110 protein-coding genes and 1 pseudogene (2 of these 111 cut by a window edge) are annotated in these 113,999 nt (G+C 67.6%); 41 read left to right on the plus strand and 70 right to left on the minus strand.

From position 1 onward, the window contains the following. The 3 genes from G1H11_RS16885 to G1H11_RS16895 all read right to left on the minus strand — a co-directional run. On the minus strand, nt 1-836 hold the 5' portion of the coding sequence (locus tag G1H11_RS16885) for an ABC transporter substrate-binding protein (protein ID WP_163819772.1). 553 nt of this gene lie to the left of the window's left edge; the window shows 836 of its 1,389 coding nt (coding positions 1-836); its start codon is at nt 834-836; its stop codon lies beyond the left edge, outside the window. A gap of 72 nt (nt 837-908) precedes the next feature. Then, entirely contained in the window at nt 909-1,826 is a 918-nt protein-coding gene (locus G1H11_RS16890) for an ABC transporter permease subunit (RefSeq protein ID WP_163819773.1), read from the minus strand. Continuing rightward, a complete protein-coding gene (locus G1H11_RS16895; RefSeq protein WP_163819774.1) occupies nt 1,816-2,739 on the minus strand; it encodes an ABC transporter permease subunit in 924 nt (307 codons plus the stop codon). The genes G1H11_RS16890 and G1H11_RS16895 overlap by 11 nt, the downstream gene beginning before the upstream one ends. 355 nt (nt 2,740-3,094) lie before the next feature. Here G1H11_RS16895 and G1H11_RS16900 point away from each other — a divergent pair, with 355 nt between their 5' ends. Beyond that, nucleotides 3,095-4,108 (plus strand): substrate-binding domain-containing protein, encoded by a 1,014-nt coding sequence (locus G1H11_RS16900; protein ID WP_163819775.1) that lies wholly within the window; start codon nt 3,095-3,097, stop codon nt 4,106-4,108. Between the two features lie 120 nt (nt 4,109-4,228). On the opposite strand, the gene smc is transcribed toward G1H11_RS16900, so the two are convergent. From smc to G1H11_RS16955, 11 genes are all read right to left on the minus strand, one after another. Further along, the gene (smc, locus tag G1H11_RS16905) at nt 4,229-7,813 is read right to left on the minus strand and encodes a chromosome segregation protein SMC (protein ID WP_163819776.1); all 3,585 of its coding nucleotides are present in this window, start codon (nt 7,811-7,813) and stop codon (nt 4,229-4,231) included. Nucleotides 7,814-8,315: 502 nt separating this feature from the next. Then, complete coding sequence (locus G1H11_RS16910; RefSeq protein ID WP_163819777.1) at nt 8,316-8,519, minus strand: hypothetical protein; 204 nt, start codon at nt 8,517-8,519, stop codon at nt 8,316-8,318. A gap of 214 nt (nt 8,520-8,733) precedes the next feature. Next, complete coding sequence (mutM, locus tag G1H11_RS16915; protein WP_163819778.1) at nt 8,734-9,648, minus strand: bifunctional DNA-formamidopyrimidine glycosylase/DNA-(apurinic or apyrimidinic site) lyase; 915 nt, start codon at nt 9,646-9,648, stop codon at nt 8,734-8,736. Further along, entirely contained in the window at nt 9,641-10,372 is a 732-nt protein-coding gene (rnc, locus tag G1H11_RS16920; RefSeq protein WP_163819779.1) for a ribonuclease III, read from the minus strand. The genes mutM and rnc overlap by 8 nt, the downstream gene beginning before the upstream one ends. 12 nt (nt 10,373-10,384) lie before the next feature. Next, nucleotides 10,385-10,588: a 50S ribosomal protein L32 gene (gene rpmF / locus G1H11_RS16925; RefSeq protein ID WP_163819780.1), complete on the minus strand. Its 204-nt coding sequence runs from the start codon at nt 10,586-10,588 to the stop codon at nt 10,385-10,387. Nucleotides 10,589-10,590: 2 nt separating this feature from the next. After that, on the minus strand, nt 10,591-11,181 hold the full coding sequence (locus tag G1H11_RS16930) for a YceD family protein (protein WP_163819920.1): 591 nt from the start codon (nt 11,179-11,181) through the stop codon (nt 10,591-10,593). 90 nt (nt 11,182-11,271) lie between these two features. Further along, nucleotides 11,272-11,847, minus strand: coding sequence for a F0F1 ATP synthase subunit B family protein (locus tag G1H11_RS16935; RefSeq protein ID WP_163819781.1), 576 nt, complete (start codon nt 11,845-11,847; stop codon nt 11,272-11,274). 110 nt (nt 11,848-11,957) lie between these two features. Continuing rightward, a complete protein-coding gene (gene coaD / locus G1H11_RS16940; RefSeq protein WP_163819782.1) occupies nt 11,958-12,452 on the minus strand; it encodes a pantetheine-phosphate adenylyltransferase in 495 nt (164 codons plus the stop codon). A 49-nt stretch (nt 12,453-12,501) separates the two neighbouring features. Further along, the gene (gene rsmD, locus G1H11_RS16945; protein WP_163819783.1) at nt 12,502-13,062 is read right to left on the minus strand and encodes a 16S rRNA (guanine(966)-N(2))-methyltransferase RsmD; all 561 of its coding nucleotides are present in this window, start codon (nt 13,060-13,062) and stop codon (nt 12,502-12,504) included. 86 nt (nt 13,063-13,148) lie between these two features. After that, nucleotides 13,149-15,419, minus strand: coding sequence for an ATP-dependent DNA helicase RecG (gene recG, locus G1H11_RS16950; RefSeq protein ID WP_163819784.1), 2,271 nt, complete (start codon nt 15,417-15,419; stop codon nt 13,149-13,151). Nucleotides 15,420-15,460: 41 nt separating this feature from the next. Continuing rightward, nucleotides 15,461-17,170: a DAK2 domain-containing protein gene (locus tag G1H11_RS16955; RefSeq protein ID WP_216843844.1), complete on the minus strand. Its 1,710-nt coding sequence runs from the start codon at nt 17,168-17,170 to the stop codon at nt 15,461-15,463. 254 nt (nt 17,171-17,424) lie between these two features. Between G1H11_RS16955 and rpmB the strand changes: the two genes are divergently transcribed. Further along, nucleotides 17,425-17,610: a 50S ribosomal protein L28 gene (gene rpmB, locus G1H11_RS16960; RefSeq protein WP_163819786.1), complete on the plus strand. Its 186-nt coding sequence runs from the start codon at nt 17,425-17,427 to the stop codon at nt 17,608-17,610. Nucleotides 17,611-17,634: 24 nt separating this feature from the next. Here the strand turns inward: rpmB and G1H11_RS16965 are convergent, their stop codons facing one another. Beyond that, on the minus strand, nt 17,635-18,030 hold the full coding sequence (locus G1H11_RS16965) for a GNAT family N-acetyltransferase (protein WP_163819921.1): 396 nt from the start codon (nt 18,028-18,030) through the stop codon (nt 17,635-17,637). A 306-nt stretch (nt 18,031-18,336) separates the two neighbouring features. Between G1H11_RS16965 and G1H11_RS16970 the strand changes: the two genes are divergently transcribed. Then, entirely contained in the window at nt 18,337-19,281 is a 945-nt protein-coding gene (locus tag G1H11_RS16970; protein ID WP_163819787.1) for a ribose-phosphate diphosphokinase, read from the plus strand. A 97-nt stretch (nt 19,282-19,378) separates the two neighbouring features. Here G1H11_RS16970 and G1H11_RS16975 read toward each other — a convergent pair whose 3' ends face one another. Beyond that, nucleotides 19,379-20,323 (minus strand): thiamine-phosphate kinase, encoded by a 945-nt coding sequence (locus tag G1H11_RS16975; RefSeq protein ID WP_163819788.1) that lies wholly within the window; start codon nt 20,321-20,323, stop codon nt 19,379-19,381. A 117-nt stretch (nt 20,324-20,440) separates the two neighbouring features. On the opposite strand from G1H11_RS16975, the gene G1H11_RS16980 reads away from it, so the two are divergent. Together G1H11_RS16980 and G1H11_RS16985 are read left to right on the plus strand one after the other, a co-directional pair. After that, nucleotides 20,441-20,674: an Lrp/AsnC family transcriptional regulator gene (locus tag G1H11_RS16980; protein WP_343074879.1), complete on the plus strand. Its 234-nt coding sequence runs from the start codon at nt 20,441-20,443 to the stop codon at nt 20,672-20,674. Next, nucleotides 20,653-21,105: a DUF3515 family protein gene (locus tag G1H11_RS16985; RefSeq protein ID WP_163819789.1), complete on the plus strand. Its 453-nt coding sequence runs from the start codon at nt 20,653-20,655 to the stop codon at nt 21,103-21,105. The genes G1H11_RS16980 and G1H11_RS16985 overlap by 22 nt, the downstream gene beginning before the upstream one ends. Before the next feature lie 105 nt (nt 21,106-21,210). Here G1H11_RS16985 and G1H11_RS16990 read toward each other — a convergent pair whose 3' ends face one another. The 3 genes from G1H11_RS16990 to G1H11_RS17000 are packed head-to-tail and all read right to left on the minus strand — an operon-like array spanning nt 21,211 to nt 24,318. After that, nucleotides 21,211-22,347, minus strand: a complete 1,137-nt coding sequence (locus tag G1H11_RS16990) for a D-alanine--D-alanine ligase (protein ID WP_163819790.1) — start codon at nt 22,345-22,347, stop codon at nt 21,211-21,213. A gap of 34 nt (nt 22,348-22,381) precedes the next feature. Next, nucleotides 22,382-23,407, minus strand: coding sequence for an NAD(P)H-dependent glycerol-3-phosphate dehydrogenase (locus G1H11_RS16995; protein ID WP_163819791.1), 1,026 nt, complete (start codon nt 23,405-23,407; stop codon nt 22,382-22,384). Next, nucleotides 23,407-24,318: a lysophospholipid acyltransferase family protein gene (locus tag G1H11_RS17000; RefSeq protein WP_216843846.1), complete on the minus strand. Its 912-nt coding sequence runs from the start codon at nt 24,316-24,318 to the stop codon at nt 23,407-23,409. Before G1H11_RS17000 ends, G1H11_RS16995 begins: the two co-directional genes overlap by 1 nt. Nucleotides 24,319-24,443: 125 nt before the next feature. On the opposite strand from G1H11_RS17000, the gene cofC reads away from it, so the two are divergent. After that, nucleotides 24,444-25,088, plus strand: coding sequence for a 2-phospho-L-lactate guanylyltransferase (gene cofC, locus G1H11_RS17005; RefSeq protein WP_163819793.1), 645 nt, complete (start codon nt 24,444-24,446; stop codon nt 25,086-25,088). A gap of 190 nt (nt 25,089-25,278) precedes the next feature. Here cofC and G1H11_RS17010 read toward each other — a convergent pair whose 3' ends face one another. The 3 genes from G1H11_RS17010 to leuC all read right to left on the minus strand — a co-directional run bounded on the left by G1H11_RS17010 (nt 25,279) and on the right by leuC (nt 28,443). Beyond that, complete coding sequence (locus tag G1H11_RS17010; RefSeq protein WP_163819794.1) at nt 25,279-26,157, minus strand: HU family DNA-binding protein; 879 nt, start codon at nt 26,155-26,157, stop codon at nt 25,279-25,281. A gap of 195 nt (nt 26,158-26,352) precedes the next feature. Beyond that, nucleotides 26,353-26,943 (minus strand): 3-isopropylmalate dehydratase small subunit, encoded by a 591-nt coding sequence (leuD, locus tag G1H11_RS17015; protein ID WP_163819795.1) that lies wholly within the window; start codon nt 26,941-26,943, stop codon nt 26,353-26,355. Between the two features lie 87 nt (nt 26,944-27,030). Next, a complete protein-coding gene (gene leuC / locus G1H11_RS17020; RefSeq protein WP_163819796.1) occupies nt 27,031-28,443 on the minus strand; it encodes a 3-isopropylmalate dehydratase large subunit in 1,413 nt (470 codons plus the stop codon). Between the two features lie 102 nt (nt 28,444-28,545). On the opposite strand from leuC, the gene G1H11_RS17025 reads away from it, so the two are divergent. After that, nucleotides 28,546-29,268, plus strand: coding sequence for an IclR family transcriptional regulator (locus G1H11_RS17025; RefSeq protein WP_163819797.1), 723 nt, complete (start codon nt 28,546-28,548; stop codon nt 29,266-29,268). Nucleotides 29,269-29,327: 59 nt separating this feature from the next. On the opposite strand, the gene G1H11_RS17030 is transcribed toward G1H11_RS17025, so the two are convergent. Beyond that, entirely contained in the window at nt 29,328-30,827 is a 1,500-nt protein-coding gene (locus G1H11_RS17030) for an FAD-dependent oxidoreductase (protein WP_163819798.1), read from the minus strand. A gap of 133 nt (nt 30,828-30,960) precedes the next feature. Here G1H11_RS17030 and G1H11_RS17035 point away from each other — a divergent pair, with 133 nt between their 5' ends. The 3 genes from G1H11_RS17035 (at nt 30,961) to G1H11_RS25285 (ending at nt 37,066) form a co-directional block, all read left to right on the plus strand. After that, the gene (locus tag G1H11_RS17035) at nt 30,961-34,356 is read left to right on the plus strand and encodes a DEAD/DEAH box helicase (protein WP_216843847.1); all 3,396 of its coding nucleotides are present in this window, start codon (nt 30,961-30,963) and stop codon (nt 34,354-34,356) included. Between the two features lie 220 nt (nt 34,357-34,576). Beyond that, complete coding sequence (locus tag G1H11_RS17040; protein ID WP_163819799.1) at nt 34,577-35,308, plus strand: sulfotransferase family protein; 732 nt, start codon at nt 34,577-34,579, stop codon at nt 35,306-35,308. Between the two features lie 102 nt (nt 35,309-35,410). Continuing rightward, nucleotides 35,411-37,066: a serine/threonine-protein kinase gene (locus tag G1H11_RS25285; RefSeq protein ID WP_216843848.1), complete on the plus strand. Its 1,656-nt coding sequence runs from the start codon at nt 35,411-35,413 to the stop codon at nt 37,064-37,066. A gap of 45 nt (nt 37,067-37,111) precedes the next feature. On the opposite strand, the gene G1H11_RS17050 is transcribed toward G1H11_RS25285, so the two are convergent. Then, the gene (locus G1H11_RS17050) at nt 37,112-38,434 is read right to left on the minus strand and encodes a sulfatase-like hydrolase/transferase (RefSeq protein ID WP_163819800.1); all 1,323 of its coding nucleotides are present in this window, start codon (nt 38,432-38,434) and stop codon (nt 37,112-37,114) included. A 137-nt stretch (nt 38,435-38,571) separates the two neighbouring features. On the opposite strand from G1H11_RS17050, the gene G1H11_RS17055 reads away from it, so the two are divergent. After that, nucleotides 38,572-39,264 carry a class I SAM-dependent methyltransferase gene (locus G1H11_RS17055; protein WP_163819801.1) on the plus strand — a complete coding sequence of 231 codons (693 nt, stop codon included), beginning with the start codon at nt 38,572-38,574 and terminating at the stop codon, nt 39,262-39,264. Nucleotides 39,265-39,437: 173 nt separating this feature from the next. Here the strand turns inward: G1H11_RS17055 and G1H11_RS17060 are convergent, their stop codons facing one another. After that, on the minus strand, nt 39,438-40,097 hold the full coding sequence (locus G1H11_RS17060; protein WP_163819802.1) for a lysyl oxidase family protein: 660 nt from the start codon (nt 40,095-40,097) through the stop codon (nt 39,438-39,440). 318 nt (nt 40,098-40,415) lie between these two features. On the opposite strand from G1H11_RS17060, the gene G1H11_RS17065 reads away from it, so the two are divergent. After that, on the plus strand, nt 40,416-41,369 hold the full coding sequence (locus G1H11_RS17065) for a S66 peptidase family protein (RefSeq protein ID WP_216843849.1): 954 nt from the start codon (nt 40,416-40,418) through the stop codon (nt 41,367-41,369). Between the two features lie 24 nt (nt 41,370-41,393). Here G1H11_RS17065 and G1H11_RS17070 read toward each other — a convergent pair whose 3' ends face one another. From G1H11_RS17070 to G1H11_RS17085, 3 genes are all read right to left on the minus strand, one after another. Then, nucleotides 41,394-42,299, minus strand: coding sequence for a metal ABC transporter substrate-binding protein (locus G1H11_RS17070; RefSeq protein ID WP_216843850.1), 906 nt, complete (start codon nt 42,297-42,299; stop codon nt 41,394-41,396). Between the two features lie 56 nt (nt 42,300-42,355). Beyond that, entirely contained in the window at nt 42,356-43,834 is a 1,479-nt protein-coding gene (gene aztD, locus G1H11_RS17080; RefSeq protein ID WP_216843851.1) for a zinc metallochaperone AztD, read from the minus strand. Between the two features lie 208 nt (nt 43,835-44,042). Beyond that, the gene (locus G1H11_RS17085; RefSeq protein ID WP_163819803.1) at nt 44,043-44,702 is read right to left on the minus strand and encodes a TetR/AcrR family transcriptional regulator; all 660 of its coding nucleotides are present in this window, start codon (nt 44,700-44,702) and stop codon (nt 44,043-44,045) included. 95 nt (nt 44,703-44,797) lie between these two features. Between G1H11_RS17085 and G1H11_RS17090 the strand changes: the two genes are divergently transcribed. Then, nucleotides 44,798-45,745, plus strand: a complete 948-nt coding sequence (locus G1H11_RS17090) for an NAD(P)-dependent alcohol dehydrogenase (RefSeq protein ID WP_163819804.1) — start codon at nt 44,798-44,800, stop codon at nt 45,743-45,745. Nucleotides 45,746-45,763: 18 nt separating this feature from the next. On the opposite strand, the gene G1H11_RS17095 is transcribed toward G1H11_RS17090, so the two are convergent. After that, entirely contained in the window at nt 45,764-45,964 is a 201-nt protein-coding gene (locus G1H11_RS17095) for a hypothetical protein (RefSeq protein ID WP_163819805.1), read from the minus strand. Between the two features lie 140 nt (nt 45,965-46,104). Between G1H11_RS17095 and G1H11_RS26590 the strand changes: the two genes are divergently transcribed. Continuing rightward, on the plus strand, nt 46,105-46,239 hold the full coding sequence (locus G1H11_RS26590; protein ID WP_281352421.1) for a hypothetical protein: 135 nt from the start codon (nt 46,105-46,107) through the stop codon (nt 46,237-46,239). Between the two features lie 64 nt (nt 46,240-46,303). Here G1H11_RS26590 and G1H11_RS17100 read toward each other — a convergent pair. Further along, nucleotides 46,304-46,736 (minus strand): annotated as a pseudogene (locus tag G1H11_RS17100) (DNA glycosylase AlkZ-like family protein); the annotation flags it as partial. 145 nt (nt 46,737-46,881) lie between these two features. Between G1H11_RS17100 and G1H11_RS17105 the strand changes: the two are divergent. Continuing rightward, nucleotides 46,882-47,604, plus strand: coding sequence for a hypothetical protein (locus G1H11_RS17105; protein WP_163819806.1), 723 nt, complete (start codon nt 46,882-46,884; stop codon nt 47,602-47,604). A gap of 113 nt (nt 47,605-47,717) precedes the next feature. Here the strand turns inward: G1H11_RS17105 and G1H11_RS17110 are convergent, their stop codons facing one another. From G1H11_RS17110 to G1H11_RS17155, 10 genes are read right to left on the minus strand one after another with little or no spacing between them, the layout of a single operon-like run. Next, nucleotides 47,718-48,119 carry a nuclear transport factor 2 family protein gene (locus G1H11_RS17110; RefSeq protein ID WP_216843853.1) on the minus strand — a complete coding sequence of 134 codons (402 nt, stop codon included), beginning with the start codon at nt 48,117-48,119 and terminating at the stop codon, nt 47,718-47,720. Next, a complete protein-coding gene (locus tag G1H11_RS17115) occupies nt 48,116-49,816 on the minus strand; it encodes a DUF885 domain-containing protein (protein WP_163819807.1) in 1,701 nt (566 codons plus the stop codon). The genes G1H11_RS17110 and G1H11_RS17115 overlap by 4 nt, the downstream gene beginning before the upstream one ends. Then, nucleotides 49,813-50,838, minus strand: coding sequence for an LLM class flavin-dependent oxidoreductase (locus tag G1H11_RS17120; protein WP_163819808.1), 1,026 nt, complete (start codon nt 50,836-50,838; stop codon nt 49,813-49,815). The genes G1H11_RS17115 and G1H11_RS17120 overlap by 4 nt, the downstream gene beginning before the upstream one ends. Continuing rightward, nucleotides 50,835-51,161 carry a TIGR04076 family protein gene (locus tag G1H11_RS17125; protein ID WP_163819809.1) on the minus strand — a complete coding sequence of 109 codons (327 nt, stop codon included), beginning with the start codon at nt 51,159-51,161 and terminating at the stop codon, nt 50,835-50,837. Before G1H11_RS17125 ends, G1H11_RS17120 begins: the two co-directional genes overlap by 4 nt. Further along, nucleotides 51,158-52,423: a metal-dependent hydrolase family protein gene (locus G1H11_RS17130; protein ID WP_163819927.1), complete on the minus strand. Its 1,266-nt coding sequence runs from the start codon at nt 52,421-52,423 to the stop codon at nt 51,158-51,160. Before G1H11_RS17130 ends, G1H11_RS17125 begins: the two co-directional genes overlap by 4 nt. A gap of 58 nt (nt 52,424-52,481) precedes the next feature. Next, the gene (locus G1H11_RS17135; RefSeq protein ID WP_163819810.1) at nt 52,482-53,447 is read right to left on the minus strand and encodes an ABC transporter ATP-binding protein; all 966 of its coding nucleotides are present in this window, start codon (nt 53,445-53,447) and stop codon (nt 52,482-52,484) included. After that, nucleotides 53,444-54,484 (minus strand): oligopeptide/dipeptide ABC transporter ATP-binding protein, encoded by a 1,041-nt coding sequence (locus tag G1H11_RS17140; RefSeq protein ID WP_163819811.1) that lies wholly within the window; start codon nt 54,482-54,484, stop codon nt 53,444-53,446. The genes G1H11_RS17135 and G1H11_RS17140 overlap by 4 nt, the downstream gene beginning before the upstream one ends. Beyond that, entirely contained in the window at nt 54,481-55,449 is a 969-nt protein-coding gene (locus tag G1H11_RS17145; RefSeq protein ID WP_163819812.1) for an ABC transporter permease, read from the minus strand. Before G1H11_RS17145 ends, G1H11_RS17140 begins: the two co-directional genes overlap by 4 nt. Next, nucleotides 55,446-56,519 carry an ABC transporter permease gene (locus G1H11_RS17150; protein WP_216843855.1) on the minus strand — a complete coding sequence of 358 codons (1,074 nt, stop codon included), beginning with the start codon at nt 56,517-56,519 and terminating at the stop codon, nt 55,446-55,448. Before G1H11_RS17150 ends, G1H11_RS17145 begins: the two co-directional genes overlap by 4 nt. Beyond that, nucleotides 56,516-58,126 carry an ABC transporter substrate-binding protein gene (locus G1H11_RS17155; RefSeq protein WP_216843856.1) on the minus strand — a complete coding sequence of 537 codons (1,611 nt, stop codon included), beginning with the start codon at nt 58,124-58,126 and terminating at the stop codon, nt 56,516-56,518. Before G1H11_RS17155 ends, G1H11_RS17150 begins: the two co-directional genes overlap by 4 nt. Nucleotides 58,127-58,373: 247 nt before the next feature. On the opposite strand from G1H11_RS17155, the gene G1H11_RS17160 reads away from it, so the two are divergent. From G1H11_RS17160 to G1H11_RS17170, 3 genes are all read left to right on the plus strand, one after another. Beyond that, nucleotides 58,374-58,853: a helix-turn-helix domain-containing protein gene (locus G1H11_RS17160; protein WP_343074873.1), complete on the plus strand. Its 480-nt coding sequence runs from the start codon at nt 58,374-58,376 to the stop codon at nt 58,851-58,853. A gap of 131 nt (nt 58,854-58,984) precedes the next feature. After that, a complete protein-coding gene (locus G1H11_RS17165; RefSeq protein WP_163819814.1) occupies nt 58,985-59,365 on the plus strand; it encodes a lipopolysaccharide assembly protein LapA domain-containing protein in 381 nt (126 codons plus the stop codon). 177 nt (nt 59,366-59,542) lie between these two features. Next, nucleotides 59,543-59,791 (plus strand): hypothetical protein, encoded by a 249-nt coding sequence (locus tag G1H11_RS17170; RefSeq protein ID WP_216843858.1) that lies wholly within the window; start codon nt 59,543-59,545, stop codon nt 59,789-59,791. 138 nt (nt 59,792-59,929) lie between these two features. On the opposite strand, the gene G1H11_RS17175 is transcribed toward G1H11_RS17170, so the two are convergent. The 3 genes from G1H11_RS17175 to G1H11_RS17185 form a co-directional block, all read right to left on the minus strand. Further along, nucleotides 59,930-60,499: a DUF6036 family nucleotidyltransferase gene (locus G1H11_RS17175; protein ID WP_163819816.1), complete on the minus strand. Its 570-nt coding sequence runs from the start codon at nt 60,497-60,499 to the stop codon at nt 59,930-59,932. Further along, on the minus strand, nt 60,499-61,017 hold the full coding sequence (locus G1H11_RS17180; protein WP_216843859.1) for a helix-turn-helix domain-containing protein: 519 nt from the start codon (nt 61,015-61,017) through the stop codon (nt 60,499-60,501). Before G1H11_RS17180 ends, G1H11_RS17175 begins: the two co-directional genes overlap by 1 nt. A gap of 139 nt (nt 61,018-61,156) precedes the next feature. Then, nucleotides 61,157-62,371: a cation:proton antiporter domain-containing protein gene (locus tag G1H11_RS17185; RefSeq protein ID WP_163819817.1), complete on the minus strand. Its 1,215-nt coding sequence runs from the start codon at nt 62,369-62,371 to the stop codon at nt 61,157-61,159. A gap of 57 nt (nt 62,372-62,428) precedes the next feature. Between G1H11_RS17185 and G1H11_RS17190 the strand changes: the two genes are divergently transcribed. The 7 genes from G1H11_RS17190 (at nt 62,429) to G1H11_RS17220 (ending at nt 66,912) form a co-directional block, all read left to right on the plus strand. Further along, on the plus strand, nt 62,429-63,580 hold the full coding sequence (locus tag G1H11_RS17190) for a hypothetical protein (RefSeq protein ID WP_163819818.1): 1,152 nt from the start codon (nt 62,429-62,431) through the stop codon (nt 63,578-63,580). Between the two features lie 106 nt (nt 63,581-63,686). Next, nucleotides 63,687-64,061, plus strand: coding sequence for a nitroreductase family deazaflavin-dependent oxidoreductase (locus G1H11_RS17195; protein WP_163819819.1), 375 nt, complete (start codon nt 63,687-63,689; stop codon nt 64,059-64,061). An 80-nt stretch (nt 64,062-64,141) separates the two neighbouring features. Further along, nucleotides 64,142-64,390, plus strand: a complete 249-nt coding sequence (locus tag G1H11_RS17200) for a type II toxin-antitoxin system Phd/YefM family antitoxin (RefSeq protein WP_163819820.1) — start codon at nt 64,142-64,144, stop codon at nt 64,388-64,390. Beyond that, nucleotides 64,377-64,799, plus strand: coding sequence for a PIN domain-containing protein (locus G1H11_RS17205; protein ID WP_163819821.1), 423 nt, complete (start codon nt 64,377-64,379; stop codon nt 64,797-64,799). Before G1H11_RS17200 ends, G1H11_RS17205 begins: the two co-directional genes overlap by 14 nt. Nucleotides 64,800-65,021: 222 nt before the next feature. After that, a complete protein-coding gene (locus G1H11_RS25290; RefSeq protein ID WP_246211493.1) occupies nt 65,022-65,156 on the plus strand; it encodes a dihydrofolate reductase family protein in 135 nt (44 codons plus the stop codon). Between the two features lie 104 nt (nt 65,157-65,260). Further along, complete coding sequence (locus tag G1H11_RS17215) at nt 65,261-66,184, plus strand: ABC transporter ATP-binding protein (protein ID WP_163819822.1); 924 nt, start codon at nt 65,261-65,263, stop codon at nt 66,182-66,184. Then, nucleotides 66,181-66,912: an ABC transporter permease gene (locus tag G1H11_RS17220; protein ID WP_163819823.1), complete on the plus strand. Its 732-nt coding sequence runs from the start codon at nt 66,181-66,183 to the stop codon at nt 66,910-66,912. The genes G1H11_RS17215 and G1H11_RS17220 overlap by 4 nt, the downstream gene beginning before the upstream one ends. A gap of 33 nt (nt 66,913-66,945) precedes the next feature. On the opposite strand, the gene G1H11_RS17225 is transcribed toward G1H11_RS17220, so the two are convergent. Then, the gene (locus G1H11_RS17225) at nt 66,946-67,920 is read right to left on the minus strand and encodes a helix-turn-helix domain-containing protein (protein ID WP_163819824.1); all 975 of its coding nucleotides are present in this window, start codon (nt 67,918-67,920) and stop codon (nt 66,946-66,948) included. Nucleotides 67,921-68,033: 113 nt separating this feature from the next. On the opposite strand from G1H11_RS17225, the gene G1H11_RS17230 reads away from it, so the two are divergent. Beyond that, nucleotides 68,034-68,813, plus strand: a complete 780-nt coding sequence (locus G1H11_RS17230) for a helix-turn-helix transcriptional regulator (protein ID WP_163819825.1) — start codon at nt 68,034-68,036, stop codon at nt 68,811-68,813. Nucleotides 68,814-68,863: 50 nt separating this feature from the next. Here G1H11_RS17230 and G1H11_RS17235 read toward each other — a convergent pair whose 3' ends face one another. Further along, nucleotides 68,864-69,916 carry an aldo/keto reductase gene (locus tag G1H11_RS17235; protein ID WP_163819826.1) on the minus strand — a complete coding sequence of 351 codons (1,053 nt, stop codon included), beginning with the start codon at nt 69,914-69,916 and terminating at the stop codon, nt 68,864-68,866. Nucleotides 69,917-70,323: 407 nt separating this feature from the next. On the opposite strand from G1H11_RS17235, the gene G1H11_RS17240 reads away from it, so the two are divergent. After that, nucleotides 70,324-70,956, plus strand: coding sequence for a dihydrofolate reductase family protein (locus G1H11_RS17240; RefSeq protein ID WP_163819827.1), 633 nt, complete (start codon nt 70,324-70,326; stop codon nt 70,954-70,956). On the opposite strand, the gene G1H11_RS17245 is transcribed toward G1H11_RS17240, so the two are convergent. Together G1H11_RS17245 and G1H11_RS17250 are read right to left on the minus strand one after the other, a co-directional pair. Continuing rightward, the gene (locus tag G1H11_RS17245; RefSeq protein WP_163819828.1) at nt 70,887-71,609 is read right to left on the minus strand and encodes a class I SAM-dependent DNA methyltransferase; all 723 of its coding nucleotides are present in this window, start codon (nt 71,607-71,609) and stop codon (nt 70,887-70,889) included. The two genes, G1H11_RS17240 and G1H11_RS17245, sit on opposite strands and share 70 nt — an antisense overlap. A 104-nt stretch (nt 71,610-71,713) precedes the next feature. Then, nucleotides 71,714-73,708 (minus strand): LPXTG cell wall anchor domain-containing protein, encoded by a 1,995-nt coding sequence (locus G1H11_RS17250; RefSeq protein ID WP_163819829.1) that lies wholly within the window; start codon nt 73,706-73,708, stop codon nt 71,714-71,716. A 338-nt stretch (nt 73,709-74,046) separates the two neighbouring features. Here G1H11_RS17250 and G1H11_RS17255 point away from each other — a divergent pair, with 338 nt between their 5' ends. Beyond that, complete coding sequence (locus tag G1H11_RS17255; protein WP_163819830.1) at nt 74,047-74,190, plus strand: hypothetical protein; 144 nt, start codon at nt 74,047-74,049, stop codon at nt 74,188-74,190. Between the two features lie 393 nt (nt 74,191-74,583). Here G1H11_RS17255 and G1H11_RS17260 read toward each other — a convergent pair whose 3' ends face one another. Next, nucleotides 74,584-75,033, minus strand: coding sequence for a DUF6463 family protein (locus G1H11_RS17260; protein WP_163819831.1), 450 nt, complete (start codon nt 75,031-75,033; stop codon nt 74,584-74,586). 160 nt (nt 75,034-75,193) lie between these two features. Then, complete coding sequence (locus G1H11_RS17265) at nt 75,194-75,829, minus strand: TetR/AcrR family transcriptional regulator (RefSeq protein ID WP_163819832.1); 636 nt, start codon at nt 75,827-75,829, stop codon at nt 75,194-75,196. 217 nt (nt 75,830-76,046) lie between these two features. Here G1H11_RS17265 and G1H11_RS17270 point away from each other — a divergent pair, with 217 nt between their 5' ends. Further along, entirely contained in the window at nt 76,047-76,547 is a 501-nt protein-coding gene (locus G1H11_RS17270; RefSeq protein WP_246211512.1) for an NUDIX hydrolase, read from the plus strand. A gap of 180 nt (nt 76,548-76,727) precedes the next feature. Here the strand turns inward: G1H11_RS17270 and G1H11_RS17275 are convergent, their stop codons facing one another. Both G1H11_RS17275 and G1H11_RS17280 read right to left on the minus strand, forming a co-directional pair. Further along, nucleotides 76,728-77,525: an ABC transporter permease gene (locus G1H11_RS17275; RefSeq protein WP_163819834.1), complete on the minus strand. Its 798-nt coding sequence runs from the start codon at nt 77,523-77,525 to the stop codon at nt 76,728-76,730. After that, nucleotides 77,518-78,507 carry an ABC transporter ATP-binding protein gene (locus G1H11_RS17280; protein ID WP_163819835.1) on the minus strand — a complete coding sequence of 330 codons (990 nt, stop codon included), beginning with the start codon at nt 78,505-78,507 and terminating at the stop codon, nt 77,518-77,520. Before G1H11_RS17280 ends, G1H11_RS17275 begins: the two co-directional genes overlap by 8 nt. Nucleotides 78,508-78,595: 88 nt before the next feature. Here G1H11_RS17280 and G1H11_RS17285 point away from each other — a divergent pair, with 88 nt between their 5' ends. The 4 genes from G1H11_RS17285 (at nt 78,596) to recD (ending at nt 87,904) form a co-directional block, all read left to right on the plus strand. Then, nucleotides 78,596-79,321, plus strand: coding sequence for a TetR/AcrR family transcriptional regulator (locus G1H11_RS17285; RefSeq protein ID WP_163819836.1), 726 nt, complete (start codon nt 78,596-78,598; stop codon nt 79,319-79,321). Between the two features lie 206 nt (nt 79,322-79,527). Beyond that, entirely contained in the window at nt 79,528-82,842 is a 3,315-nt protein-coding gene (gene recC, locus G1H11_RS17290) for an exodeoxyribonuclease V subunit gamma (protein ID WP_163819837.1), read from the plus strand. Next, nucleotides 82,842-86,132, plus strand: a complete 3,291-nt coding sequence (locus tag G1H11_RS17295; RefSeq protein ID WP_163819838.1) for a UvrD-helicase domain-containing protein — start codon at nt 82,842-82,844, stop codon at nt 86,130-86,132. Before recC ends, G1H11_RS17295 begins: the two co-directional genes overlap by 1 nt. Then, nucleotides 86,129-87,904 (plus strand): exodeoxyribonuclease V subunit alpha, encoded by a 1,776-nt coding sequence (gene recD, locus G1H11_RS17300; protein ID WP_163819839.1) that lies wholly within the window; start codon nt 86,129-86,131, stop codon nt 87,902-87,904. The genes G1H11_RS17295 and recD overlap by 4 nt, the downstream gene beginning before the upstream one ends. Here the strand turns inward: recD and G1H11_RS17305 are convergent. The 7 genes from G1H11_RS17305 to G1H11_RS17335 form a co-directional block, all read right to left on the minus strand. After that, nucleotides 87,870-88,451, minus strand: a complete 582-nt coding sequence (locus G1H11_RS17305) for a carbon-nitrogen hydrolase family protein (RefSeq protein ID WP_163819840.1) — start codon at nt 88,449-88,451, stop codon at nt 87,870-87,872. The genes recD and G1H11_RS17305 overlap by 35 nt on opposite strands. A gap of 862 nt (nt 88,452-89,313) precedes the next feature. Next, nucleotides 89,314-90,372, minus strand: coding sequence for an alpha/beta fold hydrolase (locus G1H11_RS17310; RefSeq protein WP_343074874.1), 1,059 nt, complete (start codon nt 90,370-90,372; stop codon nt 89,314-89,316). Nucleotides 90,373-90,494: 122 nt separating this feature from the next. Then, complete coding sequence (locus G1H11_RS17315) at nt 90,495-91,400, minus strand: prolyl oligopeptidase family serine peptidase (RefSeq protein ID WP_163819842.1); 906 nt, start codon at nt 91,398-91,400, stop codon at nt 90,495-90,497. 169 nt (nt 91,401-91,569) lie between these two features. Continuing rightward, nucleotides 91,570-91,962, minus strand: a complete 393-nt coding sequence (locus tag G1H11_RS17320; protein WP_163819843.1) for a tautomerase — start codon at nt 91,960-91,962, stop codon at nt 91,570-91,572. 24 nt (nt 91,963-91,986) lie between these two features. Next, entirely contained in the window at nt 91,987-93,303 is a 1,317-nt protein-coding gene (locus G1H11_RS17325) for an amidase (RefSeq protein WP_216843861.1), read from the minus strand. Continuing rightward, nucleotides 93,300-94,490 carry a hypothetical protein gene (locus G1H11_RS17330; protein ID WP_163819844.1) on the minus strand — a complete coding sequence of 397 codons (1,191 nt, stop codon included), beginning with the start codon at nt 94,488-94,490 and terminating at the stop codon, nt 93,300-93,302. Before G1H11_RS17330 ends, G1H11_RS17325 begins: the two co-directional genes overlap by 4 nt. A gap of 4 nt (nt 94,491-94,494) precedes the next feature. Further along, nucleotides 94,495-95,394, minus strand: coding sequence for a nitrilase family protein (locus G1H11_RS17335; RefSeq protein WP_163819845.1), 900 nt, complete (start codon nt 95,392-95,394; stop codon nt 94,495-94,497). A gap of 147 nt (nt 95,395-95,541) precedes the next feature. Between G1H11_RS17335 and G1H11_RS17340 the strand changes: the two genes are divergently transcribed. From G1H11_RS17340 to G1H11_RS17350, 3 genes are all read left to right on the plus strand, one after another. Next, nucleotides 95,542-96,051 carry a winged helix-turn-helix transcriptional regulator gene (locus tag G1H11_RS17340; RefSeq protein WP_163819846.1) on the plus strand — a complete coding sequence of 170 codons (510 nt, stop codon included), beginning with the start codon at nt 95,542-95,544 and terminating at the stop codon, nt 96,049-96,051. A gap of 431 nt (nt 96,052-96,482) precedes the next feature. Next, nucleotides 96,483-96,734, plus strand: a complete 252-nt coding sequence (locus tag G1H11_RS17345; RefSeq protein ID WP_163819847.1) for a type II toxin-antitoxin system Phd/YefM family antitoxin — start codon at nt 96,483-96,485, stop codon at nt 96,732-96,734. Then, the gene (locus G1H11_RS17350; RefSeq protein ID WP_163819848.1) at nt 96,731-96,991 is read left to right on the plus strand and encodes a Txe/YoeB family addiction module toxin; all 261 of its coding nucleotides are present in this window, start codon (nt 96,731-96,733) and stop codon (nt 96,989-96,991) included. The genes G1H11_RS17345 and G1H11_RS17350 overlap by 4 nt, the downstream gene beginning before the upstream one ends. Here the strand turns inward: G1H11_RS17350 and G1H11_RS17355 are convergent. From G1H11_RS17355 to G1H11_RS17380, 6 genes are all read right to left on the minus strand, one after another. Continuing rightward, the gene (locus G1H11_RS17355) at nt 96,979-97,137 is read right to left on the minus strand and encodes a hypothetical protein (protein ID WP_163819849.1); all 159 of its coding nucleotides are present in this window, start codon (nt 97,135-97,137) and stop codon (nt 96,979-96,981) included. The genes G1H11_RS17350 and G1H11_RS17355 overlap by 13 nt on opposite strands. 50 nt (nt 97,138-97,187) lie before the next feature. After that, the gene (locus G1H11_RS17360; RefSeq protein WP_163819850.1) at nt 97,188-98,027 is read right to left on the minus strand and encodes an alpha/beta fold hydrolase; all 840 of its coding nucleotides are present in this window, start codon (nt 98,025-98,027) and stop codon (nt 97,188-97,190) included. 41 nt (nt 98,028-98,068) lie between these two features. Next, entirely contained in the window at nt 98,069-98,320 is a 252-nt protein-coding gene (locus tag G1H11_RS25295; RefSeq protein ID WP_216843862.1) for a hypothetical protein, read from the minus strand. A gap of 63 nt (nt 98,321-98,383) precedes the next feature. Continuing rightward, complete coding sequence (locus G1H11_RS17370) at nt 98,384-98,815, minus strand: DUF4260 domain-containing protein (protein ID WP_163819851.1); 432 nt, start codon at nt 98,813-98,815, stop codon at nt 98,384-98,386. A 172-nt stretch (nt 98,816-98,987) separates the two neighbouring features. Beyond that, nucleotides 98,988-99,707, minus strand: a complete 720-nt coding sequence (locus tag G1H11_RS17375; protein ID WP_163819852.1) for an ABC transporter permease — start codon at nt 99,705-99,707, stop codon at nt 98,988-98,990. A 36-nt stretch (nt 99,708-99,743) separates the two neighbouring features. Continuing rightward, nucleotides 99,744-100,625: an ABC transporter ATP-binding protein gene (locus tag G1H11_RS17380; RefSeq protein ID WP_163819853.1), complete on the minus strand. Its 882-nt coding sequence runs from the start codon at nt 100,623-100,625 to the stop codon at nt 99,744-99,746. 335 nt (nt 100,626-100,960) lie between these two features. Here G1H11_RS17380 and G1H11_RS17385 point away from each other — a divergent pair, with 335 nt between their 5' ends. The 4 genes from G1H11_RS17385 (at nt 100,961) to G1H11_RS17400 (ending at nt 106,727) form a co-directional block, all read left to right on the plus strand. Beyond that, nucleotides 100,961-103,711, plus strand: a complete 2,751-nt coding sequence (locus G1H11_RS17385) for an AAA family ATPase (protein ID WP_216843863.1) — start codon at nt 100,961-100,963, stop codon at nt 103,709-103,711. 440 nt (nt 103,712-104,151) lie between these two features. Next, on the plus strand, nt 104,152-104,880 hold the full coding sequence (locus G1H11_RS17390; protein WP_163819854.1) for a flavodoxin family protein: 729 nt from the start codon (nt 104,152-104,154) through the stop codon (nt 104,878-104,880). A gap of 25 nt (nt 104,881-104,905) precedes the next feature. After that, on the plus strand, nt 104,906-105,862 hold the full coding sequence (locus G1H11_RS17395) for a DUF5996 family protein (protein ID WP_163819855.1): 957 nt from the start codon (nt 104,906-104,908) through the stop codon (nt 105,860-105,862). Nucleotides 105,863-105,953: 91 nt separating this feature from the next. After that, nucleotides 105,954-106,727 carry an SDR family NAD(P)-dependent oxidoreductase gene (locus G1H11_RS17400; RefSeq protein ID WP_163819856.1) on the plus strand — a complete coding sequence of 258 codons (774 nt, stop codon included), beginning with the start codon at nt 105,954-105,956 and terminating at the stop codon, nt 106,725-106,727. 38 nt (nt 106,728-106,765) lie between these two features. Here G1H11_RS17400 and G1H11_RS17405 read toward each other — a convergent pair whose 3' ends face one another. After that, nucleotides 106,766-107,443, minus strand: a complete 678-nt coding sequence (locus G1H11_RS17405) for a MerR family transcriptional regulator (RefSeq protein WP_163819857.1) — start codon at nt 107,441-107,443, stop codon at nt 106,766-106,768. Beyond that, a complete protein-coding gene (locus G1H11_RS17410; protein ID WP_163819858.1) occupies nt 107,443-108,651 on the minus strand; it encodes an MFS transporter in 1,209 nt (402 codons plus the stop codon). The genes G1H11_RS17405 and G1H11_RS17410 overlap by 1 nt, the downstream gene beginning before the upstream one ends. Nucleotides 108,652-108,802: 151 nt before the next feature. Between G1H11_RS17410 and G1H11_RS17415 the strand changes: the two genes are divergently transcribed. After that, nucleotides 108,803-109,573: an isocitrate lyase/PEP mutase family protein gene (locus G1H11_RS17415; RefSeq protein ID WP_163819859.1), complete on the plus strand. Its 771-nt coding sequence runs from the start codon at nt 108,803-108,805 to the stop codon at nt 109,571-109,573. Nucleotides 109,574-109,606: 33 nt separating this feature from the next. Here the strand turns inward: G1H11_RS17415 and G1H11_RS17420 are convergent, their stop codons facing one another. The 4 genes from G1H11_RS17420 to G1H11_RS17435 all read right to left on the minus strand — a co-directional run. Further along, a complete protein-coding gene (locus G1H11_RS17420; protein WP_216843864.1) occupies nt 109,607-110,362 on the minus strand; it encodes a GOLPH3/VPS74 family protein in 756 nt (251 codons plus the stop codon). 61 nt (nt 110,363-110,423) lie between these two features. After that, on the minus strand, nt 110,424-110,807 hold the full coding sequence (locus tag G1H11_RS17425) for a DUF2252 family protein (RefSeq protein ID WP_425501246.1): 384 nt from the start codon (nt 110,805-110,807) through the stop codon (nt 110,424-110,426). A 196-nt stretch (nt 110,808-111,003) separates the two neighbouring features. Next, nucleotides 111,004-112,275 (minus strand): glutaminase, encoded by a 1,272-nt coding sequence (locus tag G1H11_RS17430; protein ID WP_163819861.1) that lies wholly within the window; start codon nt 112,273-112,275, stop codon nt 111,004-111,006. Between the two features lie 490 nt (nt 112,276-112,765). Further along, nucleotides 112,766-113,999, minus strand: partial view of a CE1 family esterase gene (locus G1H11_RS17435; RefSeq protein ID WP_163819862.1) — the 3' portion only. It continues 461 nt past the right edge of the window; 1,234 of the gene's 1,695 nt are visible here — the last part of the coding sequence; its start codon lies off the right edge, out of view — the gene reads right to left on this strand; it ends in the stop codon at nt 112,766-112,768.

The raw sequence follows: 113,999 nt of genomic DNA on the forward strand, positions 1-113,999 counted from the left end.
GGCACCGCCCCGGCGTCGCGCAGGTCGGTCATGTGCTCGAAGAACGACATCAGCGTCGCTTCGGAGAAGCCCACCTCGCCGTCCGCGGTGAACAGAGACTCACCGTGCTGGCGTGCCCACGTGGTGAAGGCCGCCTGCTCATTCCCGAACGACTGGGATCCCCACACGCCGTCGTCGGTGTTCTCGGTGATCTGGACCGAGAGCTCCTTGAACTCTTCCCAGGTCCAGGTCTCGTCGTCGGGGAGGTCGAGCCCCGCGTCGGTGAAGATCGAGGGGTTGGCGAGGATGGCGAACGAGTTCACGCCCGACGACAGTCCGTACAGGCCACCATCGAACTCGCCGGTCGCGACCGTCGCCTCCTCGAACGCGGAGATGTCCACGCCATCGAGCGTGTGCAGGTCGAGTAGTGCGCCCCGGCCCGCGTACTCGCGCAGATACATCTCGTCCATCTGGATGATGTCCGGCGCGTCGTTCGCCGCCACCGTCGTCGCCAGCTTGTCCCAGTAGCCGGACCACTCGCCGAACTCGCCCTGGACGCTGATGTGCGGGTACTCAGCCTCGAAGGCGTCGATCACCTCCTGGGTGATCTGGTGCCGGGTGTCCGATCCCCACCAGGTGAACCGGAGGTCCACCTGTTCCTGGCTGCCGGAGTCGCCCCCGGAGCCCTCGCTGGTGCGGTCGGACTCGTCGTCGCCGGAGCCGCCGCACGCGGCCAGCGCCAATGCCAGCACGGCGGGAAGGGCTGCAGCCCGGATCCCGGTACGCGCGCCGAGCCGCCGAGTCCTATCGGGGGCGACGGGCCCGCCGTCGTTGTGGTTGCTGATGAACGTGCTCATCGGTCTTCCTTTCAGCTGACGAGCGCACAGCTCGTTCGGGCGTCTGGGGATGGGTGAATGGGGAGCCGGTGCTCACTTGCCGCCGGTGGTGGCGATACCTCGGACGAGGAACCGCTGGCCGACGAGAAAAGCGAAGAAGACTGGCAGCAGGGATACCACGGACATGGCGAACATCGACCCCCACGAGGTGGTGGACGTGGCGTCGACGAATGCCCGCAACGCCACCGGCACCGTGTACATGTCAGGGTCGGTCAGGTAGATCAGCTGGCTGAAGAAGTCGTTCCAGGTCCAGATGAACGTGAAGATCGCGGTTGCGGCCAGTGCGGGCACCATCAGTGGCAGGATCACCCGGGCGAAGATGCGCGCATGCCCGCACCCGTCGATCCGGGCCGCCTCATCGAGTTCGGTCGGTATCCCCCGGATGAACTGAACCATCAAGAACACGAAGAAGGCGTCAGTGGCCAGCAGCTTGGGCATGATCAGCGGCCAGAACGTGTTCACCCAGCCAAGCTCGGAGAACATGATGTATTGCGGGACGATGACCACGTGGATCGGAAGCATGATCGTCAGCAGCATGATGGCGAACAGCGTGCGCTTGCCGCGGAACTCCAGCCGCGCGAACGCGTACGCCGCCATGGAGCACGAGACCAGGTTGCCGAGAATGCAGCCGAACACCACCACGGCGGAGTTCAGCAGGTAGTGGCCGAAGGGCTGTGACAACGCATTCCAGCCGACGGCGTAGTTATCCAGCTCCAGACCGTCGAGGAACAGACCGGGAGCGCGGAAGATCTCGTTGCTCGGCCGCAGTGAACTGATCACCATCCACAGCACCGGATAGAGCATCAGCACGCCGGCGACCACCAGGGCCGTGTGTTTGCCCATGGACCGCACTCGGGCGCGCCGCGCCCGCGGCCGTGGTTCGAGGGGCCGGCGCGTGGTTGTCGGTTGAGGGTCGGCCGGGCGTCGGCCGGCCGCGACGTCAGTCACCATAGAACACCCAATGCTTCGCGGCGAGGAAGTTGACGGCGGTGAAGGCGGCGATGATCAGCAGCAGGAACCACGCCATGGCCGAGGCGTAGCCCATGTCGAAGTTCCCGAAGCCGCGGTCGTAGAGATAGAGCGTGTAGAACATGGTGGAGTCCGCGGGCCCGCCGGTCCCGCCGGATACGATGAACGCCTGCGTGAACGCCTGGAACGCGTGGATGATCTGCAGCACCAGGTTGAAGAAGATGATCGGCGTCAGCAGCGGCAGCGTGATCCGAACCAACCGGCGCATTGTCCCGGCGCCGTCCACCGCCGCGGCCTCGTAATACATCTGCGGGATCTGCCGCAGGCCGGCCAGGAAGATGACCATCGGGGCGCCGAACGTCCAGACGTTCAATGTCACCAGCGTCCAGAGTGCCGATTCCGGATCCGCGATCCAGCTCCGGCCTTCTCCGCCGAGAAACCCCAGGACGTGGTTGACCAATCCGTCTGCGCCGAAGATCTGCCTCCACAGCACCGCGATGGCCACGCTGCTCCCCAGGAGGGACGGCAGGTAGAACACCGAGCGGTAGAGGGCGAGCCCTCGAACTCCGCGGTCCAGCATCAGGGCGAGCGCCAGTGCCAGCGCGAGCTGCAGCGGCACCGAGACCAGGACGTAGGTGAAGGTCACCCGCAGGGAGTTGTGCAGGCGGGCGTCGCCGAGCATCCTCGCGAAGTTGTCGAGACCGATCCACCCGGGCGCCTGGAGGAGGTTGTAGTCGGTGAAGGACAGCCAGAACGCGGCGGCCATCGGAATCAGCGTGATGCCGAACAAGCCCAGCAGCCACGGCGTCAGGAACGCGTACGCGGCCCGGTTCTCACGCCTGCCGGGTGCGGGACGCCTTCCCTTCAGCCGGCCGAGTTCCCCGATGGCACTCACGAGCTTGCCACCTGGGGCTTTGTCCGCCACTTCGTCGCCACGACCGCGACCCCTTCCTGTCGCTCGCCTACTGGACCGGCCCGGCGAGCCCAGCGACCGAGCCCCGCCGAAACCACGCGTTAACGCGCTTGGCGAGAAACTGTAGCTGAAGCGGTTCAGTTGTCAAGAGTCAAATATTCTCAACTAAATGCTGGTAACTGGAGGTTGTAAGAGGTGACATTCTGAGATAACTTAAGCGCTCAATCAGACATCATGTGTAGCGGCGTCGGCTTATCGATCACGGGTTCGCGCGCCCTGGCCCGGATCCCTCGACATGTCGCCGCACCGCATCACCGGCAGGAAAGTGGGCTCACGAGTGCCACACGTCACCATCAGCGAGATCGCCAGGCTGGCGGGGGTCTCCAGCAGCGCCGTGTCCTACGCGCTGAATGGCCGGCCCGGCGTGTCGGAGACGACCCGAGCCAAGATCGTGAAGGTCGCCGACTCCCTGGGATGGGCCCCGAACACCGCCGCGCGGATGCTGTCCGGAGCGAAGACCGAGACGTTCGGGCTGGTCTTCCACCGCCCGGCACGAGCACTGAGTGTCGAGCAGTTCTACATGGACTTCCTCGCCGGCCTCGAAGCCGCCCTCGGCGAACGGCAGTACGCGCTCCTTCTTCAAGTCGTTCCCAATCTCGAGAAGGAGGCCGCGACGTACAAGCACTGGTGGGCCACCCGGCGCGTCGACGGCATCGTGGCGCTCAATCTGCGCGTCGACGATTCGCGGATACCGCTGCTCACCGAACTGGGAATGCCGGCGATCCTGGTCGGTGACCCTTCGATGACCGGGCCTCTGACCAGCGTATGGGTGGACTACTCCTCCGCGATGTCGCACGCGGTCCGGTACTTGGTCGACCTTGGACACCGGCGGATCGCCCGGGTGGCCGGATTCACGCCCATCGGGCACGTCAAGGTACGCGACACCGCATTCGACCGGGCGATCGCCGACGCCGGCCTGACCGCCCGGACACTGCACACCGACTTCTCCGGCGAGGACGGCGCGCGTGCCACCCGGGCGCTGCTCAACGACTCTCCGCGGCCGACCGCAATCGTCTACGACAACGACGTGATGGCCGTGGCCGGGCTCAGCGTAGCGGCTCAGTCCGGTCTGCGGGTTCCTCACGACATCACCCTCCTCGGCTGGGACGACTCACCCCTGTGTGAGATCACCAATCCACCGCTGTCCGCCATGAGCCAGGACAACGTCGGCTTGGGTGGGTTCGTCGCCCGCCAATTATTCGGGCTCCTGGAGGGTGAGGAGCCGGCAGCGCACCTCTACTCGACTCCGACCCTGCGCCTGCGCGGCAGCACCGCCCCGCCCCCGCACTGACCTCCATCCGAATGATCATGTAAACCATGTTTTCTCGTGCTTCACCAGGGCTGCAGCCGTGGTGAAGCACGAGAAAACATGGTTTACATGATCATTCGGGGTTCGGGCGGGGTGGTGCGGTCAGGCGGGTTCCGACTCGCGGATGCGCTGACTGATGACCGCGGTGACGCCGTCGCCGCGCATCGACACCCCGTACAACGCGTCGGCGATCTCCATGGTCCGCTTCTGATGGGTGATGACGATCAGCTGGCTGCGTTCCCGCAGCTCCTCGTAGATCGCCAGCAACCGGCCCAGATTGGTGTCGTCGAGCGCGGCCTCGACCTCGTCGAGGATGTAGAACGGGCTGGGGCGGGCCTTGAACAGTGCCACCAGGAACGCCACCGCCACCAGGGAGCGCTCGCCCCCGGAGAGCAGTGACAGCCGCTTCACCTTCTTTCCCGGTGGCCGTGCTTCGACCTCGATCCCCGTGGTAAGCATGTCGTCCGGCTCGGTCAGGACCAGCCTCCCCTCGCCGCCTGGGAACAGGCGCGAGAACACCTGGGCGAACTCCCGGGCGGTGTCCTCGAATGCGCTGGTGAAGACTTCCTGGACACGATCGTCGACCTCCTTGACGATGTCCAGGAGGTCCTTGCGGGTGCGCTTGAGGTCTTCGAGCTGCTCGGCCAGGAACGCGTGCCGCTCTTCCAGCGCCGAGTACTCCTCCAGCGCCAGCGGGTTGACCTTGCCGAGCCTGGCGAGGTCACGCTCGGCCTTACGCAGCCTCTTCTCCTGCTCCTCCCGGACGTAGGGAACACGCCTCTGAGTGGCGGGCTCGTCCTCGGCCGGCGACGACGACTCTTGTGGTTCCGGCGGATCCAGTACCGGCACCTCCAGGTGCGGCCCGTACTCGTCCACCAGCGTGTCCGGCTCGACGCCGAGCTCTTCCAGCGCCTTCGTCTCCAGCGCCTCCACCCGCATCCGGTGCTCGGCCCGGGCCAGCTCGTCGCGGTGGACCGAGGACGTCACCTCTTCCAGTTCCGAAGCGACGGTGCGGCTGCGTTCCCGCTCCGCGGCCAAAGCCGTGTCACGTTCGGCGCGCGCCTGCTCGGCGGAGGCCCTCTCGGCGTCCGCGATCTCCAGCGATACTTCGAGCCGTTCCAGCAGGGTTTCAGCTCCGTGGGCTACCGCCCGAGCGATCTCTGCGCCGCGGGCGCGCCGCATCGCCAGCGCCTGTGCCCGGGCCCTGTTCTGCCGCTCCTCCCGCGCCGAGCGCTCCAGGCTTTCCGCACGCCCAGCCAGAGCCCGTACCCGCTCCTCCCCCGTGCGCAGCGACAGCCTCGCCTCGGTCTCACGCTGCCGCGCGAGACGGACCAGCTCTGTGAGCCGGTCCCGTTCCGCGGTGGACGGCTCGGGGTCGTCGTCGCCGGCATCCTCCGCCGCGGCGAGCCGTTCCTCCAGCGCTTCCAGCCCGGTCAGGTCGCGTTCCCGCGCCTCCTCGGCCTCGCTGACCGCCGCGGCCATCCGCTCGGCTTCCTCGTGCGCGGTCCGGGCGGCGTGGCCCAGCCGGGCGAGTTGTTCCGCGACGGCGGACAGCTCGGCGTCGGACTCGTGCAGCTTGCTCAACGCCGCCGCCTCCGTCGCCGCGGCCTCGTCCCGCCGGCGCACAGCGACCGCCATCTCGCGACGCAACCGCTCGGCCCGGCCGGTGGCCTCGGCCAGCTGGTCAGCCGCTTCATCGACGGCCGCCTGAACCTCGAGCAAGCTCGGTGCGCTCGACGAGCCCCCGTATGCCCGGCCGCGGCCGAGCAGATCTCCGTCACGGGTCACCGCGCACAGCTCGGGGTACTCGGCCACCAACGCCCGCGCGGCGGCAAGGTCCTCGACCGCCACCATGCCTCGCAGAAGGCTGCTCAGCGCCGGACGCAGCTCGGCAGGAGCGTTCACCACGTCCACGACGTACCGCATGCCCGACGGCAGAGAGGTCCAACCGCCGGGGTCGTCATAGGGCGCTCCACCCACCAGCATGCCTGCCCGGCCGAGGTCTTCCTCGCGCAGGAGCCGCAAGGCGCTCACCGCGCCGTCGACGGACTCCACCGCCACCGAGTCCGCGGCCGAACCCAGTGCGGTAGCGACGGTGGCCTCCCAGCCAGGCTCCACCGTGAGCAGCGCCGCAACCGATCCGAGGACGCCCGAGACCCGGTCCGATGCCGCCAGCAGCGCGGCCGCGCCGTCCTTGCGGGACAGGCCGATCTCCAAGGCTTCCTTGCGGGCCGCCAGGGTGGCCCGCTCGCGCTCCGCCGCGCGCTCCTGCTCCTGCAAGGACGCCAGCGCTTCCTCCGCGGCCTCCAAGGCGGAAGCCGCACGCTCGTGTTCGGCGTCAAGACCCTCCTCACCCACCGACAGCCCGGCGATGGTGGTCTCCAACGCGGTGAACTCCCGCTCGGCCTCCGCGGCTCGGGTGATTGCAGCCTCGCGGGCGGCCGTGGCCCTGGTCAGCTCGGCTTCCGAGTCCGCGACCCGCCGCCGCAGCCCCTCCAGCTGACCGGACAAGCGGGCCACGCCCTCGCGACGATCCGCGGCGGCGCGGACGAGCGCCGCCAGTCTGGCCTCCTCCGCCTCCGCGGCGTCCTCGGCCTGTTCCCGCTCCGCGATCGCGGTATCCAGAGTGTCCCGGGCGAGGTCGATCTGCTCGGCGAGCTCGCCCTCCTGCTCTCGGACAGCGACAGCCTCTGCCTCGAGTTCGTCCGGGTTGCGCCCGGTGGGCACGGTGTCGTCGGCTGCCGCGAGGTGCCTGGCGCGTTCGGCGGCGAGCGACGCCGTGCCACGAACGCGCTCCCGCAGGCCGGACAGTCCGAACCACGACTCTTGAGCCCGGGCGAGCAACGGCGCGGCCTCCCTGACCTCGGCTTCCAGCCTGGCCTCCGCGGCACGAGCCCGATCCAGCGCCTGGGTCAGCTCGGCCTGCCGGGTCTTGAGTGCGGTCTCGTCGGCGACCTCTTGCTCCAGGTTGGCCCGGGCCTGCACCAGATCGTCCGCGAGCAGCCTCAGCCGCGCGTCACGCAGGTCGGCCTGGATGGTGACGGCTCGCCGGGCGAGCTCGGCCTGCCTGCCGAGCGGACCCAGCTGGCGGCGCAGTTCGGAGGTGAGGTCCTGCAGACGGGTCAGATTCGCCTGCATGGCCTCCAGCTTGCGCAGCGCCTTCTCTTTGCGTTTGCGGTGCTTGAGGACACCGGCGGCCTCCTCGATGAAACCCCGGCGGCCCTCGGGCGTGGCGGCGAGCACGCCGTCGAGCTGTCCCTGTCCGACGATCACATGCATCTCGCGGCCGATGCCCGAGTCCGACAACAGTTCCTGAACGTCGAGCAGCCGGCAGCCCTGGCCGTTGATGGAGTACTCCGATCCGCCGTTGCGGAACATCGTCCGCGAGATCGTCACCTCGGAGTACTCGATGGGGAGCGCGCCGTCGGCGTTGTCGATGGTGAGCACCACCTCGGCCCGGCCCAGGGCGGGGCGCCCGGACGTGCCGGCGAAGATCACGTCCTCCATCTTGCCGCCGCGCAGGCTCTTCGCACCCTGCTCGCCCATGACCCACGCAAGCGCATCCACGACGTTGGACTTGCCCGAGCCGTTAGGCCCGACGACGCAGGTGATCCCAGGCTCCAGATGCAGCGTGGTGGACGAGGCGAAGGACTTGAACCCCCGCAGCGTCAAGCTCTTCAAATGCACCGGACTACTCTCCTCCTACCTGGCGTGTGCCTGCCAGGTCGTGCCCCCGCACGAGCAGTTTCATGGGCGACGCGCACATCCGACGGCGACCCGGGGCACGCCTTCTGCCCTGCGCCCGGCCGGTGGGCCGGAGCCGATCTCTTGCGCGTACCCACGGGTGAACAGCCTGCCAGAGTTGCCATCGGAAGATGGTGGTCAGACTACAACCTGGAATCCGCCGGCGCCGGCATATCGGCCGCGTTCGCCCATGTCGGCACGTGTCGGCGTCGAAACCACCAGAACAGGCGGGCAGAAGCCGCCTAGCCCGGCGTTGGACAGCCCGCCAGGATGCCGGCACACGACACCGGATCTGGATTCGCGAGAACGAGTAGCTCGGTGTGTGATTCTCGGTATTCGGGAGAGCCACCCTGTGCCGCCACTCAGTGAGCAGCGGCAGTCGGGTGCTGCCAGCAAGGCCTCAGATGAGCCCTGCTGAGTCGGCGGCCACCGGCCGCCTGGTGAGTCAGGTCAGTGCGGGTTCGCGGACCGTGGAATCGTCGAGGACCAGCCTCTCGTGATCGAGGTCGGCCTGGGCCAGGTCGGCGTTCGCCGCCTGGAGCCTGCCTACCTCGGCCTCGAGGTCGGTGATACGGCGGCGAAGCCTCTGTACCTCAGTGACGAGCCGCGGATCCGGGCCCCCCACATGTCCCAACAGCGCCTTTGCCATCGCTGGTGCCCTCCACAGGCTCAATTCTCAAGTATGATTCATGACCGCTGCGCGACCGATGCCTGGCTGGAAACAGCACAATAGGCATACGACTCCGCTGCAACACTTCTAGCATCTCATCCGGCCCCACCCCCGGTCAAGGCGACAGTAGACACAGGGAGACTCAACCCTGGCCACTGCCGCACCAGTCCGGCGGCGACTCGGCGAGTGGCCGTCACCAGCGAGCACGGCGCGGGCGGGGCTGGCACCGCGGACACGTGAACGACGAGCGGTTCATGAACGGATCGCGGCGGATCTGCGCTCCACAACGGCGGCACTCCTGCCCCTCGCGGCCGTAGACCTGCAGCGAACGGTCGAAGTAGCCGCTCTCGCCGTTGACGTTCACGTAAAGGCTGTCGAACGAGGTGCCACCTTCGGCGAGCGCCGCCTGCATCACCGCCTGAACCGCGCCGATCAGCTCGGCGATCTCGGCGGAGCGCAAGGTCTCGGTGGGGCGCGCGTAATGCAGGCGGGCTCGCCAGAGCGCCTCGTCGGCGTAGATGTTGCCGACGCCGGAGATGAGCGACTGATCCAGCAATGCACGTTTCACGCCCGTACGACGCCGGCGCAGGGCACGCGCGAACACCTCGACCCGGAACGCCGCCTCCAATGGATCCAGCGCGATGTGCGCGATCTCGATCGGCACCCCGGCCTCATCAACGGGGTGTACGGCGAGCCCGCCGAAGGTGCGCTGGTCCACGAAACGCAGCTGCGGGCCGTCGTCATCGAAGACGAAGCGGACCCGCAGATGAGGGCCGTCCGGTATCGTCGCAGGCTGCATCAGCAACTGCCCGCTCATGCCGAGGTGCCCGAGGACGGCTCGCTGGGGTACAGCGGCGGCAGGAATCGCGCCGTCGGCCGGTGGGCCTGGCGTCACGGCCGGATCGTCCAGCGCGAGCCATACATACTTGCCGCGTCGGCGCACCGAGACGACCAGAGCGCCTGCAAGGGAACTGGCGAACTCGTCCGGACCGGCGACGTGCCGGCGCACCGCTCGCGGATGAAGGACCTCGACCCGCGAGATACGCCGCCCCACGACGTGCGCTTCCAGGCCACGCCGGACAACCTCGACCTCCGGCAGCTCAGGCACGGTCGGACGACGCGTTGTCCAAGGCCTCCCCGGCCTGCGTGTTCAGCGTGCTCCACGCGAGCTCCGCGGCGTTCGCCTCGGCTTCCTTCTTGCTGCGGCCCTGGCCCGTACCGTGCACGACGCCACCGAGGAGCACGTGCGCGGTGAAGATCTTCTCGTGGTCCGGGCCCTCCTCCGTCACCTGGTACTCAGGAACCCCGAGTGACTGGCGAGAAGTGAACTCCTGCAGCGAGGTCTTCCAGTCCAGGCCGGCGCCCAGGGTGGCCGAGACGTCGATCAGGTCGTCGACGAGCCGGTGCACAAGCGCTGTGGCGTCGGCCATGCCCCGGTCGACGTAGACGGCGCCGATGAGCGCCTCAACAGTGTCGGCGAGGATCGACGCCTTGTCCCTGCCCCCGGTGGTCTCTTCGCCCCTGCCTAGGCGGAGGAACTCCCCCAGGTGCAGGGAACGTCCGACACCCGCCAGGGCGCGCATGTTGACCACCGCGGCGCGCAGCTTGGCGAGCTGCCCTTCGGACAGGTCGGGATGGCGCCGGTAGAGGTCGTCGGTCACCACCAGGCCCAGCACGGAGTCCCCGAGGAACTCGAGCCGTTCGTTGGTGGGTAGGCCGCCGTGCTCGTAGGCGTACGAGCGGTGGGTGAGTGCCTGCTCCAGCAGACTCGCGTCGACCGGCAAGCCTAGGCGGGCTTCGAGCTCGGAGAGTGCCTTCGGCTCAGCCGTCATGGTGGTTGCCGATCAGGCGTCGCCCACCTGACGCCCGTTGTACTCGCGGAACAGCTCAGTGCCCTGCGAGTCCTCGACGACGTGCGCGCGATGGGCCACGACCCACGTGGTGCGACCGTTCACGGTGCGCCGCTGGATCTGCGGAACCTTCGCCTTCCACTGCGAGCGGCGGTGGCGGGTGTTGCTGCGGGACATCTTGCGCTTGGGGACGGCCACGGCTATTTCTCCTCCGTCGGGCCGGCCCCCGAGGAGCCGGACTCGTTCGTCTGTTCGGCGAGCAGCTCGGCCAGAGCCGCCCACCGTGGATCGGTCGTGTCATGTTCGTGAGAAGGGTCGTCCGCGAGCCGCGCCCCGCAATCGGAGCACAGACCCGGACAGTCTTCCCTGCAGACCGGAGCCAGCGGCAGTGCCAGCACCACCGCGTCGCGAACCGGCTGCTCGAGGTCGATCAAGTCGTCGACGACGTACAGATCGGCCTCGGCCTCAGGATCGTCCTCGTCCGGCGAATACGCGTACAGCTCCTGGAGGTCGACCGTGATCTCGTCCTCGATCGGATCCAGGCACCGCGCGCACTCTCCGGTCACCGGCGCCTGTGCGGTGCCGGTGACGAGCACACCCTCCATGACCGCTTCGAGCCGCAGACGCAACTCGACCTCGGCCGCTTCGGGCACCCCGACCACTCCTTCAAGGCCGATCCCGGCCGGTGCCCGCACATCACGACTGACCTTGCGCATCGTTCCAGGCCGCCGTCCGAGCTCGTGAATATCGAGCACGAACGGTGCGCGCGGATCGAGGGCGCTCAGGGCAATCAACTCTCGTACTACAGTGCGGGCAGACCGATCTCAGCCTCGTCGGGAGGCCGTCCACCAGGGTACTAGACCGACCCCGATGCGCCAACTTCAGCCTTGTCCGGTCTTCTCGCCGCCCGCGTTGTCGCTGTCCGCCTCGCCGAGTTCCGCCAGATCGCCGATGTCCGGGTCGTCATCGAACCCGGCACCCTCGGCCCTCGCCGCCGCCAGCTCTTCGTACGGGCCGACTCTGCGCAGCTGTTCACGGCCCTCCCGCACGGTGCTGACGATCCTCTCGGCGACCACCTCCACGTGGGCGAGCTTCGCGTCGACGTGATCGTCGAGCGCCCCGCGCATCGCCTCGAGCTCGCGCTGGGTCTGCTCCAATGTGCGCCCGCGCTCCCGCCGGGCCTCGACCAGCACAGTGTGGTCTCCGACCAGGCGTGCCTGCTCCGCCCGCGCATCAGCGATGATCTTCGAAGCGTGTGCCCGGGCCTCCTCCAGCAGTTCCTCGCGCTGGGTGATCACGGTGTCCGCCGCCGACAGGCTCTCCGGCAGCATCTCGCGCACTTGCTCGATGAGGTCCAGGACGTCGGTCTTGTTCACGATCGCCGACGACGACATCGGCATGGTCCTGGCCGAACCGACCAAGTCCGCCAACTGATCCAGCTTCTTGTGAATCTCCACGTGTCTCCCCCTACTTCGCGGCCCAGCACCCTCCGGACCGGTTGAAGCCTGGCCTCCCCTTCCCGGCGTCGTGCTCGACTCGGCGCTGAGGAAGAGGCCTGTAGATCACGTTACCGGGTCGGAGTCGCGCCGTCTCCGAAAAGTCTGCTGAGCCGCTCCTGCACGGGCGGCGGCACGAGTCCGGTGACGTCGCCACCGTGCGAGGCGACCTCCTTGACCAGGCTCGAGGAGAGATAGGAGTACTCGGGGTTGGTGGCGACGAAGAACGTCTCCAGCCCGGTCAGCCGGTGGTTCATCTGGGCCATGGACAGCTCGTAGTCGAAGTCCGTTATGGCGCGCAGACCCCTGACCACCACGGGGATCTCGTGCTGGCGCGCGAAGTCCACCAGGAGGCCTTGAAAGCTCTCGATCCGCACGTTGGGGAACCCGGAGCAGACATCCTCGAGGATGCCGATCCGCTCGTCGAGACCGAACAGTCCCTTCTTCGACACGTTCACGAGCACGGCGACGACGACCTCGTCGAACAGCCCGGCGGCGCGCTCGATGACGTCCAGGTGGCCATGGGTCACCGGGTCGAACGACCCGGGGCAGACGCAGCGCCGCAACCGTACCTCCGAAGCTCTCGATCACCTGTGAGCACGCGGTCCCGTGACCTCATGACGTTCCGGCCGCGCGACCGTACCAGAGCACCGTCTCGCCATATCTGCGTTCGCGCAACCCACTCACCCCTTCTGGCCAGCGCAGCGGCTCGCTTCGGCGGTCCCGTTCGACGACGACGACGGCCCCCGGAGCGAGGGACCTGCCGGCGAGGCCGGCCAGGATCGCACTGACGTCGGCAGAAGCCACACTGTACGGAGGATCGGCCACGACCAGGTCATAGACGTCAGTACCGGGTGCTGCACGCTCGGCGCGGTCGTGCACGACCACCGCACCAGGCAAGCCCACGGCGGCCACATTGGCGCGGACCACCCGGACCGCGCGGGCGTCGGACTCGACCAGTGTGACCTTCGCCGCACCCCGGGACAGCGCCTCCAGACCGAGGGCGCCGCTGCCGGCGTACAGATCCAACACCCGGATGCCACTGAAGCCGCCGAGCAGGGACTCCAGCGAGGAGAACATCGCCTCGCGCACCCTGTCCGCCGTGGGCCTCGTCGTCGTTCCCGGCGGCACCTTCAACCGTCGCCCGCGTGCCGCTCCGGCCACGACCCTCGTCACAGCTCTCTCCCCTCCATCCCCATGATCATTGACGATCGACCGCCTCATGGCACGATCAATCGTCGATGATCACGGGCGTGCGCTGGTCAGCCCTTGTCGATGTAGTCCTCGTCCTGGGCGGCGAGGGCAGCGGCGATCGCCTTCGCCAGTTCGGGATGCTCGCGAAGCTCAGGGTCGCCTGACACGACCTTCCCGGCGTCCTCCCGAGCGTCGCGAATCACGTCCTCGTCACGGATCACCCGCAGGAACTTCAGGCTCGAGCGGCGCCCGGACTGGGCCGCTCCGAGGACGTCACCCTCGCGACGATGCTCCAGGTCCACCCGGGCCAGCTCGAATCCGTCCCTGGTGGCCGCCACCGCGTCCAGGCGGCTGCGCGCCGGCGAGCCCGGCTCCGCCTCGGTGACCAGCAGACATACCCCCGGGATGGACCCACGCCCGATGCGCCCGCGAAGCTGATGCAGTTGAGACACGCCGAACCGGTCGGCGTCGACGATCACCATCATGGCCGCCGTCGCCACGTCGACACCGACCTCCACCACCGTGGTAGCCATGAGCACCGGTGCCTTTCCACTGGAGAAGCGCCGCATCGCCGCCTCCTTGGCTTCCGGGCCCAGCCGGCCGTGCAGGATCTCGGTCTCCACCCCGGCGAGCGGCCCCGAGCGCAGTATCTCCGCGAGCTCGAGTAGTGCGGCGGGGCGGCGGCGCTCGCCGGCGGGGCCACCTGCCGGCCCGGCGGTGGACCCGGGCGTGCCCACGGCGCCGGGCCCGTCGACGTCCGGATCCGGTGCGTCCATGTCGTCGCCGTCTGCCACCCCCATGGCCGAGGCGTCGTCGAACTCGTCGCCGATCCGTGGGCAGACGATGTAGACCCCGTGACCGGCTTCGGCCTCCTCCCGCACCCGCTCCCAGGCCCGGTCCAGGAAATGCGGCTTGTCCCGCACGGGCACGACGTGCGTCACGACGTCGGCCCGGCCGGCCGGAATCTCGGACAGCGTGGAGATCTCCAGGTCACCGAAGACCGTCATCGCGACCGTGCGCGGAATGGGAGTGGCCGTCATCACCAGAACGTGCGGCCTGGTGCCGTTGCGGCTCTTCGCCGTCAGCGCGGCTCGCTGCTCCACCCCGAAGCGGTGCTGCTCGTCGATGACGACCATGCCGAGGTCGAAGAACTGCACCCGCTCCTCGAGCAGGGCATGCGTGCCCACGACGATCCCCGCATCGCCGACGCCGATGTCGAGCAGGGCTTCCCGGCGTGCCGCCGCGGGCATCGACCCGGTGACGAGCGCCACGCGCGTACCGATGTCCAGCCCGCCCAGCATGCCGCGTTGCGCCAGCGGCCCGAGAAGCTCCATCAAGGACCGGTGATGTTGCTGTGCCAGCACCTCGGTTGGTGCCAGCAGCGCCGCCTGCCCACCGGAGTCAACCACCGAGAGCATCGCCCGCAGTGCGACGACGGTCTTGCCCGCGCCGACCTCACCCTGCAGGAGCCGGTGCATGGGATGGTCGCGAGCCAGGTCTTCGGCGATGACCGCACCGATCCGGCGCTGACCCTCGGTGAGCTCGAACGGCAGCTGCGCGTCGAGCGCCTCGAGCACGCCGCCGGGTGTGGCGACGCGGGGCTGGGCGGGCAGCGCCGCCGTCGACGCGCGGCGCCGCGCCAGTTCCGCCTGGAGGACGAACGCCTCCTCGTAGCGCAACCGCTCTCTGGCCTGCATAGCCCGGCGCATGTCCGCCGGGCGGTGTACGGCGTGGAACGTCTCCGCCAGAGCGGGAAGCCGGCGGGCGCGCAGTATCTCGTGCGGGATGGGATCCGCGATGTCCGGCAGCTGGTCGAGAAGAACGCTGATGCACTTCTCGATCCGCCACGACGCGAGACGCTTGGTCGCCGGGTAGACGGGAATGATCGCCTCGGCGTACTTCTCGGCCGCCGTGTGAATGTCCGAGCTGTCGTCGTCGAACAGCTTGTACTCGGGATGAGCCAGTTGCCGGACGCCGCGGAAGCTGCCGACCTTCCCTGCGAACAGGCCGATCCGTTGAGGACGCAGCTTCTCCTCGTGCCACGGCTGGTTGAAGAACGTCAGGTGCAGCTCACCGGTCCCGTCCGTGACCACCGCCTCGACGATGGATCCCCGCCGGTTGCGCATGGTGCGCTTGCGCACCTCTTTCACCATGGCGAGGACCGTGACCTGCTCGTCCTCATGCAGCGAGCTGAGTTCGGTGAGCTCTCCCCGCTCGATGTAGCGCCGCGGATAGAAGCGAAGCAGATCCTCCACCGTGCGCAGCTTCAGCTCCTTGGCCAGCGCCTTGGCCGTCTTGTCACCGACAGCGACGTCGAGATCCCAGTGAAGCTCGACCATCACCGCGCGCCTGTGGCTCGTGCGACACCTGCCCGCATCTTCTACTCCACTCCCAGTAGCAACGGATAGCGAGGCTGCCCGCCCTCATAGACGACCGTATCCGCTTCCGGATGCTCGCCGCGGACCCACTCCCGCACGCCTGCTGCCAGCGCCGGATCCGCGCCGGCGCCCGTGACCACCGTGACGAGCTCCCCTCCCGCGGAGAGCATGCGGCGGACCACCTCGATCGCCACGGCGAGAAGGTCCGACCCGATCACCGCGAAATCGCCTTCGACCACGCCGAGGACGTCGCCCGGCTGGCAGATGCCGGCCATCGTCACCGCTTCGCGCGACGCGACGGTCACCGCGCCGTGCCGGGCATGCGCGGCAGCCGTCGTCATCGCCACGACATCCGCGTCGAAGCTTCGGCCCGGCTCGTGCACCGCCATGGCCGCCAGGCCCTGCACCTGGGTGATGGTCGGCAGGACCGCTACCCGGCGTCCCGCCGTGCGCAACTCCGCCGCGGCCGCCTCGGCGACCGGCACCGCGTCGCGCTCGTTCGGCAGCAGCACCACCTCGCCCGCCGGCTCGTCGCCCACCGCGGCAAGCATCTCCGCCGTCGACGGCCGGTGACCGACAGGCGTGGAGGCGACGACGGCACCGGCTGAGGCGAACAGCGCGGCCAGCCCGGGGCCCGCCGCGAACGCCACGATCACTCGCCCTCCCCCGAGGCCAGCCGGCGGGTCGGCTGGCAGGGCAAGGAGGTACGTGATGCCGATCCGATGCGGGCGGCCGGCTTCGATACCCGCTTCGATCGCCGCGCCGGCGTCGTCTACGTGCACATGAACGTTCCACTCGCCGTCGCCGCCAACGACGACGAGTGAGTCACCCAGGGCGGCGAGGGTCTCCCGCAGACCGGGTATCCGCTCGTCAGGAGCGTCCAGCAGATACATCACCTCGTAGGCGGGGCCGGGCGCGCCGGGGCCGGGCAGCTCGCGCTCGTGTGACGCGGGCCTCGTGGCGGACGTGTCGTCGCCGGACGGACCTCCCGGTTCGGCCACGTCGGGAAGCCGGACCACCCTGCGCGTCGCCGGCACCGGAACGTGGTGCTCACCGACGCGGCGGGGTTCGGGAAGCTCCCGCCGGCCGGTCAGGACAGTGTCGAAGGCATCCAGCAGCACGGTCAGTCCCCGGCCACCCGCATCCACCACGCCCGCCTCGCGCAGCACTGCGAGCTGTTCCGGGGTCTTCGCCAGAGCCTGCCGCCCGGCCCGGGCAGCCGCCAGCGCTACGCCGGGCAGCCCTGCCGGTTCAACCTCGAGATGCCACTGTGCACCGGCCGCGGCGGCGCGGGCCACCGAGAGGATCGTGCCCTCCACCGGCTCGTGCACCGCCGCATAGGCGGCGTCGGCGGCCTGGTTCAGCGCATCCGCCAGCGCCCGGCCGTCCTCGAGTATGGTGCCTGGACGCCCGAACACCTCCGCCACCGCACGCAGCATCTGGGCCACGATGATCCCGGAGTTGCCCCGGGCACCGAGCAGGGCACCGCGGGCCATCGCCTCCACCACCGCGCCGGAGCCGGCGTCCGGAGCGCACGCGTCGGCCGCGGCCATCGCCGATTCCATCGTGAGATAGAGGTTGGTTCCGGTGTCGCCGTCCGGTACCGGATAGACGTTGAGGGCATCGATCTCCTCGCGCGCCAGCGCCAGGCCGTCGAGGCCGGCACGGCACCAGCGGCGAACGATGTCGGCATCCGGGACCTGCTGCTTCACACCCACCTCCTCCTCGGCGATCTCACGGCTGGTCCTGTCGGTGGAGCGTACCGAACCTGGCGGCCGGTCCGTCTCGGAACGACCACCTCGAGGCTCGCCGAGGCATCGGCTACCATCGGGCGTGGGCTCGGGGGTGTTGGTTTGGGTTTGCGCCCGTCAACCGGTACCCTAGAGCGGTTGCCTGAGTCGCGGCGGTCGTCGTCGTGCGGGGCACGTCCATCGTTCCTGACACTTCACATCCGTAGGAGTAACCCGTGGCTGCCAATTGCGACGTCTGCGGCAAAGGCCCGGGCTTCGGCAACAAGATCTCGCACTCGCACCGCCGGACCCCGCGCCGTTGGAACCCCAACATCCAGACGGTGCGGACCGTCGTCGGCGGGACCCCCAAGAAGGTCAACGCCTGCACCTCGTGCATCAAGGCCGGCAAGGTCGTTCGCTGATCTCCTCCAGCACCGCGGGCTGGCTCACAGCATCTGCTTGAATCCGATGTGGGTCGCCTCGAACCCGAGTTTCTCGTAAAACCGGTGCGCGTTGGTCCGGCGCGCATCGGTAGTCAACTGAACGAGCGCGGCGCCGCGGCGCCGCGCTTCTTCTATTGCGTGCCTGATCAGCTGGCTCCCTAGTCCTGAACCACGCGCCGACGAGTGGACCCGCACCGCCTCGATCAGGGCCCGGGTGGCCGCCCGGCGGGAAAGCCCGGGGATCAGCGTCAACTGCAGCGTGCCCACCAGCACACCGCCGCGTTCCGCCACGATCAGCAGCTGCCGCGGGTCGGCGTCGATCTCCTTGAACACGCCGGCGTAGAGGTCCAGGCTGTCGACCGCTTCCCTGGCGGCTCCCAGCTCGTCGTCGGCGAGCATCGCCACGATTCCGGGGACGTCGTCGGCGACGGCAGCCCTGAAAACAACGCGTTCCTCACCGCCGCTGCCGACCGGCACGTTCGGTTCGCCCGTGACGTCGTTGTGTCGCACGGCAACACGGTACCGGCCGCGCGTGCGTGCCCTACCGCCGCCGCCGTCGCCGCTCGCCCGGTCACCGCACCCGGCCCACTTCCGCCCCTCCCCCGGCCCGCCCGCTATGCCAGGTGCGCGGGGCCGACGACGCGTGGGGTGTGACATGATTTCGAGCTGTAGGTCGCGACGTCGCCGGAGAGTTGACACCCATTCATGCGAAGCATCGCCGTCTTCAGCGGAAGCGCCCACCCGGATCTCGCCGCGGAGATCTGCTCCCACCTCGGCGTGCGGCTCTCGCCGGTGCGGGTTCAGCGTTTCGCCAATGACTGCATGGAGGTTCAGCTCCAGGCCAACTGCCGCGAGCACGACGTCTTCATCATCCAGCCGATCGTTCCGCCGGTGCAGGAGAACCTGGTCGAACTACTGCTGATGCTCGACGCGGCACGCGGTGCCTCGGCGGCCCGGACCACCGTGGTCATGCCCCACTACGCGTACGCGCGCTCGGACAAGAAGGACGCGCCACGCATCTCCATCGGAGGCCGGCTGGTCGCCGACCTGATGGTCACGGCCGGCGCAGACCGGGTGCTGGCGATGACGTTGCATTCGCCGCAGGTGCACGGGTTCTTCAGCGTGCCCGTCGACCAGCTGCACGCGCTGCGGGAACTGGCCGGCCACTTCCGCGACGGCGACCTGTCGAACACGGTGGTGGTCTCCCCCGACCTCGGCAACGCCAAGCCCGCGTCCGCCTTCGCCCGGCTGCTGGGCGTGCCCGTGGCAGCCGGCGCCAAACAGCGTTTCGCCGACGACCGAGTCGCCATCAGTGCGATCATCGGCGACGTCGCCGGGCGCGACATCATTGTCCTTGATGACGAGATCGCCAAGGGCAGCACGGTGATCGAGCTGATCAGCCGGCTGCGTGAGCAGGGCGTGAAGTCGATCCGGATCGCCTGCACACACGGCCTGTTCACCGACAAGGCGGTGGAACGGCTCGGCGAGCTCGAGGACGTCCACGAGATCGTCTCCACCAACACCGTCCCCATTCCGGAGACCGAGCATCATCCGAAACTGCAGGTGCTGTCAGTGGCGTCCCAGTTCGCCGAGGCGATCAGGCGCATCCACAACGGCGAATCCGTCAGCGCCCTGTTCCACGACTCCTGACCACCTCACCGCCACAACCCCTGGCATGGGTTAGGGTCGCGATTCCCGCCGATTTCGGGCCGAATCACGACCACAACCCCTGGCATGCGGTCGAGGGCTACGAGAAATGGGTGTGGCCCGACGGCCCAGCGTAGGGTTCGCCGTCCACGAGTACCCCCGAACCCGCCTCGACCCGGCCGATCACCCGCCACCGCTCGGGCAATGCCGTCTCGGCCGGGAACGTCGCCACCAAGGCGTTGTCGTCGCCGCCGGTAAGCACCCAAGCGACCGGGTCAGCGCCCAGCACACCCGCGATCTCTCGCACCGGCTCGTCGACCCCGAGCTCCGACAAGCGGATATCGACGCGAACCCCGCTGCGCTCGGCGATGTGCCCCACGTCGGCGAGCAGCCCGTCGCTGACGTCGCACATGGCGGTGGCACCCATGTCGGCGGCCTCCGGGCCAGCGTCGTAGGGCACGTCCGGACAGCGGTGCGCCTCGACGAGCGCTCGTGGTGAACGGAAACCCCTGCTGAGTACTTTCAGGCCCGCCTCGGCCCAGCCCAGCCGGCCACAGACCGCCACCACGTCACCGTTCCGGGCGCCGGCGCGCAGCACGGCCTGGCGCCCTTCGAGGTCACCCAGAGCGGTGACCGAGACGACCACCATCTCGGCTCCGACCATGTCACCGCCGATCACCGACGCTCCGACCCGGTCGCATTCTTCCCGCAGGCCGTCGGCGAATTCGAGTGCCCAGCCCGTGTCCAGGTCGGCCGGCGCCGCCAATGAGACCGTGATGGCCGTGGGACGGGCACCCATCGCCGCGACGTCGGACAGATTCTGTGCAGCGGCCTTGCGGCCCACATCGCGCGGGCCGGACCAGTCCCGCCGGAAATGCCGTCCTTCAACGAGCATGTCAGTGGTGACCACGACGCGTCCGTCCGGGACTGCCAGCACGGCGGCGTCGTCGCCCGGGCCGAGCAGTACCGGGCGTCCCTGCGGAAATCGAGCGGTGACCGCGTCGATCAAGGCGAATTCCCCCATATCGGCAACACTGTCGGGCACGTTCGCTCCTCTTTGGTCGCGACAGAAGGTAGGTTGGCGCACAGCCCATCATCCCGGATGGAACCGCGTCGGCCGATGGCCGGCGCGTACTCGACAAGTGCTGGAGGCCAACTCGTGGTGGTACAGGCGTACATCCTGATCCAGACCGAGGTCGGCAAGGCGGCCGACGTTGCCCGCCAGATCTCGGAGATCGAGGGGGTCACGCTCGCGGAGGACGTGACCGGACCCTACGATGTCATCGTGCGTGCGGAAGCCGACAACGTCGACGACCTTGGCAAGCTCGTGGTCGCACGGGTCCAGGGCGTCGACGGCATCACCCGAACATTGACGTGCCCCGTCGTTCATCTCTGATCGCCGCCGTCGCGTTCTCCCTCGCCTCCTGCGGCTTCGGGGCCGTCACGGTCGAACCCTACGATCATGATCCCGCCGCAGCCGACACCTGCGCCGCCGTGCTGAATGACCTGCCCGACGTCGTCGGCGACGCCGTGCGCCGTGATATCGAGCCTGACGCCTCGCCCGCCGCCGCGTGGGGGCAACCCCCGATCGTGCTCCGGTGCGGTGTCGGGATGCCCGCCGGCTATCAGCTAGACGCACAGCTCCTGGACATCGACGGCATCGGCTGGTTCGCCGAGCCGGGCCGTGGTGGTACCTTCTTCACCGCCACGGACCGGCAGGTGCTCGTCGAAATCGCGATCCCCGACGACTACGCCCCCGAGGGGTTCATCCTGCATGACATCACCCCGGCCATCGCGGCCAACATTCCAGAGCGCGCCCTTCGTTGACCGCCTGGTCACTTACTCGTCGAGGAAGAGATCAGATGCGCAACCCCGCAGCGCAGGCCACCTTCGTCATCTGATCCACGGGGCGGCGCAGGCCACCTTCACGGATCAGCGCAGTCCCAGCGGCCGGTTCAGGGCCGTGGTGATCATGCGGTCCACCAGAGCGGGATAGTCCAGGCCGGTTTCCGCCCACAGCATCGGGAACATCGACGTGGACGTGAACCCCGGCATGGTGTTCACCTCGTTGACGACGACGCCGCCGTCCGCGCGGAGAAAGAAGTCGACACGGGCCAGGCTCTCGCAAGCCAGCGCCCGGAACGCGGCGACGGCCATCCGGCGCATCTCGTCCGCCGTGCCGTCCGGGACATCCGCCGGGATGGCGAGCCGCACATCACCCTCGGGCAGGTACTTCGCCTGGAAGTCGTAGAACGCGTGGCTCGAATCGAATTGGATTTCCCCGAGTACGCTGGCCTCCGGCTCGCCGCCATCGACACCGTCGAGGACACCGCACTCGATCTCCCGGCCGATGACGGCCTCTTCGACGATCACCTTCGGATCATGTTCACGGGCGGCCAGCACGGCTGCTTCCAGATCTCCCGGGCCTTCCACCTTGGCCACGCCCATGCTTGACCCCGCTCGGGCCGGTTTCGCGAACACCGGCCAGCCCAGCTCCGCCACCAGGCGAGACACCCGCTCGCGCTGTGGCTCCCACGGCCCCGGCTCCACGAGGACATGCTTCGCCACGGGGAGACCTGCCCCGGCCAGCAGGACCTTCATCACATGCTTGTCCATACCGACCGCGGAGGCCAGCACGCCGGAACCCACGTACCGCACTCCGGCCAGCTCCAGCAGACCCTGGATAGTGCCGTCTTCGCCATAGGGGCCGTGCAACAGAGGAAAGACGACGTCGACGGCGCCCAGTTCTCGCGGGACGTCTCCCGGTGATTGGATGACCAGCTCCGAGCCGGGTCGGCCGGCTTCCTTGTCACCCAGCGGCAGGATGACAGTGCCGCCGTCGTCGGCTACCTCGGGTAGCTTGCCGTCGGCAATGGCCAGCTGGTCGGGCTTGCTGTCGGAGAGCACCCAGCGGCCTTGCCGCGTGATGCCGACCGGAATAACGTCGTACCGCTCGGGATCCATCGCCGAAAGCACCCCGCCGGCGGTGACGCACGAGATCGTGTGCTCGGAGCTGCGTCCTCCGAAAACGACGGCGACCCGTACCCGGCGTGGTGGCGTTTCGTTCACGACGACCGACCCTATCGCAGAGCCGCCCGCACGCTCAGTGCCCGTGCCGTTCAGGTTTGGCTGAGCGCGAGAGCAGCGAGCGAAGCATGTCCTGGGGCGTGAAGTCGCCGCGCACCATCCGGGCCACGTGCTCCACGATCGGCATGTCGACCCCGGCTCGCCCGGCCAGGTCGAGGATCGACTCGCAGGATTTGACGCCTTCGGCCACCTGCCTGGAGATCGCGGCCGCCTCGCCGACGCTCATCCCCTCTCCTAGCCGTTCGCCGAACGTCCGGTTGCGGGACAACGGCGACGAGCAGGTAGCCACGAGGTCACCGAGGCCGGCCAGCCCGGAGAACGTGTACGGGTCCGCGCCAAGTGCCTGGCCGAGCCTCGCCGTCTCGGCCAGCCCCCGGGTGATCACACTCGCCCGCGCGTTGTCACCGAAGCCGAGCCCCACCGCGATGCCGACAGCCAGGGCGATGACGTTCTTCACCGCACCGCCCATTTCGGTTCCGAGCACGTCGGTGTTCGTGTACGGGCGGAAGTGCGGTGTGTGGCACATCGCCTGAACACGCTGCGCCAGCTCTTCGGTGTGCGCGGCGACCACGCTGGCTGCCGGTTGCCGGCCCGCGATCTCGCGAGCCAGATTGGGACCGGACACCACGCTGATCCGCTCCGGCCCCGAACCGGTGACCTCGCCGATCACCTCGCTCATCCGCTTGGCTGTGCCGAGCTCGATTCCCTTCATCAAGCTGACCAGGATCGCGGCCGGGGGAAGGAACGCCGACCAGCCGGCGAGGTTCGCCCGCAGACACTGCGACGGCACGGCCAGCACCACGAGATCCGCGCCGGCCGCGGCCTCTTCCGCATCGTGCGTGGCGCGCACCTGGTCAGGAAGGACTATGCCGGGCAGGTAATCGGCGTTGACGTGCTCCTGGTTGATCGCGTCGCACAGTTCCTGACGTCGTGCCCACAGCACGACGTCGGCCCCGGCATCGGCGAGTACCAGCGCGAACGCCGTTCCCCACGAGCCGGCGCCGAAAACGGCCGCACGGAATGAACCGTCGTGGACGGCCATCAGCGAGCCTCCTCGCCGGATTCGGACGACGACGTGTCCCGCGGCTCCGCCGATCCAGCGTCCTCGTCGCGGACGTCGTCCTCGGCTCGGACATCGGGCGTCGGATCGCCGGGCACCGGCATTCCGGCCTCCGGCTCCGCAGCCCCCGCATCGCCGGACGCCGGCTCGTCGATACTCGGGTCGCCGAGCGCGGGAACTCCGGCCGAACGCGGATTGAAACGTTGCTGAGGTGCAGTCTCCCCCCGGGCGATCTCGAGCTCAGCGGTGATGGCCGCCATGATCCGGTCGGTGGCCTCGCGCATGATCTCCGTCGTTACCGGGCGACCCCGCAGATCGTCCAGCGAGACAGGCTCACCCATCCGGACCTCAACGAGCTTGCGTGGAACCAGCCTCAGGCGCTTCGAGTAGGGCGGAAGGATGCTTTGCACCCCCCACTGTGCCACGGGCAGGACCTTGCACCCCGTCTCCAGCGCGACCCTGGCAGCGCCAGTCTTGCCGGTCATCGGCCACAGATGGGGATCACGGCTGATGGTTCCCTCCGGATAGATGACGACACATTCGCCTTCCCGCACAGCCTTGACCGCGTCCCGGTACGCCCTGGCTGCATCCCGGCTCTCCCGGTACACCGGGATCTGCCCGCAGCTGGCGATGATTCTTCCTATCACCGGAATACGGAACAGCCCTTCCTTGGCTAAGAAACGTGTGGCTCGGCCGTTGTCCCAGAGGAAATGCGCGAGCGTGAAGGGGTCAAGATGCGAGATGTGATTGGCGACGACGACGACCCCGCCGCCGACGGGCGGCAACCGGTGCTCGCCCGCCCATTTCTGACGAGTGATCAGCAAGAGGATCGGTCGGACGATGTTCGCCACGCATCGATACGCGAAGCCGAGCCGTTGTTTCGGTCCCCGCACGAAGTCCTCCTCGTTCATCGGCGGCCGTCGGCGGCAGCCTCGCTACAGTGTGGCCCCCACATGATGTCGGAGTCGAGCATGACACCGTTACGTCGGGTCGGGATGTTCCGGAGGAGAATGCCGTGATGGTTGGAGTGCCGCGCTGGTCCATCGTCGTCCCGGTGAAACGGCCGGAGTTCGCGAAGACGCGCCTCGCCGACACCGTGGGTGAGCTTCGCCCGCACATGGCTCGGGCGTTCGCCGCCGACACGGTATCGGCCGCCCTCGCATGCCCGCTGGTCCGGTCGGTTCTCGTCGTCACCGACGACGCGGAAGCCAGCGCCGAGACCAGCCTCCTGGGCGCCGACGTGGTGACAGACGCACCAGGATCGGGGCTCAATGCCGCATTGCGCCACGGGGCGGAGGTGCTCCGCGGCACGTCGCCCGACGTGGCCGTCGCGACGCTGTCCGCGGACCTTCCCGCGCTCCGGCCGGCCGAGCTCAGCCAGGTACTGGCCGCCGCGGCGCAGTACCGGACGTCGTTCCTCGCTGACGCCGCCGGCATCGGCACGACGCTCTACGCGGCCGCGCCCGGCGCACCGTTCGAGCCGCGCTTCGGCGGGCGGTCACGAGCCGCACACCGTGCGAACGGCGCTGTCGAACTGGACGTGCCCGACGTCCCCTCCGTCCGTCGCGACATCGACACCGCCGTGGACCTGTGGGACGCGATGCGGCTCGGCCTGGGACCTCGTACCGAGTCGGTGGTAGTTCAGCTCGACGCTGCCTTCTGAACCTGGGGCGGGTCTCCACGCACAGCTGACTTCTATGCCGAGGGTTGACTTCTATGCTCAGGATCGCGTTGTCAGCGACCAACAGCAGTCGAAACGCGATTCAGGGCATAGAAGTCAACCCTGAGCAGCGAAGTCGACACGGCGGACAGCGACATCCGGCAGAACGAACGTTCCGTCGTTGCGGCCGGAATCAGGGCGTGTCTTGTGCAGGCGTCTCAGATGCCGGATTGGCGGACTCCGCCGGCGCAGCCGTGGACTTCTTCGCCGGCGCTGCGGTCGCCTTCTTGGCCGGCGCAACCGTCGTCTTCTTCGCGGGCGCAACCGTCGTCTTCTTCGCCGGCGCAACCGTCGTCTTCTTCGCCGGCGCTGCGGTCGCCTTCTTGGCCGGCGCAACCGTCGCCTTCTTGGCAGGAGCAGCCTTCTTCGCCGGCGCAACCGTCACCTTCTTCGCCGGAGCAGCCGTCGCCTTCTTCGCCGGCGCAACCGTCGCCTTCTTGGCAGGAGCAGCCTTCTTCGCCGGCGCAACCGTCGCCTTCTTGGCAGGAGCAGCCTTCTTCGCCGGCGCAGCTGTGGACCTCTTCGCCGGGACCGCCGCGGGCTTCTTCGCGGGAGCCGGCGTCGTCCTCTTCGCGGACGTGGTCTTCTTCGCAGGTGCCGCTGCACTCGCGGGACGCGTGGCGGCGGCCGCGTCGTCAGTCTCTCCCCGCACGGCTTCCGCGGCAGCCCGCGCCGCCGACGAGGCCGCGCGCGTGGCGGTCTCCGCGACCTGAGCGGCCTGAGCCGGGACCAGGGACAGCGAGTGGAGCGCGCGCTTGCGCGCCTTCTTGACCCCGGCGACAACGTCCTTCAGTTCGTTGGTGGGGTCGAACGTCGGGACGACTTTCCGCTTGGACTTCTTGCCCTTCTCTTTGGTCTGGTCGAAGACCCCGAAGCCCTTGATAGCCACTCGCTCGCCTGCCGCCAGGGACTTCGTGATGGACTCGACCACCGAGTCCAGCGCGTGCTGTGCTACCTCACGATTGCCGTCGAATCGCTCGGCGATCCGGTCGATCAGCTTCTTCTTTCCCACCGTAGACTCCTCACGTCCGCGTATGTCGCGCCAGAGCCCAGTCTCCCGGCTTACCGGCAGCGGCACAACGCCGACCCCCGTATTCGCTGTGCGGTACCCGCCATGGCGCCGCGCACCATGGGCAGGCAGCGCGACCAGTGCCACCCGGCGACGTGTCCGCGAACGGCCTTGACAGCCGCTCACGGACCCCGGCATCTACACCAGCGTACGTGGCTTGTGGGTCGGGCGGCTCGCCTCGAAATCGGCGATCGCGTCGACATGGCGCGAGGTGAGGCCGATGTCGTCGAGCCCCTCCATCAGACGCCAGCGGGTGTAGTCGTCCACCTGCATGGGCGCGACGACGTCCCCGCAGCGCACCTGCCGCTGCTCGAGGTCGACTGTGACCTCGGTTCCCGGCGCGTTCTCCAGGACCTTCCAGATCAGCTCGATGTCGCTCTGCGCGAGCTCACCGGTGAGCAGCCCTTGTTTCCCGGAGTTGCCGCGGAAGATGTCAGCGAAGCGAGAGGACAGCACGGCTTTGAAGCCGTAGTCCTTCAGCGCCCAAACGGCGTGCTCCCGGGACGAACCGGTACCGAAGTCCGACCCGGCCACGAGGACCGAACCGTGACGGAACGCGGGCTGATTGAGGATGAACGACTCGTCGCCCCGCCATGCCGCGAACAAGGCGTCCTCGAAGCCGGTGCGAGACACCCTCTTCAGGTACACGGCGGGGATGATCTGGTCGGTGTCGACGTTGCTGCGCCGCAGCGGAACTCCCACACCGGTGTGTCGGATGAACTTTTCCATGGGTCCTCTATTCGTCAAGCTCCACCCATGATCATCGACGATCGTCGCCCCTATGACGTGGTGGATCGTCAATGATCATGGGGACGGTCAGGTGGCTGAAGTCTCGAGGTCGGCGGGCGAGGACAGCGTGCCGCGCACACTGGTGGCCGCGGCGACAAGCGGGCTGACCAGGTGAGTGCGCCCGCCCTTGCCCTGCCTGCCCTCGAAGTTCCGGTTGGACGTCGAGGCGCTGCGCTCGCCTGGGGCCAGCTGGTCCGGGTTCATGCCCAGGCACATGGAACAGCCGGCATGGCGCCATTCCGCTCCGAAGTCCTTGAATACCTGGTCGAGCCCTTCGGACTCTGCCTGCGCTCGCACGCGAAACGACCCGGGAACGACGAGTACCCGCACGCTCTCGGCCTTGCGCCGCCCCTTGATCACAGCGGCTGCGGCCCGCAGGTCTTCGATCCGGCCGTTGGTGCACGAACCGATGAAGACGGTGTCCACGGCGATCTCGCGCAGCGGCGTACCCGGCTGCAGGTCCATGTATTCCAGTGCCCGCAGCGCGGCGGCGCGCTCGCTCTCGTCGGCCATGCTTTCCGGATCGGGAACCGAACTGGACAGCGGCAGCCCCTGGCCGGGGTTGGTGCCCCAGGTGACGAACGGCTCGAGCTCGGTCGCGTCGATGGTGACCTCGGCGTCGAAAACTGCATCGTCGTCGGTGCGCAGAGTCTTCCAGTACTCAAGAGCGGCATCCCAGTCCTTGTCCTGGGGTGCATGAGGGCGGCCCTGAATGTAGTCGAAGGTGGTCTGGTCCGGCGCGATCATTCCGGCGCGGGCGCCCGCCTCGATGGACATGTTGCAGATGGTCATCCGCGCTTCCATCGACAGCGACCGGATCGCTTCGCCGCGGTATTCCAGCACGTACCCCTGGCCACCACCGGTGCCGATCTTCGCGATCACGGCGAGAATGATGTCCTTCGCGGTGGTCCCCTGGCGCAGGGCGCCTTCGACGTTGATGGCCATCGTCTTGAACGGCCGCAGTGGCAGCGTCTGCGTGGCGAGCACGTGCTCCACCTCAGACGTGCCGATGCCGAAGGCGAGGGCGCCGAAGGCGCCGTGGGTCGAGGTATGGGAGTCGCCGCAGACCACCGTCAGGCCCGGCTGGGTGAGGCCGAGCTGCGGACCGACGACGTGCACGATGCCCTGCTCGGCGTCACCCAAGGGGTGGAGCCTCACGCCGAACTCCTGGCAATTGCGCCGCAGCGTCTCGATCTGAGTCCGGCTGGTGATGTCGGCGATCGGCTTGTCGATGTCGACGGTGGGCGTGTTGTGGTCTTCGGTCGCGATCGTCAGATCGGGGCGCCGAACCTCCCGCCCGGCCAGCCGCAGCCCCTCGAAGGCCTGCGGGCTGGTCACCTCGTGCACGAGGTGAAGGTCGATGTAGAGAAGGTCCGGCTCACCCTCGGCTCGGCGCACGACGTGTGCGTCCCAGACTTTCTCGGCCAGGGTCTTGCCCATTGCCGTCTCCTCGGTGTCCATGGTCTCCTGATTGGTGTGACTCTGGTTGCACTAGCAGATTGAGACTTGAAATCTCGAATGCTGAGATGGCAATATCGAGTCATGGACAACTCTAGCGGAGTTGGCGTCCTTGACAAGGCCGCCCTGGTGTTATCGGCACTCGAAGCCGGGCCGGCGACGCTCGCCAACCTCGTCGCGGCTACCGGCCTGGCCCGTCCCACGGCCCACCGGCTCGCCGTAGCGCTGGAGCACCACCGGCTCGTATCCCGGGATCTGCACGGCCGATTCGTCCTCGGTCCCCGGCTCGGCGAGCTCGCCACCGCTGCCGGCGAGGATCGTCTTCTCGCGGCGGCCGGCCCTGTGCTGGCCCGGCTGCGCGAAGCCACCGGCGAGAGCACCCAGCTTTTCCGCAGGCAAGGCGATCAGCGAATCTGCGTGGCCGGGGCTGAGCGCCCATCCGGCCTGCGAGACACCATCCCGGTGGGCGCCACGGTCACCATGCTCGCCGGTTCCGCGGCCCAGATCCTTCTCGCCTGGGAAGAACCCGAGCGTATGCACCGGGGATTGCAGGGCGCTCGCTTCACCGCCACGATGCTCGCCGCCGTGCGCCGCCGGGGCTGGGCGCAGAGTGTCGGGGAACGAGAGCCTGGGGTCGCCTCCGTCTCAGCACCGGTCCGGTCCTCCAGTGGCAGGGTTGTGGCGGCCGTCTCCGTCTCCGGCCCGATCGAACGGCTGACCCGCCAGCCGGGCCGCGTCCACGCTCCGGCCGTCCTGGCCGCCGCCGAACATCTCTCCGGTGTGCTCAAGAACGCCGAGGACGGGTAGTGCCCACGTCCGTCGCCATTGACGATTGGCCACCTCACAGGGTGGGCAGTGGTCAATGATCATGGCAGCGGGCGGAGGGGCCGCACCGCGGGCCCTTCCAGGACCGAGCCGTCGAGCGCGAACCTGGACCCGTGACAGGAGCAGTCCCAGGTGTGCTCACCGTCGTTGAACGTCACCAGGCACCCGAGGTGGGTACACCTGGCCGAAACCTGGGTGAGCCGGCCATCCGCGTCCCGATAGGCCGCGATCGCTCGGCGTCCGGACCGCACCACCCGCCCGGTCCCGGGCTCGACGCCGTCGGTTCCGCCAGAGGTGAGCGCACCGACCCGATCCCCGAGGAAGCGCGCCGTGACGTATCCGTTGGTCTGCAGGAAACGGCGCGCGGACTGCAGGACCGTCGCACGTGTCGGATCGTAGAGGCCGGCCAGGGGATTCTCCTCGCCGGTGATCAGATCACGTAGGAGCAGTCCGGCCAGCGTCCCGTTGCTCATCCCCCAGTGCCCGAACCCGGTGGCGACCCAGACGCGGCGCGTCGCCGGGTGGTACCGCCCGATGAATGGCAGCATGTCCGCCGTGGACAGGTCGTGCGCCATCCAGCGATAGGCGACGTCACGCGCGCCGAACCGCTCGGCTGCCCAGTGCTCGAGGCTGCGGTAACGCTCGGCGACGCTGGTGTGCGCACCGACACGATGCCCCTCCCCGCCGACGAGCAGAAGCCGAGCGCCGTCGGACATCGGCACCGTTCGAATCGAGTGCCGGTCCTCCACCGAGATGTACATGCCGCCCGGGCCGTCGTCGGCTCCGATGGCGAGCGCCACCACCAGGTCGGTGCGCGGTTCGAGCCGGGCGAAGAACCCACCGCGGTCGAAGATGGGATGGTGGGTGGCGACGACGACGTGCGCTGCCCGGATGCTCCCCGCCGTCGTCTCGACGACGCACGGGTCCCCTTCGTTCAGCCCGGTGGCCCGCACGCCGGTGAGCACGTAACTCCCGTCGCCATGCACTCGCTCGGCGAGCGCCAGCAGCCACCGGCGTGGGTGAAACTGCGCCTGGTCCGAGAACACCACCGCGCCGGACACCGGGAACGGCAGGTCCGTCTCGCTGACGAAGCGGCTCGGCCGTGCCGCGTCCGCGGCGACGCGGGCTTCGTGGCGTAGGCGATCGGCGGTCTCCGGCGCTTCTGCATAGGCGTAGCTGTCCCGCCTTTCGAAGTCGACGTGCACGCCGAGTGCGGCCGACTCCCGCTCGATCCAGTCGATCGCCAGCGCCTGGCTCTCTCCGTACGCCCGAGCCACGTCCAGACCGAATGAGCTCTCGAGTTGCCCGTAGATCTGCGCGTGCTGGCTGGTCAGTTTCGCTGTGGTGTGCCCCGTGACACCACCGGCGAGCCGGTCGGCCTCAATGAGCGCCACGGTGTGCCCGGACTGCTTGAGCAGGTACGCCGTGGTAATGCCGGCGATACCGCCGCCGAGTACCGCGACGTCGACGTCAGGCGGTTGAGTGACCGGGGGAAACGACAGATCGGACGTGCTGGCGAGCCAGTACGACGGGTTCGGCATCTGCTCTCCTCGGGGGGCGCCGTGCGCCAGTGGAAGAGACGCCCGGTCGATGACCGGGTGCTTACCCAGGCCTTCGAAGCCGAAACCGCGCCGGCCCCGGCACGATGTCGGTGCCGGAGGCTACCGTTCTGGAATGCTCATCGACTCGCTCATGAACGACGACTCGACGGGTCTGGCCGACGTGGTGGACCCGGCGTCGTACGTGCGCGGGATGATCTACGCCCAGCAAGGAGCGGTAGCGGATTTCGAATGGGACCACGACGGCAACGCCCTTCTCGGCCACGTGCGCGGAAGCGCGTCAACCAGCTACGTGACCAGGGCATATTTCGAGTCGACGGAACCCTCGCCGCGGGCATTCGAGCAAGGCCGATGCAGCTGCCCGGTAGGGTTCAACTGCAAGCACGTGGTGGCGCTCGTCCTGACGGCACAGCACGTCCACATGTCCGTCCCAGCGGCGTCGGACGTGGCTCCGGCGTGGGAACGCACATTGGACTCCGTCTTGGGCGGACCGGATACGGGCAAGCGCAACCGAGCTGACATCCCCATCGCGATCGAGATCACGATGATCATGGATCGCCCGCCCGCGTGGCGAAGCACGGGAGCAGCCTCCGAGTCATCGCCACAGGTTCTGGCCCGGTTGGTGCGGCCAGGAAAGAGCCGCAAGGGCTGGGTAGCGGGCCAGCTGAGCTGGGGCACACTGGACCAGTTGCGCCGGGACGGGGAGCATCCCGCCGCGCAGGTTGATTGGCTCCGCGAGTTCTACGGCCTCTACAAGGCCGGGCGGCTCGCCTCGGGCTACTCCACGTACGCCTCCTACTACGCCCGCGACGAGAAGCACATCGACGTGGCCCGGTTCGAGTCGCGGCAGTTATGGCCGCTGCTGGAGGAGGGCGCCGCAGCCGGTGTCCGGTTGCTGTATGGCAAGCGGGGCGCCGACGACGTGCCCCGGGACGGCATCGCGCAGCTGGTTCTCGATGTCACCGCCGACAGCTCCATCGGGCACGTAGGGGTGACTCCGATCCTTCAGATCGATCGGCCAGCCGACGGGCCGTCCGACCCGATTCCGGTCCGGTTCATGGGAAGCGACGCACACGGCGTGGTCTATGTCGACCGAAGCGAGTTCGAGGCCGGAACCAGTCCTGGCACATGGCACTTCGGGCTGGCCAGAATGGCCCGCCCGATACCACCAGAGTTTCAGCGCCTGGCACTGGAGCAAGCGCCTCTCCAGGTGCCGGCTTCCGACGCCAACCGGTTCCGGGAGGAGTACGCCCCACGGCTGCAACGGCTGGCTCCGATCCAGTCCTCCGACTCGTCGTTCAGTCCCCCGGCTATCACCGGACCGTCGCTCGTCGCGCATGCCACTTACGGCGACGCCCACGCACTGAACCTGACCTGGGAGTGGCTCTATTCGGTCGTGGACGCGGAGAAGCGGATATCCCTGTCCGATCCGGCCACGGACCAGGTATTCCGGGATCAGGAGGCCGAACGGGCGGTGCTGGCGGGGCTCGACGCCGGTCTCGACGCCGGTCTCGAGAAGCTCGGGCTGATGTCTGGCAGGTCAGTGCTCCCGCAAGCGCGCCTCGACGGTTTGGACACAATGCGCTTCAGCACCGAGGTCCTGCCCTTGTTGCGTGATGCGGCCGACGTGGTCGTCGAAGTCAGCGGGGAGCCGGCCGACTACCGGGAGGCCGGCGACTCGCTGGTGGTGGGCGTCTCGACGCGGGCCACCCCAGGGGAGACGGACTGGTTCGACCTCAGGGTCACGATCTCGGTCGAGGGGCGGGACGTGCCGTTCGTGGACGTCTTCACCGCGCTTGCCCGGAACCAAGCGCATCTTCTCCTGCCAGACGGCGCCTTCTTCTCCCTGGAGAAGCCGGCGCTTGGCACCCTGCGCAAACTCATCGACGAGGCACGCACGCTGGGCGAGCGCCCCGACGGTGAGACCAGGATCAGCCGGTTCCAGGCCGGCCTGTGGGAAGAGCTCGCCGCACTAGGCGTGGTGGACTATCAGGCCGAGGCATGGCGCCGGCAGGTCGGGGGGTTGCTGTCGGTGGACTCGGCTGACCAGACCGAGCCACCACGCGGCTTGGACGCCACCCTGCGCCCGTACCAGCTGGAGGGTTACCGCTGGCTGAGGTTCCTGTGGGAGCACCAACTGGGCGGCATCCTGGCGGACGACATGGGCCTCGGCAAGACCCTGCAGGCGTTGGCGTTGATCTGCCATGTGAAAGAGGCCGCCGCCGGACTCGCGACTCAACCTTCCGAGAGCGGATCCCGCACGGAGCCTGCAGCGGCACCGTTCCTGGTGGTCGCTCCCACCAGCGTCGTGTCGAACTGGGTGGCCGAAGCCGCGCGGTTCACCCCAGGACTCACCGTCGTAGCCATCACCGACACGCTGCGGCGTAGGCGGCAGTCGATCGAGGATGTGGTCGCGGGCGCGGACGTCGTCGTGACCACGTATACGCTGCTCCGGCTGGACACCGATGCCTACACGCGGGCCACCTGGTCGGGCATGGTGCTCGACGAGGCACAGCACGTGAAGAACCACCAGTCCAAGACCTACCTGAGCGCGCGGCAGGTGCAGGCGCCGTTCAAAGTGGCCATCACTGGCACCCCGATCGAGAACAACCTGATGGAGCTGTGGTCCCAGCTGTCGATCACGGCACCCGGCCTGTTCCCCCACCCGGCCCGGTTCAACGAGTACTATGCTCGCCCGATCGAGAAGCAGGAGAACACCGAGCTTCTCGCCCAGTTGAGGCGCCGGATCAGGCCGCTGGTCAAGCGGCGGACCAAAGAGCAGGTCGCCACCGACCTTCCCGCCAAGCAAGAGCAGGTGCTCGAGGTGCACCTGCAGACCAAGCACCGCTCGATCTATCAGAAATACCTGCAACGCGAGCGGCAGAAGGTGCTCGGCCTCCTCGAGGACGTCAACAAGAATCGCTTCACCATCCTGCGCTCGCTGACGCTGCTCCGGCAGCTGAGTCTGCACGCCGGCCTGGTGGACGACGAACACCGGCAGGTGCCGAGCGCCAAGATCGAGGTCCTCGTCGAGCAGCTGGCGGACGTGGTCGACGGCGGACACCGAGCCCTCGTCTTCAGCCAGTTCACCAGTTTCCTCGGCATGGTGAAGGAGCGGTTAGGCGCTGCTGGGGTCGAATACTGCTACCTCGATGGCTCGACGCGTCGCCGGGACGAGGTGATCGCCCGGTTCAAGGACGGCGCCGCGCCGGTCTTCCTGATCAGCCTCAAGGCCGGCGGATTCGGGCTCAATCTGACCGAGGCCGACTACTGCTTCCTGCTCGACCCGTGGTGGAACCCCGCCACGGAGGCGCAGGCGGTAGACCGCACCCACCGCATCGGGCAGACCCGCAACGTCATGGTGTATCGGCTCATCGCCGCCGACACCATCGAAGAGAAGGTCATGGCGCTCAAGGCACGCAAAGCCGAACTGTCCGCCAGTGTCATGGACGACGGCAATCTCTTCGGCACCGGCCTGGACGTCGACGACGTTCGGCGCCTGCTCGAGTAGCCCGCGGAGCCGCCCGGCTTGAGCCGAACGGAAAGGCCGCGCGAGGAATGGCTCGCAGTAGCCCGACCGCAGCGTCGCGCGCGGGTGGCAGACCGTGTCAGGCATGGTGGCGGCCTGGCGGCCATCATGGAGTCGCACTTCCGGTACGAGGCACGCCAGCTCAGTTCACGTTCTCAGGTCGCGGGTATGGCTGTACGCAGACAGCCGTCCAGGAGGACCGATGACCCGAACGCTGCCGAACCTGGTGATCATCGGCGCGATGAAATGCGCCACCACCGCGCTTCACCACTATCTCGACCAGCATCCCGACATCGGCATGTCGAACCCCAAGGAGCTCAACTTCTTCTGGGGACCCGCCTCGGTGAACGGCGATTCCCCGGCGTCCACCTGGCACCGCGGGGTGGAATGGTACGCCCGCCAGTTCCAGCCGACCCCGATCCGCGGCGAATCCTCCCCCGGATACACCTCCCCTGACCACCCTGAGGCGGCGGCCCGGATGGCCGCTGTCATCCCGGATACTGCCGTGGTCTACCTGGTCCGTGACCCGGTGGAACGAGCCGTGTCTCAATACTGGCATCACCGGGCCGACGGCGACGAGACCCGGCCGATGCATGCGGCCATTCTCGACCCTGACAGCCAGTACATCTCGCGTGGACGCTACTTCGAACGGCTCATGCCGTACCTGGAGCACTTCGATCCCGCACGCATCGCCGTGGTGAGCCAGGAACAGTTGTTCAGCGACCACGAGAACGTCCTGAGGTCTTTGTTTCGGTTCCTGGGCGTCGACCCCGGCCGCTGGACTGCCACGGCGAGCCAAGAGTGGAACACCTCCTTACGACGCACGGACGCCCTCACCGATTCGATCCGTGCCGAGCTCGGAGAACGGTTTCGCGACGATACGGAGAAGTTGCGCGCGTTCACCGGGCAGGTGTTTCCGGAGTGGTCCGTGTGAGTACGTCGCGTCTGCCGAGTGCCCGTACAGCCGGGGTCGGTAGGGTGGCTGACCAGTGGCCGACGCCTACCCAGCACTCGCCGGCCAGGAAGGAAGATCACCATGTACGGCCCCGGAGTGCTGCTCGCTGACCGGTATCTCCTGGAGCTACGGATCGGCAGTGGCGGCATGGGCGAGGTCTGGCGCGCCACGGACCAGGTGCTGAACCGGACCGTGGCGGTGAAGGTCATGCGACCGCAATTTGTGGCGCAGCCCGGGTTCGCTCAGCGCTTCCTCGCCGAGGCGCGTGCCATGGCCACCATCAAACACCCAGCTGTCGTCGACATCTACGACTACCAGGGCGATTCCTCGTCAGCCTTCCTGGTGATGGAGCTCGTCGAGGGCGAGCCGTTGTCACACAGACTGCGGCAGGCGGGCCGGATGGACTCGGCGTTCACCACAGCGCTCGTGGCACAAACCGCGGAGGCGCTGCAGGCCGCACACGACAAGGGCATCGTGCACCGCGACGTCAAGCCGGCTAATCTCCTCGTGACGCCCGACGGCCGCATCGTTCTGACCGACTTCGGCATCGCCCGCTCCGGATCCTCCGCGCAGTTGACCGCCACCGGCGAGGTGATCGGCACACCGTCCTACCTGGCGCCGGAACAGGTCCTTGGCCACCGGGCCACGCCTCAGTCGGACATGTACGCCCTGGGCGTCGTCGCCTATGAGTGCCTGACCGGAAGACCGCCGTTCGACGGGGACAACTCGTTCGCCATCGCCACTCAGCGTCTGCACGAACCCCCACCCCCGATGGATGCCGACGTGCCCGCTGATGTCGCCGCTCTCGTCCGGCGCATGCTCGCCACCGAACCGGATCAGCGATGGCCCTCGGCATACGAACTCGCCCGGGCGGCTCGGACCGCGACGACGACGCTCCTGGACGCGGAGACAGTCACTGCCAATCCCGACGCCGTGGCGACCCGGCTACTGGCGACGGTTCCGCCCCCACCCCCGCATCCGCACCCCCCTCCGCCTCCCTCGCCGCCTTCTGGCCAGCCCACCGCGCAGACGACACCGGCACAGCCGACCGCCGCGACTGTACGAGCGCAGCCGGAGACGCAGCCGACCGCCGCCGCACACCACCACACGCCCGTCCAGCCGCCGCCTACCCGGCCATTGGAACCGGAACAGCCCTCGCAGCGTCCCCGCCGCCGGCCGGCAGCCGAGGCACCGGCATCCGAACCGGCCCCACCGGCCAAGCCCGCCAAACCGCGGCGACCGCGCAGCCTGGTCGTCGCCGGTGTCTTGCTCGCCGTGGCAGCCGGCTGCCTCGCGGTCTATGTGGCGATCCTGTCGTCGGTGCGTTCGGACACCGTCACGGTGGCTGAGCGCCGCCTCGCCGACAGCTTCGCATGGCTGGCCGACGCCGTGCCGGTGGCCAGCTGGGCCGTCATCGCGGTGTACGGCTTCCTCGCATTCATGCTGCTGCTCAGCGCGGCGCCACTGGCGCTCGGCAGTCGGGTAGCACGTGGATGGGCGTTTACGTTCGGCTTGACCACGCTGCTCGTCGCCGCGCCCCTCGGCGTCGCCGCCGCCTTCCTCGTGGAGAGGCTGGATCCTGACTCGGAGGTACTGCGCGAACTTGTCGCCGCCATCCCGTCGTCGTACCCGCCGTACATCATCGCCGCCGGCATCACGTCCATGCTCGCCGTTCTCGTCGCTCTGATTCTCCTGATGACGCGCCAGGCCCGGGCCTACGCCGCCGGCCGCAGCTGACGAGCTCCCGCACGGCCTTGCCCAGGCGGGAGGCTCTGGCGACGCTCACGCGTCCTGCCGGAGCACGTCACCGAGATTGCTGTAGGCGTCCTGCAAGCGGCTCGGCCGGGGCGGTGGCGGGACCGTGCCGGACAACAGCGGGTCACCCGTGCGGGCCATCCATTGATCGAGACGCCCGCTCAGCTCCGCCACCAGATCTGCGAACTCGGGCAGCGCGGCCACGTCGCGCTGCTCAGCCGGATCGTCCTGCAGGTCGTACACCTCCACGGGCGGTCTGGGGGCCAGATGGGCGTCACCCATCCCCCGCCGGGTCGGGGACTCCTCGATGTCTTTCGAGAGCACCAGCCGGGGGCCTTCGGTGAAGTTGCGGATGAGCTTGTACCGGCTCGTCCGGACAGCGCGCATCGGGTCGTAGGTGTCGTGGAACGTCTTCTGGAAGAACACGGCACGGCCGTCGTCCCCGTCGGCGCCGCGGAGATCGTCGACGAGACTGCGTCCCTCCCAGCGATCGCTCGGCTCCCCTCCGGCCAGCTCCATGAACGTGGGCACCAGGTCGAGGTGACTGACCAGCCGGGAACGGCGTCCCGGCGAACCGCTCCATCCCTTCGGCGGGCGGACGATCAGGGGAACCTGGACGCCAGGGTCGTAGAGGGTGCCCTTGGCGCGAGGGAAGGCGGACCCGTGATCGGTGGTGAAGACGATGAAGGTGTTCTCCGGATCGCCGAAGCGGTCGACGGCGTGGACCACTCTGCCGACGGCTTCGTCGAGCTGCCGGATCGCGCCGAAGAATCCGGAGAGATCTTCCCGGGTGTGCTCGTTGTCCGGCAAGAAGTCTGGAACCTCAATGCCGCCGGGATCGACCGGCGGATAGTCCTCGCGCCGCCACGGCCGGTGCGCTTCCCACATGCCGACGGTCAAGAAATACGGACGACGACGTTCCGGCCGGTCACGCAGCCAACGCTCCGCCTCGTCGGCGACCGGCAGGGCACGCGGGAGGAACCCGATGCCGCGTACCTCGCCGAAACCGAGGACGGTGGGATCCGGGTGCTCGTGCTGGAGGCCGACAAGCGTGGTGTGGTAGCCCTCCCGTTCCAGCAGCTCAGGGAGTGTCTGGACCCCCGCCCGGTAGCGCCAGCCCGCGTGCGCCAGCCCCATCAGGCCGTTGACGTGCGGAGACAGGCCGGTGAACAACGACGAGCGGGCGGGCGTGCAGAGCGGCGCCGTCGAGAAGGCGCGGTCGAAAACCACCGACTCCTCGGCCAGCCGGTGAATGTGCGGGCTGGCGACCGAGCGCATCCCATAACAGGACAAAAACGTTCCAACGTCATGACAATGGATCAAGACGATGTTCAGTTGGTTGCCTACCACGAGTTGACGACTCCTTCGCCGGGCCGACGCCTTGCCCGCAACCGCCGCGAGGACGGCGGCACGGATGAGCCCACGATAGACGCACGAAGCACCGGGTCGCCTTGCCTCAGCAGTGCGAGAATGATTATCGTTAACTCATGTCGAACACTCAGAGCACCACGACCGTGCGCGCCTTCGACGAGGCCGCTAGCGACTTCGATGACCTCGGCCAGTTCCTCTGGGAGCCGATCGGGGCGGCTACGGTCGAGGCCACCAGTCCCAGCGCCGGTGATCACGTCCTGGACGCGTGCTGCGGCGTCGGCGCGTCGGCCATTCCCTCGGCCAGCCGTGTGGGACCGGATGGGCGGGTCGACGCGATCGACCTCTCAGCACCAATGATCGACGAGCTCACGAGCCTCGCCGCTGATCTGCCGCAACTGCATGCCACGCACGCGGACGCCACGTCCTGGCCCACCGACGGATATGACGTGGTGCAGTGCGTCCTGGGTATCTTCTTCTTTCCCGACATGGCCACAGGCACCGACTGGCTCGCCAGCCGCGCCCGGCCGGGCGGGCGCGTGGGCTTGACCATCTGGCGGCGTGGTTCGATGGAGGCAGCCGGCCACCACCTGATCCGGGCGGTGGCCGAAGTCACCCGGACCGACCCGACCCGCAGGCCGTCACACCCCATCGACGACGTCAACCAGGCCACGGATTTCCAGTCGTGGCTCAGCGACGCGGACGTCGAGCGAGTTTGTGTCGCCTACCTCGAGTCACTTCGAGCTGAGAACGTCGACCACCTGGACGCCACCACGCTCATCGGCCTCGGCAGCCGGCCGTCGCAGGCATGAACCCCAGCCGCTCTCGCCTGACCGAACCCGATGATCATGTCGCATCATCGCGGTGAGCATCTCACTACCGGCGTCTCAGTCCTGTGCTGGACGGCGGAATACAGCGATCACGCCGGCCCCGGCAGCCAACAGCGCGAGCGCCACAAGGACCGCACGAATCCGGAGTTTCTTCGTCACCCGCACTCGTCGTTGCCGGACTGCCTGCTCGCCTCTTGACCGGCCAGCTCAACAGCCACGACGGAAGAGTTGTCCTCGTCGTCGGTTTCCCGGATCAGCCCTTCAGGGTCAGCGGTGAGCTCCAGGCAGTACACGCCATCCTCAAGATCGTCCGGTAACTTCAGGGCTTGCCCCGGCAGGTCCGCGTCGTAGATGTCGGCGAATCCCGGCGTGACACCTTGGACCGTGTCGCGCTCACAGTCGCCGTAGTGTTCCGATGCGTCGGCCCACCGCTCCCCTTCCAGGCGCCTGTTGTCTCTCATGCAGAAGCTCACCTTCTCGGTGGCGCTCACCGGCCGGCTCTCACCTGGACGGGTCAAGGCGTAGCCCGCGGACGCGTCGAAATGCCAATGGTCGTGGTCAGGATGGAAGACCATGCATCCTGCAGGGAACCGCCGCGTCGCGGTGTCCCGGTCCGGGTCGAAGGAGTCGTCGCCGTCCACATCACGGTGCACCAGCTGCGACGCGTGCCGCTGACCTTCAGGACAGTCCCCCGCCTCGTCGGGCATCAGGACGAGCGGACCGTCGCCGGCATTCGCAAGCGCTGCGGTGAAACGCAGCTCCAGGCCGCCGTCAGCCGGACGCACATGGACGTCCTCGGCAGGCAGACTGCGCATGTTGGGCAGAAGAAGGGCCGGGCGAGGCGGCCGTGTGGACACCGACGGCGCGGCGGACCGCGTCGCGGACGGCGCACCTGTGCTGGTGACATCAGGCTCCATCTGAGTGGCCGGCCCGGCATGCCCTTGGCTCGGCTCCGACGTGTCTCCACCGTCCTGACAGGAGGCCGTGATCAGCACCAGCGCCACGGCCACGCCGGCAAGAACCGACCGGTACGCATGTGACTCCACACTGACCCCCCGCGGACGAACCACATGTCCAGAGTCCGCCTCATTCGAAATCCCGTCAACGGCGTGGCCCATGACAGACTGCAGCGGGTGACAATTCACAAGGACCGCGCCGGCGCCACGAACATGCCCGGACGTGGCCCCGCCCTCATCCCGCCGCGACTGAAACCGGGTGACCGGGTGCGCTTCGTTTCACCTGCCAGCCCACCGAGCCGTGAACATGTCCAGAACAGCGTCGAGTTGCTGACGAGCTGGGGCCTGCGGGTAGAGCTCGGCGATCATGTCCTGGACCAGGTCGGCTACCTTGCGGGAACCGATGAGGCGCGCCTCGCCGACCTCAACGACGCGTTCCGGGACCCAGGCGTGCGAGCCGTCATCGCGACCCGGGGCGGCAAGGGCGCGTACCGCATCTCGCACCGCCTCGACTTCGACGCCGCCCGGCGTGATCCCAAACCACTCGTCGGATTCAGCGACATCACCATCCTGCATATGGCCCTGTGGAAGTGGTGCGGACTTGTCGGCGTCCACGGACACGCCGGCGCCGAAGGAACGCGTCGCGTTCTGATGGGCACCGAACAGGTCGTCATCCCGCAGAACCCCGACGACGTCTCCGCCGCCACAACCATGCCCGGGCTGGCTACCGGATTCTTGATGGGCGGCAATCTCGGCACGTTGCGGACCTCGGTGGGATGCGAGCTCCCCAGCTTTGATGGGGCGATCCTGCTGATCGAGGATTACATGGGCACCGGTCTCGGCGAGATCGACCGGGAGCTGACTCAGCTCGCGAAGTCAGGCATGCTCGACGGTGTACGGGGAGTCGCTGTCGGCCACATCCTCGGATTCGAGGAGCTGCTCGGCGACGAGACACTCGGCGGCTGGTCGGTCCTCGACGTCCTGAACGATCATCTGAGCCGGCTGGGCGTTCCCGTGCTCGGCGGACTGCCCCTCGGACACGGCTCCGACCCCTGGTCGGTGCCTCTCGGCACCACGGCCACGATCGACACAGACGCCGGAACCCTCACTGTGGATCCGGCCGTCTCGTGACTCCCTCCCTCTCCCATGCGGACGCTAGCCGTCGCAGACCAATCCGCGGGTCAGTGCCTCCAGGTTGGCGCGCATGACCCTCACGTAGTCGTCGTCGCTGGGCCGCTCCATGGGGTCGAGCACATCGGTGCCCACGCCCAGCTCATCAGCCAGCCGCTCCGCCATCTTCTGGGTGGCGTTGACCTCGAAGAAGATCGTTCGCACGCCGGTCTCCTCGACCACCGCCATCACCTCGCGCAGCCGGGCCGGCGAGGGCTCTACTTCAGGGTCGACGCCTGCGATGCCTACCTGATTGAGGTTGTAGCGTGCGGCCAGATAGCCGAAAGCCTCATGCGACGTGACCACCGTGGCGTCGGCGCAGGGCTTCAAGGCGTCGGCGAACTCGTCGTCGAGCTGGGCGAGCTCCTCCTCGAGTGCCGAGGCACGATCCCGGTACTGCGAGGCGTGTTCTGGCTCGAGCTCCGCGAGGGCGTCGGCGACTTGGTGACCGGCCCAGGCCAGACGCATCGGATCCAGCCAGAAATGCGGATCCGACCCGGCGTCGGGGAGCTCCTCCGCACCCGCCCCACCCGGGGTGTCGGCGTGAGCGGCGTCGGCGGTGTCCACCACGGGAACGTCGAGCAAAGCCACGGCATCGTCGGTGGCCGGCTGAAGCCCGGAGAGATACACGATCAGGTCGGCCTCCTGCAGCTGGCCGAACTTCGCCGGGGACAGCTCCAGGTTGTGCGGGTCTGAGCCGGCGGGCGTCAGGTTGGTGACCTGCGCATCCTCGCCCGCCACCCGTTGCGCCACGAAAACGAGCGGCGAGAAGGATGCCATCACCTCCAGCCCGTCATCGCCGGCACTCGCCTCTGCGGCGCATCCCGCGGTGAGAACCGCCAGTGCCATGCCGGCGCCGAGCATGCCGTTGCGGCGGTGTCGGGTCGTCAATGTGGTCTCCTGCCACCAGGGGCGGCGAACGTCATGCCGCCGCCCCCGATCGTCCTTCAGTGATCGTGCTCGTCGTCTTCGTCGTGCTCGTGCTCGTCGTGCTCGTCGTCTTCGTCGTGCTCATGCCCTTCGTCGTGCTCATGCTCGTCGTCGTGCTCGTCGTCTCCGCTGTGCTCGGAGGAAACACCCTCGACGGCGTCGCCGGTGACACCAGTCATCTCGTTCGGCGTGACATCGAGCTCCACGCTGTTCCAGACCTCACCGGTCGGGATGTCCACGGCGTGCACCGTGTTGGTGCTCGGGTCGGTGACGTACGCCGTGCCGTCGAGCATGGTGATGGTGGGACGTGGCTGCTGCCACTCCGTCGGCTCCTCCCACTCCTCCATGACCGGGATCGAGTCGACCAGCTCGGCAGTCTCCGGATCGATGACGTGGATCTGCCCGTCGGTGCCGAGAACCAGCCCTTCACCGTCGTCGCCCCGGGCCAGGGACCGGAACGTGTAGCTTGCGGGCAGATCGACCAGGCTGAGCTCGGCCGTCCGGGTGTCCACGAGCGCCACCCGCGTGGGCCGCTCCAGATCGGCGTCGGGATCGCTCTTGTAATCACCCAGGACTATCGGCGAGTTCTCGGAGCCGGCCTGGTTGCCGATCCGGCCGTAGTCGTCCGGGCTGTCGACCTTGGTGATCTCTCCGTCCGCGTACACGAGCACGCCGTCCTCACAGCCAACGACGACGGTCTCGTTAGCGGCCACGGCCTCACCGTGTACACCCGGGCAGTCGTCGGACGCGGCGATCTCCTCGCCGTCGGCGTCCAGCACCCGGATACCCGTGCGCGCTTCCTCGTCGCCCTCGGAGACGACCAGGGTGCCGTCGCTGAGTTCGACGGCCACGCCGTGGTGTGCCGACGGCGTGACGTACTCACGCATCTCGCGGCCGGCGTCGGCGGCATCACCGGAGTCGAACACCCAGACCTCGCCCGTGCCGTCGTCGAAAAGCGCGGTCCGGCCGTGGTGGACAACGACGTGCCCGGGCGTCTGCGCCGGCTCGATCACATCCGTGAGATCCGGTGCGGCGGTGTAGAAGTGGGAATGGTCGCCGTGCGGCTCGCCCCACGTACCCATGTCGAGCACCTGGAAGCCGCCCGTGGTGGACACGAACAGGTGACGCTCGTCGCCCGCGGGGTTTAGCCGGTTGAAGCCGTCGAGCGCGATGTCCTCGATGACGTCCAGCGTGGTCGCGTCGAGGACCTGGATACCGCCGTCATAGGTGACAGCCAGCCGTGGCGATCGGGCCGAGACCTCGGTGGCCTCACCGTCCGTGGCCTCATCCTCGGAGGTCTCCGGCTCGGTCGCGTCGTCGGTCTCCTCGATCTCCGCCGGCAACTCGGAGGTCTCATCGGCGGCGTCGTCCTGATCGTCACCCGCACATCCGGCGAGAACGAGCCCGGACAGTGCGACACCGGCGAACAGCCTGGTAGCGGTTCGGCGAGGCGAGCGCTGCATCGCCTCGCGCAGCGTGTGGGAATGAATCGTCATCACAGATCTTGAGCGCCGGTGGCGCTCTGCTCCCTTCAACAGCCGTCAAGAACAGAGCTCAGCGTAACAGATAATGCGATCCATTCTCATAACGGTTCCGCTCGACACTAGTTTGTGTCCCAGAGTGAGCGTGAGCTCAGCGCACCGAACCGGGAGCACCAGGGTGCTGTGAGTAGGTCACAGCACTGGCCCGGATTCACCGGGAGCGTCAGGGCGAATCGTTGCCGGCCAGCCGGAGCTCAAGGCTGTCGAGGATCAGGTCCAGGCCGATCTGGAATTCGTCGGCGTAGGAGTAGTCGCGGTGGAGAACGTGCTGGGTGATCTGTTCGACAAGATGCGGGTAGTCATCCGGGGACAGTGCGTGCTCGATCTCGCCCACGAACTCGTCGACGCCTTCGCCCGCATTGAACGGAAGGTTGAGTTCGGTGAGCACGAACCCGTAGACGTAGGCGTCTATGGCGGAGAAGGCGTGTGACGCCAGAGCGACCGAGAAGCCGTTGTGACGCAGGCAGCCGAGCACGCTGTCGTGGTGCCGGAGCAGCGCTGGGCCGGGTGAGCGACGCGACTCGATGAGGCCCAGCGCCCATGGGTGACGTGACAGCACGCTCCGAGCCGACGCGGCCCGGTCGGTCATGGCTTGCCGCCATGGCTGCTGCGACTCAGGCAGCTCGATGCGCGTGAAGACCCAGTTCGCCAGGCCGTCCAGCAATGCTCCCTTGCCATCCAGATGGTGGTAAAGCGACATCGCTTCGACGCCGAGTTCCTTGCCGACGTTGCGCATGCTCACCTGGGTCAGCCCACCGCGGTCTGCGACCCGCACGGCGGCGTCGACGATGCGGTCGTGGCTGAGCGCTGGACGGCGCGGCATGGCGAAACCTCTTCTTCAGGACCTCGGGCCTTGCGAACTTACGCTCGTAAGGTTATCGTGAATCCCACAGACTTACAGGCGTAAGGGGAACGTGAATGCAGGCAGCGGTTGTCCACAAGTACGGGGCGCCAGACGCCGTGAACGTCGTCGATGTCCCCCAGCCCAAGCCTGGGACCGGCGACGTTCTGGTGCGTGTCAGGGCAGCCGCGGTCACCTCGGCCGACTCTCGCGTCCGCGCAGCGCGATTTCCCTCCGGGTTCGCGTTGTTCGCGCGGTTGGCTTTCGGCGTGTTGCGGCCGCGGCGTGCGATCCTGGGCAGCGCCTTCTCCGGGGAGGTAGCGGCCGTCGGAGCTGGCGTGTCCGGCTTCTCCCCCAGCGACGAGGTTTGCGGCATGACGGGGACCAAACTCGGCGCTCACGCCGAGTACGTCGTGGTGCCCGCGAAGAAGCTCGCCCGTGTGCCGGCCGGGGTGAGCCACGAGGACGCGGCCGGGCTGCTCTTCGGTGGCACTACGGCACTGTACTTTCTGCGGGACAAGGCGGTCGTCAAGCCCGGCATGTCCGTGCTCGTCAACGGCGCGTCGGGCGCGGTCGGCACCAGCGCCGTCCAACTGGCGAAACACCTCGGTGCCACCGTGACCGGCGTGACCAGCTCGTCGAACGCGGCTCTGGTCACGACACTGGGTGCCGAGCGCGTGATCGACTACACAGCCCACGACGTGGCCACCGTCACAGACCAGTTCGACGCGGTTCTCGATACCGTCGGCAACCTCTCCATCGCATCGGGCCGGCGTCTCCTGAACGATGACGGCGTGCTGGTGCTGGCCGTCGCCGGCCTGGGAGAGCTCGTCCGTGCGCGCGGCAAGGTCATCGCGGGCGCCGCCCCCGAACGAGTCGAGGACTTCGAGTTCCTGCTCCGGCTGGTGGCCGACGGCGAGTTCACGGTCGTGCTGGATCAGGTCTACGGCCTCCACGACGTTGCCGCGGCGCACCGCCGGGTCGACAGCGGCCGCAAGGTCGGCAACATCGTGGTACGTCCGTAAGCGCGACCGCCGCCGTACCTAACCGGCGGTAAGGAAGTCGGACGGACTCAGGGCGGCGTTCCTGAGCATGGGAATACAGGACGTCTCGCTGTTCACCGGGGCATCGGCCACGGCTTCGAGGATCGCTCCCCAGTTCGGGTTCTTCGCGCCGTCGAAGCGCCAGTCGGTCACCGCGTCTGCCCTAGTCACCCGGCGCGGTGGCCAGTAGTGTCCGCTCATTCGACCACCTCGACGTGGCAGCTCGATGTCTGCTGTGTGGCCGAATGTCTTCACTCACGCGAATTTCCGCCAACGGCTCGCGTGAACAGGCGTACAGTGGAGCCACCGGAGCTGACCAAGCTCCTAACCAGGGAGCATTCATGGCCGACAAGTCGCCCCGACAACACATGTCCAAGAAGGCCGGGAAGTCTCTCAAGGAGAAGCGCGCCGACAAGGCAGCCAAGGCGAACGCGAAGGCGAAGACCGAGATTCCGCTGCCCACGAAGAAGCGCTGACACCGCACGTCGCCGTGCCCAGGATCGCCGGCGGCTGCCGGTTTCCGCCGGGTAGGGGGCGTGTTCAGCGGGACGCGTAGGCCGCCGTGAGGCCGAGCCAGTCGGCGAGGGCGTCGATTTCCGCCTCGACGGCGTCGGCGATCTCCGAACTGAACGGCACATCCTCGTGGACCGCGAAGACGTTCAGCATGCCGGCCTTGCGGTCCGCCTTGGCGTCAAGCTTCCCCACCAGCCGGTCACCATGCAGGGTCGGCAGCGCGAAGTAGCTCCAGCGCCGCTTGGCCGCCGGCTTGTACATCTCCAGCACGTACTCGAAACCGAACAGGTCCAGCGCCCGGTCGCGGTCATAGACGAGCCGGTCGAACGGCGAGAGCAAGGCGGTGCGGCCAACAAAGCCGTCCCCATTTGTCGAGCGCGTCCGGATCGACAAGCCAGGTGCCGTCGACGCCGTCCACCTCACACACAACGCCGACGTCGCCAAGGTCCGTCGGCTCCGCCGGCGTCCGGACGGCGCGCTGCGAGTGATCCCCAGCGGGTGGTCACGCCGTCATATGCCTAGCGCCTGACGCGAACACGTTCAACGGCCCCATCCAGCCGAGGCACCATCTCCGCGCGGCCCTGTTGAGCGCTGGGCCGCAGGCCATGGTCAGCGGAGCGTCCGCCTGCCGCGCCTACGGCATCCGCTACATCCCGGACCACGCCGAGAGCATCATCCTGGTCCCGGACTCCGTCCGGCGGGTATCCGCAACCAGCATACGCATGCGGCGGGTGTCGCTCCTGCCAGAGGCTCGGATGGTCGGTGGAATCCCCACTGCCCCTCCGGAGCGAGCCGTCATCGACACCTGCCGCGGCATGACGTCGCTCCAGGACGTCCGCGCCGTGTTGTGTGAAGCCGCCCAGCGGGGGCTGACGACTCCTGAGCGCCTCATTTGCACCCTCGGCGCCGCTCGATGGAAGGGCTCGACGCTGGTGCGGCGTGCTCTGGACGATCTCGCCGCCGGCTGCCGCTCCGCGCCTGAATGTGAACTCCGCGACCTGGTCCGCCGTTCGCGTTTCCTCGATGAGCCACGTTGGAACCAGGTGCTCCCGCATCACGCCCACAGCCCAGGGGACGTCGGCAGTGACCCGTCGATGCGTCCGGATGCGTGCTGGCCGAACGCCTGGGTGGTGGTCGAAATCGACTCGGCGGAATGGCATCGGTACGGCGACCGCGTCGAGCAGACCGAACGCCGACGAGCCAGGTACGCCGCATTGGGTTGGACCGTGCTGCCCGTCTCTCCCCGCAGGCTTCGCGAAGAACCCGACGCCGTACTCCGGGAGATCGAGGCCGCCGTCGCGGCCGTGCTCGCGCGCACCGCCGCCTAGGACCCATGCTGACCAGATCATCGGTGGACGGTTCTTTCGGCGATGGAAGATCGTGTGGGCCAGGGCCCTAGAGAGCTTCCACCGTTGAAAGAACCTTCCACTGCGGCGTCGCCTCAAGCCCGTTCGAGTTCTGCGTGGTGGTGGACGATGCGCCACCGGTCGGTGCGGCGGAGCACGTCGGTCATGCGATGCACGGTGGGAGCCTCCTCGCCTTCGAGAGTGACCCACAGCAGGCTGCACGTCAGCGCGGTGTCGTCCCAGACGTCCACGCTCATCACCTCGGGGACGACGCTGAGCACGGCTGGTCCGCCGCTGCGGCCGGCCGCACGGGCGTCGCGCAGCTCGTCCAGCGCCGTTAGGCCGCGCATCAACCGGGGTGCGTCGCTCTCCCAGATCGTGACCCCGGGATCGAGGTGGGCGTCGAAGGCCGGGCGATCACCGAGGCTGGCGTAGAGCGACACGATGACGTTGGCGACGTCGCTGGGCATGTCCTGTTCTCTGCTATCCCCAGTCATGTCTCGGCCGTCCTCTCCGCTGTGAGCATGGCCAGTCCGGCGCGTAGGGGATCCAGTCCCATCGGACCCAACGCGAGTGCTTCGGCATGGAAGGTGCGCAGGTCGAACGCGCTTCCCCGGGCGCGCTGGGCCTCTTCGCGCACCTGATGCCACAGCCGCGAACCGACCTTGAACGCCAATGCCTGGCCGGGCCAGCCGAGATAGCGGTCCACCTCGAAGCGCGCCGTCTGCGGATCGACCCCCGCCACGCGGTGCAGCATTTCGGCGCCCGCCTCAGGGGTCCACGTTTCGCTCTCGACGAATCCGTTGCCCGCGGGGATCGGCAGCTCCAGGTGCAGCCCGAGATCGATCACGATCCGGCAGGCACGCCACAGCTGGGCGTGAATCTGCCCCAGGCGATCACCCGGATCGTCCAGCAGGCCGATCTCCCCCGCCAGCTGCTCGGCGTAGTGAGCCCATCCTTCGGCGTACCCGTGCACATGGCAGAGCAGGCGTTGCCATGGATGCAGGTCCGTCAACGCATAAGTGACCGCGTGCTGAAGGTGATGACCGGGAACCCCCTCGTGGTGCACCGTGCTCACCTCACGCCAGGTGGCGACATGCGTGGTGCCGTCCGGGACCGTCCACCACACGCGCCCGGGTCGGGTGAGCGCGGCATCGGGCGGCGTGTAGTACATCACTCCCGATGCCGCAGTGGTCATCCGGGCTTCCACCTGCCTGGTGGCGGCCGGGATGTCGAACCACCGGCCGTCGACGGCATCGGCGACGGCGTCGAGGCGGTCCTGCAGCCACACTCGCAGCGGTTCGCCAGTGGGCACGCGGCGCGCCGGATCGGCGTCCAGCTGCCTGGCCGCCGCAGCCGCGTCAGGCTCCCCGCAGATCGCCGCGGCCACCTGCCGCGCCTCGGTGGCGAGCCGTGTGAGTTCCTGCCACCCCCACTCGTACAGCTCGTCCAGGTCCACCTCGGCGCCGAGGAACGCACCGGCGGTGACCTGGTAAACCTCGTGTCCGACGGCGTCACGCGCCGGGGCGCGTCCCATGAGATCACTCCGGAGCCACTCGGCCAGACCCACCGACGCCTCGGTGGCCCGGTGAGCCGCTTCGCCGATCTGCCCGGTCAGTGCCGCGTCAGGACACCCGGCGACGAGCCCGCCGTAGAAGTCCGCGGCCACCCAGGCGTCGATCTGATCGGCCACGAGTCCCACCTGCCGGCGCGCGACCACGTGTCCGCGGCCGGCCGCCGTGGACAACGTCGCCGCATACTCTCGCAAGGCCCGCGGCACTTCACGCAGGTTCTCGGCGACGACGCGGTAGTCCTCCGGCGTCTCGCGCGGCAGGTCGTCGAAGACCTGGCGCACCAGATGAATGGGGCTGGCCAGCGGTGCGAGGAGGCGGCGGGCGAACCCGACCTCGTCCAGGGCGGCGTCGCTGGTCAGCCGTTCTTCCAGCGCGAGCCCGAGCAGCTGGTCGGCGCGGCTGGCGCGCCCAGCCGCTTCCGTCTCCTGCCATCGGCGCACCCGCGTCAGGGCGCCCCTGACGGCCTGGTCTCGCTGGGCGAACGCATCGGGTCCCAGCCACGGGACACGCACGGCACTCCCGCGTCCGATCGCCTCGGCGGCGCCGGGATCGAGTTCGGCCAGCTCGGCCAGGTAGTCGTCGGCGATGCCCCGGATGGGTTCGGGCTGCCCGCTCGTCATGCGACCTCCTGCGCGGCGCCGGCGTCATGGTGGATGCCGAGGGCCTCCCGGACGGCGGGCAGCACCCGAGTGCCGAGAAGCTCGATCCCGCCGTGCCCGGTGAGACCGTGCGGGGTCCCGAACTCGATCCGGTCGGCTCCGGCCGCGGCCAGCTCGACGGCGTGCTCGGCGACCTCGGCGGGGGTGCCCGCCAGGCAGAAGAGTTTCAGCACATCCAGGGGCAGCAGCCGGCCGGCCTCGTCGATCTCACCACGCGTCACCAGCTCGTGAACACGGGACATCAGGTCGGGATCGAACTGCGTGGACCGGTCCAGGCCGGCCACCACGTCCACGTACATCGCCACCTCGCGGCGGGCCAGCGCCCGAGCCCGGTCGCCGTCCTCATCGACGACCGTGACGGCGCCGGCGGCCACGGCGACCCGCGTGCCGCCCGCGTCGTCGAGCCAGGTCCGCATGAGCCGCACCATGGCGGCGTTGGCGGTGCCGCCGATCTTGACCTCCTGTGCCACCTCCGCCGCCACCCGGGCGCCCTTCGGCCCCCAGGTCCCGAGCATGACGTCGACGTCTTGCCGCAGCGGCGCGTAGGCCAGTCCGGCGCCCGGTTCTAGCTGGAACACCGTTCCCTGGAAGCCGGAGCGGTCGCCGCCGAGCAGAGCGCGGGTCAGCAGGATCGTCTCCCGCAACGCCGGTATCGGTCGCGACTGCGTGATCCCGAGCCGGGAGAGCCACGTGCCGCGGGCGATCCCGAGCCGCGCGCGACCGCCGCTGGCGGCGTCCAGCGCCGCGTGCTGCCCGGCGATCTCGACCGGGTGGGTGAGATAGGGATTGAGGCAGGCCGGCATGAGGGAGAGCCGCGTCGTGGCGGCCGCGGCATGCAGCAGAGCCGGGAGCGGCGGTTGGAAGCCGAGATCGGCGTAGATGGACAGCCCGTCGAAGCCGAGCTCCTCGACTCGCTGAGCGGCGGCGGCATACTCCGCGGGCGACTTGTCCGACTGCAGCGCCACGGTGATGCGCGCGGTCATGTCAGCTCCTCGGTGGGGATGCGGGAGAGACCGGTCCGTTCGACCCGCATGATCAAGCGTTCCTCAGGGTCCGGGCAGGCGATCTCGGCCTCGTTGGCGAGCCAGTCGCCGTCGTCCATCGGCCGTTGCATGGCCGGAAGGAGCGGGAGCGCGGCCGCGAGCGCATACAGGCAGAAATGCCGTCCCTCGGGGATGCGGAGCTGGCTGGAGCGGGTGATCTCGCAGGAGTCCCCCACGGCCATCCCGCACACCGAACGGCCCTCGATGCGGTCGACGACGACGCGCAGGTCGGAGAGCTCGGTGATCTTCCTGTCCTCGTTCATGCCGCACCTCCGACACGCAGCAGCCCGCGGTCGTCCCGGGCCACCTGTCCGGCCCGCACCACCCCGTGAAGTGCTCGCAGCGCGGAGACGTCCAGCGTCGGGTCGCCGTCCAGAACCAGCAGATCCGCCTGGGCGCCGGGTGCGAGCGATCCGAGTGAACCGGCGGCGCCCAGCCACGCGGCCGCCGCGCTGGTGGCGGAGACCATGACGGCGTGCGCGGACATTCCCGCCTTGGCCATGAACTCCATCTCCCGCACCGTGGCTGTGGTCTCGTCGTAGGGAACCTGCGGCGGCATATCGGTGCCCATGATGATCGGCACGCCCGCAGCGATCGCGTGCTGCAGGCTCTGCCAGTGCCGTGGCCCCGCGGAGAGGGCGCGGTCGATCATCCACCGCGGGACACCGGAATCCAGGAAGAACTGTTCGCAGCGGCTGACCGTGATGGTGGGGCAGTACGCGACGCCGCGTTCGGCCATGGTGGCGCACAGCCCGGCTTCGAGCTCGTACCCGTGCTCCACGCAGTCCAGGCCGAGCTCCACCGCACGGGCGATCACCTCGGACGGCCCGGCGTGGGCGGTGACCTTGCGTCCCCAGTCGTGGGCGGTGGAAATCACCGCGGACATCTCGTCGTCGGTGAGCTGCGGGGTGTTGATCTGCTCGTATTCCCCGGCGATCCCGCCGGAGATGCACACCTTGATCAGGTCCGCGCCGGCGCGGATCTGCTCCCGGGTGGCCCGCCGGAACCCGTCGGCCCCGTCCGCCTCCACGGCGTCGGCGCCGTGCCCGTGGCCGCCGGTACAGCACAGCGCGTGCCCGGCTGTGTAAATGGTGGGGCCGTCCACCTGCCCACGCCGGATCGCGCCGCGCAGCGCCATGTCGGCGAACCGGCTCTCCCCCACCAGACGCACGGTGGTGACGCCGGCACGCAGAACGTCGCGCGCATTGCCCGCCATGAGCAACACCTGTTCGGCGTCGGTGGCGGCCCGGCTGGCCTCCGCCAGCGGACCGGGCAATGCCAGGCCGAGATGTACGTGCATGTTCACCAGGCCGGGTGTCACCGTCGCGCCGCCGAGCTCCACCACGGCGTCACCGTCGTCCCGCGCCTGCGCAAGGACCTCCTCGGCGCCGCCGACCGCGCGGATCGTGCCGTCCGGCGCGATGCGCAGCGCCTGGTCCTGTACCGCGGATGCGGTGTGCCCGTCCCAGAGCGCGCAGTCCACCAGGACCGCCCCTCTTCCGGGTCCGGCCAGCGAGCCGATCATGCTCGTCACGTCCTCTCGTGCTGTTCCTACGTTGTGCCGTGGGGGGGGTCGAGCGGAGCTAGTGCTTGTCCGACGGCCGGTCGTCGTCGCGGGCGGACTCGGCGAGCCAGCACTCCGCCATGGCGGGGCCGAGCGTGATGATCGGAGGTTGTTCGGTGCATACGTCCATCGCGACCGGGCAGCGTGGCCGGAACCGGCAGCCGGTGGGGACGTGGGCGGCGTCGGGCACCTCGCCCCGCAACGGAACCGGCAGCCGAGGGGCCTCGGTGATCCGGGGCAGCGCGTCGATCAGCGCACGCGTGTACGGGTGCCGAGGCGCACCCCAGACCTGCTGGGTAGGCCCCATCTCCACGATGCGCCCCAGATACATCACGGCGGTGATGTCCGCGATCTCGCGCACCAGCGCCAGGTCGTGGGAGATGAACAGCACGCCCACACTGAGCTCGGCCACCAGCGAGACCAGCAAGTTGACGATCTGCGCCTGCGAGGAGGCGTCCAGAGCTGTCACCGGCTCGTCCGCGATGAGTACTTCCGGCTCGGGCGCGAGGGCGCGGGCGATCGCGATCCGTTGGCGCTGACCGCCGGAGAACTGGTGTGGGTAGCGGGCCGCGGCGTCGGCGGGCATCCCCACGAGGTCCAGCAGCCGGCTCACTTCAGCATGACGAACGGCCGACGAGCGCCCCTCGGGCAGCCCGTCGGCGACCTGGGACCCCACGGTGCGGCGCGGATTGAGCGAGGCGTAGGGGTTCTGGAACACCATCTGCAGACGCACGTCTTGTCCAGTGCGACGACGCCAGCCCAGCGGTGATACCGGCCGGCCATCGATCAGAACCTGCCCGGATGCGACTGGCTCCAGTCCGGCGACCGCCCGCGCCAGCGACGACTTCCCACAGCCGGACTCCCCCACCAGCCCGACTATCTGGCCGCGGGCCACCTCCAAGGACACCCCGTCCACCGCCCGCACCGTCCCCCGGCCGCGCGAGCTGTACTCCACGGCGGCGTCGTCGACCGTCAGCGCACTCATGCCGGAACCTCCGTCAGATCGGGCAGCACCCGGCAGGCCACCGCGTGGCCGGGACGGACCTCCGTCACCGGGGGGAGCTCGCCGGTGCAGGCGGCCTCCGCGTAGGCGCAGCGCGGCGCAAACGGGCAGCCGGGCGGGGCCGCGGCCGGAGAGACGGCACTGCCGGGAATGGTCACCAGGGGTTGCGTCCGCCGCTCCGCCGCCTCATCCGGGCGTGTGACCCCGTCCTCCGGCAGGGTCCAGCTGTCGTCGGCGTGCGGGCGGGCATGCAGCAGGGCAGCCGTGTACGGGTGGCGGGGCCGCAACAAGAGCTCGCCGGTGGGGCCGGACTCCATCACCCGCCCCGCGTAGAACACGTAGGCACGAACCGTCAGCGCGGCGAGCACCCCCAGGTCGTGGGTGATGAACAGTACTGAGAGGCCGGATTCCCGGCGCAGTTCGTCGAAGAGCTCGAGGATCCCGGCCTGCACGGTCACGTCCAGGGCCGTGGTCGGCTCGTCGGCGATGAGCAGTTCCGGCTCGCAGGCCAGGGCGCTGGCGATCGCCACCCGCTGCCGCATTCCCCCGGAGAGCTGGTGCGGATACGAGCGCAGCGCGCCCCGGCCACCGGGGATACGCACCCGGTCCAGCAGATCCAGCGCACGGGCCTCGGCCGCCCGGCGGTCCAGGCCCAGGTGCTCGCGCATGTGCTCGGTGAGCTGCCGTCCGACCGTGAGCATCGGATGCAGCGCGGCGGTGGCGTCCTGGAAGACCATCGCGATGCGCGTTCCGCGAACGGTACGCCACGCGCGCCCACTCCGCCCGACCAGCTCGGTGTTGCCGTCCAGCACGGCGGACCCGGACACCTGGGCCCGTTCCGGAAGCAGACCCAGCAGCGCCTGGGCGGTCATGCTCTTCCCGGAGCCGCTCTCCCCCGCGATACCCACGATCTCGCCGCGGCTCACCTGCAGGGTGGCGTCGTGGATCACGGGCAGCACCTGCCCGCCCGCGCCCGGCAGGGACACAGCGAGGTGGCGGACATCGAGCAAGGCTGTCACGAGAGTCCCTTCGCGTAGCGCGGGTCCAAGCGGTCTCGCAGCGCGTCGCCGAGGATGTTGAACGCCAGCACCACAGTGAGGATGGCCAGGCCGGGAAAGACGCTGACCCACCACATGGACAGGTCACGCGAGCCCGCGGCGATCATTGCTCCCCACTCCGGGGCGGGTGGGCGCGGCCCCAGTCCGAGGAAGGACAGCGCCGCGAGCATCAGCACCGCGTTGCCCAGCTCGAGGGTGGCGAGCACGACGGCCGGCCCGACGGCATTGGGAACGACGTCCCGGCGCAGGGCCATCACCGGCCCGACACCCAGGAGCCGCGATGCCGCCAGGTAATCGGCCCCACGCACCGACAGGACCGACGAGCGGATCACCCGGGCATAGGTAGGCCAGGAGACGATGATGAGCGCGAGGACGGCGTTGCGGGTGCTGGGCCCGAACGCCGCCGCGACGGCCATCGCCAGGATGATCTGCGGAAAGGCGAAGACGAGGTCGGTGACCCGCATGATGACCTCGTCGGCGGCGCGTCCGAGATACCCGGCGAGGAGACCGAGCACCGCGCCGATGGCCAGGGCGACACCGACGATGATCACCGCCACCGGAAGCGAGAGCCGCGCCCCGTGGACCACCCGGCTGAAGACGTCGCGCCCCAGCTCGTCGGTGCCGAACCAGTGCTCGGCGGAGGGCGAAGCGTAGAGGTTGGCAGACTGCGTGACCGGATCGAATGGAGCGACGACGGGAGCCAGGGCAGCAGCGAGCATCCATACACCGAGCAGGATGAGCGCGAAGACGACCGACGGCTGGCGCCAGGTGCTGGACACCGACCGCACCCGCAACCGGCCGGCCCATCGGCGGCGTTCAAGCAGCCGCTGAGTACGGGGGTCGCCTCCGGGTGCCGGCGGGACTGTCCCAGTGGTCACGGGGTCACCGCTCTCGGACGGCGTCAAGTCGATACGGGGTCCGGTCATGACAGCCGGATTCTCGGGTCGATGACGCCATAGAGCAGATCCACCATGAGATTCACCAGGGTGTAGACGACGGCGACGAACAGGCTGACTCCGAGCACGGCCGGCAGGTCCAGCCCGCTGGCGGCCCGGAAGGCGTACTGGCCCACACCGGGCCAGGAGAAGATCTGCTCCACGAGGACGGTGCCGGACAGCAGTGACGCGAAAGCCAGACCGGAGACGGTGATGACCGGGACCAGGCCCGCGCGGAGCACGTGACGGCGCAGCACGGTGGCCGTGGGCAGTCCCTTGGCCCGTGCCGCGCGGACGTAGTCCTGGTCCAGAACCTCCAGCATCGCCGAACGCACGAACCGCACCAGCGTGGCGACGGTGAGGCAGGTGAGCACGGCCACCGGTAGCAGCAGGTGCTGCACGGCGTCCCACCAGGTCATCCATTGCCCCGCGAGGAGGGCGTCGACAGTGAGCATTCCGGTGCGTGTCGGGGGCGGCGTGATCCACGAGCTCAGCCGGCCGCCGGACGGCGCAAGGCCGAGCACGTAGAAGAAGACATAGAGGGTAACCAGGGCCAGCCAGAAGGGCGGGGTGGACAGGCCCAGCAGGGAACCCACCCGCACCACCTGGTCACCGACGCGGCCGTGCCGCAGCGCGGCGTACAGGCCGATCCCGGTACCCAGGAGCACCGAGAGGATCATCGCGGGGATAGCGATCTCCAGAGTGGCCGGCACGTAGGTCATGAGGTCGCCGAGGACGGGGCGGCTGGTCTGGCGGGAGATCCCGAGGTCACCTTGAAGCAGGTTGCCGAGATAGATCGCGTACTGAGTGGTGACGGGCTCGTCAAGACCCCACTTGTCCCGATACGCGGAGACCACCGCTGGGTCGTTGAGCGCCGTCTCGGACAGGCTCGCCGTCATGGAGTCGCCGGGCACGAGCTGAATCAGACTGAACGTGAGCACCGTGACCCCGAAGAGCAGGATCACGGTGGTCATCGCGCGCCGCAGCAGCAGGCGGGTGAGTGGTGCGTGGCGCCGCCGGCCGGCGCCCGGAGGCGCCGGCCGGCTGACACCGGTTGTCAAGACCGCCTCACCGACCGCAGATCAACCTGCCACCCCGCGGGCGAATACTCGACGCCGGCGAGGTCGGGGGTGGCGACAACGACGCCGGAGTTGTAGGCCAAGGTGATGAAGGGACTCTCCTCGTCCAGCAGGCGCTGCCACTCCTGCATCGCGGTATCCTGCGCCTCCGGATCGAGCGCCTCCTGAACCGCTTCTCCGGCCGCGATCATCTCCGGGCTCGCGAGCTCGGCGGACCAGCCGCTGCGCATCGCGCTCGGCTGGCCCGGCGCGAAGTTGTTCACCAGAGAGGACGCCACCGGGTAGTTCAGCGACTGCGGGCTGAACCGGAAGGCGACCCGGCCGGCGGACTGGGCGTCGAGGAAGGCGGCGATGGGCTGCGGGTCGAGCTCGATCGTGATGCCGGCCTCGGCGGCGTCGTTCTGCACCTTGGTGGCGATGGTGCCCAGGTCGACACCGCGGTAGGTGATGGCGGGGTACATCAGCGAGACGCTCGGATCCTCGAGGCCGCTGGCGTCCAGGTGGTCACGTGCGGCGTCGAGGTCCTGAGACTTGGTCTCCGAGTCCGGCAGTGCGCCGGGGAACGCCGGGGGCACCATCCCAGCCGCCGGGAGGGCGTCCTGGCCGAACAGCGCCGCGATCCCCTCGTAGTCCATCGACGCGCGAAGTGCCTTGATGAAGTCCGGGTTGGATGTGACCTCGCTGACCTCAGGGTCCTGGTGCAGGGTCACGAAGTAGAACGTGTCCTGAGCGCCGGAGGTCTGCAGGGAGGAGTCGAGACCGTCGAGCAGCCGGCCGGAAAGGTCCAGCGCGATCTCCGCGCCCGGGCTGCGCTCGATGGCCAGCTTCTGGTTCTGGGCGTCGACGTTCTTGATGACGATGCGGTCGAATCCCGGCGCCTCGCCCCAGTACTCGGGGTTGGCCTCGAGGACTACCTCGGATGCGGGATCGAACGAGCCCAAGACGTAGGGTCCCGACCCGGCGGAGGTCTGGTCGAGGAACGGCGTGGCGGAATCCTCGGACGCGGCGTCCTCACTGTCGGTCGCGCCGTTCTCGGCGGCGATCTCGGCGTTCAGCACGCCGGCGGCCGGCATGGCCAGGATGGTGGGAACGCTGGGGTTGGGCTCATCGCTGCTGACGACGACGACGCCCTCTTCCGGCGAGCTGGCGCTCAGGCCCTCCACGGTGACCGAAGGGCTCCCACTGAGATTGTTGAGCCTGTTGATGCTGAAGACGACGTCCTCCGCCTCGACCGGAGATCCGTCGGCGAACACGGCGTCGTCGCGCAGGTTGAAGGTGAACTCAGTAGAGTCCGCGTTGGCCTCCCACGACTCCGCCAGCAACGGCTCAGGTGTGGAGACGTCGGAGCCGGAGAACGTCACCAGCGTCTCGTACATCGCGTGCACCGCCAGGGCTCCCGTCGCCTCGTAGACCTGGCCGGGGTCGAGGCTGTTGATGACGAACGACGTGCTCACCGTGAGTGTGCCCCCGGATGCGGCACCGTTCTCGCCGGCTCCGCCGTCACCCTCGTCGCCCCCGGAAGCACCACCGCCGCCACCGCCGGCCGTGCAAGCAGCCAGTGCGACAACCGCGGCCATCACGGTCGTCACGTTTGCGACGCGTCCGGTCCTGCTTCGCACCATGGTTCTCCATTCCGAAACCGCTCGCACCCGGCGAGCTGCTCATCGTGTCCACTGCGGCCGGCCTGTGGCGAGCCCCCACGCCGTATGAGAGCATGTGACTACTCCACTTGTACAGCCTGAGTGAACATTTTCACCGTAACGAAACGTGAGGTGGCCGTTGATCGGTGACCGCCTGCGGGCGCTCCGCCAGCATCGCAGCCTCACCCTGAGGCAGGTGGCTGACGAGGCAGGACTGTCGGCGGCTCTGCTCAGCCAGATCGAGAACGGCCGCACCGATCCCAGCGTCACCACGCTGCGCAAGCTCGCGAAGGTGTTCGACGCCGAGCTCGCCTCCTTGTTTCACGAACCCGACGCCCCAGCCGTGCACATCTCACGGCCGGGGCAGAGATTCCGGATGGTCGCCCCCGCCGGAATCGTCACCTACGAACGGGTGACCCCCGGTCGCGGCGACCTCGAGATACTCCACGCCGACCTGGCTCCGGGCGATTCCAGCGCGGACGTGCCCTGGAGCCATCCCTCGACCGAATGCCTGTACGTCCTCGCCGGTGAAGTGCGGCTGGAGGTCGGCGACCAGGTCGAGCGAGTGTGCGCACATGAGGCGGTCACGTTCGACTCGCGCCAGCCCCACCGCTACGTGAACGAGTCCGATCAGACCGCCTCGATCCTGGTGGTGGTCACTCCCCCTACGCCCTGACGCCGGGCAATCACGCGAATCCGGCGGATAGTTCTGGATCCCGCGGGTAGAATTGCGATAGCCCGGGAACGACAACATCCCAGTTCTGATGGGTGTTCGCCACACCGGTGTCCATGCGACGGATGATGGCCATGTCCACACTGAACAATTCAGGCAAACCCGCCGACCACAATGACCGCGGCGGCGACTCGCCGCAGGCGCCCGCAGATCAGAACGCGCCCGTGTCCGAGTCTGCCGACACGCCTACACCGTCGACGTCCAAGCGAGTTCCCCGGACCAGAATGGGAGCCGCATGGGTGGGGATCTGCGTCGCGACAGCATTGTTCGTCATTCTGATCGTGTTCATGCTGCAGAACACCCGCGAGGTCGAAGTCACCTTCCTCTGGATGGAGGGCTCCGCGCCGTTGGCGTTGGCCTTGCTCATCGCCGCGGCCGGCACAGCCATTCTGGCGGCGGTCATCGGTGGCGCCCGAATCGCTCAGCTACGTCGCCACTCACGTCGGCAGCATTGAGCCGAGCGCCGCGAATGGTTCGAATCTCCACCACGTAACCGGCAGCCTGCGTGAACGCGGATCGACGGGGTACGCGTCATCCGTACGTTCATCAGCCGCGCCGCTCGACGGGGGCGCCCGAGTGGGGAGACCACCATGGCACGACAAGAGACGAAGAGCCAGAACAGCAAGCCCCGCATGACTGACGACAGCCTGCGGGTGCGGCAGCTCACGCACTACCAGTTCAGCTGGACCGCGCGGGAGAGCGGCGAGAGCGGGATTTGGACTCTCCAACTGGTGCTGGACGAGGGTGCCTGGGAAGAGGTGCTCACCATCAGCCCCGAGGATGCCGACGCGCTACAGGATGTCTTGGAGAACACCAGCAACGTCTTCTACGACATCGACCGCCGCGTCCTGATGTTCGGCGTCACCAAGGCCGGCGATTAGGTATCTCTCATGATCATCAACGGTCGGCTGCGGCATAGTCCGGTGGGCCGTTGATGATCATGGAAGCAACGCGCAGGCTCCCGGTGACCAACGCGCAGGCTCCCGGTGACCAACTCGAGCGGTACGGGCACGAGGTGGTCATTCGCTAAGCCAAGGCGCGAGCCAGTCAGAGGCACGTTCGGCAGCCGATTGATGGTACTTGGGCACCGCCGCGAGTCGAACCGCGATGACTGCCGAATCGACGAGGCCGGCATCCAGCAACGCCGCAACGAAGTTGCGGTCTTTCTCCCGGAGGGCACAAAGCTTCGCGACACAGAGGTCCTCCTTGTCGAGGCACCAGCCCGTGAACTGTGGATGTCCTATGGGTGCGGCCGTGTTGGCGTTCTCTATCCTCACCAAGCGATCCCGCCAGCCCTCAGGGAGCGCCGAGGTCTCCATGTCGACGCCGTCGATACTGAAGCCGTGCATCTCTTCGTACGGTGAGAACTCCCCCGCGACTCCTTCGATGAGATCAGCGAGTCGCGCGGTCTCGTCGTTGTTGTCGGCGATCGGGAGGATGTCCACCTCGACCGACATAGTGGCTTCGGCCGGGAGCTCCTCCTCGCGGAAGGTGCCGAGAATGGCCTGAGATCCGACCACAATGACCTCTCGGCGATCGATGATCTGACAAGCCGTCCGGATCGCGTGCTCCAGTTGATCCCGACGCATCAGCCCACCATTTCGAGCACTTCGGTGCGCTCGTCCTGCGAAAGCAGGCCACCCATCGGAGACACCTCACGCATTTCGATGGAGTCGCGATCCAGCCCCGTGAGCACGCGGTGGATCCCCGGCACGTCGCGACGCTCGACCAGTGATTCCCAGCGGTCGAGGTTGCGCACGTGCGGCTGGCCACGCACCGTGCTCCGCAGCCGCTCAAGATTTCGCTCGATCGTTGGACGCCACCGCTCCAGGCCGGACCTGGTCAGATGCGTCGACAGTCGCCGATGCAGCCGCCAAGATCGTCTCTCGGAACGAGTGAGCTCCGGGACGACCGGGCGCCGAATGACTTCAAGACGATAGCCCATACACGACAACAGCCGGTCGAGTTGCTCGTCGCTGAGATCGACCTTCTCGGAGAGGAACTGGCTGATGCTCGGCTGGCGCACCCCGCTGACGCGTGACAGCTCAGACTGGGTGGTGCTCGTTTCAAGCATCACCTGACGCAGTACCTCGCTCCTTTCGGACATAGGTTAACTATAGCTTGGGTTACTATTTTTGAGCGATATCCCAGTAATGGGCGCCAGGGGCGGGATCGAGAGCGTATGGCGCGGCTCAGGTCCGGTCGTCACTCTCGGCAGGCTCGGCAGCACGGCCGACCGTAGATGATCATGAGCGTGGTTCGTGAGCTGCACGACGGTAGAGCAGGCGGCCGGGAGCGCTCGTCACACCGTGCGCCACCGTGCTGGCGGCAACCACCAGCGCTCCGGCCCCGAGCACCACAGGGTCGACGCCGAGACGATCCGCCTCCAGCGTGAGATAGAACAGGGCCGACACGCCCACAGGCCCGAACCAGCCCAGGTAGAGCGCGTCGGGACGTTCCATCTTCAGTGTGCGGCGGATCAGGAGAAGCAACGGCACGCGGCGCAACACCAGCACGGCTACCGCTAGGGCAGGCCCCTGCCAGCCGAGGTCGGCCCAAACCTCCCACGGCAGCATCGCACCGAACAGCAGGAACACTGGAAGCACAGCGAACCGATTGATCGCCTCGTCGATGGAGACCGCGCCGGCGCGATCACCTCGGGTACTGGCGTAGTTGAACGCCAGGCCCGCCGCGAATACCGCGAGGATCCCGTCAGCCTTGAGAAGGCCTGCTGCGCCCAGCACGCCGAGCGCCAGGAGCAGAGTGAACAACAAGGCCGGCTCGGTATCGGTCGCACCGTGCTCCTCGCCGATACGCAGCGCGTGTGCTGCCAGCCATCCGGCGGAGACACCCACGACGATGGCGGCAAGGACCTGCCAGACGGACTCGAGGAGCGCGTCCGTCCCCGTCAGCGGCCCGGCCAACGCGATCGCGACCAGGACGAACGGCAGCGCCAGACCGTCGTTGGCACCGGACTCGAGCGAGAGCACTTGCCGGTCTCGCGCCGGCAGGTCGTGCTCGGCGGGCTCACCCGTGACCACGCTAGAGGCGAGAACCGGGTCCGTCGGGCACACGGCCGCGCCGAGTAGCGCCGCTGCGGCGACCGAGACGCCTAGCAGCGCCCACGTCAGCCCCGCGGTGACGAAAGCCATCGCGGGCATGGCGACAAGCAGGAGGATGAACACCGGGCGACGCTGTTTCCGGGCTTCCGCAATGGGGTACCGCAGCGCCACCGACATGACAGAGACCGCCAGAAGCAGTCGCGTCGCCTCATGTATCAACGCGTGATCGTCCAGCAGTGTAGGCAGCGGAAGGAGGCCGCTGACCTGCCGTCCCAGAAGAATCCCGATCAGCAGCCCCATCAACGGCTCGGACACAGGCAGCCGGCGGATACGCGCCGAGAGGGACGCCACCACGGCGCCGAGGACCCCGATCGCCGTCAACACCGTGTCCATGGTCATGCGACAGTGATGCCCAGCAGCGACGGTCGGTAACTTCCCTTGGCGTCAAGGCGTGGAATGCCCGCGCACGCAGGTTCACCCGTCCGGGGTGAGGCCTACCGCGAGATCCCCCCGCACGATGGCGAAGACGTCTCAGGATCAGACCCGTGCATCACGACGCGCCGTCGTACGACCGAACGGCTCACCACCGAGATCATCGTCGCCGCCGACGTCGAGAACCTCATCGCCGAGATGGTGGACGAGCTGGCCGAACGCGACATAGGCCCCCGGGACACCACGGCCCTGGAAGGGCTCGCGGTACCGCTGGCCAACGGGATCGAGAGCTGGCTGCGCGAGCGAGTGCAGGCGTTTGTCGGCAGCGAGCGGTTCGCCGAGCTCTGGACCCAGCTGAACCGGCGAGCGCACGACCGGGTGGTCGGGCTCATGACTGGGAACGCCGGTCAGGGCGTGGTCGACATGACCGGGGACACCGTGACGCTGGAGTTGGCACCACTCATCGCGGAGGTCAAGCAGCGGCTCGTGGCCGCCGGCGCCGGATTCGCCGCGCGCATACCCGAGGTCGACGCCCAGTTCGTCCTGGTCGAAGGTGAACAGGTCACCCGAGCGCAGCGCGGGTTCGCCGTCGCCGACCGGCTGGGCTCGTGGCTGTCGCTGCTCGCGCTCGGTCTGATCGCCGCCGGTATCGTCGTCGCACGTGATCGGCGGCGTGCGCTGATCCGAGCCGGGCTGGGCGGCGCGCTCGCGATGTTCGCTCTCGGGCTCGTCCTGGCGCTCGCTCGCCCGGCGTATCTCGACGCGCTGCCGGCGGACGTCGACCAAGCGGCCGCTGCCGCCGTCTTCGACCGTGGGGTGACGTTCCTTCGCTCGACCCTGCGAACCGGTCTCGTCCTCGGACTGATCGTCGCGGCCGCCGCCTTCCTGGCCGGGCCGTCCCGGCAGGCGACGGCGGCTCGCGCGGCAGTCCGCCGCGCGGGCGCCAGGTTGGGCCCCGAGCGCTGGGAGTCGATCCCGCACATCACGTGGCTTCGCACCAACAGGCGGGGCGTCCAGGCCGTGATCGCGATCGCCGCGGCCCTGGTGCTGGTGTTCTGGGACTATCCGGGCGCCGGCGTGGTCGTCGCCGTCACGATCGCGGCGGGCGCGCTGATCGCAGTGGTCGAACTGGTCACCACGGAACCCGGCCCGGCCGATACACCTTCGCGCCGTTGAGGGCATAGGCTGATCCGCGGAACGGTCCCGGGCGGTTGATCGCCTCGTCGATCGAGACGGCGCCGGCGCCTGCCCGTAGAGGCGTCCGACAACAGGAGTCATGCCGATGCCGATGCCCCGGTGGTGGACACAGATCAACAAGCGGGTCTTCAATCCGCTTGAGCTCAAGCGCGGAACGCGTCCGGTACTCGTCCACACCGGCCGGGTCTCAGGCACGACCTATCGCACCCCACTCGACGCGCATGCGGTGTCCGGTGGCTACGTGTTCATCCTGGTCTATGGCTCGGAGTCCGACTGGGCGCGCAATGTGCTCGCGTCGGGCCGGGCACGGCTGCAGATCGATGAGCGGGAGATCGAGCTCTCGGATCCCCGGCTGCTCGGTGAGGACGAGGCGGAGAAGCTTCTTCCGGGCGCGGTGAGCCGTCCACCCCGGTTTCTCCGCATCAGCGAATACCTGTACATGGCATGTCCGGACAACTGAGCTGTCAGAAGGGGGACAAGCGAAGATCGACCGAGAGAGACGGCACTCAATGTGGTAACAAATGTAGTAACATATGGTGTATGTCTCCGGTTGGCATTCGAGAGCTCAGTCATCACACCAGTCGATACTTGGCCAAGGTCAAAGCTGGGCAGAGCTTTGAGATCACCGAACGGGGCCGAGTCATCGCCACACTCACCCCGGTGGCCAGTGTTGACGAGCCGCGGCGCCCGCGCCCGAAGGTTGGTGGCTACCGAAGCGAGGAGCCGTTGACGGCAGAAGAGATCGACGCGGAGTTGGCGCAGGGCTTCGGCGATCATGATCATCGTTGACACAAGTGGCATCCTCGCGTCGAAGGACGAGAGCCATCCCGACCATACCGCCGTCGCCGAACTGATTGCGGGCACGGACGAAGAGCTCTTGCTCTCTCCCTTCGTGCTTGCCGAGGCCGATTACATGTTGGCGCGCAGGCTTGGAGCGGCGGCGGCACGCGAGTTCCTCAGCGAGGTCGCCTCGGAGGCATATGAACTGGTGGACTTCGATGCCGGCGATATCGCCTCGGCTAGCGGCGTCATCGATCGTTACGACGATCTCGATATCGGCATCGCGGACGCCTCATTGGTCGTGATAGCTGCTCGATTTCAGACCACTCGCGTGCTGACATTCGATCAACGGCATTTCCGACCGGTCGCTCCGCTCTGGGGCGCCCCGGCCTTCACCGTCCTGCCTGCGGACGCCTGACGAGGTAGATGGGGTGCCGCTGGAGAACGAGGACCTGTTCTGGGAGCAGGACAGCCGCGTCCACGCCGCCGTACGCGAACAACACCCACGTGGTCTCCGGTGATCTCGTCAAGGAGGTGACCCGATTCAAGGGCGAGGTGGAGGGCGGCATCTCCGTGCGCCGGCAGCATCCAGCTCGTCCAGGGATTACTCGAGCACGACCTGGTCGATGAGATCCATCTCATGACGTTCCCGGTCCTGCTCGGTACTGGGAGACGCATGTTCGCAGAAACCTCGGACAAGTCGGCGTGGAAGCTCAGGCAGTCGATCACGGTGGGCGAGGGCGTGCTGATCACGATCTTCCAGCGCGCACGGTAGCGGGCCGATACCAGCGATTTCACTGATTCGGGCCACGGGTGGCCCGGCCTAGGGTCAAGCGGCGTGGGGCAATCGGCGACCCGACCCGAGGACTGGCCAGGTTCATGAACACCGTCATCAGCGTGGAGCACCTCCGCAAGACCTACGGCGACGTCATTGCGATCGACGACGTCTCGTTCGAGGTCCGGCACGGGGAGGTCTTCGGCATCTTGGGCTCGAACGGAGCGGGAAAGACGACGACCGTCGAGATCCTGCAGGGCCTCAGGGCACGGACTGGTGGCCGGCTCGAGGTACTCGGACTCGACCCCGGCCGGGAGACAGATCGGCTGCGCCGGCGAATCGGGTCCCAGTTGCAGTCATCGGCGCTGCCCGAGCGGCTACGAGTGATCGAGGCGGTGCGGTTGTTTGCGCGGTTGCGCGACGAGCCGGTGGATGTCGACGGCGCGATCCAGGCGTGGGGTCTGGAACCGCTGCGCAACCGCCCGTTCGGTGTGCTCTCCGGCGGCGAGCGGCAGCGGCTGTTCGTCGCCCTGGCCTTGCTCGGAGATCCGGAGCTGGTTCTGCTCGACGAGCTGACCACCGGCCTGGATCCGACCGCACGGCGAGCGACCTGGGAACTGGTCCGCCAGATGCGCGACCGTGGCGCCACCGTGGTCCTGGTGACGCATTTCATGGAAGAGGCCGAAGCGCTGTGCGACCGGGTCGCCGTCATGGACGCTGGACGCGTCGTAGCCTGCGACACGCCGCACGCTCTGACCGCACGCCAGGGAGGGCCTGTCACCATCACGTTCAGCGCTATTGACGGTCACGACCCGCGGTCGCTGCTCACAGTTCCGGGGGTGGCGTCGGTCGACGTCGACGGCGGCCGGGTCTCGGTGACCGGGCACAGCACGGCGGCGGCCCGCGTCGCCGCAGCGCTGATCGGACAGGGCGTGACGCCGACTGACTACCGCACCCACTACCCGTCGCTGGAGGACGTCTTCCTGACCCTGACCGGGCGGCAACCGAGCGAAGGAGAAGCGACGTGACGGCATACCTGACCTGGACGGAGGTGAAGCTCCTGGCTCGTGAGCCGCTCGTCCTCGTGCTGAGCCTGATGTTCCCGGTCCTGCTCATGGTGCTGCTGGTCGCGGCGTTCAGGGACCACGGCGGCGACGTCTTCGCTGGCCTCAACGGCGACGTCTTCTACTTCACCGCGTATCTCGGCGCCGCCATCGCGGTGATGGGCTTCATGGGCACGCCTACGCACCTCGCCGCGTACCGCGACAGCGGCGTGGTGCGCCGCTTCCGGGCGGCGGGCCTATCGGCCCGCGCGCTGGTCGTGTCCCAGGCCGCAGTACTCGTCATGCTGGCCAGCGTCGGCGCCGCGGCGATGACCGCCGTAGCCTGGGTCACCTTCGATCTTGCGGCACCCGAGTCGGCCGGTGGTGTCATCGCCGCGTTCGCCGCCGGCATGCTCGCCTTCGCCGGCATCGGGGTCCTGCTCGGATCGGTGATGCCGAGCGCCCGCGCCGCCCAAGGGCTGGGCCTCCTGCTGTTCTTCGGGACGTTCCTCTTGGTCGGTGGAGGCCCGCCGCCCAGCGTCCTGCCCGACACGCTCAACGACATCGCGGCCTGGACACCGACCGGTCTGCTCATCGTCGCCATCCGCAGCCCGTGGGACGGCAGCGGACTGGACGCTCCCGCCATGGTGGCCCTGGTGGTCATCGCCGGCGCCGGCTTCGCGCTCGCCACCCGCCGGCTGGCGCGCAGCTGAGCGTGGTTCAACCTGGGGCCGCGGGCGACCTGGTCACCTGGCCGCGCCCGTCGCGGACTGGGTGCTCCTGAAGCGTGACGGTGTGATGCCGTATCTGGTCACGAAGGCCTGGCGCATGGTTTCGGCCGAGGAGAAGCCGGACCGCCGGGCGACCTGTGACATCGGAAGCTCCGTGGACGTCAGCAACCCGGCGACCGTTTCGAGGCGGATCCGCTGGACGGCTTTGGCCGGTGGCTCACCGAGGTGCTCGCGGAACAGCCGTGTCAGGTGCCGCACACTCACACCGGCGTGCGTCGCGAGCGACGAGGTCGTGAGGTCGGCGGCGACATTGGCGACGACGTAGTCCAGGACGTTGCGGACCAGGACGTGTGCGGCTCGAGGAGCGGTGTTGAAGATGCTCATCTGCGCCTGGTTCCCGGGCCGCTGCAGGTATACGACCACGCCCAGCGCGACTCGCCGCGCCAGCTCGGAGCCGTGGTCCTCCTCGATGAATGCGAGAGTCAGGTCAAGCGAGGCCGTCACTCCCCCAGACGTGGCGATATCACCGTCACGGACGTAGATCGGGCTGGCGTCGACCTTCACGTTGGGGAACAGCTGCGCGAGGCGGCGGGCATACCACCAATGAGTGGTGGCCGAGCGTCCGTCGAGCAGGCCGGTCGCAGCCAGCACGGTGGCGCCGGTGCAGACCGACGCCGTCCTGCGCGCCTGACCGGCCAGTTTGCGGATGTGCCCGACGATCTCCCGGTTCTGAGCTGCCGCTTCGTGTCCTAGTCCGCCGGAGACGATGACCGTGTCGAGGCCGTCGAGGGAATCCTCCAGCCTGCCCTGCGCATGCAATTCGAGCCCGGAGTCGCATCGCACGGGTTTGCCATCGACGCTCACGAGCCGGACGAGATACGGCGGATCGGCACCGAGCCGGTTCGCCATGTCCAGACACGTGGTCACGCACGCGACGTCGACCAGTTCGGTGCCGTCGTACGCCACCACCAGGACATGCCGGGCATTCACACTGCAACCCTACGGGTGACGAGCCTGGTCCCATGGGCCAGAGTTCCCAGAATCTCGGACACCGGAGTCGTCGAGGCTTGTCCGGCCCGCTGGGCCGCGCCCAGACTCGGCCCATGACGACCATGGCCACGGACGCCGCACAGGAGATCTCATCGGCCGATGTGTCGCTGCATCGCGCGCTCGGCCACACCGAGCTTGCCGCGGGCCGGCCCGGACTGGCCGTGCGGCACTTCACGACGGCCATATCGGCGGCCGGCCAATCGACGAGCGGGTTGTCTGTGGTCCCGGATCTGGTAGAGGCTTCGGTGCGGGCTGGCACGCCGGCCTTGGGTCTCGGTCATCTCGAGCGTTTCGAGGCTTGGGCCGGCATGTCGGAGTCGCCGCTGCTGTTGGCCTTGGCCGCCCGCGTCCGCGCGTTGCTGAGCGAGAGCCGGTTGGCCGACGCCCAGTACCGGCGCGCGTTGGACCTGCACGTGTGGGCCGGCGAGGTGATCGAGCGGGCACGCACACAGCTGTTGTACGGAGAGTATCTGCGTCGCGCCCGACGACGGTCCGACGCCCGCACCGTGCTGGCCGCCGCTCTCGAGACGTTCAACCGGGCCGGAGCCTTGACGTGGGCCGATCGAACACGAGCCGAGCTGCAGGCGGCCGGCTACATCGACGACACCGATTCGGGGGCGTGGTCCGGCCTCACCACCCAGCAGCGCCGTATCGTCGAGGCGGTAAGCCAAGGCGCCAGCAACCGTGAGATAGCCGCGCGACTGTTCCTCAGCCCTCGGACGGTCGACTACCACCTGAGGAACGTGTACATCAAGCTCGGATTCAGGTCACGGTCCGAACTCATCCGCTATGCGCTCACTGCGCCGACACGCGACGTCGACGATGGGCGGTAAGCGACCTACGGCTGGCACGGCCCAATTCGCCAGCCGTACGTCGCTGCACCCTATCGTCCTTGATCGGCAAAGACCTCTGCGATCTCGCCGATCTGACCGGCATCGAGGTGAAGTCTGCCCGCGGAGGCGTTAGCCTCCAGTTGCGCGATCGACGAGCTCGCCGGTATCTGCGGCCCCATGCCCGGCAGCGTGAGGAGATAGCCGAGCACCAGCGTGGACACCTGCGTGTCCCATCCCGCCGCGAGGTCGCCGAGGCGACGTAGTTTCTTCAGGTTGCCCTCGGTCGCCAGCTCAGCCAGCAGCCCCTCGTCCACCAGGCGATCACCTGCTCCAGCCCGGTCAGGATCCAGGTAGCGATCGGTCAGCAGTCCCTGCGCCAGCGGCGAGTACGGCACGAAGGAAAGGTCTTCGGCGACACACAGCTCGAGCACCCCGGGCCGGTATTCGCCGTTCAGCGGGTCATATCGGTTCTGGACCGCGACCGGACGCACCCTCCTGGACATCGTGCCTGCCACCGTCAGCAGTTCCTCGAGCTGACCACGCTCCACGTTGGACACCGCCAGGTAGTTGACCAACCCTTGGCTCACCAGGTCCTCGACAACCTCCAGACTCTCGGCCACGGGCACGTGGGAGTCGAAGCCATGGAACCAGAGCAGGTCGAGATAGTCGGTGCGCAACCGGGCCAGCGAGGCCTTCACCGATTGGATGATCTGCAGCCGAGACAGGCCGGAATGATTGGGCGTGATGCCGTCCATGCCCCCGAAGGTCTTCGTCGCCACGACCACATCACGCCGCCGCGACGGGTTGTCCGCCAGCCAGCGGCCGATGACCCGCTCGGAGTTGCCCGACGCCGCGTTGTACCGGTTCGCCGTGTCCCAGAACGTGACACCCAGCTCCACCGCTCGGCTCAGCAACGGCAGTGCCGCGTCCTCGGCCACTCGCGCCCCGTCGCCCGTCTCCGGATAGCCGAACTTCCAGGTGCCCAGGCCGATCGCCGATGCGCGCAGCCCGCTGGCCCCCACGTATCGATACGGCATGCCGCCGAACTCGTCGGTGCGGAACGGGACGTTGTACAGACTCTGATCCGGCGTGTGATGATCCATACCCCCAACTTCACCTCATCTGAACGCAAAGGCCAAGTCACGCGGCCCAGGATGAGGCAGCAATCCACTGATCGGTCTACGCCGGGTGGCGGCAACCGGCCTTGCCTAGCCATAGTGCTGGTGACCGGCAATTTCACTGATACGAACGAGGACGGCTGCGGACTAGTGTCCCGTAAAGCGCCGGACACTAGAGTGGCGCTGGATGTGAAAAAACCGACTGCTTGTCGTCGACGCGAAACGCGCGCGCGGAAACGATCACGGACGCCAAGGCTGAACAGACCCGGCAGCCGGCGGATCGCCAAGGTTCTCGACTCCCTGCGGTAACAGTCGGCTCCGAGCCTTCGACCAATCTACGCTTCCGCACCACGTGTGGGAGTTGGCCCACTTTCACCGAAGGAGCACCTGCCATGTCCCTCGCCCGCGTTCACAACTTCGCCATCTCTCTCGACGGCTTCGGCACCGGTGAGGGCCAGAGCGCCGACGCGCATTTCGGGCACGCCGGCGACAGACTGCACGAGTGGATGTTCACCACCCGGTGGTGGCAGGCCGGCGGTAGCGGTGGCGTCGACGACGCCTTCGTCAAGCAGCACGATCCAGGAATTGGCGCCGAAATCATGGGTGCCGGAAAGTTCGGCCACCCCGGATGGCACGAAGACCCGGAGTGGAAGGGCGCGTGGGGTCCCAACCCGCCGTTCCACACGCCGGTCTTCGTCCTCACCCACCACACACGTCCGTCGATCGAGATGGAGGGCGGCACGACATTCCACTTCATCGACGCCTCGCCCACCGAGGCGCTCGAGACCGCGCGCGAGGCGGCCGATGGCCAGGACGTGCGCATCGGCGGTGGTCCCACCGTGCTCCGCGACTTCCTTGCTGCCGGGCTCGTCGACTACATGCACGTAGCGGTTGTCCCGATCCTGCTCGGCCGGGGCGTTCGTCTCTGGGACGAGCTGGAGGGCCTCGAGAAGAACTACACGGTCGAGGCAACCTCCTCGCCCAGCGGAGTCACGCATGTGACGTTCACCCGCGCGGGGGCCTGAACCACCTCAGCCGAGACCCCAGGCTCAATAGCGACGCTGTCTTCGCAGCTCAGCGTTCGCTGACAGGTAGGCGACATGGCTCCGGCCGGGATCCCCGGGCGAGACGGGGCCAGCAGACTTTCGAGCGATGAGGAAGCCCTGCGGGATCTTCGCGGCTGGACCGGTCGAGCCGGGCGCCCGGACGAGGCGGGCGCCCGGACGAGGCGGGCGGTGAGATCGAAGCCCGCATTATCGAGTAGAGCGATGACGGCGTCGGGTTGCAGCCGGTGGAAGTCGAGCGAGACCTTGTGACCGAAGGCCTCATCGAGGTGCAGGGTGTCGTCGCCGATCTGGAAGGCCAGCAGTGCGTAGCTGCCCGGCCGGAGCAAGCGGCGAAACTCGCTGATCACCCCCTGCCGCCGGGTGGCGGGGACGTGGATCACCGAGTACCAGGCGATCACTCCGGCCAAGCTCGCGTCCGCGACGTCAAGCGCGCTCATCTCGCCCACGTCGAAGCTGATCTCAGGATGTTCGCGACGCGCGAGCTCGACCATGGCCGGCGACAGGTCGACCCCACCGACGGTCATCCCCAGCTGGCGCAGGTAGGCCGCGACATTACCCGGTCCGCAGCCGACCTCGAGCAGCTGCGGGTCTGGGTGGTCCCGCCGGACCATCTCAGCAAATCCGGTCAGCAGCGCCGCGGAAACACGTGGGGGTTACCCGCCACGGACGGGTAGCCCCCACGCTCTGCTTGCGGGTCAGGTAAGACCCGTCAGGATCACACAGCCACGCGACTACGGACGCGCAGCAGCACCAAGCCGACACCGGCCACCAGCAGAAGCGCACCGGCCGTTATGAGTAGGAACATCGAGGAACCGGTCGCGGGCAGATCACTGTCACCGTCGACGTCCGTGCCAGCTCCGCTGCCGCTGCCGGGATCATCGTCACCATCACCGTCGTTGCCGTCGATGATGGTGAGTGCGGTCCAGCCGATCTGAACATCGGGGTCGCCTGCTGCCCAGACGCCGAGTTTCGCGTTCCCGTAGTCGGTGCTTTTGGGAATGGTGACCCTGACCTGACCGTTTTCGTCCACCACATGCGTACCCAGGTAGGCGACGTCACTGAACAGCCACACCCCAACCTTCGTACCGGGTTCCACACCCTCGACGGTCACGGTGATCGTCTCACCCGGTTCGGCCTCGGCCGGAGCGGTGACCTTCCCCTCCAGTGCGGGGTCCAGGTCATCCTCGCCCGGAGCGATGCCGGGGATCGTGCCCGGATTGGCGTCAGCATCTTTGGTCACTGTCAAGGTCACCGACGCCTCGCCATCCACCGAGGAGAGGACCGCTTCGTGTGAACCGGCACCCAGCGTATCGCTGGTGTAGGGGAACTCGACGTCGCCATCGGCGTCAGCGGCCCTCGCCACTACCTCGGTGCCCGCGACCGTGAGGGTCACGTCCGACTCCGGAGCGAACCGGGTCCCGGCGAAGACCACCCCCGTGTTCGCGAGTTCCGACACCGTCAACGACTCAGGAGATACCGTGGCCTCCGGGTCGTACACCGGGTCAGGGTCGGGACGGTCACCGTCGAACTCTGTGTTCCAGTTTAGGACCGAAGATCCACACTCACCCATCCCATCCCAGAACGTGCCCGATGCGGTTCCGTCAGCGTTCACCGCGCCGTAAATGACGAAGTCGTGCCATTGGACCTCGAAGGGCCGGTCGGCGGTCATGGGAGTGGCGGGGATTCTAGCGTCGGCGAGGTCCTTGAACCCTGACCCGCCTGAGCAGTACCACCAGTACTCACCCTGAATGCCCGAGATCCGGCCATGGTCGTCGATCTCGAAGCTGAACGGTCGCTGTTCCTGCTCATCGAGCTCAACGCCGTCTGCATGGGTCTGCACTGAAGTTCCAATGTACGAACCCGCTGCGGGCGGTGTACCCTGCTCGTCAGAAACGACCTCGATGCTCCTCGTGGCCTCACCGACGGGGCTCACCAGTGCTACCTCGTGCGTGCCAAGACTCAATGGGCCGGAGATCTCCGTTGCCACTGCGCCGACGATGTCCGTGCTGACAGTCTCGACGAGTTCTCCGTCGAGCACGAGATCCACCGTCGTTGGGCCAACGGGGTTGCTCGAATTGGGGAAACCCGATCCCGTCACGCTGATCGGCTCTCTGGTGAGTTCTGATTCACTGACGACCCATCGTGACATTTGAATTGCGGGGTCGAAGTTGGCGGTGTACTCGTCGTCGTAGAACTCACCGTCGGCGATGACGGTGAACTGATGCGAGGCGCTGCCTTCTTCGGATGAGGTCAGCGTGATGGTGTACTCGCCTGGCGCAAGTCCGGCGGTGAAGCTGAAGTTCAGCTCGCCGTTCGAGTTTGCCGTGTCCCCGGTGAGGACGCTCTCATCGACAGTGATCGTGACGGTTGCCCCTGGAGTGAATCCCCATGAGAACACGGTGAGGCCTTCGCGTTTCATGGCCCATTCGGAGGTCTCGGAGACCTCCATACTGATCTGCGGGTCATCCGCCAGGGTCTCGACCGCACGGTCGCTGGCTTCGCTCCCGCCCGGAACTGGAGTGATTGTCGCGTCTAGCCCTTCAGCTGTCTCAGCTGCAACGACGTTCTCCTGGGCGGCCGCTTCGGTGTGCGGTGTGTCGTCGGCCACGGCCGCCTGCGCCGTCCCTACGACGGTAAGCGCGGCAGCGACCGCAAAGGCGGTGCCGAATGCGGCCGCTCTCCGTGGTCTCGTGGTCAGTCGAGTTCTCATGTGGCTCCTCAAGGCACGTACAGACAACGTGGTGTTAGGACAAGCGCGCCGTGTTGCAGGGGCACAGAGCACGCAGATCACCAATCTGTCCGGTCCAGAATCTGCTTGCATGTTTTCCCAACAACCCCAGACACGAGCGCATGCAGGCTGGCGTCAACCGGGGAGAATCGGGTGATGTACGGAACGCATTCGAAAGGAGCACCATGAGTACGGCGCCGCTGGATCTCGATGGTGTTCCCGAAAGGTTTGAGGGCGCTGCACGCCGAGGCCGGAAGTCCGTCGTCCGTCGACATGTTGGCCGCGGCGGTGCTCCCGCGTCGCGCAGGAACGTACCTTCGATGTCTATCGTGGACACCGGGGTCGAGCTCGACCCGGATGCCGGTCTCGGCGGTGAACTCGCCGAGCTTGTCCCATGGTCGGAGTCTGCGACGTCGACTTTCGATATGTCCGCGGGTGCCGAAGCACGGGATCTGGTCGAGTGAAACTCGTCTGGGACGAGTACGCCTGGAACGACTACACCTGATGGCGGACCAGGATTCCACGGCTACTGGACCGCCGCATCACCGACGAACACCGCCTCATACATGGTCACCGAAAACGAGATCCGCATCGCCAACTGCCGCTAGCCCATGCCCCGGCTGCGTGAGGAGACAGCCGAGCACCAACGTGGACACCGCCGGCCGGTTGCCGACCAACGCGGTGAGCTGGGCATCGCGTTGCCGAATTCGATCTCGGCCCGCGGGCAGGCAGTCGTCGTCCGGGATTCCCCACGACGCCCGACGAATGGGTTGTGTGGTCACAAGCGATAGAGCGACATATGACAACATGTGCCACCGTCTCGCCCCCTCGACGCACAGCTCCGACCGATCGTCCGGTCAGCGGGCGGCTGGACGCCGATGTTGCACGCTGCCGGCAGCGGTGTCGGCAGGGGGCGCGAGCCGGTCGCGCGCCTTTGCGCGGCGTGCCTCGACCACGAGGATGACTGCCGCCACCAGGAGGATCAGGTCCTGCCCGACTCCCGGACCGGCGAGCGCGAAGCCGGTCACGACCCAAGCGACCATCGCCCAGCCGATGAACTGCGGAGGCGTGATGCCGCGGCGGTTCAGCCACAGCACCGTCAGGCCGATCAAGATGAGTGGCGGGCCGAAGCTGTTCACGCTCAGCCAGTAGGCGCTCATGGCGGGACTCATGTCGGAGAGGTCCTCCGACCACAGCTCCCTGCTGAACCACGCGCCTGCGTGGCTCGCTGCGCCCAACGCGGTCAGGGCGCCCAACGTGTGAGCGCTTCCGTACAGCACGACGAGCCGACCAGCCCATTTGATCATCGAAGTTCTCCGTCCGTGTCGTGGCGCCGGGCCAGCCGGCCCCGCGCGGGGTGGACCGAACCCGCCCTCGCGGATAAACCTACGTACATGTCTGTATGTAAGTCAAGCGGAGACCTACACCACGCACCGCCCACGAGCTGCTTCCGTCTCCCCGGTGCTGTCAGCGCGCCTTAGCCGGCGACAACCCGGCAGGCGCGACGCCGAGGATCCCGCGCACGGCCCTTCCGATGAGCTCGATGTCATGGGGAGCACTGCCGGCCACCTCGATCGCCACCGCCTCGAGGGCGGCGAGGAAGGCACGCGCGGTGAGTCGAACCGGCGGGCCCTGGGGGATCGAGCCGTTCCGGCGTCCCGCAGCGATCAGCTTGGAGCACCCGGTCTCGAGCTCGTCGATGTTCCTACTGACCGCATGGCCGACCGGATGGTCCTGACCGGCGAACTCGACCTGCAGGGTGAGCATCATCCTGGCGACGTCGTGACGACGGCAGTAGAGCGCGTGACCCCTGGCCATAGTCATCAGCGAAGTCAGGGGATCGCCTTCGACCAGGGCAGGCCGGCGCACCTCCGCGTCCCACGTCTCCCCCACCCATTCGACGACGGCGACGGCAAGCTCCTCCTTGTTGGCGAACAGGTGGTACAGCGCGCCCCGGGTGTAGCCCGCGTCCCTAGCCACCTGCTCCAGGACGAGGTTCGCGTACCCGTAAGTGGACAGTCCTCGCGCAGCGGCCGCCAGGATGGCCGCTCTTGTCCTGGCACGCCGATCGGCTTGCGTCCGTCGCTCGGCCGCTGCACTCATGGCTCTTCTCCCTGCTCGGTCATCGGTACCGCGATGGGACTCATATACATTGGTGTATGTATGTTAATCGGACACACGTCACTCGTTGGGAATGAGCGGAGAGGTGAGGACGCATGAAGGCCGGGCCACGCCTTGCTCCCATCTCGCTGTACCCGATCACGAGCAGGCCGGTGGCCGGCCGCGACGCCGTGGAGCTGTCGTGAGCTCCGCCGACGAAATGCTCGACATCGTCGACCAGAATGACACGGTGGTCGGACAAGCGCGGCGAGCTGCCGCGCACGCGCAAGGCCTGCGGCACCGGTGTGTGTTCATCCAAGCCACTGACGCCCAGGGCCGCGTATTCGTCCATCGGCGCACAGCCACCAAGCTGGTGTTCCCCTCCCTCTACGACATGTTCGTCGGCGGGGTCGTGGGGGCAGGCGAGGCCTACGACGATGCTGCGCTTCGGGAGGCCGAAGAGGAACTCGGCGTCTCCGGGCTACCGAAACCCGTCCCCCTCTTCCGGTTCCTCTTCGACGACGGCGCCGGACGACGCTGGTGGTCGGCGGTCTACGAGGTGCAGTGCGACGTCCCGGTGCGCCCCCAAGCGGAAGAGATCGCATGGAGCGCATTCCTGACCGAGGACGAGTTACAGCGGCGGCTCGACGAGTGGCCATGGGTGCCCGACGGGCTCGAGGCGTACTCGCGGCTGCAGCGTTTCCGTGAGACCGACCGTTGAGGACCCCGCAAGATGACCGGCGCGCTCGGCGTAGATACCGAGCGGATCGCGGACACTGCCATCCACGCCCACCACACGCCTCAGGCCGGACATCCGGCGGCCTGAGGCCATCCTGCGCCCGAGCAGATCACCCAGACCGGCCACGACCCCGACACACCGTCTCCGCGGAACAGATGCGCATCAGGCACGGCGCACGAGCGCGCAAACGCTGATCACAAGCCCGATCACGCACCAGATCAGCAGCACGGCAAGATCCTGCCAGCTCGCCGTGTAGCTGTCCGACAGCAGCCCTGCGCGGAGCATGTCGCCAGCGGGCCGGAACGGGAGCACGTCGTGGACAGACTGGAACCACGCGGGCAGCTGACTCAGCGGGAAGGTGATCGGTGAGAACAGCAACACGAAGAACACCAGCACCTGGGTGGCGAGCTGGGCCAGCAAAGGGGGCAGGAGCACCGCGATCGCATAACCGACCGCCGTGGCCATCACCGCAGTCAAGACGGACGCGGCCACCAGCAGAGGCCAGTCGAACGTGTAGCTGAAGCCATACCGCAATTGCGCCACCACCACCGCGACGACGACACCGGGCAGGGCGACCGCCAGCCACACCGTCAGATCGGCCAGCAGGAGAAGTGGGCGCGGCACCGGTAACGCACGCAGGTAGGTGAACGTGCCGCTGGTTCGTGCTTGCGCCACCCCTTGAGGCACCATGACCAGTCCGATGATCATCACCAGTACGGTCGGCGCGCCCGTGGACAGAAATTGAGCGGAGTGGGTGTCGATGTCGGGGATGAGGAACCCGAATCCGATGATGATGCCGGCAGCGAGCAGCGCCTGGACGACGATGACCAAAGGCAGCATCGCGCCGGCTTGAGCCATCGTCCAGCGCAGCAGGGACTTGTAGATCGTCACCATGCCGGTGCGCTCTGGGACTCCGGCATGTGTCCGCACCGGCGGGGTGGAGATGATCGGCTCAGACATGGGCGGCTTCCTCCCTGGTGGCGGTGCTGTCTGCGGCAGCGTCGGCCGTCGCTGCGAGGTAGGCGTCCTCGAGGGTGACGGGAGCCAGCGCGTAGCCCTCGATGCGCTCGTTCGAACGCAAGGTCGTGGCCCAGGCGACGGCGGCCTCGGCGTCGGCCGCGCTGAGGGTCAGCAGCACCCGTCGCCCGACGCGCACCCGGCGAGCGATCGGGATCGGCACATCAGCTGGGGCCGCGGAAGGATCGTCACCATCCGGATGCAGTGAGAGCTCAAGCCGCAGGTCGCGGTCGCTTGTCCCGCGGAGCTGGCTCGGCGAGCCGGCGGCGACGACCTTGCCACGGTCGAGCACCACAAGCTCATCGACCACGCGTTCGGCCTCCACCACGTTGTGGGTGACGAGCAGCACCCCCGCGCCGTCGTCGCCGAGCCGGCGAACCGTCTCCCACAGACGCCGGCGGCGAGCCGCGTCGACATCGTTGGTCGGCTCATCGAGGATGACCAGCGGCACAGGCGCAACCGCGGCCATGGCGAATGCCGTGAGGCGGCGCACGCCACCGGATAGTCCGCCGCCGTCCGGAGTAGCCCGCCGCTCGAACCACTCGCTGATGTCCAGCTCGTCGGCCAAGGCTCGAGCGGCGGACCTCGCGTCCGCCTGGGACATACCGCGCAGCCGGCCGGCGATCTCGATAGCTGCCCTGGGCGTCAGGCCGTCCAGTGGGGCTTGGGCCTGCGCCTGGAGTGCCACACAGCGACGCGCCGTCGCCGGGTCTGCGATCACGTCGACACCGGCCACCCGGATGGAGCCGCCATGGGGCCGCAGCAGTCCCACGACCTGCGAAACGAGGGTGGTTTTCCCGGCTCCGTTGTGCCCCAGTAGGCCGACCACCTCCCCCGGCCTGACCCGCAGCGCGACGTGGTCGTTCGCGACAACCGAGCCGAACCGCCTGGAGAGCGCCTCGACCTCCAGCACTGCGTCACTCATGGTGGTCCTCACTTCCAAATGAAATACCGTCGGTATTCAAATACTGACGGTATATTGATACCAGCGGTACGTCAACTAGAATGCCGATATGGATCGACGCCCCTCCACGTCCGCGCCCCGGGCCCGGCAAAGCCGCGCCGAGCGCAAGCAGGAGACCCGCGAGGCGCTTCTCGTGGCGGCCATTGCAACGTTCGCTCGCGACGGGTATCACGGCGCGAGCCTGGAGGGGATCGCCAACGAAGCAGGGTTTTCCAAGGGCGCCGTCTACTCGAATTTCGACGGCAAGGCGGAGCTCTTCCTTGCGGTGATGGATTACAACCTGCAGATACTGCGCGGTGAGGACTGGGATCCGTTCGCAGCCCCGGAGACAAGCGAGACCTGCACACCGGATTCGGGGGCCACCCGCAACGACGATGCGGCGCATATGGTGCGTGGCTTCGGCCTCGCGACGCTGGAGTTCATCGCGACCGCCGCCCGCGACGACACCCTCATCCAGGAGCTCCGCGAACGGGTTCAGGTGCTCCTCAACGCCTACGCACGCGTGGCCGAAGCGAGCCGCCCGGCCGGAGAGACCCTCCCTCCCGATGACGTCGCACGCCTCATGGCCGCCCTTGACCAGGGCACCTCGATACTCGCGCTCAGCGGTGTCGTCTCAATGGACGGCACCCTGCTGCGCACCGGCCTGCGCCGGCTCCTGGACCCGGCGAACGCCGCGGAAGAGTCGTCATCGGCACACTCGGGCGGCGCTTCGTCGCTGCCGGACGTAGACCGGGTACGAGGGCTGCTCCACGACACGTTCGAGGTCTCAGGCTGATTCTCGCCGGTTCCCGTACAGGGGGCCGTCGTCATCGGCGTGGACGGCACCTGTCGGCGCTGCCGACGCCATGTTTGCCCACATCACTGAGGCATGGCTGGTGCGCTGCTGCACACACGGGGACCCCAGGCGGCTTGCCCGTTGACCTGCCACGTTGACGACGACCGAAGCGTCGATGTAGCTGAACCACGTGGCATGCTGAGCCAATGACCTTGCACATCCACCGCGCTGAGCGCACCGATGTGCTGGCTGATGGGCTGGGTGAGCTGCTCGCCACGCGCTTGGCTGACCCGTTCGCCGAGGAGCTCGTGGTGGTCCCCGCCAAGGGTGTCGAGCGCTGGCTCTCCCAGCGGCTTTCGCACCGATTGGGCACCGCGCCGGGGCGCGGAGACGGGGTATGCGCTGGGATCCGGTTCACGTCGCCGCGCTCACTGACAGCTGCTCTGCTGGGCCTGGACGACGAGGACCCCTGGGCTGCGGAGGCCATGGCTTGGCCGCTGCTTGCCGCCTTGGACGAATCCCTCGATGAGCTCTGGTGCAAGCCGGTCGCCCAGCACCTCGGTCACTTCAACCACGGCGTCGAGGCCGAGCTGAGGCGAGGCCGCCGATACGCCGTGGCAGCGCGGCTGGCTCGGCTCTTCGCCGCGTACTCGGTACAGCGTCCACGCATCCTGAAGGACTGGTCGGCCGGTCGAGACACCGATGGCCGCGGCGACGCCATCGACCACGATCTGGCCTGGCAGCCCGAACTCTGGCGCGGGATGGTCGAACAGATCGGCGCACCGCCACCGCACGTTCGCCATGCCGACACCCTCGCCCTGCTCCGTCAACAGCCCGAGTCCTTCGACCTGCCGGACCGTCTCTCACTGTTCGGGCACACCCGGCTGCCGATCACGGAGGTCGAGCTGATCTCGGCGCTCGCCGAGCACCGCGACGTGCACCTGTGGCTGCCACACCCGAGCGCCGCGCTGTGGGACCGCCTGGCCGACGTCGCCAGCACTGCGGCAGATCGGATCGCTGACACGAGCTACCAAGAGGCCCGTCATCCGCTGCTGGCCACCCTCGGGCGAGACAGCCGCGAGCTGCGGCTGACACTGGCCGCTGTGCCGGCCGTCGATACACATATCGCGATGCCCGCAGCGCCGGACACGCTGCTGGGCTGGTTGCAGAGTGATATTCGCGGCAATACTCAGGCGCCCGCTGGGAGGCGCCTGCCTGATGGCGACCGCAGCGTGCAGGTGCACGCCTGCCACGGCCCGGCCCGTCAGGTCGACGTTCTGCGCGAGGTGCTGCTGGGAATGCTCGCGGCCGACCCGACGCTGGAGCCGCGAGACATCATCGTGATGTGTCCCGACATCGAGACCTACGCGCCATTGATCACCGCCGGTTTCGGGCTCGGAGACCTGGGCGAGGACGGCCATCCCGCACATCGCCTTCGCGTGCGGCTAGCTGACCGATCGCTTACTCAGACCAACCCGTTGCTCAGCGTCGCGGCGCAGTTGCTCGACCTGGCCGGTGGCAGGGCGACTGCCAGCCAGGTGCTCGACCTCGCTCAGGCCAAGCCGGTCCGGCGCCGGTTCGGATTCACCGACGACGACCTCGCCACCATCACGGCCTGGGTTCGTGAGTCCGGGGCCCGGTGGGCGTTTGACCAGGACCATCGAGAGGCGTTCGGCCTCGCCGCCTACCTGCAGAACACCTGGCGCTTCGGCCTCGACCGGGTGCTCGGCGGAGTGGCGATGTCCGCCGACGCACGTGCATGGATCGGCACCGCATTGCCGCTTGACGACGTCGGCAGTGCCCGCATCGAGCTGGCCGGCAGGTTCGCGGAGTACCTCGACCGTCTGCGAATGGTCGGCGACAGTCTCGACGGCACGCGCCCGCTCTCCGAGTGGGTCGACGCCCTTCGTGCCGGTGTCGAGCAGTTGACGCAGGTCGGGCGGGACGAGGCGTGGCAGGTCGGCGAGGTCCGCCGCGAGTTCGCCGGTGTCGCCGCCGACGCCGGCACGCTGGCCACCACGCCGCTGCGGCTGCCCGACGTCCGAGCGCTGCTCTCGGCTCGACTCGCCGGCAGGCCGACCCGCGCCAACTTCCGGACCGGCACGCTGACGGTCTGCACGATGGTGCCGATGCGTTCGGTGCCGCACCGCGTGGTCTGCCTGCTCGGGCTCGACGACGGCGTCTTCCCGCGGTTCGGCCTGGCCGACGGCGACGACGTCCTGGCCAGGTGCCCGGTCACCGGAGAGCGGGACGTGCGTGCCGAGGACCGTCAGCTCATGCTCGACGCGATCCTTGCCGCCACTGAGGCTCTGGTGATCACCTACACCGGCGCCAACGAGTACACAGGGCAGCCGCGCCCGCCCGCAGTACCGGTCGGCGAGCTGCTAGACGCGCTCGACCACACCACCGAGATCCCGGTCCGCGACACCGTCCTCGTCAAACACCCATTGCAGCCCTTCGACCGCAAGAATCTCGAGCCCGGCCGCCTCGGCACCCCCGGACCGTTCACATTCGACCCGGCCTCGCTGGTGGCGGCACGCTCGGCGTCGGGTTCGCGCCCGGCTCGCCCGGAGTTCCTGCCCGGCCCGCTGCCATCACCCCGGAACGACGACGTCACAGTGGCCGAGCTGCTGGCGTTCTTCCGGGATCCGGTGAAGGGGTTCTTCCGGGCGCTCGATGTCACCCTGCCGTGGGAGGTCGAGGGTGTCTCCGACGCGATGCCGGTCGAGATCGACAACCTCGAGAAATGGTCGGCCGGCGATCGGATGCTCGTCGATATGCTCACCGGCGTCCCTCCCGACCAGGCCCTGCATGCCGAGTGGCGACGCGGCACGCTGCCCCCGGGCCGCCTCGGCTGGCGAAGCGGCATGGAGATCCGCGACAACGCCCGGAAACTCGCGATCGCGGCACTGACCCACAGGCAGGCACCGTCCGACACCTACAACGTGGATGTCGACCTCGGCGGCGGCCGCCTCCTCACGGGCACCGTGTCCAGCGTCTACGCCCGCCGGTTGATCTCCGTCAGCTATTCCCGCCTGGGTGCCAAGCACCTGCTCGCCTCGTGGGTGCAGCTGCTTGCACTCTCCGCCACTGACGAGGACCACAACTGGACAGGCTTGGTCATCGGCCGCCGCCAGCGCGGCAACGAACCTGCGACCAGGCTCTTCGGACCGGTGGGAGCAGACGCTCGCGAACTGCTGGCCGACCTGGTGGCGATCTACGACGCCGGCCGCCGGGAGCCGTTGCCCCTACCGCTCAAGACCTCGTTCGCATGGTACGAAGCCCGGCGGACGAAAGGCGACCCGGTGATGGCCGCACGACGCCGGTGGAAGCCTGCGTCCTACGAGGGCGAGAACGCCGATCCCGCCCATATGCGGGTGTGGGGCGCGAATACTGCGCTCGAGGTATTGCTGAAGCCGGCCAGCGCCGATGAAATGCGACCCGGCGAGACCACCCGCCTCGGTGCCTACGCCGCCCGGGTCTGGGGACCGATGCTGGACCACGAGCGGGAGGCGCCGTGATGGAGCCGTTCGACCTGTTCGGTCCGCTGCCGACCGGCACCACGGTGCTGGAAGCCAGCGCCGGCACCGGGAAGACCTACGCCCTGGCGGGGCTGGTCACTCGCTACATCGCCGAAGGCGAGGCGCGGCTCGACGAGATGCTTTTGATCACCTTCGGCCGGGCCGCCAGCCAGGAGCTTCGCGATCGGGTGCGCTCTCAGCTCGTCGAAGCCGAGCGGGCGTTGGCCGAGCCAAGCCAGCCACCGGACGGCGCCTTGCTCGGCTATCTCGCGCGCGGTGAGGCAGCCGAGGTTTCCGCGCGGCACGCTCGGCTACGCGACGCGCTGGCCAACTTCGACGCCGCCACCATCGTCACCACCCACCAGTTCTGCCAGCTGGTCCTGCGCTCACTCGGCGTCGCCGGTGACACCGACCCCGGGGTCACCCTCGTGGACGATCTCGGCGACCTGGTCGCCGAAGTCGTTGACGACCTCTACCTACAGCGATTCGGGAACTCGAGCGAGCGGCCGCCGCTCACCCGCACCACCGCTCTCCAGATCGCCACCAAGGTGGTCGGCAACCCGCATACCCGGCTCGTCCCCGAGCTCTACGCCGAAGGCTCGCCGGAGGGTGTGCGAGTCGAGTTCGCCAAAGCCGTCCTCGACGAGCTGGACCGCCGGAAACGCCGGCTCGGCGTTCTCGGCTACGACGACCTGCTCACCCGGCTCGCCGCCGCGCTCACCGACCCGGGCGCCTCGGCCAGGCACCGCATGCGGCGTCGCTGGTCCGTGGTGATGGTCGACGAGTTCCAGGACACCGACCCAGTGCAGTGGAAGGTCATCGATGCCGCGTTCAACGGCCACAGCACACTGGTTCTGATCGGTGACCCGAAGCAGGCGATCTACGCCTTTCGCGGCGGCGACATCGCGACGTACCTGACGGCGGCGGCCACTGCGGGCGAACGGCGCACCCTCGGCACGAACTGGCGCAGCGACCAGCCGCTGGTCGACAGCCTTCAGGTGGTGCTCGGCGGTGCTCAGCTCGGCCACGAGGACATCGTCGTTCACGACGTGGCTGCTCGCCATCAAGGCAGCCGCCTGGTCGCGGCCCCATCGAATGCGCCGTTCCGTCTCCGCGTCGTGCGGCGAGATCAACACCGCACCGGCCCCGACAGAACGATCGGCATCGACCCACTGCGCGAGCACATCGCCCGCGACCTGGCCGCCGACATCGGCCAGCTTCTCTCTTCCGGGGCGACATACGACGGGCGGACGGTCCGCGCGGGTGACGTAGCGGTGATCGTGGAAGCACACAAAGACGCCCGAGCCTGCCGGAAGGCACTGACCGAGGCCGGGATTCCCGCCGTCTATTCCGGCGACCTCGACATCTTCTCGTCCCGGGCCGCCCAAGACTGGCTGTGCCTGCTCGAAGCGTTCGATCAGCCACATCGTTCCGGGCTGGTCAGGGCAGCGGCGACGACGATGTTCTTCGGCGAGACCGCGGCCAGCCTTCACGCCGGCGGGGAAGATTTGACCGACCGGATTGGGCAGACCCTGCGAACGTGGGCGGACCATCTCCGGGTGCGTGGTGTGGGCGCCGTGTTCGAGGCCGCGCGGCTCAGCGGCATGGCGGAGCGGGTGCTGGCCTGGCGTGGGGGCGAGCGCGACATGACCGACCTCGCGCACCTCGCCCAGCTGCTGCACGAGACCGCACATCGCGAACGGTTCGGACTGCCGGCGTTGCTCGCCTGGCTGCGCCAGGAAAGCGCCGGCAAGGGACGGACCACGGAGCGGACCCGCCGCCTCGACAGCGACGCCGCAGCGGTGCAGATCATGACCGTCTGGGTGAGCAAGGGTATGCAGTTTCCACTGGTGTACTTGCCCTTCAGCTTCAACCGGCACATCTTCGACGACGACCTGCTGCTCTTCCATCAGGACGGCGTGCGCAGCCTCGACATCGGCGGAAAGAACGGCGCCGACTACGAGGCGAACAAGAAGCGCTGGCGAGCCGAGGTGGCCGGCGACGACATTCGCCTCACCTACGTTGCTCTGACCCGAGCCCAGTCCCAGGTGGTGGCTTGGTGGGCGCCATCGTGGGATGAGGTCAACGGAGGTATCTCGCGCCTGCTGCGTGGACGCAAGCAGGGTGACCCCGTCGTGCCCGAAAGCCTCGACAAGGCGCCCAGCGACGACGACGTGCTGGTCTGGCTTCAACGCTGGCAGCAAGCCGGTGGCCCGGTCGTCGAGGAGTCAGTGATCGCCGACCGCGTCGAGCCCGTGCACGAGGAACCGTCCGGCGGACTGGCGGTGGCGTCCTTCACACGCGGGGTCGACCTAGCGTGGCGGCGCACGTCGTACTCCGCGTTGGTCCGGGCCGCGGACCATCAGTCGGGCGGCGTGGCCAGCGAACCGGAGGACCGTGCACTTGAGGACGAGGCCGTTGATCCACTGCCGGTTTCGACGACCACATCGCCGGACGCTGTGCCGTCGCCGATGGAAGGGTTGCCGGTCGGGGCCACCTTCGGGTCACTGGTCCATGCCGTTCTCGAGGTGGCCGATCCGCGCGCTGAAGACCTGCACGCCGAGCTTGCCGGTCAGATCCGGGATCAATTGACGCTCTGGCCGGTCGACGTATCCCCGGAGGTCCTGGCCGAGGCAATGCTCCCGCTGCACACCACACCGCTCGGGCCGCTCGTGCCCGGCCTCACGCTCGGCGACGTCGAGCTCAGCGACCGGCTCCGGGAACTCGACTTCGAGATTCCCCTGGCCGGCGGCGACGATGCGATCGCGGATGACGTCCGCCTGGGCGAGGTGGCCTCCGTGCTGCGCGCTCACCTCGCGGGAAACGATCCGCTCCTTGCCTACGCGGACCGGCTCGGGCAACCCCTGCTCGGCCGGGAGACGTTGCGCGGCTACCTCTCCGGATCTATCGATGTGGTCATTCGTGTCCGGCACGGCGACACGCACCGCTTCGTGGTCGTCGACTACAAGACCAACCGGCTCGGTGATCCCGAGCAAGCAGACACGTCGGCAAACTATGACCGCGCTCACCTGGCGTCGGCCATGCTGCACTCCGACTACCCGCTACAAGCACTGCTGTACTCAGTGGTGCTGCACCGATACCTGCGCTGGCGGCTGCCGGACTACGACCCGGAGACACACCTCGGTGGTGTGGTCTATCTGTACGTACGGGGAATGTGCGGCCCGGACACTCCTCTCACCGACGGTCATCCGGCCGGGGTCTTCAGCTGGCCGCTGCCACCGGCATTGGTCCTGGCGTTGTCCGACCTGCTCGACGGGAGAACCGCATGACCCTGCCGATCGACAGTTACGACAGCTCCCTCGCGCTCGCCGCCACCGGCAGCCTGCGCACCTTCAACGACGCGGGCGTGCTGCACTCCGCCGACGTGCACGTCGCCTCCCGGCTCACGGCCATGCTGGGCGAAGGCGACGAGTCTGTGGCGCTGGCCTGCGCGCTCGTGGTCAGGGCGGTGCGCTCTGGCTCGGTCTGCCTCGACCTCACCGAGGTGCGCGACGAGGTCGGAGACCACGGCGCCAGCCTGGACTGGCCGGACCTGAACGGCTGGCTCACCGCGCTTGCCGACAGCCCGTTACTCGCTCCGCCACAGCCGATTCGCCTCGAAGGCACCCGCCTGTACCTCGACCGCTACTGGCGAGAGGAGAAGCAGGTCGAACAGGACCTCCGCGCCCGAGCCAGCCAGGCGCCCCCGGCGATCGCCGACGAGGCCGCGCTGCACGTCGCGCTCCACAGGCTCTTTCCCGGTACACCGTTCGACGAACAACGAGCCGCAGCACACACCGCTGTCCGGCAGTGGACAACGGTCCTCAGTGGCGGGCCGGGCACCGGGAAAACCACCACCGTCGCCGGGCTGCTGGCTCTGCTCGCTGAACAGGCCGAGCTCGCCGGTGACCGGCGCCTGCGGATCGCGCTGACCGCACCGACAGGAAAGGCCGCGGCCAGGCTTGAGGAAGCGGTCCGCGGCGAGACGTCCAAGTGGCTTTCCGATCAGGACACGGCCAGGCTGGGTGGCTTCAACGCCCGAACGCTGCACATGCTTCTCGGCCGGCGGCCCGACTCATCGACCCGATTCCGCCACAACCGCGACAACCGGTTGCCGCACGACGTCGTCGTCGTCGATGAGACGTCGATGGTGTCGCTGACGATGATGGCCCGGCTGCTCGAAGCCGTGCGGCCGGACACGCGGCTTGTTCTCGTCGGCGACCCCGGCCAGCTCGCCTCCATCGAGGCTGGTGCGGTACTCGCCGATCTCGTCGATGGCCTCGTGGAGGGCGGGCACGCCACGGCAGCCGAACTGCGAACCTCCCACCGGTTCGGCTCGGAGATCGGCGACTTGGCATCCGCGGTCCGGCGGAACCAGCCCGGCGAGGTCCTCACGCTGCTCCGAAGGGGCGGCGACCGCATCCAGTTCGTCGAAGACGACGACCCGCGGCCTATCCTGCGCAGGGCGTTGCTTCCCGGCGTCCTGAAGATCCGGGAAGCAGCCGAAGCCGGTGACGTCGATAGCGCGCTCGTGGCTCTCAACGAGCACCGGCTGCTCTGCGCGCACCGGGACGGACCGTGGGGCGTCGCGCACTGGAACCGGACCGTCGAGCGATGGATCACTGACGAGACCGAAGATCCGCTCTGGGACACCTGGTACGTCGGTCGGCCGGTACTGGTCACCGCCAACGACTACGGCCTGGGCGTCTACAACGGCGACGTCGGGGTGACCGTGCGGCGGCCTGACGGCACACTGCGCGTTCACATCGACAGCGCGCGCGGCCGGCTCGACTTCTCCCCCAGCCGGCTCGGCGACGTCCAGACACTGCACGCCATGACCATCCACAAAGCCCAAGGCAGCCAAGCCACCGAGATCACCGTACTGATGCCGGGAGCGGAGTCCCGCCTGTTGTCGAGGGAACTCTTCTACACAGCGATCACCCGCGCCGAGGAACGAGTCCGGGTTGTCGGCAGCGCGGAGGCCGTACGCACCGCACTCAGCCGCCGAGCGCTACGCGCGACCGGCCTCAGGCACCGCTTGATCGACACCCCGCACCAGTAACAATGCCTCTCCGAGCAGTTCGGGATGCGCTATGCGGCCTGCAGCTAACAACGCTCCGATTGTTGCTTCTGGGATCGTCGTGGACGAGGTGAGGCTCGTAGATGCCGGCACGGGCCTTGCGCCGCCAGGGTCGAGCAGGGTCCTCTGGATCGCTGAAGATTTCAGCGATCATCACAGAGGACCTCTCTTCCCGGACGCACCGGGTGGCCCACGTCCCTTCTGGCGAGATCACACCCGACGGTCCGCTAGCCGCGTGGAGCGCGTCCACGGCGTAGCTGACCCAGTAACTGTTGGTGGCAGCGTGCGCTTGAGCCTCAGTGACAAAGACCCCACTCCCATCCCGCTCGGGAGGACCGGCGGTGGAGAAGAGCACGCAGTCGAGGTCGAGCTGCTCATACTCAATGAAGGTTTCCGGAAAGTGCACCTCTATGCCCAACGACAGCCCGAATCGCACACCGTCAACTTCGAAGGTGACCGGCGCGGAGCCCGGCGCGTACATGTACGTGATCTTGGTATTGGACAACATGCGCTCGTCGTAGCGGGTCACCACCCTCTCCTCGATCGGAGATGACGTACAGGCTGTTGTGGGGGCGATGCGGCGCGACGGCGGTGCCACCCCCAGGCGCCCAACCGCGACGCCGTGTCACCCGGCGTGCTGGGGCTAGGATGCCCCGGAACGATCTTGTAAGGATCAAGAAACACCGAGTGGACATCTTCTTGCTGGACAGTGTTTACGCAGTGCCGACTAATACGACAGATTCTTATCGTGCGTTAATTATAATGATCACTATCACCAAAAGCATCAGGTTCAATATTGCTGCGGTAGCTGCGTGCCTAGTCCACTTATTCACCGTCAGCAGCTCCGCGCTACTGCTACTTGCAAGAAGGAACCCGCAGCTGCGCCGAACGCTAGCCCGGTAAGTTCAAGCACGACGCCGGATACGGCACCGGTGGTCAAGGTGGTCATGGTGAGTAAGTTCCCCGCGTCGCCCTCGGCCATGTGGTGCGCGGTTCTCGGATCTGCGGGATCCACTTCGGCCGTCACCCGCCCGAGAGCGTTGAACTACCGCCTCCACCTTTGCCGTGCCGCCCTGCTGACCGGTCTAGCTCAGCTCGTACCCGTCCGGAGCGCAGGGGTGGTAGACCGCGTTGCGTACTCGGGTGAATGACGATTCGTGAGCCGGGTCATTGCCTCACCACCGTCGGTGCTCGCCCGACCCGGTGTACCCTTCCGCTGCGTGAGCACTACTGCACCGAGTCCGCGGGAGACCCTCCTGGAACGGGTGATCGACTTTTCGTCGAGCACGGCGTGGGCGACACCAGCCTTCAGGCAGTGGCAGCCGCAACGGGCACGAGCCACCGCATGAGACCGCCCGGATACCGCGTCCCGGTCGGCACGGCTACACCCGTCAGGCGGCCACGTCCTCCGTGATGAAGCGCAGCAGCTCAGCTGCCAGCCGCTCGGGCTGATCCTCCGGCACCAGGGTGTAGCTGCCCTCGATCTCCACCAGCCGCGCACGGGGGAAGAGCTCCGCGAGCTGGCGACCGTGCTCGCGCGGCATCAGTCGGTCCTCGGTAGCCCAGGCTACGAGCACCGGACGATCAAATGAGGCCAGCCGCGACACGAGGTCTTGAAGCTCCTGTCGGGAGGGTGTGGACAACGCGAACGTCTTCAGGTCCCTGCGAACGCGAGGGTCTCGCTGGGCAGGCTCGAACCAGCTGTCCATGACCTCGTCCGGCACCCGGGTCTTCGACATCCAGCCCCAGCCCCCCGGCGCGGAACGGAACCAGCCGAACCGCTGGAGCTGCATCGAGACCCACAACAGACCCGGGACGCGGGCGCTCGCGGCCACGGCCTTGCCTGGGCGGCCCGGCGGGAAGTTCTCGAACGCCTCACACGCCACGAGGGCCGCTCCGGCGATGCGGTGACTGGGACCGTCGGCCATCAGGAACTGGGCGCCTCCCCAATCGTTGAGGACGAGCGCCACGTCCTCCAGATCAAGTGCCTCCAGCAGCTCCCCCACCATGGCCGATACGCCGCGATGGGTCACGAGCTCCGTACGATCCATGGGTTCTTGATGGCTGCCCAAAGGAAGCGTGGGGCATATGCAGCGTACGTTCGCCCCCAGATGGGCGACAACGTGCCGCCAAAGCGTCGCATCCATGTTGACGCCGTGAAGGAGGACAGCGACGGGTCCATCACCTCCGGTGTCGAGGTAATGGATCGTGCCGGCAGTCAGGTCAACGGTCGGCATCACGCTCTCCTTGCGCATCAGACGTACCCTTTGGCACGGTAGCAAGTGTGCCAAAGGGTACGCGTCAACCGGGGCACGGGACTGCTGCACGGATAGGTGACATTCGATCTGGCTTGCCTCGTGGTGCGTTGATCCCGGACCCAGTCGGTTGGCGACGCCTCGGCTCTCGGGCCCTGCCGCTGCTCGACTCCACCCCGTTACCGTGTGAGGCATCGAAGGAACGTGAAACGTTTGATCTGGCCGGGTACGCAGCTACGGCTCCTGCACCTTCCGGTTCTGCGTTCCCGGCTCTACAAGTCCCCTACGGTCACTAGAGATCAGTCGGATTCACTCGCCTAGGAGCCGAGAGCCGACAGGTCGAAGGCTCCATCCTCGATCACGACGTCACCGTCGGCCGCGCGGGAGAACTGTGACAAGAACCCCCACGCGATCTCACCCTGGGTCGGCAAGGTCTCGTGCTTCGCTCGATGCACTGCGGCGAGTGCCGTGTAGGTGTTCCCATCGCTGCTGGCGTAGGCGTTCACCCCCACCGAAACTTCCGGGAAACGACCGTCGGTGATGTCGATGGACTCATCGGCGGCGATGCCCCATACCGGGTCGGCAGCGCTGTCGTAGGTGTAGTCGTCGGTGACACCGTTCCCGGTGAAGAGGGCGGCGACGCGGGCGTCAGGAGTGTTGGGCACGCCGAACTGGTGTGGCCGCTCCGCCAGCGGTGACTCCATGCCTGCGAAATAGATCGTGGGCACGACGCCCTCCCCCGGCAGCGGCGTTGGCCCGTAGCTGGTGCCGCCCATGGGGGCCACGGCTGCGAATCGATCGGAGTACTCCTGAAGGAGCCCCCACGTCTTGGCCGCACCCATCGAGAACCCGGTGGCATACACCCGGCTCTGATCGATGTGCGGGTGCTCGGCGACCAGGTGATCCAGCAGTGTAATGATGTCTGTTGGCGACCAGGAGCCGTGCTGGTCGACGGACACGACCATGAACTCGTGCTCCGCGGCCAGATCGGTCCAACCGGCGGCCCATGCGATGTACTCGGCATGGTCGCTGCCGCCGTGGAACACCAGCACCAACGGCATACTGCCCGATTGCCGCCGCGGCGCGTACTCGAAGTACTCCATCGGCGTACCGTTCACTTCCAGCGTCTCGTGACTGACCCGCAACCCCGCCTTCTTGAAGTCGGTAATGGTGTGGATCTGCGCGGGCGAGTGGAACCGACGCTGTATCGCATGCTCGATCACCCGGTCGTAACCCTTGAGCAGCGCCGCACGATGGAACCCATCCTGCTGCTTAGTCCGTGCGGTCCCGAAACGCGTCGGGGGCGCCGCCCTCGGTTACCTGTTCGAGAGCCAAGCGGCACCGCGACTGTTTCCCACCTTTTGCGGACCACACCTAACAGGCTGAGTGTCGCTACCTCTCGTCTCCGCGCCAGTTGGCGTTGAAGCCTCCTAGGTGAGGGTGGTACATCTCGTCGCCGTCGTGCTGGGTGAACTCGACCTTCATCCACAAGGCGTCGAGTTCGAACGTCTCCACGCAGGCGTCGATCAGTGACTGCGCCAGCAGAGCTCTGGTTTCGGCCGGCCGACCTTTCCGGATGTCACACATGATGAGGCCCGAGGGCGTGGGCGGACCAGACTCATGGCACCGCCACACTCCCCCGGTGCCGAGGTCGTGAATGGAGACGGTGAGGAGATCCATCCCGACCTGCATAATCTCCCCATAGATGCGCCCGATGCGTCGTGCGAACGCTCGTTTGGTGGCTTCGTCTGCGGTCAGCGGCAGGTCGACCTGGATCGAGGGCATAGCATTCCCTTTCTTCAGTCCTGGCTACTTGGCCAGGGCGATCTCGAGGTTCCGGGCAGCAGCGAAGAGGAGTCCCTCGTTGCCCGGCGCGGTGATGAGTTGCACGGCGATTGGCAGTCCGTCGAGCCGCCCCGTGGGCACGCTGACAGCCGGCGAGCCGGCCAAATTCCACGGGCTGGTCAGCGATAGCAGGGCTCTCCGTACCTCGAGGTCGGTGCCGGCGACCAGGACGCTGCGATCGCCCACGGCCGGCGCCACGATCGGCACAGTCGGCAGAGCCAGTACGTCGTACGTCGACAACAACTCGTCGACGATGACGCGCAGCTCTAGGCGCGCCTCGTCTGCCCTGGCATAGAGCTGATCAGAGATCTCGCGACCATGGTGGAGTCGTGCACGTACCTCTGGATCGATGAGGTCGGCGTCCGCGTCGAGGTGGTGCTCGTGCACACGGAACGCTTCCCTGCCTTGCAGCGTGGAGAAGATTTCGAACAGACTCTGCCGCCGCTGCCACGTGGGGAACCCCTGGACGATGTCGATGGTAAACCCTGCACTGACCACGAACTGCCGCGTCAGCTCGTCGATACGCGGATCGGTCACGGCGATGGACTCCGGCGCGATCCATCCGACGGAGAAGGTGCCGGACTGAAGACTTAACGGCCGGTCGCTGATGGCCTGGTAGCCGATGAGGGCGTCCTCGGAAGTTGCGGCGAAGAGACCGACATGGTCCAGGGTGGGGGCCAGCGGATACACGCCCGTGCTCGGGACGGCATCGTACGCCGGCTTGAGCCCCACGACACCGCAGAGGGCAGCCGGCACGCGAACCGAACCGGCCGTGTCAGTGCCCAGCGCGAGGGGCACCATGCCGGCGGCCACAGCGACAGCGCTACCGCCACTGCTGCCTCCGGACATGCGGCTGGGATCGGTCGGGTTACGCGAGGCGCCGTGTACCGATCGATCTCCGGTCGCGCCGTAAGCGAACTCGTGCAGGGTTGTCTTACCGATGATCACGGCCCCAGCGCTGCGTAACCGCCGTACGACCTCAGCGTCCTCGGTCGCGGTGGCACCGAAGGAAGTGGCTGATCCACAGCTGGTGGGCAGACCGGCCATGTCGATGAGGTCCTTCACTGCCACGGGAACGCCGTGCAGCGGGCCGAGGTCGACGCCCGCGACGAGTTGTTCGTCGGCCAGGTGAGCCGCCGCGCGGGCGCCCTCGTCGTCGATGAGCGCGAATGCGTTCAGGCTGGGATTCAGCTCGCGGATACGGCCCAGGGCAGCATCGACCAACTCGCTCGCCGACGTTTCCCGACGGCGCAGAGCCCGGGCGAGTTCGGCGGCCGTCACGACGCGAATCCAGGAAGGAGACGGAGCGGTGGAACGATCAGCGCCGTACAGATGCTCATCGATGCGACGTTGCCGACGAAGGGGTGGAAAGTCTTCGGCAACCGAGCCGAGATCGCCGCTGCTACCGGTGGAGCGATCAGCGCGCCGGCCAGTGCACCGACCACGATGGACTGAAAGGTCCCACCGAAAGCCAGCACGGTGGCCGGCGCGACAGAGACGACCGGTACGAAAGTCGGGTAGAAACCATGCTTCTGCCACCTCTTCCGCCAAATGACCACACCGGCGCCCGCGGTGAGGACTTGGCTGGTGAGCACAGCGTAGAACAGGCCGGATCCGTATGCGGTGCTGGACGGACTGATCAGGTGGGCGACGACGGCTCCGAGAATCAGCACCGCGCTCGCCCATTCGTTGCCGAAGAACTGCGCCTCGGAGAAGTCGGCCAGCGCACGGCGAGGCACCCACAGCAGCGAATGCCCGCTGTCAGACGCTGGAACTGGCTTAACCTGGGCTCGTGTACGCCAAGCGCCCGGAGGCGGCATCCACGTGAGACGCCTGCAGAGCCAGAACGCCACGATCGCACCGACGCACATGCCCGTAGTAGCACCGACGACGGGCGGAAGATCCAGCGGTGCGCAGATGTGCTTGACGGCGAGGATCGAGGCCGGTGGGGTCAGCAACGCTCCCAGCGCGGCCGCCGACAGACCGACTCGCCATCCGGGACCGTAGAGAACGACGATTGCCGGTGCCACCGCGACCAGTGGCACGAACAACGGCTGCCAGCTTCCGGGAGCGAGGGTCCACCCCCAGGCGATGTTGCCCAGCAGAAGGCTGACCAGTGCGCTACCTGCAGCCCACGGCCACAGCCCTGTGCCGCATGCCTGGACGAACCCCTGCCAACGCCACGACCGTCGGTTCGCGACATGGCCCACCATCCCGCCGACGAGCAGCAACGCGCCGGCCGGAGCAACCGCGTAGAACTGTGGCTCGCTGATCGATCCAACCAGCCAGGAGGAGAGCCGGACGAGCTCGGTGTAGTCGCCGTCCCACGGCTGCCAAGTCGCGGCGTGTGCGACTTGTGAGAACGTCCACCCGGCGAGCGCCAAGAGCGCGATGCCGACCAAACCAGTACAGAAGGTGGCAACCCTGCGCGGGCCGGCGACACCCGTCGTACTCCGGACTGTCGTCATGACGTCACCTCGGTAGCGGAGCGCGGTCGCCGTAGCCGAGCATCTGGTCGTATAGGTCGGTACGACGATCCCGATGCAGGTCGTTGAGCTGGTTCCAGATCGGAGCCGTTCGCGCCGCCGTCAGGTCGACGTCCGCGTAGATGATCGTGTCCTCGTCCGGGCCGGCGATCCGATCGATCGGCCACCCGTTGGTCCCGGCGATCAACGAGTTGCCCATGAACCCCGCACCGCGTTCCTGGCCGATCCGGTCCGCCGTGGCGATAAAGACGTTGTTGGCGTGGGCCGCCGTGATGGTTAGGTACGCCGCCATGCAGACACCGCTCGCGTCGTACAGAGGTGGAGGCGTCCAGACCCAACCGGTGGGTACGCATATGATGTCCGCACCCATCTGCGCCACGATCCGGGCGGTCTCCGGGAACCAGATGTCCCAGCACACGAGCAACCCAATCCGGCCGATCTTGGTGTCAAACACCGAGAATCCCTCATCACCTGGCGTGAACCACAACTTCTCGGTGTTCCACAGATGCGTCTTGCGGTATCGACCGATGTATCCCTCCGGGCCGACCAGGACAGCGGTGTCGTAGAGCTTCACGCCGTCACGCTCCGCCACACAGCCCACGATGTACACGTTGCGTTCGGCCGCGATCCGCGCGAACGACTCCACCGTGGGCCCGTCCGGCACAGCCTCAGCGTGGGCGTATGCCTCATCGCGGCTCTCGAACACGTAACCGGTGGTCGCCAGCTCCGGGAGAACAATCAGACCTGCTCCGGCGTCCGCCGCCGCCGTCAGCCGCTGCTCCACCGCCACCGCGTTGGCCTTGAGGTTCTCGACCCCGACCCGCGGCTCGAACTGAACGACTGCAACCCGTACCGGGCTCACTCTCGAATTCGCCTGTGCCGTCATGACCCTGGTCTCCTCGCTTGTCGCCGTAAACTGGTTTCATATTGAAACCACGTTGAACGGAGCCTAGAGGAACTGGTCTATACTTGCAACCACTTGGCAGCCATGAATTTCGCGGCGGCCCCGCCGCATCCACCAAGGGAGACACGAATGCCTCAGCGCGTGACTCACGAGCGAGCAGAATGCCCCGTCGCCAGGGCGGTCGACGTCATGGGCGACCGCTGGTCTCTGCTCATCGTCCGTGACGCATTCGACGGCATCAGACGGTTCAGCGAGTTTCAGCGGAATCTCGGCCTCGCGAAGAACATCCTCTCGTCGCGGCTGCGAGAACTCGTCGCGCACGACATCCTCGAGATACGCCCGGCCCCCGACGGGGGCGCCTACCATCAGTACGCCTTGACTCAGAAGGGGCGTGACCTCTTCGTCGTCCTGGTCAGTCTGCGGCAGTGGGGCGAAGACCACCTCTTCGAAGACGCCGAACCCCATTCGCTTCTGCTCGACACAAAGAACAACAGACCAGTCCGGAAACTCGAGGTCACTGACGATGCCGGGCGCGTCCTCAATCCCTCCGAGGCTTTTGTCCGCAAGGTCACGAAGGCCCGGGCGTCCTCGCCGACGCATGGAGCATCGCAGCTGACAAGAAGCCACGTAGATCGATGACCCGATCGATCGAAGACTCCACTCCCTGCTGATCCGATGGCTCGCTCACGACACGGCGGTGAGACCATCCGCCCCGTCTAGAGATCTTCTGTGAGTCCCCCGTGGCCGGGAGATAGTGGGGCGATGGCTCTCGGCAGGAGCACCGGATTCTCAGAGCTCCCAGAAGCGCTCAGAGACCGGTCAGGCCAGCCCGTCAGGATTCCCACAGGCCGAACAGACGACGTCCCAACGGTCGCTGGCGATCCTCTTCCAGACATGATTCCTCTACGTCTGGAAGGAGACGCTGCACCGCGCACAAGACCGCTTCCAGGAGAACCAGGCACCCGGCGCCGAGCAGAAGCGGAACCGGGGGCTCCGACGCTCCGACCCATGTTGCCCCACCACGCCAACGCGGCGTACAATTTCTTGTACGCCCAGAGGAGAGTGAAGCAATGCGCACCATGACCTACTCCGAATCCCGAGCCAAGTACGCCGAAACCCTGAACTCCGTTGTCGACAACCGCGAAGAGGTCGTCATCACCCGCGCCGGACACGAACCCGTCGTCATCGTGTCGCTCGACGACTACGAATCTCTCAAGGAGACCGCCTACCTGCTACGCAGCCCGGAGAACGCTCGGCGGCTGCTCGGCGCGATCGAGCGGCTCGAAGCCGGCGAAGGAACGGCCCGGGACCTGGTCGAGTGAAACTCATCTGGGACGAGAACGCCTGGAACGACTACATCTGGTGGCAAACCCAGGACCGCAAGATCCTCAAACGAATCAACACCCTCATCAAAGACATCGACCGCAACGGCAACGACGGCATCGGCAAACCCGAACCCCTCAAACACGGCTTCCAAGGCTACTGGTCCCGCCGCATCACCGACGAACACCGCCTCATCTACAAAATCACCGAACACGAGATCCGCATCGCCGCCTGCCAATACCACTACAGCCCGTAGTCACGCAGGCACCGTCCGACGGATCGGAACCGGTCGAACACCACGCGCTTGCGGTCCCTGGCGATACGCGCGCCGTCCCCGCCAGCGCGGATCGTCAGGCGATCCTCCAGAGGGCGGCGGAACGCCGGAGCAGTGCCATACTTCACGCCCGCAAGCCGCGCTGGCGGCTACACGATCACAGTGACCTCCCGTCAACTCAGCCGAGAAAGGCGCGCAGGGCGGCGTTGACGTCATCGGCGTGGGTCCAAAGCAGCCCGTGCGGGGCGCCTTCGACCTCCACGTACTGTGCCTCGGGCAGGGCTTGGCGGAAGCGGCGTGCTGTGACGTCGATGGGAAGGATCCTGTCGGCGGTGCCGTGCAAGATCAGCGCCGGCTTGCCGCTGTCGCGGACCGCCTCGACGTCGGCGCGGAAGTCCTCGATCCACGAGGAGACGACGGCATAGGCCGCCACGGGAGCGCTCGAGACGGCGACATTCCAGCTGGCGGTGACTGCCTCCTGGCTGATCCGGCTGCCGAGGTTCTCGTCGAGGTTGTAGAAGTCGGAGAAGAACTGGGTGTACCAGGCGTAGCGGTCACCCTTCGCGGCGGCCTCGATTCCGTCGAAGACCTTCTGCGGCACGCCCTCGGGGTTGTCGTCGCGGGCGACGAGGAAAGGCTCCAGCGAGGCGAGGAAGGCGAGCTTCGCGACCCGCTCGTGGCCGTACCGCGCGATGTAGCGGGCCAGTTCCCCCGTGCCCATCGAGAACCCGACCAGGATGACGTCGCGGAGATCGAGGGTCTCCAGCACAGTGTTCAGATCGGCGGCAAAGGTGTCGTAGTCGTAGCCGGAACCGACCTTCGCCGAGTCCCCGAACCCACGGCGATCGTAGGTAATGACGCGGTACCCGGCAGCAAGCAGCTCACGTGTCTGGAGCTCCCAGCTATGACCGTTGAGCGGGTACCCGTGGATGAGGACAACCGGCTGGCCCCCACCCTGATCCTCGTAGTACAGCTCGATCGGAGTGCTGTTCTCGTTTCCGACGGTGATGAATCCCATGATGTTCATCCTTTTCTTGAGTTGAGCGCGAATATTCACTCTCATTGACGAACCTGGTCGTGACCCTCCCGTTCGTCTGTTGTTCGATCCTCGATGTCCGCCGCGCCGGTCATTGATCGCTGGCGGCCATGCCAGCCGGGTCGTGGCGGTCCCCGGCGGGCACGGGCTGCGTCCAGTGCCCAGTGGATATGCGCGATCGACGCGGTGTCGCCGCTACCGGCGCCGGTGAAGAACGCCGACATCCCCAGGCCGATTCGCGAGACATCGAGTCCGTTGAGCGAGATGGTCGTCATTGCAGTAGCCCTCCCCCCTGACGCCGTCCAGAAGTAGAGCTCGGGTGGCAGTCCCGCGACGGCTCATCGGCGCGGTTCCCCCATGGACGGGCGATCTGGGTCACCATGCACCGGGTCCTTGCCGATTCGTCCGAGATGGGTATGCCTGAAGGCGTCCGGCATCTTCAAGCCGTAGCCGAGGGCACGGTCAACGCCCACGTGGAAGGCCCACGCACAGGCCAGGACCCCGGCTGTCGTCGAAAGGACCGGAAACGCAGGCTCCGTCACGAGTGCGGTCATGCCCACGATGGCCGGAAACGCAAAGTTGTGGACCAGGTTGTACGACGTCGCCCCCGCGGCGGTCGACCGCACGTATCCCAACATCGACAGGTCGAACACGAGGAAAGCAGCAAGCAGCACCCACCACCACGCGGGATACAGCACTACGACAGCGCCAACGGCGAGCAGCGCCACGGCCCCCGCTTCGACCCGTTGAGTGATGTGGACCTGTCTCATGAGGCCTCCAAGCAACCAATGCGACGCCATGCCGCGCTTCTCAGGTCCAGGCCTGACTGCCCCTGGGTGTGGGAGATGTCCCGTCCGTTGAGCGAACCGGTCTTCATCGCAGCAGTCCTCTTATTCGTTCGTGGTTCAACAGTGGACTTCGGGCACGAAGCCCACGTCGAGGTCATCGACGCGGTTCCCAGCGGAACATTTTCGCGGCGAGCGCGGCTGCCACGACGACCCATGCGAGGGTGGGAGCCAGTAGCAGGAGAGATTCGGTGAGGGGAACGCCGCCGTTCCAGGCGTTGACGACCAGTTCGGTGGCCGAGCCCCCGGGGAGCAGCCGCTTGAGCAGGGTGAGGTCCTCGGTGCCGGTGATCCCGACCCAGCTCGCGACTGCAATCACAGACAGGCTCACCGGCAGTGTGGTCACCTGGGCGTGCTCCGGGGAGTTCGTCAGTCCTGCGGTTGCCAACGCCAGGCCGACCATCATGGCGATCATGGCCAGGATCGCCACGGCGAGGAGCGGGACATCAGCCGGTTCGGTGGCCACGACGCCGAGCACGATCAGGATCACGACCATCTGGACGAGTGCGATAGCGACGATCGGCAGGACCAGTCCGGTGATGATGCCGGCGTCGCCCGCGGCGGTGGAGCGTAGCCGTTTGAGGAACAGGTTCTGCCGGCGCGATGCCAGGGTCGTCACCGCGGTGGTGTAGAGGCCGAAGGCCATCACGGTGAACAACACGATCGCCGCGATGTAGCCGAGGCTTGCGAGGTCGGCGAAGACCTCGTGCTGATAGACGAAGTACGCACTGACAGCCACCGGGATCACCAGACCGGTGACCAGCACCAGCCGGTTCCGGAAAATTTGGATCAGCTCACTGCGAGCGATCGCTAACATGCTCGTAAGTCCTTTCGTGGCGACGCGTTGTGGGACTCAGTCACGGCTGATGGCGCGGAAGACGTCGTCGAGGCGGGTCGGGCCGGCCTGCAGTTCCCGTAGCTCAACTCCGGTATGGTGCGCCCAGCCCAGTAGGCGGTAAAGGTCCTCCTGCAGGCCGAATGTCTCGATGTGGAAAGATCCGTTGACACGCGCAATGTCGATCGGCGGCTCGGGAGCGCCGACCGGAAGGGCGAAGCTAATGACCGACGGGAGGGCCTGTGTCAGCTCGACGACCGTTCCCTCCTGACGCAACGTGCCCTGGTGCATGAGCCCGATGCGGTCGGCGCGCTGCTGCGCCTCCTCCAGGTAGTGGGTGGTCAGCACGATCGTGGCTCCGTCTTCGCGTAGCCGGTCCACTGCGGCCCACAGCGCGTCGCGGGACTGGACGTCCAGGCCGGTCGTCGGCTCGTCCAGGACGATCAGCTCGGGCCCGCCATACACCGCGGTAGCGAAGTCGAGACGCCGCTTTTCGCCACCGGACAACTGAGACACGCGGGTGCCGGCCTTGCCGGTGAGGTCAACGAGGTCCAGCACTCGGTCGACCGTGTCTGATCGTCCGGTGAGCCGGCCGATCAGCCGAACCGACTCCGTGACGGTGAGGTCCGGGGAGAACCCGCTCTCCTGCAGCATGATTCCCATCCTGGGACGCACCGCGCGGCGATCCGTGGGGCTCTCGCCGAACACACGCACCGCCCCCGACGACGCCGTCCTGTGTCCTTCGATGACCTCCAGAGCTGAGGTCTTGCCCGCTCCGTTGGTGCCCAGCAACGCGTACAACTCCCCTCGCTCGACGCGAAACGAGAGATCCTTCACGGCATGAAAATCGCCGTAGCTGAGGTTCAGTCTGTCAACGTCGATGACAGCACTGGCGGACATGGCGGTTCCTTTCGCGTCAACGGTCCCGAGCGGATGAGGTCCGGCGCTGATCCGGACATTTGCTGATCGTGGCCGTGTCTACAGGCTGGCATCGGTGGCGGCGCCTTCGCGTCGGTGGAAGCCCCTGATGTCTTCGCCGATGGCCACCGTGCCGCGAGGTGGATGGTCGCTGCCAGGCGCGCCAGACCGGCACCAGGGTCGGTGTGCGCGCTGGCACGGCATGCCGGCTGCCGGATCGCCGACCCGTCCACGGTTGAGAACCGGCGCTAGCGGGTGCGGTTCGCATCGGTGACAATTACCTACACCTCTACCTAGTACAGTGGCGACAGACTCGGGTGGGAGTGAAACTGGCGAACCTTCTGGGCCGGCGCGCAGAGCGCGAAACGGTCAAGCAACTGCTCGCCCAGGCGCACGCGGGGCACAGCAGCGTGCTTGTTGTGCGCGGAGAAGCGGGCATTGGCAAGACGGCGCTGATAGAGCACGCCCACCACACCGCGGCTCCCATGGGGTTCCGGGTGGAGAGTTCGATTGGGGTGGAATCTGAGACTCAGTTCGCGTTCGCGGGTCTTCACCAGCTGTGCGGAGCGCTGCTGGACCGCCTGGGTGCGCTGCCCGACCCACAGCAGGCCGCCCTCGGCGTGGCGTTCGGACAACGAGCCGGTGCGACGCCGGACCGGTTCCTGGTCGCGCTGGCCGTCCTCAACCTGCTGGCCGAAGTCGCCGAGGAGACACCGCTGCTTTGCCTGGTCGACGATGCACAATGGCTCGACCAGGCAACCGCTCAGGTCCTGGCGTTCGTGGCGCGCAGGGTGGCGGCCGAGCGGGTAGCACTGGTGTTCGCGCTGCGCGACCACGGCGAAGGCGACGTTCGCCCGTTCTCCGGACTGCCCCAGCTGCGCCTGGACGGGCTCGGCGAGACCGATGCGCGGGCGCTGCTGGCTGCCGCGGTCCCCACACCGCTGGATGACGGGGTGCGCGACCGGATCATCGCCGAAGCGCGCGGCAACCCCCTGGCGCTGTTGGAGCTACCCCACAACACGCAGCCGACACAGTTGGCCGGAGGGTTCGAGCTGCCCGACACGCTCAGCGTGCCACACCGCATCGAAGACGCCTTCCAGCACCGCTCGGGTAGCCTTCCCGCCGAGACACAACTGCTGCTGCTGGTCGCCGCGGCCGAGCCGACCGGTGAGGTGGCGCTGCTCTGGCGCGCGGCCGAGCACTTGGGGATCGCCCGCGAGGCGGCCGCACCCGCGGAAGCCGCCGGGCTGCTCGAGATCGATACCCGGGTGCGGTTTCGCCATCCACTGGCACGTTCGGCGGTCTACCGGGCGGCGACGCCGCCGGACCACCGCCGCGTGCACAGCGCATTGGCCGCCGCGACCGATCCGCGCACCTACCCGGACCGGCGCGCCTGGCATCGCGCACAGTCGGTCCTAGGCACCGACGAGGAAGTCGCCGCGGAGCTGGAGCGCTCGGCGGATCGGGCACGCGCCCGCGGAGGGCTGGCCGCAGGTGCGGCGTTCCTGCAGCGTTCGGCAACCCTCACCCCCGATCGCGCCACCCGTGCCCGGCGAGCGCTGGAAGCCGCCCGCGCCAAGCACGACGCCGGTGCGTCCGAAAGCGCGCGGGAACTGCTCACAGCGGAGGTTGGGCCGCTGGATCCCCTCCAACGTGCGCGCCTCGACTTGCTGCGAGCCCAGATCGCGTTCCACCTGACACGAGGCACCGAGGTACCGGGCATGCTGATGGATGCCGCCAAGGCACTCGCCCCGCTGGACGCCGCGCTGTCCCGCGAGACCTACCTGCATGCGCTGGACGCGGCGATCATCAACGGCGGCGGCGACGCGGTTCGTGTCGCCGAAGCGGCGCTGGCCGCTCCCGCTCCTGGGGTACCGACGCGACCGGTGGACCTGCTGCTCGACGGGCTCGCGACGACCTTGACGAGAGGATATGCGGCAGGAGCACCGGGGCTGCGGCGCGCTCTGGAAGCATTCCGCGACAGCCCGCACACCAGATCCGTGCAGAACAGCCAGAGCGACAGCTGGCTGTGGCTGGCCGGGCGCAACGCGGTTGCGGTCCTCGACGACGATCTGCTCTACGTGCTGGCCAGCCGTAACGTCCAGCTGGCTCGTGAAGCCGGTGCGCTGGCGACGCTCCCCGCCGCGCTGAGCTTCCTGTCCATCACGTCAGTCCTGATGGGCGATCTCGCCCGCGCCGGCGAGCTGGCCACCGAGGCAACAGCGATCACCCAGGCGACCGGGGGCGTGCCGTTGCACCATGCTCACGTCATTCTGAGCGCCTCGCGTGGTGACCAGGCTGAGACAACCGCGCTCAACGCCATCATTGCCCAAGCGAACATCTACCCCGAGGAGGGTGTAGAGGTTTCCCTGGCCCAGTACGCGGTGGCAATACTTCACAACGGACTAGGCAACTATGCGGCCGCGCAGGACGCAGCGGCGAGGGCGTGCAGATCCGACGAACTGTCCATCAGCAGCGCGGGCCTGCCCGAGCTCATCGAGGCTTCCGTACGCGCCGGCGAGCCGGAACGCGCGGCGGCCGCACTGGAGCGGTTCAGCTCACGGGCGGGTGCGTGCGCCACCTCGTGGGCACTCGGCCTGCAGGCACGCTCACGAGCGCTGACCAGCACCGGGCCCGCCGCCGAGAAGCACTACCGCGAGGCGATCGAACAGCTCCGAAACTGCCGCATAATCACCCACCTCGCCCGCACTCACCTCGTCTACGGCGAGTGGCTCCGCCGCGAAGGTCGTCGCCAGGACGCCAGAGAACAACTCCGCACCGCCCACCAACTGCTGTCGGACATGGGCGCGGAAGCGTTCGCCGAGCGCGCCGCTCGCGAACTTCGCGCCACAGGCGAGCACCCACGCAAACGCACCACCCAACCCACTGACGCGCTCACCGCCCACGAGCTGCACATCGCCCGGTTGGTAGCCACCGGCGCCACATCCCGAGAAGTCGGCGCGCAACTGTTCCTCAGCCCACGCACGATCGAAGCCCACCTGCGCAACATCTTCCGCAAGCTCGGCATTACATCCCGCCAACAACTCAGGAAAATGCAACTTCCCTGACCAGACAGGCAGGTGGCTGTCGGCCGGTCTCGCGCCCGCGCGCTGGCTCACGAGAATCGCCCCGGCGCAGGGTCCAAATCAGGCCGCTCATCCGAAAACAGGTTGGGACCCGTTAGGGGCTGACCCGCCTAGGCAATTTTCACTGACGCGAGCTGCGACCGGCAGCGTAGTGAGAGCAGGGATCTTCACCGACGCGAAAGGGCGGTCTGCGGCGCGATTCTAGAGACGTCGCGACCGCTCCGGCACCGTCGAGACGGGAGGAACCGTCGTTATCCCGACCTGACGTGCCTGTTGCCGCCGGCGGATGTTCGACTGCGGATTACGGCCCCGTCACCGCACCGACAACAGGAAGGCTCTATGACCATGTCCACCGACGTCAACGTGACGAGGGATCCGGACCGGCAGCGCTACGCCGCCTCCGCTGGCGACGAGGAGCCGACATGACTGGCCCGGAATCGGCCGTGCCGCCTCGGTTCGCCGGCCTGCGAGCCCTCTTCATCAACGCGACGCTGAAGCGCTCACCGGAAGCCAGCCACACCGCGGGGCTCGCGCGCGTGAGCAGCACCATCATGCAAGAGAACGGCATCGAGGTCGAAGAGGTCCGGGCGGTCGACCACGACATCGCCACCGGGTTGTGGCCGGACATGACCGAGCACGGTGCCGACGTCGACGAGTGGCCAGCGATCTACCAGAAGGTGATGAGCGCGGACATCCTGGTCCTTGCGGGGCCGATCTGGCTCGGGGACAACAGCTCGGTGATGAAGCGGGTCATCGAACGGCTCTACGGCTGCTCCACCTCGCTCAACGACGCCGGTCAGTACGCTTATTACGGTCGCGTCGCGGGATGTGTGATCACCGGCAACGAGGACGGGGTCAAGCATTGCGCCATGAACGTGCTCTACAGCCTGCAACACTTGGGCTTCACCATTCCGCCGCAGGCCGACGCGGGCTGGATAGGAGCTGCCGGCCCGGGCCCGTCCTACCTCGACGCCGGGTCCGGTGGTCCGGAGAACGACTTCACCAACCGCAACACCGCCTTTATGACCTACAACCTCATGCACCTCGCGGCGATGCTGCGCGCCGCGGGCGGCGTCCCAGCGTACGGGAACCGACGCAGCGAGTGGGACGCCGGCCGTGCCCCCGACCAGACCAACCCCGAGCACCGGTAGCCCACGCCGCCGGGAAGGAGAACTCATGGCAACGCAGATCGGCGCACCGCAGGACTGGCCGCGGCTGCGGGTCGACGACTGGACCGACACCCGCGACACCCTGCACATGTGGACCCAGGTCGTGGGCAAGATCCGGCTCTCGCAGGCTCCCCTGCTCAACCATTGGTGGCAGGTCACCCTGTACGTCAGCCCCCGCGGGCTGACCACCGGCGCGATCCCCTACCGCGGCGGATCCTTCGACCTCGAGTTCGACTTCGTCGAACACCGCCTCAGGGTGCGCAGCAGTGCGGGTGAGGAGCGGTTCGTCGGCCTGTCGTCACGTCCGGTCGCCGACTTCTATGGCGAGACCATCACGGCCCTCGCACAGCTGGGCATCGAGACGACGATCGACGCCCGGCCCAACGAGGTGGACCCGGCGATCCCGTTCGCCCACGACGACCAGCACGCGACCTACGACCCCGAGGCCGCCCACCTGTTCTGGCAGCAGCTGCTGCAGGCCGACCGCGGGCTCGGTGAGTTCCGCTCCCACTTCGTGGGCAAAGTCAGCCCGGTGCACTTCTTCTGGGGCGCCATGGACCTGGCGTGCACCCGGTTCTCCGGCCGGGACGCGCCCGAGCACCCCGGTGGCGCCCCCAACTGCGGCGACTGGGTGATGGTCGAGGGCTACTCCCGCGAACTGAGCAGTGCCGGCTTCTGGCCGGGCGGGGGCGAGGAGGGCGCGTTCTACGCCTACGCCTACCCCGAGCCCGACGGCTTCCCCGAGCACCCGGTGGCACCGGACGCGGCGTACTACAGCGTCGAGAACGGCCAGTTCCTTCTGCCGTACGAGGCGGTGGCGGAGGCCGACGACCCGGACCAGGCCTTGGCTCAGTTCCTGCACTCCACCTACCTGGCCGCCGCCGACCTGGGCGGCTGGGACCGCAAGCGCCTGGAGGACGACCCGGCCAGGTGGCCGCAGCACCGACCCGGACAGAAGGACTGAGCATGTGCCAGCAGGCAATCGCCACGCGGCGAGCTCACGCTTCCTGCCGGCCCACCCGAAGTCCGAAGAACCGCCAAACGGAGGCTTCACCATGACCACTCAAAGACAGCGAGTCGCCATCGTCACCGGCACGGGAAGCGCACACGGAATCGGGTTCGCGGCAGCTCGTCGTCTCGGCGCCGGCGGAAGTCGTGTGGTTGTCACATCAACGACAGATCGCATCTTCGAGCGGGTCACAGAACTGCGCGGCGCCGGTATCCGAGCGGAAGGGGTGGTCGCCGACCTCACTGATCAGACCGGTGTGGACGCCGTCGTCACGTGCGCGTCGGATTCGTTCGGCGGCGTGGACATCCTCGTCAACAACGCCGGAATGACTTCCGTGTCCGACTCGTATGCTTCGGGCGCGGTCGACGGGCTATCCCTCGACAACTGGCATGCCTCGCTCGATCGAAACCTGACCACGTCGTTCCTGATGATCCGCGCGGTGGCGGGCCTTATGCAGGCTGCCGGCTACGGCCGCATCGTCAACGTGTCATCGGTGTCGGGGCCCGTCGCCGCTTACGCCGGCGATGTTGCCTACCACGCGGCGAAGGCCGGCATTGTCGGACTGACGCGCGCGACGGCGATCGACACGGCCGCGGCGGGCATCACGGTGAACGCCGTCGCTCCGGGGTGGATCGACACTTCATCCGCCTCCGATCGCGAGCGGGCGATGGGCGCGGCCACACCCGTCGGCCGGTCCGGCACCGCGGATGAGGTAGCGTACGCGATTGCGTTCCTCGCCGGTGAAGGCGCGTCGTACATCACGGGTCAGGTAATCACGGTCGACGGAGGTAACTCCATCAGCGAAGAGCGCGGGCGCTGAAACCGCAAGCGAAGCCGCCACTCCGCTCCGACCGGTGATCACTCCTGCCGACGCACCAACTCTTTCTGCCGGTCGTTCAGGTCGCGTTCCACCAGGTTGAGGATGAGCTGAGACTGCTCTTCCGTCAACGGTGGCAGATCACCTGTGAACTCTGTGAGCAACGACCGCACCCACAATGTGAGCTCCTCGAGTTCGCTGTCCGTGGAGGTCTCGTCGATGGCGTCGAACCGTTCCTGCGTCGACACCAAAGCCGACCGCAGCTTTGGCTCCAGCAGTGCATCGGCCAAGAGATCGATCTGTGGGTGATCCTTGTAGAGGTGAGCGAGCAGAATCGCGGTAGGGACGTCGGTGGACGTGAGGCTGAGCGCGGCGGCGACTCTCGACAGGCCGACGTGGTGACCCGCTCGCGCCCGGGCGAGCCGCTCGCGCTGTTCCGTGAGCGCGGCGATCCGTGCCGCCAGAGCACGATCGACCTCGTCGAGAGCCTCGTCAGTGGTGGCGGACGCGGAGTCGGCGGCGACAGCTCCGGCCTGTGCCAGCGACAGGCCGGAGCTGGTGAGTTGGTTGATCCTCAACACCGCCACCAGGTGGTCGACGGTGTAGTCCCGATACCCGTTGGACCGCCGCGGCGGCTCCGGCAGCACACGAGCCTGGTGGTAGTAGCGGATTGTCCGGATCGTCACGCCGGCAAGCTCGGCTAGTTCTCCAATGCGCATCAGACTCGCACCTGCTCAAGACTGCGGATGCGCCGGTTGAACAGGGCTACTGTGACCGCGATGATCCACAGCACCGCGAAGACCGTCGTGGCGAGGTGAAGGCTGCCGAACTCGATGAGTAGTGCCGCAGCACCGATACCCGCCGGAGGGACCAGGGTCATGATGGCGTTCTGTGCTCCCAGCACTTTGCCTCGTTGACCTTCGTCGACGTTCTCGACGAAGGTCAACCCAACCACGGCATTCATGCCGCCGCCGCCGAGGCCCACGATCGCCGCGCCGGTGAAGATCGACCACACCGGACCCAGTATGCCAATAACAGCGAAACCTATCGCGACGATGACGGCACCGGTGACGAACCATGTACGACGCGGGATCCGGTTGCCGAGAGCGGCGAACAGACCGCCGCCGACGAGCAGGCCCGCCGCAAGTGCGCTGAGCACGAAGCCGACGAACTGGGGCTCGTCCTGGAAAGCGAAGTGAACGGGGATCACCATGCCCTGCGTGGCGGCCAGCACGACCGCGAGCGTCACCCCCAGCAGGAGCATTGCGCGCAGCAGCGGCGAGCGGAACAGGATCACCAGACCGAGGAACAGCGATCCGGCTCGCCGGGTCGTCGCGCGGTCGCGTTCCTGCGGATGCGCCGTTGCCCGCGACGGAACGGCAAGCGTCAGGATGGCCGCCAGTGCTGCCGTACCGGAGGTGATCCACAACACGGTCACCGGTTCCAGGGCCGCGACGAGAGTTCCCGCGACCGCCGGGCCCAACAGCAGGGCCACACCGGCCAGCGATTCTCGTAGACCGATGAGCCGGGCGGGATCGATGCCGGCGGCTCTGGCGATCGCCGGAACCATCGCCTCCCGGGCGGTGATACCGGGAACGTCTCCGAAGGAGCTCAAGACAGCCACCGCGATGAACCACCCCAGGCTCAGCCCGATCGTAAGGTCGATGATCGGCAGGATGAGCAATGCCATGGCCGAGATGAGATCGGAGAGAATCGCGGCCGTCCGACGGTTGATCCGGTCGACAAGCGAGCCCATGAGGAGCCCTGCGAGGGCGGCGGGCACCGCTGCCGCGATCGCTACGGCCCCGGCACCAAGTGGGCTGCCGGTGGTGAACAGCACCAGCAATGGCAGAGCGATACCGGTGACCGAGTTGCCCAGCAACGAGGTGCCGAACGAGGCCAGGTAGAAGACGGCGATCCGTGTCATGCGACAAGGAAAGACTATGACGTCGCGTCATAGTCAAGTTCACGTCATAGTACGTCTCGACCGGCCGAGAACAGGACCGTCGCCTGGCCGCGCGGCACCGTCGCCGGACAAGCATTCCGCCGCCCGGACCGGTTCGAGTAGCGTCGGCATCATGACCACCCCCGAGAAGGCCACCACCCTCAAGGCGCTCCACGAGGCGCCCGAGATCCTTCGCGTCGTCAACGTCTGGGACGCGATCAGCACTCGCACCGTCGCGGACCTGCCCGGCACGCGTGCGATCGGTACCGCCGGGCACTCGATCGCCGCGAGCCACGGATTCGCGGACAGTGAGATTCCCCTCGATGTCGCGCTGTCCGTGTTGACTCGGATCGTGCAGGCGACCGACCTGCCCGTGACTGCTGACCTGGACGCTGGCTTCGGGGACCCGGGCGAGTCCGTCCGCCGAGCGATCGGAGTCGGCGTCGTCGGCGCGAACGTCGAGGACCGGCTGGTTCCGCTGACGGAAGCGGTGGCGAACATCGAAACCATCGTGCAGGTCGCGGAGCAGGAGGGCATCGCCTTCCAGCTCAACGCCCGCACCGACGCGATCGTGCGTGGCGGTGACCGCCCACTTTCCGAGAGCCTGGACGACGCGGTCGAGCGTGGCCGAGCCTTCCTCGACGCCGGCGCAAGCCTCGTGTTCGTGCCCGGAGTCCTCGACCGGGATTCCACCGAGCGCCTCGTCGCGGGCCTCGGCGAGCGCAAGCTCAGCGTCATCGGCCTGCCGGGCGCGCTGTCCGCGGCCGAATACGAATCTTTGGGCGTCGCCCGTATCTCCTACGGGCCCCTCACCCAGCGTGTGGCCCTGCGTGCATTGCGGGATGTCGCCGAGGATCTCTACGCGAACGGCGCCATCCCGGAGGACACTCCGGCACTCAACTGAGACACCGGCCGCAACGGCGTTCCCGTGACCGGACTATCCACGCTGAAGGGCGGCCGAAGCAACGATGACGTTGTTCACGATGGTCGCGGTGACGGTGCGCGTGACAGCCTCTTCCGTAGCGCCCGCACCCCAGTTGCCTTCCTTGAGCTCCTCGGCGCGCGCGATGACCGTTGAGGTCCACGGGATATCGCGGTCGAATTGGGGTAGCGTTCCGCTGCCGTAGAGGAGCGCAGCGAGTGAAGCGCCCCGGACCGTGGGTTCCGCACCGTCGACGAGCACGGCGCGGACGCCGGCCATCAGTCCGTCCCGGCGCCCACTGTCGCCCTCCGCATACACAGAGGTCTTGAAAAGGCCGAACGTCGAGCGCGTGCTACGGCGGAGGTCCCCGCGCTCAACGAGTCGATCCAGCAACGGTTCACGCAGGGTCGGCCCCGTCGCGGCAAGGACGGTCTGCACGCTCCGGGGCTTGTCCGCGACATACTCCCAGCTCGCGCGGAGGAGCTGGTCCGAGGGCGGGTTGTCAGCGACGGCCTCCACGGCCATCGTCCCTAACCGCCCAGATTCCGTCCGGACGTGACCGCCAAGACCGAGGTCCGCGAGCACCGCCCCGGCGAGCGCATAGTACAAAGTGCCTTCCCCCGCAATACTCCCCGTTCCGGACTGACGACCGGAACTCGGCTGGAAGAGAAGAAGGAGAAGATCCTCCGCCAACGTCGCATTTGGACGAGCGGCAGTCTCGTTCGGCTCGCTCGAAGGAGCCGAGCGCGAATCCTCATGCTGTCCGGTCATGTGCTCAACTTCCTTTCTTGTTCCTTCGCCGTAGCCCGCGCCTCGGGACGGCACCGCCCCGTCAGCCGACCACCGTGGTGCACGTCCTACCATCCTCGTTCTGCAGCCTTGACCTCCTTGTTCGCGATTGCGGTGCGTAGATCGGCGTGATCGCGCAGGTCTGTTTGGCATGGGCGCGGGCATAGCGGAGGACGCCGTCAGCGAATGCCGCTCCTTTGCCGATGTAGCCGGCGATTGCCTCGGGGTCGCCGCTCTGCGCATGTAACTTTGCCAGCGCCTGGCCGCACATCTGAACCGTCAAGCTTGAGTGCGGCGCCGAGGCGAGGTCAGCGGCCATCACAGCAGCACCGCGCAGGTACGTCCACGGCGAGAACGCCATCCGTGCGTACCGCAACGGTAGGAGTTCGGGGCCGCGAACGGCCTCTTGTGCGCGCAGCCGCTCAATGGCTCATCTGACTGACGCTGGGGTGCCAGCGCGCCGCGGCTCGGCGCGGTGCCTGATGACGCGCGCGGCCACCGTCGCGGGCGCTGGCGGCGACCTTCTCCGATGCGCGAACGCGTGGAATCGGCTCGCTACTCATGAGTCACGCCTCTCACTACGACGGCTGTCGACCACAGTGTGCGGCAGGTTCATGGCTTGTTCAACCGGCTTGTTCAACGTCGCCGACAATGGTGACTCGGCCGCCATCGCCGGGATCGGGCTCTGGGATCATCGATTCTGGGTCGACGAGATAGACCTCGTGACCTTCCAGCGTGAGCCGACGCGCGGCCTCCAGCAGCATGCGCCGTGCCACGTCGTCGATCGAGAAGACCATCGTGAGGTCCAGTGCCACCCTGGCCTCTCTCGGTGCGGTTTCCACGATCTCCCGAAGGACTCGCTCGGCTCCGGCAAAACCGATCCCGCCCTGCAATCGGAAGACACGAATCGCGGCCGGTCCGCTGCCCCGCACGTGGTTGGATCGCACGACCGCACGCGCGGTGGCCGGGACCTCCATCACATGCAGGCCCATATCGGAGGAGAATCGTTCGAACAGCGATACGCCTCGAACGCTGTTTCCATGGGGGTCCAGCCGCGGAGAGAAGGTGGCGATGCCGATCTGACCGGGGAGCGCGCCGATCAGGCCTCCGGCCACGCCGCTCTTCGCCGGAATGCCGACCTGGGTTGCCCAGTCACCGGCAGCGTCATACATTCCACACGTGGCCATGACGCTCAGCACCTGCCGCACCACCGGCTCGTGTATCACTCGCTCGCCGGAGAGAGGATTCACCCCTCGATTGGCCAACGTCGCAGCCATCATGGCCAGATCTCGCGCCGTGACCAGCACCGAGCACTGGCGGATGTAGCCCTCGACAATGCCCCTCGGGTCGTCGGTGAGGACGTTGTAACTACGGAGCATATGCGCGATGGCGAGGTTGCGGTACGCGTTCTCCATCTCCGAGACGCACACCGCCTCATCAATCTTCAGCGGACGGCCGGCGAAGGCCGAAAGGCCCTGGACGACGCGCTCCACCCGCACTTCCGGATGCAGGTCCGCGGCGCCGGCCAGCGAGTGTACGGTGATCGCACCGGCGTTGATCATGGGATTGCGGGGACGCCCGGTGTCGCTTTCGAGGGAGATCTCGTTGAACGCCTCTCCGGAAGGCTCGACACCGACCTTGGCGAGTACAGCATCGAAGCCTCGATCAGAAAGTGCCAACGCATACGTGAACGGCTTGGAGATTGATTGGATCGTGAATTCGGTATCGATGTCCCCGGCACCGTAGACTTCACCGTCAACGGTGGCGAAGACCGCACCGAGAAGCTCCGGATCCGCTACGGCGAGTTCTGGGATGTACCCCGCTGGCGCCCCGGATGTGTCCGAGGCGACGTCCCCGAGGACCTCGGTCAGGTAGTCAGGAATCGGTGACCGCATTCGTCCTCCTTCATAACGGCGCACTCTGACGCTCCCTGCGTACCTCGTGCGAGCGCGAAGCTGAACGATGTCGACCTTAGCTCCGAATGCAGAGGTGACGGGCGCGGTCATCGTGTCCCTCCCGCCGTGACAGCAGGCTGTTCCACCAGAAGCTCACGGACCCCGTTGGCGCCAGTTGGTGCCTTGAGCGCGCATTAAGCCCACGCATCGGCGCAGGTCAGCAAAGCCTGAATCCTCTGGGTGACAAGATGTGAGCCAAGACAGGTCCTCATCTGGAGGGGATCATGCGGACTCCCGGCGACCCGAATGAGGACCTGAGGCGATGGAGGAGCGGGGACCCGCTCCTCCATCGCTACTGTGTTCGGCATCGAAGGAACGTGAAACGTTTGATCTGGCCGGGTACGCAGCTACGGCTCCTGCACCTTCCGGTTCTGCGTTCCCGGCTCTACAAGTCCCCTACGGTCACTAGAGATCAGTCGGATTCACTCGCCTAGGAGCCGAGAGCCGACAGGTCGAAGGCTCCATCCTCGATCACGACGTCACCGTCGGCCGCGCGGGAGAACTGTGACAAGAACCCCCACGCGATCTCACCCTGGGTCGGCAAGGTCTCGTGCTTCGCTCGATGCACTGCGGCGAGTGCCGTGTAGGTGTTCCCATCGCTGCTGGCGTAGGCGTTCACCCCCACCGAAACTTCCGGGAAACGACCGTCGGTGATGTCGATGGACTCATCGGCGGCGATGCCCCATACCGGGTCGGCAGCGCTGTCGTAGGTGTAGTCGTCGGTGACACCGTTCCCGGTGAAGAGGGCGGCGACGCGGGCGTCAGGAGTGTTGGGCACGCCGAACTGGTGTGGCCGCTCCGCCAGCGGTGACTCCATGCCTGCGAAATAGATCGTGGGCACGACGCCCTCCCCCGGCAGCGGCGTTGGCCCGTAGCTGGTGCCGCCCATGGGGGCCACGGCTGCGAATCGATCGGAGTACTCCTGAAGGAGCCCCCACGTCTTGGCCGCACCCATCGAGAACCCGGTGGCATACACCCGGCTCTGATCGATGTGCGGGTGCTCGGCGACCAGGTGATCCAGCAGTGTAATGATGTCTGTTGGCGACCAGGAGCCGTGCTGGTCGACGGACACGACCATGAACTCGTGCTCCGCGGCCAGATCGGTCCAACCGGCGGCCCATGCGATGTACTCGGCATGGTCGCTGCCGCCGTGGAACACCAGCACCAACGGCATACTGCCCGATTGCCGCCGCGGCGCGTACTCGAAGTACTCCATCGGCGTACCGTTCACTTCCAGCGTCTCGTGACTGACCCGCAACCCCGCCTTCTTGAAGTCGGTAATGGTGTGGATCTGCGCGGGCGAGTGGAACCGACGCTGTATCGCATGCTCGATCACCCGGTCGTAACCCTTGAGCAGCGCCGCACGATGGAACCCATCCTGCTGCTTAGTCCGTGCGGTCCCGAAGAGCCCGGCACGCCCGTTCAGTTGTTCCAGGGATGCGTTGACCTCGTTCGACCCGTTGACCACATACGCGGGAACTTCGACATCAACATCAGGCGCGATGGCAGGTTGGGTCGGGTTGGACAGGTAGACCGCCGCCGGAGTCCAGGGCCGCCCATGGTCAGCGTCGAAAGTGACGCCGGGAACCACGTGCTGCGTGACGAAGTCAGCGCCCGACCGGTCACCGAAGAGATAGACCCGAGCAACCAAGCCTGGGAACCTG

Source organism: Phytoactinopolyspora alkaliphila (genome assembly GCF_010550695.1).
Taxonomy (GTDB): domain Bacteria; phylum Actinomycetota; class Actinomycetes; order Jiangellales; family Jiangellaceae; genus Phytoactinopolyspora; species Phytoactinopolyspora alkaliphila.

Coding starts and splice junctions, on each gene's coding strand:
- G1H11_RS16890 (WP_163819773.1), bottom strand. CDS start 1,826: ATGGTGACTGACGTCGCGGCCGGCCGACGCCCGGCCGACCCTCAACCG.
- G1H11_RS16910 (WP_163819777.1), bottom strand. CDS start 8,519: ATGGCAAAGGCGCTGTTGGGACATGTGGGGGGCCCGGATCCGCGGCTC.
- rnc (WP_163819779.1), bottom strand. CDS start 10,372: ATGACGGCTGAGCCGAAGGCACTCTCCGAGCTCGAAGCCCGCCTAGGC.
- recG (WP_163819784.1), bottom strand. CDS start 15,419: ATGGTCGAGCTTCACTGGGATCTCGACGTCGCTGTCGGTGACAAGACG.
- G1H11_RS16965 (WP_163819921.1), bottom strand. CDS start 18,030: ATGCTCGCCGACGACGAGCTGGGAGCCGCCAGGGAAGCGGTCGACAGC.
- G1H11_RS16970 (WP_163819787.1), top strand. CDS start 18,337: ATGCGAAGCATCGCCGTCTTCAGCGGAAGCGCCCACCCGGATCTCGCC.
- G1H11_RS16995 (WP_163819791.1), bottom strand. CDS start 23,407: ATGGCCGTCCACGACGGTTCATTCCGTGCGGCCGTTTTCGGCGCCGGC.
- cofC (WP_163819793.1), top strand. CDS start 24,444: ATGGTTGGAGTGCCGCGCTGGTCCATCGTCGTCCCGGTGAAACGGCCG.
- leuD (WP_163819795.1), bottom strand. CDS start 26,943: ATGGAAAAGTTCATCCGACACACCGGTGTGGGAGTTCCGCTGCGGCGC.
- leuC (WP_163819796.1), bottom strand. CDS start 28,443: ATGGGCAAGACCCTGGCCGAGAAAGTCTGGGACGCACACGTCGTGCGC.
- G1H11_RS17025 (WP_163819797.1), top strand. CDS start 28,546: ATGGACAACTCTAGCGGAGTTGGCGTCCTTGACAAGGCCGCCCTGGTG.
- G1H11_RS17030 (WP_163819798.1), bottom strand. CDS start 30,827: ATGCCGAACCCGTCGTACTGGCTCGCCAGCACGTCCGATCTGTCGTTT.
- G1H11_RS17035 (WP_216843847.1), top strand. CDS start 30,961: ATGCTCATCGACTCGCTCATGAACGACGACTCGACGGGTCTGGCCGAC.
- G1H11_RS17040 (WP_163819799.1), top strand. CDS start 34,577: ATGACCCGAACGCTGCCGAACCTGGTGATCATCGGCGCGATGAAATGC.
- G1H11_RS25285 (WP_216843848.1), top strand. CDS start 35,411: ATGTACGGCCCCGGAGTGCTGCTCGCTGACCGGTATCTCCTGGAGCTA.
- G1H11_RS17055 (WP_163819801.1), top strand. CDS start 38,572: ATGTCGAACACTCAGAGCACCACGACCGTGCGCGCCTTCGACGAGGCC.
- G1H11_RS17060 (WP_163819802.1), bottom strand. CDS start 40,097: ATGCGCAGTCTGCCTGCCGAGGACGTCCATGTGCGTCCGGCTGACGGC.
- aztD (WP_216843851.1), bottom strand. CDS start 43,834: ATGACGATTCATTCCCACACGCTGCGCGAGGCGATGCAGCGCTCGCCT.
- G1H11_RS17085 (WP_163819803.1), bottom strand. CDS start 44,702: ATGCCGCGCCGTCCAGCGCTCAGCCACGACCGCATCGTCGACGCCGCC.
- G1H11_RS17090 (WP_163819804.1), top strand. CDS start 44,798: ATGCAGGCAGCGGTTGTCCACAAGTACGGGGCGCCAGACGCCGTGAAC.
- G1H11_RS17095 (WP_163819805.1), bottom strand. CDS start 45,964: ATGAGCGGACACTACTGGCCACCGCGCCGGGTGACTAGGGCAGACGCG.
- G1H11_RS26590 (WP_281352421.1), top strand. CDS start 46,105: ATGGCCGACAAGTCGCCCCGACAACACATGTCCAAGAAGGCCGGGAAG.
- G1H11_RS17105 (WP_163819806.1), top strand. CDS start 46,882: ATGGTCAGCGGAGCGTCCGCCTGCCGCGCCTACGGCATCCGCTACATC.
- G1H11_RS17110 (WP_216843853.1), bottom strand. CDS start 48,119: ATGACTGGGGATAGCAGAGAACAGGACATGCCCAGCGACGTCGCCAAC.
- G1H11_RS17115 (WP_163819807.1), bottom strand. CDS start 49,816: ATGACGAGCGGGCAGCCCGAACCCATCCGGGGCATCGCCGACGACTAC.
- G1H11_RS17120 (WP_163819808.1), bottom strand. CDS start 50,838: ATGACCGCGCGCATCACCGTGGCGCTGCAGTCGGACAAGTCGCCCGCG.
- G1H11_RS17125 (WP_163819809.1), bottom strand. CDS start 51,161: ATGAACGAGGACAGGAAGATCACCGAGCTCTCCGACCTGCGCGTCGTC.
- G1H11_RS17130 (WP_163819927.1), bottom strand. CDS start 52,423: ATGATCGGCTCGCTGGCCGGACCCGGAAGAGGGGCGGTCCTGGTGGAC.
- G1H11_RS17135 (WP_163819810.1), bottom strand. CDS start 53,447: ATGAGTGCGCTGACGGTCGACGACGCCGCCGTGGAGTACAGCTCGCGC.
- G1H11_RS17145 (WP_163819812.1), bottom strand. CDS start 55,449: ATGACCGGACCCCGTATCGACTTGACGCCGTCCGAGAGCGGTGACCCC.
- G1H11_RS17165 (WP_163819814.1), top strand. CDS start 58,985: ATGTCCACACTGAACAATTCAGGCAAACCCGCCGACCACAATGACCGC.
- G1H11_RS17170 (WP_216843858.1), top strand. CDS start 59,543: ATGACTGACGACAGCCTGCGGGTGCGGCAGCTCACGCACTACCAGTTC.
- G1H11_RS17175 (WP_163819816.1), bottom strand. CDS start 60,499: ATGCGTCGGGATCAACTGGAGCACGCGATCCGGACGGCTTGTCAGATC.
- G1H11_RS17180 (WP_216843859.1), bottom strand. CDS start 61,017: ATGTCCGAAAGGAGCGAGGTACTGCGTCAGGTGATGCTTGAAACGAGC.
- G1H11_RS17185 (WP_163819817.1), bottom strand. CDS start 62,371: ATGACCATGGACACGGTGTTGACGGCGATCGGGGTCCTCGGCGCCGTG.
- G1H11_RS17190 (WP_163819818.1), top strand. CDS start 62,429: ATGCCCGCGCACGCAGGTTCACCCGTCCGGGGTGAGGCCTACCGCGAG.
- G1H11_RS17195 (WP_163819819.1), top strand. CDS start 63,687: ATGCCGATGCCCCGGTGGTGGACACAGATCAACAAGCGGGTCTTCAAT.
- G1H11_RS17200 (WP_163819820.1), top strand. CDS start 64,142: ATGTCTCCGGTTGGCATTCGAGAGCTCAGTCATCACACCAGTCGATAC.
- G1H11_RS17205 (WP_163819821.1), top strand. CDS start 64,377: ATGATCATCGTTGACACAAGTGGCATCCTCGCGTCGAAGGACGAGAGC.
- G1H11_RS25290 (WP_246211493.1), top strand. CDS start 65,022: ATGACGTTCCCGGTCCTGCTCGGTACTGGGAGACGCATGTTCGCAGAA.
- G1H11_RS17215 (WP_163819822.1), top strand. CDS start 65,261: ATGAACACCGTCATCAGCGTGGAGCACCTCCGCAAGACCTACGGCGAC.
- G1H11_RS17230 (WP_163819825.1), top strand. CDS start 68,034: ATGACGACCATGGCCACGGACGCCGCACAGGAGATCTCATCGGCCGAT.
- G1H11_RS17235 (WP_163819826.1), bottom strand. CDS start 69,916: ATGGATCATCACACGCCGGATCAGAGTCTGTACAACGTCCCGTTCCGC.
- G1H11_RS17240 (WP_163819827.1), top strand. CDS start 70,324: ATGTCCCTCGCCCGCGTTCACAACTTCGCCATCTCTCTCGACGGCTTC.
- G1H11_RS17245 (WP_163819828.1), bottom strand. CDS start 71,609: ATGGTCCGGCGGGACCACCCAGACCCGCAGCTGCTCGAGGTCGGCTGC.
- G1H11_RS17250 (WP_163819829.1), bottom strand. CDS start 73,708: ATGAGAACTCGACTGACCACGAGACCACGGAGAGCGGCCGCATTCGGC.
- G1H11_RS17255 (WP_163819830.1), top strand. CDS start 74,047: ATGTCTATCGTGGACACCGGGGTCGAGCTCGACCCGGATGCCGGTCTC.
- G1H11_RS17260 (WP_163819831.1), bottom strand. CDS start 75,033: ATGATCAAATGGGCTGGTCGGCTCGTCGTGCTGTACGGAAGCGCTCAC.
- G1H11_RS17265 (WP_163819832.1), bottom strand. CDS start 75,829: ATGAGTGCAGCGGCCGAGCGACGGACGCAAGCCGATCGGCGTGCCAGG.
- G1H11_RS17270 (WP_246211512.1), top strand. CDS start 76,047: ATGCTCGACATCGTCGACCAGAATGACACGGTGGTCGGACAAGCGCGG.
- G1H11_RS17275 (WP_163819834.1), bottom strand. CDS start 77,525: ATGTCTGAGCCGATCATCTCCACCCCGCCGGTGCGGACACATGCCGGA.
- G1H11_RS17280 (WP_163819835.1), bottom strand. CDS start 78,507: ATGAGTGACGCAGTGCTGGAGGTCGAGGCGCTCTCCAGGCGGTTCGGC.
- G1H11_RS17285 (WP_163819836.1), top strand. CDS start 78,596: ATGGATCGACGCCCCTCCACGTCCGCGCCCCGGGCCCGGCAAAGCCGC.
- recC (WP_163819837.1), top strand. CDS start 79,528: ATGACCTTGCACATCCACCGCGCTGAGCGCACCGATGTGCTGGCTGAT.
- G1H11_RS17295 (WP_163819838.1), top strand. CDS start 82,842: ATGGAGCCGTTCGACCTGTTCGGTCCGCTGCCGACCGGCACCACGGTG.
- recD (WP_163819839.1), top strand. CDS start 86,129: ATGACCCTGCCGATCGACAGTTACGACAGCTCCCTCGCGCTCGCCGCC.
- G1H11_RS17310 (WP_343074874.1), bottom strand. CDS start 90,372: ATGCCTCACACGGTAACGGGGTGGAGTCGAGCAGCGGCAGGGCCCGAG.
- G1H11_RS17320 (WP_163819843.1), bottom strand. CDS start 91,962: ATGCCCTCGATCCAGGTCGACCTGCCGCTGACCGCAGACGAAGCCACC.
- G1H11_RS17330 (WP_163819844.1), bottom strand. CDS start 94,490: ATGACGACAGTCCGGAGTACGACGGGTGTCGCCGGCCCGCGCAGGGTT.
- G1H11_RS17335 (WP_163819845.1), bottom strand. CDS start 95,394: ATGACGGCACAGGCGAATTCGAGAGTGAGCCCGGTACGGGTTGCAGTC.
- G1H11_RS17340 (WP_163819846.1), top strand. CDS start 95,542: ATGCCTCAGCGCGTGACTCACGAGCGAGCAGAATGCCCCGTCGCCAGG.
- G1H11_RS17345 (WP_163819847.1), top strand. CDS start 96,483: ATGCGCACCATGACCTACTCCGAATCCCGAGCCAAGTACGCCGAAACC.
- G1H11_RS17360 (WP_163819850.1), bottom strand. CDS start 98,027: ATGGGATTCATCACCGTCGGAAACGAGAACAGCACTCCGATCGAGCTG.
- G1H11_RS25295 (WP_216843862.1), bottom strand. CDS start 98,320: ATGACGACCATCTCGCTCAACGGACTCGATGTCTCGCGAATCGGCCTG.
- G1H11_RS17370 (WP_163819851.1), bottom strand. CDS start 98,815: ATGAGACAGGTCCACATCACTCAACGGGTCGAAGCGGGGGCCGTGGCG.
- G1H11_RS17375 (WP_163819852.1), bottom strand. CDS start 99,707: ATGTTAGCGATCGCTCGCAGTGAGCTGATCCAAATTTTCCGGAACCGG.
- G1H11_RS17380 (WP_163819853.1), bottom strand. CDS start 100,625: ATGTCCGCCAGTGCTGTCATCGACGTTGACAGACTGAACCTCAGCTAC.
- G1H11_RS17390 (WP_163819854.1), top strand. CDS start 104,152: ATGACTGGCCCGGAATCGGCCGTGCCGCCTCGGTTCGCCGGCCTGCGA.
- G1H11_RS17395 (WP_163819855.1), top strand. CDS start 104,906: ATGGCAACGCAGATCGGCGCACCGCAGGACTGGCCGCGGCTGCGGGTC.
- G1H11_RS17400 (WP_163819856.1), top strand. CDS start 105,954: ATGACCACTCAAAGACAGCGAGTCGCCATCGTCACCGGCACGGGAAGC.
- G1H11_RS17405 (WP_163819857.1), bottom strand. CDS start 107,443: ATGCGCATTGGAGAACTAGCCGAGCTTGCCGGCGTGACGATCCGGACA.
- G1H11_RS17410 (WP_163819858.1), bottom strand. CDS start 108,651: ATGACACGGATCGCCGTCTTCTACCTGGCCTCGTTCGGCACCTCGTTG.
- G1H11_RS17415 (WP_163819859.1), top strand. CDS start 108,803: ATGACCACCCCCGAGAAGGCCACCACCCTCAAGGCGCTCCACGAGGCG.
- G1H11_RS17420 (WP_216843864.1), bottom strand. CDS start 110,362: ATGACCGGACAGCATGAGGATTCGCGCTCGGCTCCTTCGAGCGAGCCG.
- G1H11_RS17430 (WP_163819861.1), bottom strand. CDS start 112,275: ATGCGGTCACCGATTCCTGACTACCTGACCGAGGTCCTCGGGGACGTC.